This window comes from Bradyrhizobium sp. AUGA SZCCT0177 (assembly GCF_018130125.1).
Taxonomy (GTDB): Bacteria; Pseudomonadota; Alphaproteobacteria; order Rhizobiales; family Xanthobacteraceae; genus Bradyrhizobium.
In genome coordinates this window covers 54626-165262 of record NZ_JAFCMA010000018.1, presented here as the reverse complement: position 1 = coordinate 165262, position 110637 = coordinate 54626, and the positions used below count along the sequence as shown (strand labels likewise).

112 protein-coding genes, 1 tRNA gene and 2 pseudogenes (2 of these 115 only partly in view) are annotated in these 110637 nt (G+C 63.0%); 49 read left to right on the top strand and 66 right to left on the bottom strand.

Features of this window, described 5'->3' with window-relative positions:
* The 6 genes from JQ597_RS21885 to gatC form a co-directional block, all read right to left on the bottom strand.
* Positions 1-54 carry the beginning of a hypothetical protein gene (locus JQ597_RS21885; protein ID WP_212266315.1) on the bottom strand. Its footprint begins 210 nt before the window's first position, so 54 of the gene's 264 nt are visible here — the first part of the coding sequence; the start codon lies at positions 52-54; the stop codon falls past the left edge of the window.
* 1470 nt (positions 55-1524) lie between these two features.
* Entirely contained in the window at positions 1525-3003 is a 1479-nt protein-coding gene (gene gatB / locus JQ597_RS21880; protein ID WP_212266313.1) for an Asp-tRNA(Asn)/Glu-tRNA(Gln) amidotransferase subunit GatB, read from the bottom strand.
* A complete protein-coding gene (locus JQ597_RS21875) occupies positions 3000-3293 on the bottom strand; it encodes a hypothetical protein (RefSeq protein ID WP_212266311.1) in 294 nt (97 codons plus the stop codon). The genes gatB and JQ597_RS21875 overlap by 4 nt, the downstream gene beginning before the upstream one ends.
* Positions 3294-3297: 4 nt before the next feature.
* The gene (gene gatA / locus JQ597_RS21870) at positions 3298-4773 is read right to left on the bottom strand and encodes an Asp-tRNA(Asn)/Glu-tRNA(Gln) amidotransferase subunit GatA (protein ID WP_212266309.1); all 1476 of its coding nucleotides are present in this window, start codon (positions 4771-4773) and stop codon (positions 3298-3300) included.
* Positions 4770-4982 (bottom strand): hypothetical protein, encoded by a 213-nt coding sequence (locus JQ597_RS21865; protein WP_212212263.1) that lies wholly within the window; start codon positions 4980-4982, stop codon positions 4770-4772. Before JQ597_RS21865 ends, gatA begins: the two co-directional genes overlap by 4 nt.
* A gap of 77 nt (positions 4983-5059) precedes the next feature.
* Positions 5060-5347, bottom strand: a complete 288-nt coding sequence (gene gatC, locus JQ597_RS21860; protein WP_212266307.1) for an Asp-tRNA(Asn)/Glu-tRNA(Gln) amidotransferase subunit GatC — start codon at positions 5345-5347, stop codon at positions 5060-5062.
* Positions 5348-5746: 399 nt separating this feature from the next.
* Between gatC and JQ597_RS21855 the strand changes: the two genes are divergently transcribed.
* Positions 5747-5914 carry a hypothetical protein gene (locus tag JQ597_RS21855; protein ID WP_192733686.1) on the top strand — a complete coding sequence of 56 codons (168 nt, stop codon included), beginning with the start codon at positions 5747-5749 and terminating at the stop codon, positions 5912-5914.
* A gap of 27 nt (positions 5915-5941) precedes the next feature.
* On the opposite strand, the gene JQ597_RS21850 is transcribed toward JQ597_RS21855, so the two are convergent.
* Both JQ597_RS21850 and JQ597_RS21845 read right to left on the bottom strand, forming a co-directional pair.
* Positions 5942-7015, bottom strand: coding sequence for an NAD(P)H-dependent flavin oxidoreductase (locus tag JQ597_RS21850; protein WP_212266305.1), 1074 nt, complete (start codon positions 7013-7015; stop codon positions 5942-5944).
* Between the two features lie 26 nt (positions 7016-7041).
* The gene (locus tag JQ597_RS21845; protein WP_212266303.1) at positions 7042-8025 is read right to left on the bottom strand and encodes an NAD(P)H-dependent flavin oxidoreductase; all 984 of its coding nucleotides are present in this window, start codon (positions 8023-8025) and stop codon (positions 7042-7044) included.
* 105 nt (positions 8026-8130) lie between these two features.
* Here JQ597_RS21845 and JQ597_RS21840 point away from each other — a divergent pair, with 105 nt between their 5' ends.
* Complete coding sequence (locus JQ597_RS21840) at positions 8131-9012, top strand: LysR family transcriptional regulator (protein ID WP_212266301.1); 882 nt, start codon at positions 8131-8133, stop codon at positions 9010-9012.
* Positions 9013-9067: 55 nt separating this feature from the next.
* Here JQ597_RS21840 and JQ597_RS21835 read toward each other — a convergent pair whose 3' ends face one another.
* Positions 9068-9214 carry a hypothetical protein gene (locus tag JQ597_RS21835; RefSeq protein ID WP_249148096.1) on the bottom strand — a complete coding sequence of 49 codons (147 nt, stop codon included), beginning with the start codon at positions 9212-9214 and terminating at the stop codon, positions 9068-9070.
* Positions 9215-9420: 206 nt separating this feature from the next.
* On the opposite strand from JQ597_RS21835, the gene JQ597_RS21830 reads away from it, so the two are divergent.
* From JQ597_RS21830 to JQ597_RS21820, 3 genes are all read left to right on the top strand, one after another.
* Positions 9421-10356 (top strand): cyclase family protein, encoded by a 936-nt coding sequence (locus JQ597_RS21830; RefSeq protein ID WP_212266299.1) that lies wholly within the window; start codon positions 9421-9423, stop codon positions 10354-10356.
* A gap of 91 nt (positions 10357-10447) precedes the next feature.
* Positions 10448-10930: a Holliday junction resolvase RuvX gene (gene ruvX / locus JQ597_RS21825; RefSeq protein WP_212266297.1), complete on the top strand. Its 483-nt coding sequence runs from the start codon at positions 10448-10450 to the stop codon at positions 10928-10930.
* 2 nt (positions 10931-10932) lie between these two features.
* Positions 10933-11856, top strand: a complete 924-nt coding sequence (locus tag JQ597_RS21820; RefSeq protein ID WP_212266295.1) for an AEC family transporter — start codon at positions 10933-10935, stop codon at positions 11854-11856.
* Between the two features lie 2 nt (positions 11857-11858).
* On the opposite strand, the gene JQ597_RS21815 is transcribed toward JQ597_RS21820, so the two are convergent.
* From JQ597_RS21815 to JQ597_RS21800, 4 genes are read right to left on the bottom strand one after another with little or no spacing between them, the layout of a single operon-like run.
* A complete protein-coding gene (locus JQ597_RS21815) occupies positions 11859-12632 on the bottom strand; it encodes a CPBP family intramembrane glutamic endopeptidase (protein ID WP_212266293.1) in 774 nt (257 codons plus the stop codon).
* 54 nt (positions 12633-12686) lie between these two features.
* Positions 12687-13457, bottom strand: a complete 771-nt coding sequence (locus JQ597_RS21810; RefSeq protein ID WP_212266292.1) for a CPBP family intramembrane glutamic endopeptidase — start codon at positions 13455-13457, stop codon at positions 12687-12689.
* 10 nt (positions 13458-13467) lie between these two features.
* A complete protein-coding gene (locus JQ597_RS21805) occupies positions 13468-15111 on the bottom strand; it encodes an isovaleryl-CoA dehydrogenase (protein ID WP_212266290.1) in 1644 nt (547 codons plus the stop codon).
* Between the two features lie 19 nt (positions 15112-15130).
* The gene (locus JQ597_RS21800; RefSeq protein ID WP_212266288.1) at positions 15131-15895 is read right to left on the bottom strand and encodes a M15 family metallopeptidase; all 765 of its coding nucleotides are present in this window, start codon (positions 15893-15895) and stop codon (positions 15131-15133) included.
* 141 nt (positions 15896-16036) lie between these two features.
* Between JQ597_RS21800 and JQ597_RS21795 the strand changes: the two genes are divergently transcribed.
* The 3 genes from JQ597_RS21795 (at position 16037) to plsY (ending at position 18976) form a co-directional block, all read left to right on the top strand.
* The gene (locus JQ597_RS21795; RefSeq protein ID WP_192733697.1) at positions 16037-16990 is read left to right on the top strand and encodes an aspartate carbamoyltransferase catalytic subunit; all 954 of its coding nucleotides are present in this window, start codon (positions 16037-16039) and stop codon (positions 16988-16990) included.
* A 1-nt stretch (position 16991) separates the two neighbouring features.
* Positions 16992-18293 carry a dihydroorotase gene (locus tag JQ597_RS21790; RefSeq protein ID WP_192733698.1) on the top strand — a complete coding sequence of 434 codons (1302 nt, stop codon included), beginning with the start codon at positions 16992-16994 and terminating at the stop codon, positions 18291-18293.
* An 89-nt stretch (positions 18294-18382) separates the two neighbouring features.
* Positions 18383-18976, top strand: a complete 594-nt coding sequence (gene plsY, locus JQ597_RS21785; RefSeq protein WP_212266286.1) for a glycerol-3-phosphate 1-O-acyltransferase PlsY — start codon at positions 18383-18385, stop codon at positions 18974-18976.
* A gap of 2 nt (positions 18977-18978) precedes the next feature.
* Here the strand turns inward: plsY and JQ597_RS21780 are convergent, their stop codons facing one another.
* Entirely contained in the window at positions 18979-20220 is a 1242-nt protein-coding gene (locus tag JQ597_RS21780; RefSeq protein ID WP_212266284.1) for an amidase, read from the bottom strand.
* A 129-nt stretch (positions 20221-20349) separates the two neighbouring features.
* Between JQ597_RS21780 and dprA the strand changes: the two genes are divergently transcribed.
* Positions 20350-21468: a DNA-processing protein DprA gene (gene dprA / locus JQ597_RS21775; RefSeq protein ID WP_212266282.1), complete on the top strand. Its 1119-nt coding sequence runs from the start codon at positions 20350-20352 to the stop codon at positions 21466-21468.
* On the opposite strand, the gene JQ597_RS21770 is transcribed toward dprA, so the two are convergent.
* Positions 21465-21863 carry a winged helix-turn-helix transcriptional regulator gene (locus tag JQ597_RS21770; protein ID WP_212266280.1) on the bottom strand — a complete coding sequence of 133 codons (399 nt, stop codon included), beginning with the start codon at positions 21861-21863 and terminating at the stop codon, positions 21465-21467. The genes dprA and JQ597_RS21770 overlap by 4 nt on opposite strands.
* A 96-nt stretch (positions 21864-21959) precedes the next feature.
* Between JQ597_RS21770 and JQ597_RS21765 the strand changes: the two genes are divergently transcribed.
* A complete protein-coding gene (locus JQ597_RS21765; protein ID WP_212266278.1) occupies positions 21960-22568 on the top strand; it encodes an FMN-dependent NADH-azoreductase in 609 nt (202 codons plus the stop codon).
* Positions 22569-22722: 154 nt separating this feature from the next.
* Here JQ597_RS21765 and JQ597_RS21760 read toward each other — a convergent pair whose 3' ends face one another.
* Together JQ597_RS21760 and JQ597_RS21755 are read right to left on the bottom strand one after the other, a co-directional pair.
* Positions 22723-22863: a hypothetical protein gene (locus JQ597_RS21760; protein ID WP_212266344.1), complete on the bottom strand. Its 141-nt coding sequence runs from the start codon at positions 22861-22863 to the stop codon at positions 22723-22725.
* Positions 22864-23025: 162 nt separating this feature from the next.
* A complete protein-coding gene (locus tag JQ597_RS21755; RefSeq protein WP_212266276.1) occupies positions 23026-23799 on the bottom strand; it encodes a glucose 1-dehydrogenase in 774 nt (257 codons plus the stop codon).
* 163 nt (positions 23800-23962) lie between these two features.
* Here JQ597_RS21755 and JQ597_RS21750 point away from each other — a divergent pair, with 163 nt between their 5' ends.
* Positions 23963-24448, top strand: coding sequence for a winged helix-turn-helix transcriptional regulator (locus JQ597_RS21750; protein ID WP_212266274.1), 486 nt, complete (start codon positions 23963-23965; stop codon positions 24446-24448).
* A gap of 12 nt (positions 24449-24460) precedes the next feature.
* On the opposite strand, the gene JQ597_RS21745 is transcribed toward JQ597_RS21750, so the two are convergent.
* The gene (locus JQ597_RS21745; RefSeq protein WP_192733705.1) at positions 24461-24604 is read right to left on the bottom strand and encodes a hypothetical protein; all 144 of its coding nucleotides are present in this window, start codon (positions 24602-24604) and stop codon (positions 24461-24463) included.
* Between the two features lie 328 nt (positions 24605-24932).
* Between JQ597_RS21745 and topA the strand changes: the two genes are divergently transcribed.
* From topA to rpmG, 6 genes are all read left to right on the top strand, one after another.
* Complete coding sequence (gene topA, locus JQ597_RS21740; RefSeq protein WP_212266272.1) at positions 24933-27695, top strand: type I DNA topoisomerase; 2763 nt, start codon at positions 24933-24935, stop codon at positions 27693-27695.
* On the top strand, positions 27696-30035 hold the full coding sequence (gene rnr, locus JQ597_RS21735; RefSeq protein ID WP_212266270.1) for a ribonuclease R: 2340 nt from the start codon (positions 27696-27698) through the stop codon (positions 30033-30035).
* Entirely contained in the window at positions 30023-30463 is a 441-nt protein-coding gene (locus JQ597_RS21730; RefSeq protein WP_211996023.1) for a DUF983 domain-containing protein, read from the top strand. Before rnr ends, JQ597_RS21730 begins: the two co-directional genes overlap by 13 nt.
* 140 nt (positions 30464-30603) lie before the next feature.
* Positions 30604-31341 (top strand): NUDIX hydrolase, encoded by a 738-nt coding sequence (locus JQ597_RS21725; RefSeq protein WP_212034932.1) that lies wholly within the window; start codon positions 30604-30606, stop codon positions 31339-31341.
* Between the two features lie 222 nt (positions 31342-31563).
* A complete protein-coding gene (locus tag JQ597_RS21720; protein WP_212266268.1) occupies positions 31564-32889 on the top strand; it encodes an LLM class flavin-dependent oxidoreductase in 1326 nt (441 codons plus the stop codon).
* A gap of 126 nt (positions 32890-33015) precedes the next feature.
* Positions 33016-33183 (top strand): 50S ribosomal protein L33, encoded by a 168-nt coding sequence (gene rpmG / locus JQ597_RS21715; protein WP_027537094.1) that lies wholly within the window; start codon positions 33016-33018, stop codon positions 33181-33183.
* A 552-nt stretch (positions 33184-33735) separates the two neighbouring features.
* On the opposite strand, the gene JQ597_RS21710 is transcribed toward rpmG, so the two are convergent.
* The gene (locus JQ597_RS21710; protein ID WP_212266266.1) at positions 33736-34968 is read right to left on the bottom strand and encodes an MFS transporter; all 1233 of its coding nucleotides are present in this window, start codon (positions 34966-34968) and stop codon (positions 33736-33738) included.
* A 134-nt stretch (positions 34969-35102) separates the two neighbouring features.
* Between JQ597_RS21710 and JQ597_RS21705 the strand changes: the two genes are divergently transcribed.
* Complete coding sequence (locus JQ597_RS21705) at positions 35103-35699, top strand: TetR/AcrR family transcriptional regulator (protein WP_212266264.1); 597 nt, start codon at positions 35103-35105, stop codon at positions 35697-35699.
* Positions 35700-35906: 207 nt separating this feature from the next.
* Positions 35907-37112 (top strand): serine hydrolase domain-containing protein, encoded by a 1206-nt coding sequence (locus JQ597_RS21700; RefSeq protein WP_249148090.1) that lies wholly within the window; start codon positions 35907-35909, stop codon positions 37110-37112.
* 179 nt (positions 37113-37291) lie between these two features.
* Here JQ597_RS21700 and JQ597_RS21695 read toward each other — a convergent pair whose 3' ends face one another.
* From JQ597_RS21695 to JQ597_RS21680, 4 genes are all read right to left on the bottom strand, one after another.
* Positions 37292-37756, bottom strand: coding sequence for a hypothetical protein (locus tag JQ597_RS21695; protein ID WP_212266262.1), 465 nt, complete (start codon positions 37754-37756; stop codon positions 37292-37294).
* A 66-nt stretch (positions 37757-37822) separates the two neighbouring features.
* Positions 37823-40084, bottom strand: coding sequence for a multicopper oxidase domain-containing protein (locus JQ597_RS21690; protein ID WP_212266260.1), 2262 nt, complete (start codon positions 40082-40084; stop codon positions 37823-37825).
* Positions 40085-40245: 161 nt separating this feature from the next.
* A complete protein-coding gene (locus tag JQ597_RS21685) occupies positions 40246-41619 on the bottom strand; it encodes a PleD family two-component system response regulator (RefSeq protein WP_212266258.1) in 1374 nt (457 codons plus the stop codon).
* 15 nt (positions 41620-41634) lie between these two features.
* Positions 41635-42000 (bottom strand): response regulator, encoded by a 366-nt coding sequence (locus tag JQ597_RS21680; RefSeq protein WP_027538546.1) that lies wholly within the window; start codon positions 41998-42000, stop codon positions 41635-41637.
* A gap of 254 nt (positions 42001-42254) precedes the next feature.
* Between JQ597_RS21680 and JQ597_RS21675 the strand changes: the two genes are divergently transcribed.
* Positions 42255-42554, top strand: coding sequence for a DUF3572 domain-containing protein (locus JQ597_RS21675; RefSeq protein ID WP_212266336.1), 300 nt, complete (start codon positions 42255-42257; stop codon positions 42552-42554).
* A 173-nt stretch (positions 42555-42727) separates the two neighbouring features.
* Positions 42728-44020, top strand: coding sequence for a DNA polymerase IV (locus tag JQ597_RS21670; RefSeq protein WP_212266256.1), 1293 nt, complete (start codon positions 42728-42730; stop codon positions 44018-44020).
* Between the two features lie 159 nt (positions 44021-44179).
* Here JQ597_RS21670 and JQ597_RS21665 read toward each other — a convergent pair whose 3' ends face one another.
* Positions 44180-45049 (bottom strand): cell envelope integrity EipB family protein, encoded by an 870-nt coding sequence (locus tag JQ597_RS21665; RefSeq protein WP_212266254.1) that lies wholly within the window; start codon positions 45047-45049, stop codon positions 44180-44182.
* Between the two features lie 247 nt (positions 45050-45296).
* Here JQ597_RS21665 and JQ597_RS21660 point away from each other — a divergent pair, with 247 nt between their 5' ends.
* From JQ597_RS21660 to JQ597_RS21645, 4 genes are all read left to right on the top strand, one after another.
* Positions 45297-45764, top strand: a complete 468-nt coding sequence (locus JQ597_RS21660) for a RidA family protein (protein WP_212266252.1) — start codon at positions 45297-45299, stop codon at positions 45762-45764.
* A gap of 12 nt (positions 45765-45776) precedes the next feature.
* Positions 45777-46523: a glycerophosphodiester phosphodiesterase gene (locus tag JQ597_RS21655; protein WP_212266250.1), complete on the top strand. Its 747-nt coding sequence runs from the start codon at positions 45777-45779 to the stop codon at positions 46521-46523.
* Positions 46524-46663: 140 nt separating this feature from the next.
* Complete coding sequence (locus JQ597_RS21650) at positions 46664-47911, top strand: GNAT family N-acetyltransferase (protein ID WP_212266248.1); 1248 nt, start codon at positions 46664-46666, stop codon at positions 47909-47911.
* A gap of 47 nt (positions 47912-47958) precedes the next feature.
* Positions 47959-48387, top strand: coding sequence for an HIT family protein (locus JQ597_RS21645; protein WP_212266246.1), 429 nt, complete (start codon positions 47959-47961; stop codon positions 48385-48387).
* 47 nt (positions 48388-48434) lie between these two features.
* Here JQ597_RS21645 and JQ597_RS21640 read toward each other — a convergent pair whose 3' ends face one another.
* The 8 genes from JQ597_RS21640 to JQ597_RS21605 all read right to left on the bottom strand — a co-directional run bounded on the left by JQ597_RS21640 (position 48435) and on the right by JQ597_RS21605 (position 55179).
* Positions 48435-49886 (bottom strand): serine hydrolase domain-containing protein, encoded by a 1452-nt coding sequence (locus JQ597_RS21640; protein WP_212266244.1) that lies wholly within the window; start codon positions 49884-49886, stop codon positions 48435-48437.
* A gap of 6 nt (positions 49887-49892) precedes the next feature.
* Positions 49893-50384 (bottom strand): tRNA (N6-threonylcarbamoyladenosine(37)-N6)-methyltransferase TrmO, encoded by a 492-nt coding sequence (tsaA, locus tag JQ597_RS21635; protein WP_212212375.1) that lies wholly within the window; start codon positions 50382-50384, stop codon positions 49893-49895.
* A 3-nt stretch (positions 50385-50387) separates the two neighbouring features.
* Positions 50388-51359 (bottom strand): Bug family tripartite tricarboxylate transporter substrate binding protein, encoded by a 972-nt coding sequence (locus tag JQ597_RS21630; RefSeq protein WP_249148088.1) that lies wholly within the window; start codon positions 51357-51359, stop codon positions 50388-50390.
* A gap of 60 nt (positions 51360-51419) precedes the next feature.
* Positions 51420-51776, bottom strand: coding sequence for an AzlD domain-containing protein (locus JQ597_RS21625; protein ID WP_212266242.1), 357 nt, complete (start codon positions 51774-51776; stop codon positions 51420-51422).
* The gene (locus JQ597_RS21620) at positions 51773-52510 is read right to left on the bottom strand and encodes an AzlC family ABC transporter permease (protein ID WP_212266240.1); all 738 of its coding nucleotides are present in this window, start codon (positions 52508-52510) and stop codon (positions 51773-51775) included. Before JQ597_RS21620 ends, JQ597_RS21625 begins: the two co-directional genes overlap by 4 nt.
* A gap of 106 nt (positions 52511-52616) precedes the next feature.
* Positions 52617-53048: a nuclear transport factor 2 family protein gene (locus tag JQ597_RS21615; RefSeq protein WP_212266238.1), complete on the bottom strand. Its 432-nt coding sequence runs from the start codon at positions 53046-53048 to the stop codon at positions 52617-52619.
* 104 nt (positions 53049-53152) lie between these two features.
* Positions 53153-54154: a phosphotransferase gene (locus tag JQ597_RS21610; RefSeq protein ID WP_212266236.1), complete on the bottom strand. Its 1002-nt coding sequence runs from the start codon at positions 54152-54154 to the stop codon at positions 53153-53155.
* A gap of 32 nt (positions 54155-54186) precedes the next feature.
* On the bottom strand, positions 54187-55179 hold the full coding sequence (locus JQ597_RS21605) for a lytic transglycosylase domain-containing protein (protein WP_212266234.1): 993 nt from the start codon (positions 55177-55179) through the stop codon (positions 54187-54189).
* Positions 55180-55386: 207 nt separating this feature from the next.
* On the opposite strand from JQ597_RS21605, the gene JQ597_RS21600 reads away from it, so the two are divergent.
* Complete coding sequence (locus tag JQ597_RS21600) at positions 55387-55761, top strand: PilZ domain-containing protein (RefSeq protein ID WP_212266232.1); 375 nt, start codon at positions 55387-55389, stop codon at positions 55759-55761.
* A 33-nt stretch (positions 55762-55794) separates the two neighbouring features.
* On the opposite strand, the gene JQ597_RS21595 is transcribed toward JQ597_RS21600, so the two are convergent.
* The 3 genes from JQ597_RS21595 to clpS form a co-directional block, all read right to left on the bottom strand.
* Positions 55795-57402 carry a sensor domain-containing diguanylate cyclase gene (locus JQ597_RS21595; RefSeq protein ID WP_249148084.1) on the bottom strand — a complete coding sequence of 536 codons (1608 nt, stop codon included), beginning with the start codon at positions 57400-57402 and terminating at the stop codon, positions 55795-55797.
* Between the two features lie 214 nt (positions 57403-57616).
* Positions 57617-60031 carry an ATP-dependent Clp protease ATP-binding subunit ClpA gene (gene clpA, locus JQ597_RS21590; RefSeq protein WP_212266230.1) on the bottom strand — a complete coding sequence of 805 codons (2415 nt, stop codon included), beginning with the start codon at positions 60029-60031 and terminating at the stop codon, positions 57617-57619.
* 271 nt (positions 60032-60302) lie between these two features.
* On the bottom strand, positions 60303-60635 hold the full coding sequence (gene clpS, locus JQ597_RS21585) for an ATP-dependent Clp protease adapter ClpS (RefSeq protein WP_192733729.1): 333 nt from the start codon (positions 60633-60635) through the stop codon (positions 60303-60305).
* Positions 60636-61133: 498 nt separating this feature from the next.
* Here clpS and JQ597_RS21580 point away from each other — a divergent pair, with 498 nt between their 5' ends.
* Positions 61134-62495, top strand: a complete 1362-nt coding sequence (locus tag JQ597_RS21580; protein WP_212266228.1) for a TadE/TadG family type IV pilus assembly protein — start codon at positions 61134-61136, stop codon at positions 62493-62495.
* Between the two features lie 155 nt (positions 62496-62650).
* Here the strand turns inward: JQ597_RS21580 and JQ597_RS21575 are convergent, their stop codons facing one another.
* Positions 62651-62989, bottom strand: a complete 339-nt coding sequence (locus JQ597_RS21575) for a phasin family protein (protein WP_212034912.1) — start codon at positions 62987-62989, stop codon at positions 62651-62653.
* A 401-nt stretch (positions 62990-63390) separates the two neighbouring features.
* Between JQ597_RS21575 and JQ597_RS21570 the strand changes: the two genes are divergently transcribed.
* A complete protein-coding gene (locus JQ597_RS21570; RefSeq protein ID WP_212266226.1) occupies positions 63391-65238 on the top strand; it encodes a D-alanyl-D-alanine carboxypeptidase in 1848 nt (615 codons plus the stop codon).
* Positions 65239-65489: 251 nt separating this feature from the next.
* Here the strand turns inward: JQ597_RS21570 and JQ597_RS21565 are convergent, their stop codons facing one another.
* The 4 genes from JQ597_RS21565 to JQ597_RS21550 all read right to left on the bottom strand — a co-directional run bounded on the left by JQ597_RS21565 (position 65490) and on the right by JQ597_RS21550 (position 69133).
* A complete protein-coding gene (locus JQ597_RS21565; RefSeq protein ID WP_212266224.1) occupies positions 65490-66218 on the bottom strand; it encodes a DnaJ domain-containing protein in 729 nt (242 codons plus the stop codon).
* 67 nt (positions 66219-66285) lie between these two features.
* Positions 66286-67050, bottom strand: a complete 765-nt coding sequence (locus JQ597_RS21560) for a VWA domain-containing protein (RefSeq protein ID WP_212034909.1) — start codon at positions 67048-67050, stop codon at positions 66286-66288.
* A 110-nt stretch (positions 67051-67160) separates the two neighbouring features.
* A complete protein-coding gene (locus JQ597_RS21555) occupies positions 67161-68045 on the bottom strand; it encodes an alpha/beta fold hydrolase (RefSeq protein WP_211995998.1) in 885 nt (294 codons plus the stop codon).
* Positions 68046-68362: 317 nt separating this feature from the next.
* On the bottom strand, positions 68363-69133 hold the full coding sequence (locus tag JQ597_RS21550) for a helix-turn-helix transcriptional regulator (protein WP_212266222.1): 771 nt from the start codon (positions 69131-69133) through the stop codon (positions 68363-68365).
* 111 nt (positions 69134-69244) lie between these two features.
* On the opposite strand from JQ597_RS21550, the gene JQ597_RS21545 reads away from it, so the two are divergent.
* Complete coding sequence (locus tag JQ597_RS21545) at positions 69245-70336, top strand: zinc-binding dehydrogenase (RefSeq protein ID WP_212266220.1); 1092 nt, start codon at positions 69245-69247, stop codon at positions 70334-70336.
* 27 nt (positions 70337-70363) lie between these two features.
* Here JQ597_RS21545 and JQ597_RS21540 read toward each other — a convergent pair whose 3' ends face one another.
* Complete coding sequence (locus tag JQ597_RS21540) at positions 70364-71287, bottom strand: division plane positioning ATPase MipZ (protein WP_212266218.1); 924 nt, start codon at positions 71285-71287, stop codon at positions 70364-70366.
* 332 nt (positions 71288-71619) lie between these two features.
* Here JQ597_RS21540 and panC point away from each other — a divergent pair, with 332 nt between their 5' ends.
* Entirely contained in the window at positions 71620-72471 is an 852-nt protein-coding gene (gene panC / locus JQ597_RS21535) for a pantoate--beta-alanine ligase (RefSeq protein WP_212266216.1), read from the top strand.
* An 80-nt stretch (positions 72472-72551) separates the two neighbouring features.
* Positions 72552-73325: a hypothetical protein gene (locus tag JQ597_RS21530; protein WP_249133486.1), complete on the top strand. Its 774-nt coding sequence runs from the start codon at positions 72552-72554 to the stop codon at positions 73323-73325.
* A 42-nt stretch (positions 73326-73367) separates the two neighbouring features.
* Here JQ597_RS21530 and JQ597_RS21525 read toward each other — a convergent pair whose 3' ends face one another.
* The 4 genes from JQ597_RS21525 to JQ597_RS21510 form a co-directional block, all read right to left on the bottom strand.
* Entirely contained in the window at positions 73368-73805 is a 438-nt protein-coding gene (locus tag JQ597_RS21525; protein ID WP_212212433.1) for a DUF1489 family protein, read from the bottom strand.
* Positions 73806-73844: 39 nt separating this feature from the next.
* Positions 73845-74876: a hypothetical protein gene (locus JQ597_RS21520; protein WP_212266214.1), complete on the bottom strand. Its 1032-nt coding sequence runs from the start codon at positions 74874-74876 to the stop codon at positions 73845-73847.
* Positions 74877-75168: 292 nt separating this feature from the next.
* Entirely contained in the window at positions 75169-75372 is a 204-nt protein-coding gene (locus JQ597_RS21515) for a hypothetical protein (RefSeq protein WP_192733742.1), read from the bottom strand.
* A 274-nt stretch (positions 75373-75646) separates the two neighbouring features.
* Positions 75647-76303, bottom strand: a complete 657-nt coding sequence (locus JQ597_RS21510) for a glutathione S-transferase family protein (RefSeq protein ID WP_212266212.1) — start codon at positions 76301-76303, stop codon at positions 75647-75649.
* Positions 76304-76462: 159 nt separating this feature from the next.
* Between JQ597_RS21510 and JQ597_RS21505 the strand changes: the two genes are divergently transcribed.
* The 8 genes from JQ597_RS21505 (at position 76463) to JQ597_RS21470 (ending at position 83596) form a co-directional block, all read left to right on the top strand.
* Positions 76463-77140 carry a DUF599 domain-containing protein gene (locus tag JQ597_RS21505; RefSeq protein ID WP_192733744.1) on the top strand — a complete coding sequence of 226 codons (678 nt, stop codon included), beginning with the start codon at positions 76463-76465 and terminating at the stop codon, positions 77138-77140.
* 1100 nt (positions 77141-78240) lie between these two features.
* On the top strand, positions 78241-78450 hold the full coding sequence (locus JQ597_RS21500) for a nitrate reductase (RefSeq protein WP_212266210.1): 210 nt from the start codon (positions 78241-78243) through the stop codon (positions 78448-78450).
* Between the two features lie 7 nt (positions 78451-78457).
* Positions 78458-78739 carry a 4Fe-4S dicluster domain-containing protein gene (locus tag JQ597_RS38495; RefSeq protein ID WP_212266208.1) on the top strand — a complete coding sequence of 94 codons (282 nt, stop codon included), beginning with the start codon at positions 78458-78460 and terminating at the stop codon, positions 78737-78739.
* Positions 78736-78999, top strand: a complete 264-nt coding sequence (locus JQ597_RS21490; RefSeq protein ID WP_212266206.1) for a chaperone NapD — start codon at positions 78736-78738, stop codon at positions 78997-78999. The genes JQ597_RS38495 and JQ597_RS21490 overlap by 4 nt, the downstream gene beginning before the upstream one ends.
* Positions 79000-79002: 3 nt before the next feature.
* Positions 79003-81498, top strand: a complete 2496-nt coding sequence (gene napA / locus JQ597_RS21485; protein ID WP_212266204.1) for a periplasmic nitrate reductase subunit alpha — start codon at positions 79003-79005, stop codon at positions 81496-81498.
* Positions 81471-81980: a nitrate reductase cytochrome c-type subunit gene (locus JQ597_RS21480; RefSeq protein WP_212266202.1), complete on the top strand. Its 510-nt coding sequence runs from the start codon at positions 81471-81473 to the stop codon at positions 81978-81980. Before napA ends, JQ597_RS21480 begins: the two co-directional genes overlap by 28 nt.
* A gap of 9 nt (positions 81981-81989) precedes the next feature.
* Complete coding sequence (locus tag JQ597_RS21475; RefSeq protein ID WP_212266200.1) at positions 81990-82682, top strand: cytochrome c3 family protein; 693 nt, start codon at positions 81990-81992, stop codon at positions 82680-82682.
* 248 nt (positions 82683-82930) lie between these two features.
* Positions 82931-83596, top strand: coding sequence for a hypothetical protein (locus tag JQ597_RS21470; protein WP_212266198.1), 666 nt, complete (start codon positions 82931-82933; stop codon positions 83594-83596).
* Positions 83597-83605: 9 nt separating this feature from the next.
* Here JQ597_RS21470 and JQ597_RS21465 read toward each other — a convergent pair whose 3' ends face one another.
* The 4 genes from JQ597_RS21465 to JQ597_RS21450 form a co-directional block, all read right to left on the bottom strand.
* A complete protein-coding gene (locus tag JQ597_RS21465; RefSeq protein WP_212266196.1) occupies positions 83606-84283 on the bottom strand; it encodes a nitroreductase in 678 nt (225 codons plus the stop codon).
* A gap of 134 nt (positions 84284-84417) precedes the next feature.
* Complete coding sequence (locus JQ597_RS21460) at positions 84418-85239, bottom strand: universal stress protein (protein ID WP_212266194.1); 822 nt, start codon at positions 85237-85239, stop codon at positions 84418-84420.
* A gap of 451 nt (positions 85240-85690) precedes the next feature.
* The gene (tolA, locus tag JQ597_RS21455) at positions 85691-86527 is read right to left on the bottom strand and encodes a cell envelope integrity protein TolA (RefSeq protein ID WP_212266192.1); all 837 of its coding nucleotides are present in this window, start codon (positions 86525-86527) and stop codon (positions 85691-85693) included.
* 52 nt (positions 86528-86579) lie between these two features.
* On the bottom strand, positions 86580-87398 hold the full coding sequence (locus tag JQ597_RS21450; RefSeq protein ID WP_212266190.1) for an aldo/keto reductase: 819 nt from the start codon (positions 87396-87398) through the stop codon (positions 86580-86582).
* Between the two features lie 480 nt (positions 87399-87878).
* Between JQ597_RS21450 and JQ597_RS21445 the strand changes: the two genes are divergently transcribed.
* Positions 87879-88190 carry a DUF1127 domain-containing protein gene (locus tag JQ597_RS21445; protein ID WP_212266189.1) on the top strand — a complete coding sequence of 104 codons (312 nt, stop codon included), beginning with the start codon at positions 87879-87881 and terminating at the stop codon, positions 88188-88190.
* A gap of 117 nt (positions 88191-88307) precedes the next feature.
* On the opposite strand, the gene JQ597_RS21440 is transcribed toward JQ597_RS21445, so the two are convergent.
* A complete protein-coding gene (locus JQ597_RS21440) occupies positions 88308-88640 on the bottom strand; it encodes a helix-turn-helix domain-containing protein (RefSeq protein WP_212266187.1) in 333 nt (110 codons plus the stop codon).
* Positions 88641-88714: 74 nt separating this feature from the next.
* Positions 88715-90148, bottom strand: a complete 1434-nt coding sequence (gene mgtE / locus JQ597_RS21435) for a magnesium transporter (protein WP_212266185.1) — start codon at positions 90146-90148, stop codon at positions 88715-88717.
* A gap of 101 nt (positions 90149-90249) precedes the next feature.
* On the opposite strand from mgtE, the gene JQ597_RS21430 reads away from it, so the two are divergent.
* Positions 90250-91095 (top strand): polysaccharide deacetylase family protein, encoded by an 846-nt coding sequence (locus JQ597_RS21430; protein WP_212266183.1) that lies wholly within the window; start codon positions 90250-90252, stop codon positions 91093-91095.
* Positions 91096-91297: 202 nt separating this feature from the next.
* Positions 91298-92515 (top strand): polysaccharide deacetylase family protein, encoded by a 1218-nt coding sequence (locus JQ597_RS21425; RefSeq protein WP_249148082.1) that lies wholly within the window; start codon positions 91298-91300, stop codon positions 92513-92515.
* Positions 92516-92649: 134 nt separating this feature from the next.
* Here JQ597_RS21425 and JQ597_RS21420 read toward each other — a convergent pair whose 3' ends face one another.
* The 5 genes from JQ597_RS21420 to JQ597_RS21400 form a co-directional block, all read right to left on the bottom strand.
* Positions 92650-94056, bottom strand: a complete 1407-nt coding sequence (locus tag JQ597_RS21420; RefSeq protein WP_212266179.1) for an aspartate aminotransferase family protein — start codon at positions 94054-94056, stop codon at positions 92650-92652.
* Positions 94057-94236: 180 nt separating this feature from the next.
* Complete coding sequence (locus JQ597_RS21415; protein WP_212266177.1) at positions 94237-95271, bottom strand: histone deacetylase family protein; 1035 nt, start codon at positions 95269-95271, stop codon at positions 94237-94239.
* Positions 95272-95432: 161 nt separating this feature from the next.
* Positions 95433-95819, bottom strand: a complete 387-nt coding sequence (locus JQ597_RS21410) for a hypothetical protein (protein ID WP_212266175.1) — start codon at positions 95817-95819, stop codon at positions 95433-95435.
* A gap of 207 nt (positions 95820-96026) precedes the next feature.
* A tRNA-Leu gene (locus JQ597_RS21405) sits at positions 96027-96111 on the bottom strand.
* 98 nt (positions 96112-96209) lie between these two features.
* Complete coding sequence (locus JQ597_RS21400; RefSeq protein ID WP_074276133.1) at positions 96210-96452, bottom strand: FliM/FliN family flagellar motor switch protein; 243 nt, start codon at positions 96450-96452, stop codon at positions 96210-96212.
* A gap of 74 nt (positions 96453-96526) precedes the next feature.
* On the opposite strand from JQ597_RS21400, the gene lipB reads away from it, so the two are divergent.
* Positions 96527-97255, top strand: a complete 729-nt coding sequence (gene lipB / locus JQ597_RS21395) for a lipoyl(octanoyl) transferase LipB (RefSeq protein WP_212266173.1) — start codon at positions 96527-96529, stop codon at positions 97253-97255.
* A gap of 108 nt (positions 97256-97363) precedes the next feature.
* Here lipB and JQ597_RS21390 read toward each other — a convergent pair whose 3' ends face one another.
* Entirely contained in the window at positions 97364-97792 is a 429-nt protein-coding gene (locus tag JQ597_RS21390) for a tautomerase family protein (RefSeq protein WP_212266172.1), read from the bottom strand.
* 106 nt (positions 97793-97898) lie between these two features.
* On the opposite strand from JQ597_RS21390, the pseudogene JQ597_RS21385 reads away from it, so the two are divergent.
* Positions 97899-98766, top strand: a pseudogene (locus JQ597_RS21385) (LysR family transcriptional regulator).
* A gap of 12 nt (positions 98767-98778) precedes the next feature.
* On the opposite strand, the gene JQ597_RS21380 reads toward JQ597_RS21385, so the two are convergent.
* From JQ597_RS21380 to JQ597_RS21370, 3 genes are read right to left on the bottom strand one after another with little or no spacing between them, the layout of a single operon-like run.
* Entirely contained in the window at positions 98779-100212 is a 1434-nt protein-coding gene (locus JQ597_RS21380) for a TIGR01777 family oxidoreductase (RefSeq protein ID WP_212266171.1), read from the bottom strand.
* Positions 100209-100889 carry a DUF4166 domain-containing protein gene (locus JQ597_RS21375; protein ID WP_212266170.1) on the bottom strand — a complete coding sequence of 227 codons (681 nt, stop codon included), beginning with the start codon at positions 100887-100889 and terminating at the stop codon, positions 100209-100211. Before JQ597_RS21375 ends, JQ597_RS21380 begins: the two co-directional genes overlap by 4 nt.
* A gap of 34 nt (positions 100890-100923) precedes the next feature.
* Positions 100924-101481, bottom strand: a complete 558-nt coding sequence (locus JQ597_RS21370; protein ID WP_212266169.1) for a GbsR/MarR family transcriptional regulator — start codon at positions 101479-101481, stop codon at positions 100924-100926.
* Positions 101482-101657: 176 nt separating this feature from the next.
* Here JQ597_RS21370 and JQ597_RS21365 point away from each other — a divergent pair, with 176 nt between their 5' ends.
* Both JQ597_RS21365 and JQ597_RS21360 read left to right on the top strand, forming a co-directional pair.
* On the top strand, positions 101658-103181 hold the full coding sequence (locus tag JQ597_RS21365; protein ID WP_249148080.1) for a PAS domain-containing hybrid sensor histidine kinase/response regulator family protein: 1524 nt from the start codon (positions 101658-101660) through the stop codon (positions 103179-103181).
* A gap of 171 nt (positions 103182-103352) precedes the next feature.
* Positions 103353-105305, top strand: coding sequence for a diguanylate cyclase domain-containing protein (locus JQ597_RS21360; protein ID WP_212266167.1), 1953 nt, complete (start codon positions 103353-103355; stop codon positions 105303-105305).
* 45 nt (positions 105306-105350) lie between these two features.
* Here the strand turns inward: JQ597_RS21360 and JQ597_RS21355 are convergent, their stop codons facing one another.
* Positions 105351-105515 carry a hypothetical protein gene (locus tag JQ597_RS21355; RefSeq protein WP_212266342.1) on the bottom strand — a complete coding sequence of 55 codons (165 nt, stop codon included), beginning with the start codon at positions 105513-105515 and terminating at the stop codon, positions 105351-105353.
* Here JQ597_RS21355 and JQ597_RS21350 point away from each other — a divergent pair.
* Positions 105496-105720, top strand: a complete 225-nt coding sequence (locus JQ597_RS21350) for a zinc-ribbon domain-containing protein (RefSeq protein WP_212266166.1) — start codon at positions 105496-105498, stop codon at positions 105718-105720. The genes JQ597_RS21355 and JQ597_RS21350 overlap by 20 nt on opposite strands.
* Positions 105721-105796: 76 nt before the next feature.
* A pseudogene (locus tag JQ597_RS21345) lies at positions 105797-106619 on the top strand (RMD1 family protein).
* A gap of 27 nt (positions 106620-106646) precedes the next feature.
* Here the strand turns inward: JQ597_RS21345 and JQ597_RS21340 are convergent.
* From JQ597_RS21340 to JQ597_RS21320, 5 genes are all read right to left on the bottom strand, one after another.
* A complete protein-coding gene (locus JQ597_RS21340; RefSeq protein ID WP_212266165.1) occupies positions 106647-106787 on the bottom strand; it encodes a hypothetical protein in 141 nt (46 codons plus the stop codon).
* Positions 106788-106852: 65 nt separating this feature from the next.
* Positions 106853-107152 (bottom strand): acylphosphatase, encoded by a 300-nt coding sequence (locus tag JQ597_RS21335; RefSeq protein WP_212266164.1) that lies wholly within the window; start codon positions 107150-107152, stop codon positions 106853-106855.
* Complete coding sequence (locus tag JQ597_RS21330) at positions 107153-108031, bottom strand: isocitrate lyase/PEP mutase family protein (protein WP_212266163.1); 879 nt, start codon at positions 108029-108031, stop codon at positions 107153-107155.
* Between the two features lie 95 nt (positions 108032-108126).
* Positions 108127-110142 (bottom strand): acetyl-CoA carboxylase biotin carboxylase subunit, encoded by a 2016-nt coding sequence (locus JQ597_RS21325; protein WP_212266162.1) that lies wholly within the window; start codon positions 110140-110142, stop codon positions 108127-108129.
* A 161-nt stretch (positions 110143-110303) separates the two neighbouring features.
* On the bottom strand, positions 110304-110513 hold the full coding sequence (locus tag JQ597_RS21320; RefSeq protein WP_212266161.1) for a hypothetical protein: 210 nt from the start codon (positions 110511-110513) through the stop codon (positions 110304-110306).
* 78 nt (positions 110514-110591) lie between these two features.
* Here JQ597_RS21320 and JQ597_RS21315 point away from each other — a divergent pair, with 78 nt between their 5' ends.
* Positions 110592-110637, top strand: the start of a protein-coding gene (locus JQ597_RS21315) for an HD domain-containing protein (protein WP_349628866.1). The gene runs 590 nt beyond the window's last position; 46 of the gene's 636 nt are visible here — the first part of the coding sequence; the start codon lies at positions 110592-110594; its stop codon lies off the right edge, out of view.

The following is a 110637-nucleotide window of genomic DNA, read 5'->3' as shown; positions in this document are numbered from 1 at the left end:
GATTGCGGTTTCCACCGGTGTCGCCGTCTCCAGATCGAATTGTCCCTGAAACATCGTAGTCTCCCCTTTTTATTGTTGCCGCCCTCCCCCGAGCGCGGCCCCTGTCCACTGTCTAACGTCCCGTTATGCCCCACGCCGTTTGCCGGCTTGTTGGGATGATCATGGCCCATCAAATTTGAAGGGCAGTTTAAATATCGCGATGAACGGGGTGTAAACGTGAAGCGCCCCGGCGCCGGTGAGGAATCGCAGAAGTCCCTGTGCCGCAGCAACAAGTGAGGATTCGTGAAGACCGGTTTACCCTGCCGTTTCGCACAACGATAACCATTGCGACGTCTCGCATCTCGCGCGCGTCGTCATCGGCGCGAACGGAGAACCTGGCAGCGCAAGAGTTCCCGTGATGGATCGGCGGGCGCATGGCGCAAACGGCGTGCGGTGGCGCATGAGCACGATCTGCGGCAGCCCGACGCGGGCCACGGGCGGTCGGGGCAGTCATGTAAAGGATTTGGAAAGATCGAATGCCGGGCACCAAAGGCGCGGCTATCGTTCCGGGGAACAGGAGACGTTCCGGGGAACGAGGGCGTCGGCGAACACGTCAGGACCAGATTTCAGTCGGGGCTTTGGGCCCAGTGAAATTGCGGAGCAAAGATTCCGCACCGAACGAAGAAAACCTGTTTCTTCTGCCGGACCGGTTTTGGGAAAGCGAACTCTCCCGAAAGTCGATCCAGCCGTTTGACCTGATGTCTCGCCGACACCCTCTTTCGTCGACCAGAGCCATCCGAGCTATGTTTGCTTAGAGAAGCAAACCGTCTGATGGCTCGTGTGACGTGCCGGCATCAAGCCGCCGGCAATTTTTTCAAGACGAAGTTACTTCTTCTTCTTGGCGACCTTGCGGGTCTTCTTCGCAGTCTTCTTCACTGCGCTCTTCGCCTTCTTTGCCTTCTTAGCTTTCTTGGCCATGTTGCCCTCCTAATGTAAGTGAGATGGCTTAGTTCGCTGCGTGCACTCGGGAATCGATGTGCACTACATCCCGAATACACCAACACATTCAAAAAAACAGCGTCCCGCTTAAGGAAGTGTTGACGCAGCAATGTGAGAGCGCGCGCGAAGCTGGTGTCGGCGCCACCAAAACACGCCCGTACGACGATGCAAAAAGTGCAGCAACGACCGACATCGGCGTTTGTCAATATTGGAGGAAACGCTTGTATTACAGATGTTTTCGCGATTCACGCATGTGATGATTGGTGCGCAAACGACGTTATCGCGACTCATCGAGACCGCCCAAAAGCCGCTTGCGCGGACTCTGAGTCGCAAATTTTGGCAATGAAAATATTTTCGTGGATTCAGCGTCCACGTCTCATCGCCGCTCGCCAGAACCGAATTTTTGGACGAATCGCTGCGACCGATTCGCAAGGCCCGTTGTCCGTCGTGACGATGATTTTTGATCCGCGATGCGCGATCGATGCACGCTTTCGCGCGTCGATCGCAACGTGAGCTACCGCGAAAAGCGTCCCGTTACGGGACGCTTCAGATGCCGAGCTTCGCCTTCAAGAGATCGTTGACGGCTTGCGGATTGGCCTTGCCGCCGGACGACTTCATCACCTGGCCGACGAACCAGCCGGCGAGTTGCGGCTTGGCTTTCGCCTGCGCGACCTTGTCCGGGTTGGCGGCGATGATGTCGTCGACCACCTTCTCGATCGCGCTCAAGTCCGTGACCTGCTTCATGCCGCGCGTCTCGACGAGCGCGCGAGGGTCGCCACCTTCCTGCCAGACGATCTCGAACAGGTCCTTTGCGATCTTTCCTGAGATCGTGCCCTCTCCGATCAGGTCGACGATCGCCGCGAGTTGCACCGCAGAGACCGGTGAGCCCGCAATATCACGGCCTTCCTTGTTGAGGCGTCCGAACAGCTCGTTGATCACCCAGTTGGCGGCAAGCTTGCCGTCGCGCGCCTTGTCGGTGAGCCCGGCCAGCACGGTTTCATAGAAGTCCGCGCTCTCGCGCTCGGCCACCAGCACGCTGGCGTCGTAGGGCGACAGTCCGAAACCTTCGATGAAGCGGGCCTTCTTCTGGTCCGGCAATTCCGGCAGCTCGGCCTTCAGGCCGGCGACATAGGCTTCGCTGAACTCGAGCGGCAGCAGGTCGGGATCGGGGAAGTAACGGTAGTCGTGCGCCTCCTCCTTGGAGCGCATCGAGCGCGTCTCGCCCTTGCCCGGATCGTACAGCCGGGTCTCCTGATCGATGACGCCGCCATCCTCGATGATTTCGATCTGGCGCCGCGCCTCATACTCGATCGCCTGGCCGATGAAGTTGATCGAGTTCATGTTCTTGATCTCGCAGCGGGTGCCGAGCGGTCCGCCGGGCTTGCGCACGGAGACGTTGACGTCCGCGCGCAGCGAGCCCTTCTCCATGTCGCCGTCGCAGGTGCCGAGATAGCGCAGGATCGAACGCAGTTTGGTCACATAGGCCTTGGCCTGCTCGGCATCGCGGATGTCCGGTTTCGAGACAATCTCCATCAGCGCCACGCCGCAGCGGTTGAGGTCGACATAGGACATGGTCGGACTCTGGTCGTGCAGCGATTTGCCGGCGTCCTGCTCCAGGTGCAGACGCTCGATCCCGATCGAGACGCTGTGGCCGCCGTCAAGTTCGACCTCGACCACGCCCTCGCCCACGATCGGCGACTTGTACTGGCTGATCTGGTAGCCCTGCGGCGAATCCGGATAGAAATAGTTCTTGCGGTCGAACACCGAGCGCAGATTGATCTGCGCGTTTAGCCCAAGGCCGGTGCGAACTGCCTGACGAACGCATTCCTCGTTGATGACAGGCAGCATGCCCGGCATCGCGGCATCCACCAGCGAGACGTGGGTGTTCGGCTCGCCGCCGAACTCGGTCGAAGCGCCCGAGAACAGTTTTGACTGCGAGGTGACCTGGGCATGGACCTCCAACCCGATCACCATTTCCCAATCGCCGGTCTGGCCCTTGATCAGCTTGCCGCTCGCCGCCGTCATGTCCGTTCTCCCAACAGCAGTGTAAAGATGATCCGGTCCCACTCTGCCTCAAGCGAATCGATCGCCGCTGGTTGGCCGGACTGGCGATACCAGTAACCGGCGTTGCCGAGATCACCTTCCACGCGGTGCAAATAGGCGTGCACCCACGCCGCTTCCGCCGAGGATTCGTCCTGAACGATCTTATGCGCCGCGTCCCAATTGCCCTTGGCAGCCCACCACAACGCGGTGAGTGACGGGCTCAGCGCCGGCTGCGGCGCGTCATCGGAAAGGCTGGCCTTGAAATCTGCCATGGCCTCACCACCATCTGGCCGGCGTGAAGCGCCCGGCCGCCTGCTCCACCACTTCGCCGAGCGAGAACAGCGTCTCTTCGTCGAAAGGCCGGCCGATCAGTTGCAGGCCGAGCGGCAACCCCTGCGTATCCTTGCCGGCGGGAACGGCGATGCCCGGTAGTCCCGCCATGTTCACGGTCACCGTGAAGATGTCGTTGAGATACATCTCGACCGGATCGGCGCCGCCCTTCTCGCCGACGCCGAATGCCGCTGACGGCGTCGCCGGCGTCAGGATTGCGTTGACGCCCTTCGCAAAACAATCCTCAAAGTCCTTCTTGATCAGGGTGCGGACTTTTTGCGCGCGCAGGTAATAGGCGTCGTAATAGCCGGCGGAGAGCACATAGGTGCCGATCATGACGCGGCGGCGCACTTCGTCGCCAAAACCTTCGGCGCGGGTGTTCTCGTACATCTCACCGATGGAGCCGCCGGGCACGCGCAGGCCATAGCGCACGCCGTCGTAGCGCGCCAGGTTAGACGACGCCTCGGCAGGCGCCACGATGTAATAGGCCGGCAGCGCGTATTTGGTGTGCGGCAGCGATATCTCGACGAGCTCCGCGCCAGCCGCCTTCAGCCAGGCCGCGCCTTCGGTCCAGAGCTTTTCGACTTCGGCCGGCATGCCGTCGAGGCGGTATTCCTTGGGAATACCGATCTTCATGCCTTTGACGGACTTGCCGATCGCGGCCTCGTAGTCCGGCACCGCGCGATCGACGGAGGTCGTGTCCTTGGGATCGTGACCGGCCATCGAGCGCATCAGGATCGCGCTGTCGCGCACGGTGCGCGCAATGGGCCCTGCCTGATCGAGCGAGGAGGCAAAGGCGACGATGCCCCAGCGCGAGCAGCGGCCATAGGTCGGCTTGACGCCGACGGTGGCGGTGAACGCCGCCGGCTGGCGGATCGAACCGCCGGTGTCGGTCGCGGTCGCGCCCATGCAAAGCAGTGCGGCCACCGCGGAAGCTGAGCCGCCCGACGAGCCGCCCGGCACCAGCGAGCTATTGGAGCCTTCGCGCCGCCACGGATTGACCACCGGGCCGAAGCACGAGGTCTCGTTCGAGGAGCCCATCGCGAATTCGTCGTTGTTGAGCTTGCCGAGCATGACCGCACCGTCGCGCCAGAGCTGCGAAGTGACTGTCGACTCATAAGGCGGCACGAAATTGCCGAGGATTTTCGAGCACGCAGTGGTGCGCACATCCTTGGTCGCGAACAGGTCCTTGATGCCGAGCGGAATGCCGGCCAACGGGCCGCCCTCGCCTTTTGCGATCCTGGCGTCGATCGCGCGCGCCATGGCTCGGGCCTTGTCCGGCGTTTCCAGCACGAAGGCATTGAGCGCGCGCGCCGCCTCGATCGCGGCAAGGTGCGCGTCGGTCAGTTCAAGCGAGGTGAAAGACTTGTTCGCGAGGCCATTCCTGGCCTCGGCGATCGTCATCGAAATCAAATCGGTCATTTATTGATCGGGCTGCAGAAGAATGGAGACAGGGTCTTGTCGCTCGCGGGGTCGTCTTGCTTGGGCCGCGTCAGCTCGGACGCCTCGAGCGCGTCGAGCACCGCGTCCATCGCCTTGTCGGGATCGGCGACCTTGCCCTGGCGCTCCATCGCGTCGAGATAGTTCATGTAGGCCTGGTAGGCCTTTTCATCGTCGCAGAGCATGCACATCGCGGATCTCTAAGACTCTTTTGTTTGACGCGTTTTCTTCACGCGAACCGGTATCCACTTCGCTCGAAAACACGATGTTACTCGACGACCTTCGGCACCAGAAAGAAATGGTTCACGGTGTCGGGCGCGTTTCTGACGACATCGTCGGCGATCTCGCCGTCATTGATCACGTCAGGACGTTTCTTCATTTCCATCGGGGTCACCGAGGTCATTGGCTCGACGCCGTCGACGTTCACCTCCGAAAGCTGCTCTACGAACGCCAGCATGGCGTTCAGTTCGCCCTGCAGGTGGGGAACTTCGGCCTCGGCGACCGCAATTCGCGCAAGATGCGCGATACGGCGAACGGTAGCGGCATCAACGGGCATTAATATAAGGCCTCAATCGGGGGATCGCACCCGCCGTATAGCAGAGCCCGGTTTTGCGCCGCAACCACGGGGAACCGCCCCGCCGGCATTTTGGGGCCAAAATACCGCCAAACGGGGCTCAAAGGCCGCATCAAAGTGCCGCCGTTGCGGCCCGCGCCGGGAGTCCGGGGTTTCGACAGGGAAAAGCCGCCGACGAAACCAATTTGGCGGGCTGACGCAGTCGTTTTGAAACAGTCGCGGCGTGTACTCGGCCATCACTCTGGAGGCCGTGCCATGTGGACAACGGAACACGACGGTGTAACGGAAAGTTGGGATCCTGCTCTGTGGTCGATCGGTGGCGTGCTTGGCGTCGCGATCCTATATCTGGCGTGTCTAGCCTGACGAACGTGAGGCAACGCCATGTCCAAAGCGAAAGAGCTTCAGGAAAAAGCCGAGATGTTCGAGCGGCGCGCAGAAAGCGCCACCGATCCAATCTCGCAACGTCACTACAAAGAGATGGCCGCGCATTATCGATCGCTCGCCGTCGAGCACCTGGACGTCGTCAAACGCGACGAGCCGGCGCATTAGCACAACGACCCCGGCAGCCGCCGGACGCTAAGCCAGCGAACTCAGCCTAGCCAACGCCGCGCCCGCCAGCGCCCGCGTCAGTTCTGCGGCCGGCATCTCGCGGCCCATCCGCACCGCCTGCCCGGCCCAGAGATTGGTGAAATCGACCTTGCCGAGCTTTTCGGCGGCCGCCTTCAGCGGACCGAGTGCGGTTGCGGCGTGCGGAAAATCAGGCGCATCCGGCGAAATCGGTCCGACCTCGCGCATCACGCGGTTGGCGACGCCGCGCGCGGGCCGTCCCGTCATGACGTTGGTAATCACGGTGGCATCATCACTCGCCTGGGCAAGCGCTACCCGCGCCGGCGCGGACACCTTTGATTCCGGGCAGCGCAGATAGGCCGTGCCGATCTGCACGCCCGCAGCTCCGAGCGCAAACGCCGCCGCGATCCCACGCCCGTCGGCAATGCCGCCGGCCGCGATGACAGGCACCTTCACGGCGTCGACGACCTGCGGCACCAGCGCGAAGGTGCCGGGCTGCTGGGCGATATTCTCGGTCAGGAACATGCCGCGATGGCCGCCGGCTTCGGCGCCTTGCGCAATGATGACGTCGGCGCCGTGCTCCTCGAGCCATATCGCCTCTTTTACGATCGTGGCTGACGACATCACGATGGCGCCCGCCGCCTTGACCCGCCTCACCAGCGCCGGATCCGGCAGGCCGAAATGGAAGCTGACTACTTGCGGCTTCATCTCCTCAACCAGCGCGCACATCGCCTCGTCGAACGGCGCGCGGTTCGCGGCAGTGACAGGCGTTGAGGGATCGAGGCCCAACTCCTTGTAATAGGATGCGAGCCGCGCCTTCCATCCGGCTTCGCGCGCGGGATCGGCCGCGACCGGCGCGTGGCAGAAAAAGTTCAAGTTGAGCGGCGTGGAGACGCGCTGGCGCACGATGCTGATCTGTTCGCGCGCCTTTTCCGCCGTGATCATCGCGCATGGCAGCGAACCCAGCGCGCCACCCTGGGCCGCCGCGATCACCAGCTCCTGGTCCATCACGCCGGCCATTGGCGCCAGCACGATCGGAAATTCGGTCTTGAAGAGATCGAGAAGTCGGCGGTCTGGCCACATGGGTCTGCTCGCTTGAATGAGTTGAATCAGGCTCTTGTTGCTGCGGAAGAGTTGCGCCGTCCAGCCAGGAGCTGATCGGCCTCGCCGACGATCCTGTCAACGATCACTGCCGCCGACGGAATATCATGGATCAGGCCGACGGCCTCACCTGCGATGACAGCGGCGACATCATAATTTCCGGCGGCTCTCGCGGCGGCATATTCGGCCGCGACCGCGGTGACGTTTTGCATCAGTTCGACCTCGCGACCGATCCAGCGGCGCGCGTGATCATTGATCAGGCAGCGGCCGTTGAACGGCGCCGGCCAGACATTGTTCCGGGAGATATCGAAGATGATGCTCCTGATGCTACTGCCGCTGGTCGCGTTGCAGATACGCTTTTTGGCTTCATCGGCGCCGTCGCATTCCTGGCTGGCGTAAAAGCGCGTGCCGAGCAGCACGCCGGACGCTCCCAGCATCATCATCGCCGCCAGCCCGCGGCCGTCACCGATGCCGCCCGCCGCCGCAACCGGCACCCGGCCCGCCACGAGATCGACAATCGCCGGCACGATGTCGATGGTGGTGCGGGAGGCACCGTGTCCGCCGGCCTCGCTGCCTTGCGCAATCAGCAGGTCGGCACCGGCGTCAAGCGCCTGCCGCGCCATGCCCTCGTCCTGCACCTGGCAGATCAGCAGCGCGCCGCTGGATTTGATCTTGGTCGCAAAGGGTTTTGGATCGCCGAACGAGAGCATGATGGCGCGCGGCCGTGCCGCGAGCGCGATGTCCATCAGCTCCGGCCGTTTGGCGAAACTCCAGGTGATGAAGCCGATGCCAAAGGGAGCGGATACGCCTCTGAGCTTGGCGGTCTCCTGCTCCAGCCAGGCCTTATCGCCATAGCCACCACCCAAAATGCCAAAACCACCGGCGGCGCTGACTGCCGCCGTCAGTCGTGCGCCGGCTATCACGTCCATTGGCGCCGACAGGACCGGATGCGTGATGCCCAGGAGAGCCGTCAATGGCGTGCTGATCGACATGTCCAAACCCTTCTATCTGGACAGACACGATAAGCCGACATATCATTCTCATAAAATGAATACTATAGAACGCTGCCATCGCTATAATGAAACGGAGGCCGGTCCATGGAATTGAGCGATCTCGTGACGTTTTCGACGGTGGCGCGCCTCGGCGGCATCACCCGCGCCGCGGACGAACTCAACACCGTGCAATCCAACGTCACCCAGCGCGTCAAAGCGCTGGAGACCGAGATCGGCACCGCACTGTTCGAGCGGCATAGCCGCGGCATGACATTGACCGGCGCCGGCCGCCGCTTGCTTCCGTATGCGCAGCGGATGGCGGCGTTGTCGCGCGAAGCCGTGCTGGCCGCGCGCGACGATGGCGAGCCCAAGGGGCCGTTGTCGATCGGCTCGATGGAGACCACCGCTGCGGTACGGCTGCCTTCCTTGCTCGCCGAATTCCACCGCCGCTTTCCAGCGGTGCGCTTGAGCCTGCGCACCTCGCCGACCGCAGACCTTGTCGCGGCCGTGCTTGACGGATCGCTCGACGGCGCATTTGTGGCCGGTCCGATCGACCACGCCGAACTCAGTTCGACAATCGCTTTCAGGGAAGAACTCGTGCTGGTGACGTCGAGGCGCTGGGCAAATCTGGCCGCCTTGCGCGCGGGCACGCCAGAATCGGGGCCGACCGCCCTGGTATTCCGCACCGGCTGCAGCTATCGGCAGCGGCTCGAACAGGTGTTTTCCGAGTTCGGCTGGCCGTCTTCGGCGCGGTTCGAACTCGGCACGCTAGACGGCATGATCGGCTGCGTCGCCGCTGACATGGGCGTGACGCTGCTGCCCCGTGCCGTTGTCGGAAAGAACGAGACCGTCAACGTCCACAAGCTGAAGGCCGCTCAGTCTGGTGTCGACACCCTCTTCATCCAGCGCCGCAGCGCACATCAATATAGCGCGCTGCAAGGCTTTACCGCCTGCCTGAACAATAGCGGCGAGGTCATCGCCGCCTGAGATTTCAGCGCCGCAGCCCGCCTCCGCCCCTGACCGCCTCGACCAACCCTAACGGCTAGGCCCCCTGTAGAAACCCGTAAATTGAACCCAGCGCGCAGGCCGCCGCAAAGGGCAGAATAAACCAGCGGCGGTGGTCTTCCAGCGCGTAGCGGATGAGCATCGCGGTCACCGCGAGCAAGCCGAACAATTGCAGTGCATCCATCGCGTTGCCTCGTCGCGCGCGACGTTCCGCTGTGCGAAATATCGGCGCCACATTTCTGTAACAAAGAAGATTTGCGCTGCACGACCGGCTCGCGGCCTTCCATCGCAATAGCCGCATCAAAAACTTTTTGGATCGTCGCACACTACTACGTTAGTATGAGGCGCTGACTACCAAGAACCATAACGTCAACTCTGGGAGGATCTGCGATGCGCCACGCGTTCGTGCTGTGCTGTTCGGCTGCCCTGTTGGGAACGGTTGGAACGGCAAGCGCTCAAGACTGGACGAAATCGAAATGGGGACCGAACGACGAGATCGGCGCCGCCAACTATATGACCCCGGAGCTCGTTGTGAAGGCGGCCGGCCTCGTCAAGACCGGCAAGACCTACGCGCTCGGCTTCCCGGTCGACTCCAAGATGCCCGCCTACCCTCCGCGCGCCTTCAAGATCACCGTCGTCCAGCCCGGTCAGGCCGGCATTCCCGGCCTTGGGCCGAGCAAGACCACCTATAACGACGACATCATCGAAGGCTGGGTCGGCGTCGGCAGCCAGATGGACGGCCTCGGCCATATCGGCGTGGAGCACGTCTATTATAACGGCAACAAGCTGCTCGACTTCGCCGATCCCACCGGCCTGAAGAAACTCGGCATCGAGAAAGTGCCACCGATGGTGACCCGCGGTGTGCTGCTCGACATGGCCGCTCACTACGGTACGGATGTGGTCAAAGAAGGCACCGCCTTCAACGTCAAGGAGATCGAGGAAGTCGCTAAGAAACAAGGCGTGGAAATCCGCCAGGGCGACGTCGTCCTCTTTCACACCGGTTGGGCTAGTCTGATCGGCAAGGACGACAAGCGCTTCAACTCAGGTGAGCCTGGCCTTGGCGTCGAAGGCGCCAAATATCTCACCGGCAAGGGCGTGGTTGCCGTAGGCGCCGATACCTGGGGGTTGGAAGTGATACCGTTTGAATCGAAGAACGTGTTCGAGGTGCACCAGATCCTGCTGCCAATGAACGGAACCTACATTCTCGAAGTCATCAATACTGCCGAACTCGCAGCCGACAAGGCCTATGAGTTCCTGTTCGTGCTCGGCCAGCCGCGCTTCAAGGGCGGCGTGCAGAGCATGATCAACCCGGTCGCGATTCGCTAAGACGATCTCGACGGATGGCGTGGCGTTCCCGCATGGACGCCACGCCGCATCCGGCTTTGCATGTCAGACTAGCTGCGTGTTATGCGGGTCCATGCCCGCCCTCATCCTCCCTCTGATCGAAGCGGTCACGCATTGGCCCGAGCGCGGTGCGCTGGTCGGCCTCGATCTCGGCACCAAGACCATCGGCGTCGCGGTTTCCAACGCCGATCGCAGGCTGGCGACCGGCGTTGAGACCATCCACCGCAAAGCCTTCAAGGCCGACGCGGCGCGGCTGCTTTCCATTGCCGGCGAGCGCAACGCGGTCGGTTTCGTGCTCGGCCTGCCCATCAACATGGATGGCAGCGAAGGTCCGCGCGCGCAATCGACCCGCGCCTTTGCGCGCAATTTTTCCAAACTCACAGATCTGGCGATCGGCCTGTGGGACGAACGGCTCTCAACATCGGCCGTCGAGCGCGAACTGATCGGGATGGACGTCAGCCGGGCCCGCCGCGCCGAAGTGATCGACGAGCATGCCGCGATCTTTATCCTGCAAGGCGCGCTGGACCGGCTCGCCACACTGCGCGGCGAGCGCTGAAGATGGCAGTGGTGGTCGCGGCGCTGCTGCCGGTGTTCTTGCTGATCGTGCTCGGCTTCATACTGAAGCGGAGCTTGATGCGGCTGGAGACGCAGTGGCACGGGCTGGAGCGGCTGACCTATTACGTGCTGTTTCCGGTGCTCTTGATCCAGACGCTGGTGAGGGCCGACCTCAGCAAGGTCCCGGTCGCAGGCGTCGGCGGCGCGCTGCTGCTGTCGGCGCTGCTGATGTCGCTGCTGTGCCTGGCGCTGCGACCCCTGCTCGCCCGCGGCGCGGTCAACGGACCCGCCTTCACCTCGGTGTTCCAGGGCGCCATCCGCTGGCAGACCTATGTGGCGCTCGCCGTCTCGGGCAGCCTGTTCGGCGATGCCGGACTGGCGCTGGCCTCGGTCGCGATGGTCGCCATCATCCCCTTGGTCAACGTGTTCAGCGTCAGCGTGCTCGCGCGGTACGCCTCGACCGAAAAACAATCGGTCGGATCCATCGCCATGACGGTCGTGCGCAATCCCCTGATCTGGGCCTGCGCGATCGGGCTCCTGATCAACGTCACCCACCTCCCCCTGCCAAAGCTCTGGCATGACGTCGCCGACGCGCTCGGCCGCTCCTCGCTGGCGATCGGCCTGCTGGTGACCGGCGCCGGCCTGCATCTCGAAGGCCTGTTCCGCCCGAGCCTTGCCGCTTCGGTTGCGGTGTTCCTCAAGCTGGTGCTGATGCCGGTGATCGCCGTCGCGCTGGCGCTGTGGTTCGGGCTGTCAGGCTCGAACCTGGCGATCGTGACCGCGTGCGCGGCGGTGCCGGCCTCATCCAGCGCCTATGTGCTGGCCCGGCAGATGGGCGGCGATGCGCCTTTGCTGGCGCAGATCATCACGCTGCAGACCATTCTGGCGGCGATCACGATGCCGATCGCGATCGCATTGGTCGGGTGAGATCAGAAGTACGCAAGTTTCAGGGCAGTATGGGCTATGACCGCGAGGTTGAAAAAGCCGTGAGTTATCACGGTGAGCCAGGTCGAGCCGCTGCGGCGTCGCAGATGCCCGAAGATCAGACCGACGAGGAAGATCTGGCAAATATAGTACCAGCTATACTGCTGGTGCATCAGCGCCCACAGCGCGGACGACAGCACGATCGTGCCGATCGGACCGAGAAAAGACTGCGACCAGCCGCGATACAGCAGGCCACGCACCACGAATTCCTCCGTGACCGGCGCCGCGACGCAGAAGCCGATCAGCAACAGCCACAACAGCCCAGCGTCTTGCGCGGAGCGGTAGCTGTCGATCACGAATGCAAGCATCGGATGTCCCGAGAGAAACGAAAGCAGAAGCCATGCGAGCAGGAATGCCAAGGTTATTGGGAGGCCGTGAAGGAGTTCGTCGCGGCTCGGCCAGCGAAGTGCAAGATAGTCCGCGAAGCCTTGCCTTGCGATCCGGATCGCGGCCCAGAGCACGGCAACGACCAAGGCACATGCGGCAATCGTCCCCGCGGCGATGTTGCCGCCTTGAGACGCCAACTCGACGATTTGCGCCCCGGTCATGTCCAGATCGCCGTGCCAGATGAACACCACGACCATCATCACGAGGTAGCCGAGATTGAACGCAACATAGGCAAGCAACGCGACGACCGCCGAACCCAAGAAATACCAGGTACGGGGCTGACGTGGCGAAACAGGCAAAGCGGGCGGCGCGGAAATCTCGGGCGTTGACATAGGGACCTCCGCGCCTTGGTCGCACCGGCGCGGCGTCAGGTTCGAGGTCCGCGGCTATTGCCCGGCGAGCCAGAAGGTTTGAATGGTCGCCGCCGTGTTGTTGAGACCGTGCAGTACGATCGTCAGCCAGGTCGAACCGGTGCGGTAGCGGAAATAGCCGAGCAGCAGGCCGATGGTGAACACCTCACCGAAGAAGAACCAGCTGTACTGCAGATGCATCGAAGTCCAAACCAGCGACGACAGGAAGATGGCGCCGGGCACCCCGAGGCGCGATTCCGACCAGCCGCGGTAGAGAAAACCGCGCGCCATAATTTCCTCCGAGATCGGTGCAGCGACGCAGAACGCGATCACGAGCAGCCATAGCGCGCCGTCGGCCTGCGCCGATTTCAGCACGTCGCCCATAAAGCCCGGCGTCACCTCGCGCCCGAGCGCACGCGACAGCAGGTCCCAGCCGCCGACCAGCACGGCCAATGAGACGGCGCCGATCAGGAAATTCTGCCACGTGGTCCAGCGCAGCGCGAGATAGTCAACAAATGGCGTGCGCGAGGCACGCGTCGCGACCCAGGCTGCGAGCAGCACCGCAGGCATTCCCATGATCACGGACAGCGAGATCGTCAGCCCGGCGCCGACGACATCGATCGCCGCCGCGAGATCCCACGAACCTTGCCGCAACACGAAGTAAACGATGACCACGGCCTGGCCGACGAACATCCCGGCAAAGATGAACAGCCCCCACAGCGCCGTGCCCCAGAACTTCCAGATCCGGGGCGGACGCAGGGCGGACGCGACGGGAGGGGGCGGTTGCGGGAGGCTGAGGGAATCCATCAACTGACTTTCAGGGCAGCGCCCGTTCCAGCAGACCAGCGACGTCGGCGCTGGCAAGATCGACCGCGCCGTACATGCTGGCGTGATTCCCGGCAAGGCGCGTGGCGGCAAACAGTTCCGCATGCCGTGGCGACACCGCATTGAGCGCCGCCGCGGCGGCGAGCAGCGCCAGTTTTTCGACCGCCAGCCGGGCCACCCGTTCGCTGTCGGGCCGGCGGAAAGCTTTGCCGATAAAACCGACCGCCTCGCCGGCCTCCGGCAGGCCCAGCGTTTCACCGGTGAGTTCGTGCAACACGGCGGATGCCGCCTCGGCCTCGCGCGACAGCGCCCGGAGCACGTCGAGGCACATCACATTGCCTGACCCTTCCCAGATCGCGTTGACCGGCGACTCCCGGTAATGCCGCGCCAAAATGCCCTCCTCGACGTAGCCGTTGCCGCCGAGGCATTCCATCGCCTCATAGAGAAAACCCGGTGCGCTCTTGCAGACCCAGTATTTGATCGCCGGCGTCAGCAGCCGCATATAGGCGGCCTCTTTGGCGTCTGACGGCGCCCGGTCGAACGCCCGGCACAGGCGCATGACCAGCGCGATCGAGGCTTCGACATGCAGCGCCATATCCGACAGCACCGCTTGCATCAGCGGCTGGTCGGCGAGATGCTTCTGAAACACGCTGCGGTGCCTTGCATGGTGCAGCGCATGCGCCAGGCCCGAGCGCATCAGGCCGGCGGAGGCAATCGCGCAATCCTGCCGCGTCAGCTGCACCATCTGGATGATGGTGCGGATGCCTTTGCCCTCGTCACCGATGCGCTCCGCATAGGCGCCTGTGAATTCCACTTCTGATGAGGCGTTGGAGCGGTTGCCGAGCTTGTCCTTCAGCCGCTGGAAGCGGATCGCGTTGACGGAACCATCGGGGGCAAAGCGCGGCATGAAGAAACAGCTCAGGCCGCCGCCCGCCTGCGCCAGAACCAGGAACGCATCGCACATCGGCGCCGACATGAACCATTTGTGGCCGGTGATGCGATAGGCATCGCCGTCTCGCTCGGCGCGCGTCATGTTGGAGCGCACATCGGTGCCGCCCTGCTTCTCGGTCATGCCCATGCCGACCGTCATGCCGCGCTTGGTCCACCACGGCGCAAAGCCGGGATCATAGGTACGCGTCGCCAGCACCGGCATCACCTTCGCCAGCAGATCCGGCTGCTCGGCGAGCGCCGCCACCGACGCGCGCGTCATCGTGATCGGACAGAGATGCCCGGTCTCGACCTGCGAGGCGATGTAGAATTGGGCGGCGCGCACGACTTCCGAAGCACCGCCTGCCGGCTTGCCGTCGGCGTTCCACGTCGAATTGTGCACGCCAGCATGGGCCGAGTGGGCCATCAGCTCGTGATAGGCCGGGTGAAACTCGACCTCGTCGCGGCGGTTGCCGCGGGAATCGAAGGTCCGCAGCTTCGGGGTGTTCTCATTGGCAGCACGGCCTCGCGCCGCCATTTCGGCCGAACCCCAGTGCTGGCCGAAGTCGGATAGTTCTCGGCTCGCCTCGCCACCGCCATTGGCGGCTACCGCCTCGGCCAGCGGCCGGTCGGCCGCGAACAGGTCGACATCTTCGAACGGCGGCGACTGATTGAAGACCTCGTGGGTCGAAAATGATGCCTGGCTCATGGCGGGTCTTGCTCCGGGATCAATTCCGTCGCGCAATCGGGAAATCATAGGCCTGCCGGCCGACCCCCGGCAGCGAAAAGTGCCACCACTCCTTCGAATAGTTCACAAACCCTTGCCGGGCCATCGCGGCGACCAGCGCATTCCGCGATCGCCGTTGCGCCGGCGTGATCGAGGGGGCGGCGGTATGCGATTTGACGTCCGAGCAATCATAGCCGGTGCCCATATCGACGCTGCCTTCCGGCGCGCGCGCCTCTGCAGGCGCGGTGCAGTCGGCGTAAGCCTTGGTGGAATCGAACTTCGCGGAATTGTCGGCGGTCAGATCGACCAGGGTCAGATCGAGCGCGGCGCCGGTCGAATGTCCGGACCGGGTCGCGATATAGCCCAGGCGGAACAAATCGGCCTTACGGAAGGCCGGGTTATAGCGGCGTTCGGCAGGTGTCTCCTTGCCGTTCTTCGACCACGCCACCATGTCGGCGACCGCGCGTTCCGGCCGATAGCAGTCGAACATCTTCAACGACAGCTTTTGCCTGGCGAGTTCCTGCTGGATGTTCTTCAGCGCCAGGCCGACCTCGCGCTTCACGACGCATTCGGCGCCGTCATACCCCCTCAGCGGCTTGCCGACAAAGTTGTTCGACGTGGCGTAGCGCATGTCCTGGATGATGCTGGGATCGATATCGCGCAGGTAGACGAAGCCGCCCGGCAGGGCCTGTGCTCGCACAGCCTGCGGGCTGGACAAGCCAAGACCGGTTAATGTGATCACTAAAATGGCCTGCCATTTCTGCATCGAACACCTTCCCCGCGCGCTGAACGCGGCCCAATTGCGGCAACCCTCTTTACCCTGCGCGGCGACAGACCGGGGGATAACTCGCAAGCCCCCTATTCGCACTTGCCCCGCATGGGAAGTCTGCCTATAGCTCTCGTTTTAATGACCCCTGCATCGAAATCGACCTTCGTCCTCGGTCACCGGCATCTGCTGGGAATCGAGGGGCTTTCCGCCGCCGATATTACCGGCCTGCTCGACCTTTCCGAGGAATATGTCGAGCTCAACCGCCAGGTAGACAAAAAGCGCACTTCGCTGCGCGGTCGCACCCAGGTGAACCTGTTCTTCGAGGCCTCGACCCGAACCCAATCCTCGTTCGAACTGGCCGGCAAACGGCTCGGCGCCGACGTCATGAACATGTCGGTGTCCTCGTCCTCGATCCGCAAGGGCGAGACGCTGATGGATACCGCCGTCACGCTCAATGCCATGCATCCGGACATCCTGGTGGTGCGCCACCACGCCTCGGGTGCGGTGGAACTTTTGGCGCGCAAGGTTGACGGTTCCGTGATCAATGCCGGCGACGGCAGCCACGAGCATCCAACCCAGGCGCTACTCGACGCGCTAACGATCCGCCGCAACAAAGGCCGGCTGGAAGGCCTTGTGATCGCGATCTGCGGCGACGTGATGCATTCCCGCGTCGCCCGCTCCAATATCCTGCTGCTCAACACCATGGGCGCCCGCGTCCGCGTGGTGGCGCCCTCCACGCTGTTGCCGCGCGGCATCGAGCGGATGGGCGTCGAGGTGGCGCGCGACATGCGCGAGGGCCTCAACGGCGCCGACATCGTCATGATGCTGCGGCTGCAGCGCGAGCGCATGAACGGCTCGTTCGTGCCGTCGTCCGGCGAGTACTTCCACTATTTCGGTCTCGACCAGAAGAAGCTCGCCTACGCAAAACCCGACGCGCTGGTGATGCACCCCGGTCCGATGAACCGCGGCGTGGAAATTGATTCATTCGTAGCGGACGGCGCGCAATCGCTGATCCGCGAACAGGTCGAAATGGGAGTGGCGGTGCGGATGGCGGTGCTGGAAGCACTCGCCCGCAACCTGCCGAACGCCTGACATGCTGACCGATCGCCGCCCCATCCTCCTGGCCAACGCCCGCGTCGTTGACCCCTCGCGCGACTTCGACGGCCCCGGTGATGTCCTGATCGCCGACGGCATGATCCGCGACTCAAAGCGCGGCATCGGCGCTGCCGGCGTCCCCGAAGGCACCGACATCGTCAATTGCGCCGGCAAGGTCGTCGCCCCCGGGCTGATCGACATGCGCGCCTTTGTCGGCGAACCCGGCGCCAGCCACCGCGAAACTTTTGCTTCCGCCAGCCAGGCGGCAGCCGCCGGCGGCATCACCACGATCATCTGCCAGCCGGACACCTCGCCGGTGATCGACAATTCGGCCACCGTCGACTTCGTGCTGCGCCGGGCGCGCGACACCGCGATCGTCAACATCCACCCGATGGCGGCGCTGACCAAGGGCATGGGCGGCGAGGAAATGACCGAGATCGGCCTGTTGAAGGCCGCCGGCGCCGTCGCCTTCACCGATGGCGCCCACAGCGTCACCAATGCGCAGGTGATGCGGCGCGCATTGACTTACGCGCGGGATTTCGACGCGCTGATCGTACACCACACCGAAGACCCCGATCTGGTCGGCGAAGGCGTGATGAACGAGGGCGAGTTCGCCGCAAGGCTCGGCCTGGTCGGGATCCCCAATGCCGCCGAGGCCGTGATGCTGGAACGCGACATGCGCCTGGTGGCGCTGACCGGCGGGCGCTATCACGCGGCGTCACTGAGCTGCATCGAGTCGCTCGAAATCCTCAAGCGCGCGCGAGATGCGGGACTTGCAGTTTCGGCGTCGGTTTCGATCAACCACGTCACGCTGAACGAAAACGACATCGGTCCCTACCGGACGTTCCTAAAACTGTCGCCGCCGCTGCGCACCGAGGACGACCGTCTGGCGCTGGTCGCAGCCGTGGCCTCCGGCCTGATCGACGTCGTGATGTCCGATCACAATCCGCAGGACGTCGAAGTAAAGCGACTGCCGTTCGCGGAAGCCGCCGCCGGCGCGGTCGGGCTGCAGACCATGCTGCCGGCGGGCCTGCGGCTGATCCACAATGGCGAGATGGACTTCAAGACCCTGATCCGCGCGATGTCGACGCGCCCGGCCGAGATTTTGGGCCTCCCCGGCGGCTCGCTGCGCGCGGGTTCCCCTGCCGACGTCGTCGTGATCGATGCCGACGTACCCTGGGTGCTCGACCGCGACGACCTCAAATCGCAATGCAAAAATACGCCGTTCGACGAAGCCCGCTTCTCGGGCCGCGTCGTGCGTACTATCGTGGGCGGACGGACGGTCTATGAACATGTCTAATAGAGCGTTTTCAAGCAGTACCGGTTCGCGTCAAGAAAACGCGTCAAAAAAAGACGTGCGCGAAATACTCCGCGGCGGGAGCAACGCCGATGTCGTTTGAACCATTCCTCGTTGTTGCGTTTTTCGTGGGTTATTTCTTTGGCTCGATTCCATTCGGGCTGTTGCTGACCAAGTTCGCCGGCACCGAGGATCTGCGCTCGATCGGCTCCGGCAGTATCGGCGCCACCAACGTGCTTCGCACCGGCCGCAAGAGCCTCGCCGCCGGGACGCTGATCGGCGACGCGCTCAAGGGCACGCTCGCGGTCGTCGTCTGCGGCTATTATGGCGGCCCCAACGCCGCGATGCTGGCCGCATTCGGCGCCTTTCTGGGGCATCTCTATCCGGTCTGGCTCAAGTTCAAAGGCGGCAAAGGGGTCGCGACCTATATCGGCGTGCTGATCGGCCTGTTCTGGCCTGCGGCCGTCGTGTTCTGCGTGATGTGGATCGCGACCGCCATCACCACGCGCTACTCATCGCTGTCGGCATTGATCGCGGCCTTCGTGACGCCGCTGTTCCTGTGGTGGTTCCTCCACCCGGCGCTGGCTTCGCTGTTTGTGGTGATGACGCTATTGCTGTTCTACGCGCACCGCGAAAATATCAAGCGCTTGCAGACCGGAACTGAGAGCCGGATCGGCGCGAAATAATCCTACTTCTGCGCCAGCGCGTCCTCGACGAACCGCGCTGCCGCCAGCGCTTTCGCATCGTCGCCATAGCGCGCGATAACCTGCACGCCCACCGGCAATCCGCCGGCAGCGATATGCGCGGGAATGTTGACGCAGGGCGTTCCCATCAGCGTCCACAGCCGGTTGTAGCGGGCGTCGCCCGTCGAGCCCAATCCCGCCGGTGCTGCACCCGGGGCTGATATGGCCAGCAGCACGTCGACGTCTTCTAAAACTTTTGCCAGCGCGATTCTGGCCTGACGTGTAACTTGCATCGCCCCGTCATAGGCGGCAGGCAGCATGCCCTTGCTTTCGTCCAGCCGTCCACGCAGGTTCGGCGCGACAGCGTCGTAATGCACGCGGTATTCCCAGGCGAGCGCCTGATGCGCTTCGAATTCCTGCACCGTCGGATGCTCACGCCATGCTTCGGCTACGATCTCCGGCATCGCCAGCGTGCGCACGGATGCCCCTGCCCGTTCCGCAGCCTTGGCGGCGATCTGCAGTGCCTCGGCGCCTTCGGCCTCCGGTGCACCGGCAAAGTCCTGGGTCACGACGCCGATACGCGGCGTCGGCACTGACGCCTGCGGCAAAAATTCATCCCGGCCCGTCATCGCCGCAAGGCCGTGCGCAACGTCGCGAACACCGGCGGCGAACAAACCAACGGTGTCCAGCGTCCACGAATAACACTTCACGCCGACGGTCGGCAGCAGGCGGTAGGACGGCTTGATCGCGGCACAGCCGCAGAACGAGGCCGGCCGGATCACCGAGCCACCGGTCTGCGTGCCCAGCGCCAACGGGATCATGCCGGCCGCGACCGCCGCCGCCGAGCCTGCCGATGATCCACCCGGCGTGTGCGCCGTGTTGCGCGGGTTGAGCGTCGCGGTCGGATCTGACGATGCGAACGCCGTCGTCGTGGTCTTGCCGACGATGCTGGCCCCTGCCGCCTTCAGCGCCATCACGACAGCCGCATCTCCGCGCGATCGAAATCCCTTGTAGATCGATGAGCCCATCTCGGTCGGAAAATCAGCGGTATCCATGATGTCCTTGATGCCGACGGCGACGCCGCGCAACGGCCCGGCGTTCTCAGCGCGGATGTTCGGATCATGGCAGACGAAGGCGCCGATCGCTTTCTCCTGCGCGCCGATCGCCTCCAGCGACTGGGCAATCGCGGCATCCGCGGAAAGATCACCCTGCGCGATACGGCGTTGAAGGTCGGCGAGCGAGATCATGGACATTACTCCTGCGGCGGACCAACGGGTTTTACGGAGCCGACCGGAACGGGGCAACGCATCGGCGGGCATGGCAGCCGTGAGAACAGGTGTTGATTGCAATCTCCGGTTGGGCAAAGCTGCACCGACATGCATGACCGTACGCCCAGCGCGCCCCACCTCACCGATTCCGAGCGGATCGACCGGTTGCGGCTCATTCGCTCCGACAATGTCGGCCCACGCACCTTCGCTTCCCTGCTCCGCCATTTCGGCAGCGCCCGCGCCGCGCTGGAGCGGCTGCCCGATCTGGCGCGGCGGGGCGGCGCGTCAGGACCGGGGCGCATCTGCAGCGAGGACGACGCGCGGGGTGAACTCGCGGCTGGCCGAAAGATCGGCATAGCTCTCGTCGCGCCCGGTGAAGCCGGCTACCCGCCGCGGCTGGCCACGCTGGACGATGCGCCGCCGCTGCTTGGCGTCCGCGGCGCGCCCGAGGTGATGATGCGGCCGATGATCGCGATCGTCGGTTCGCGCAATGCCTCCGGCGCCGGATTGAAATTCGCGGGCCAGATCGCGCGCGACCTCGGCGAAGCCGGTTTTGTCGTTATCTCCGGCTTGGCGCGCGGCATCGACCAGGCCGCGCATCGGGCAACGGTTGCGAGCGGCACGGTTGCGGTGCTGGCCGGTGGCCATGACCGGATCTATCCGCCCGAGCATGAGGACCTGCTGGCCGCATTGCTCGAACAAGGCAGCGCGATTTCCGAAATGCCGCTTGGCCACGTGCCCCGCGCCCGCGATTTTCCGCGCCGCAATCGCCTGATCTCCGGCGCTTCGCTCGGCGTCGTCGTGGTCGAAGCCGCCCACCGCTCGGGATCGCTGATCACGGCGCGGATGGCCGCCGAACAGGGCCGCGAAGTTTTTGCGGTCCCCGGCTCGCCGCTCGATCCCCGCGCCGCCGGCACCAACGACCTGATCAAACAGGGGGCGACGCTGACCACGGAAGCGACCGACGTGATCAACGCAGTCGCGCCGATCATGGAGCGCCCGGTCGCAATTGAAGTGCGCGAGCCCGACGGCGAGCCGCTGGATTTCGACGCGGGCGCCAGCGAACGCAAGCGCATCATCGACCTGCTCGGACCAAGCCCGATCAGCCTCGACGATCTGATCCGGATGTCGGACGCCTCGCCCGCGATCGTCCGGTCCGTGCTGCTCGAGCTCGAGCTCGCCGGACGGCTGGAGCGCCACGGCGGCGGACTGGTTTCGCTGATCTAGTTGGAATTTTTCCCGTCGAACTTGGCGCGCGCGCTTTCGATCTCGACCCGGTGATCAAAAGCCCATTTGCCGAGCGCCTCGACCGGCTTCGACAGCCCGCGGCCGAGATCGGTCAATTCATAATCAACGCGCGGCGGAATCGTCGGGAAGACGGTTCGCGTGACGAGGCCGTCCCGCTCCAGGCCGCGCAGCGTCAACGTCAGCATGCGTTGCGAGATGCCCCCCACCATGCGCTTGAGTTCGTTGAAGCGCAGCGGCCCGCCACCGAGCATCATGATGACGAACACGCTCCATTTGTCGCCGACCCGCGCCAGGATCGAGGCCACGCCACGGCAGTCGCTGCTCTCGTGAGCGCTGGGCGGCAGGACAGGCACATTGATGTGCTCGGGTCTCATGGATGTGCTCGGGTTTCAAAAATGTGCGTTCTTGCGGGGTTCTAGGACAGTCACTCATATAGCGCTAGTTACAAATCAATACCAAGGGTGACCCAAATGAAACTTCTGCATATCGACTCCAGCGTCCTCGGCCCCCACTCCGTCAGCCGCCAGGTTTCCGCCGCCATCGTGGAGCGGCTGCGCCAATCCACCCCCGGCCTTCACGTCAGTTACCGCGACCTGACCCTGACGCCGCTGGCGCATCTGTCGGGCTCGCACCTCGCGGCCGGCCAGGGCGCCACGCCCGAGGCATCGCTGCAGCCGGACCTCGCCGCCGGCCAGGCGGTGCTGGAAGAGTTTCTCGCCACCGACATCGTCGTGCTCGGCGCGCCCATGTACAATTTCACCATTCCGAGCCAGCTCAAGGCCTGGATCGATCGCATATTGGTGGCGGGCAAGACGTTCAAATACAGCGCACAGGGTGTCGAAGGTCTGGCCGGCAACAAGCGGGTCATCGTCGCGATCTCGCGCGGCGGATTTTACGGCCCGGGCACGCCGGCCGCCGTCGGCGAGCACCTGGAGACCTATTTGCGCTGGGTGTTCGGCTTCATCGGCATCGCCAATCCCGAATTCATCTCCGCCGACGGAATCCAGGTCGGTCCTGAGCATCGCGAAAAAGCCGTCGCCGGCGCGCTGAAAGCCGCGGGCAATCTGAACGCAGCCTGAGTTGATGCGTGAGCGGTTGCCGTCACCAGAGCCTTTTCCGTTCCGGTGGAATCGGAACGGGGCTCTAGATTCTTGTTTTGACGCGTTTTCTTGACGCGAACCGGTATCCACTTCGCTGGAAAACGCTCTAGGTGCGCGACGGCAGCCGCTCCAATCAGAAAATGCCGTTGATGCGCAGGATCACGACAATCAAGGAGGCCAGGAGACCGACACCCGAAAACAGCGCGACTGAAACAAATTGCGCGGTGTCCGAGTTTTCCGCCGGGGTCGAGGAGATGCCAGTGGTCTTGGGCACGACTGGGCTCACCGGTTGTTGTTTACGAAACGTCCTCGAAATCTCAAGCAGTTGCACGCATGGTTCAATGCGCGTTCTGGCTCAGCGCCAATCCGCCGCAGGTGACACGGGAGCCGGCCAGCGTCCCGCCGGCCGGCTTCGATATTGCCGGGAAATTCGCCCCTACCCCCGATAGATCGGCGCGCCGCTTGGCGAGGCCGTAGCACCCCCGTCGACGAACAATTCCTGCCCCTGGATATGCGCCGCATCGTCGGAGGCCAGGAACAGCACCGTCTTCGAAATGTGATCGGGTTCGCCGATGCGGCCGAGCGGCGTGGTGGCGCCGATGCGCTTCTCGAACGCCTTTTCGGCTTCGGGGGTCGCCAGTGCCGCGCCCCAGATCGGGGTGCGGATCGCACCCGGCGAGACCACGTTGACGCGGATATTGCGCGGCGACAGTTCGGACGCCATCACCCGCGCCATCGCGCGCACGCCGGCCTTGCTTGCCGCGTAGGCGGAGTAGCCGGGATTGCCGAGCACCGAAATCACCGAGCCGTTCAGGATGATTGAGGCGCCATCATTGAGATGCGGTACCGCTGCCTGCACGGTGAAGAACACCGCCGTGATGTTGGTACCGATGACCTTCTCAAAGGTTTCGAGCGTGGCTGATCCAAGCGGCGTGCCGCCGGCAATGCCGGCATTGGCGAACACGACGTCGAGCTTGCCGAATTTCCCAACCGCCTGCTTGATCGCAGCCTCGGTCGCGGCGATGTCGGTGGCGTCGGCGACGATCGCAAGCGCATTTGGCCCGAGTTCTCTGGCGGCGGCCTCCAGCGTCTCCTTGTTGCGCCCGGTGATGGCGACCCGCGCCCCCTCCGCCACGAACAGCTTGGCCGTCGCAAGTCCGATGCCGCTGTTTCCGCCAGTAATGAACGCCGTCTTGTTCGCCAGTCTCACGGGAGCCTCCGATGGTTGCATTATTAAACTAAGTTGCCATCTAGGCCATCTGGTTTTATAATGCAACTACACAAGGCTGTGATCATCCAAAGCGTTTTCGAGCGAAGTGGAGTCCGGTTCGCGTGAAGAGAACGCGTCAAACAAAGAATCCGCGGAGATCGCCATGGTGAAACGCACGAGCTTCGAGAACGACGATTGCCCGATCGCGCGCTCACTGGACGCGATCGGCGACTGGTGGTCGCTGCTGATTATCCGCGAGGCGCTATTCGGCAGCCGCCGCTTCGGCGAATTCCAGAAAGGTCTCGGGCTCGCAAAGAATATCCTGACCGTGCGGCTGCGCGCGCTGGTCGATCAGGGCATCCTCAAAATGGCCCCCGCCTCCGACGGCAGCGCCTATCAGGAATATCTGCTGACGCCGAAAGGCCGCGGCGTGTTTCCGATCCTGGTAGCTTTGCGCCAGTGGAGCGAGGAATTCGACGATCATCCCGACGAGATCGCCACCATCCTGGTCGACAAGGAAAAGGGACGCCCCGTTCGCAAGCTCGAACTCTATTCGCAAGACGGGCGGCTATTGACCGCGGCCGATACCGCGCTCAAGCCGCGCCCGGGCGCCAAGTCATCACGGAAGCTCAGGTCTATTTCGGCCTGAACAGAAGGCTGCTCACGACAGCTTGCGCTTGCTCCGCAGCCGCAGGTGCTCTTGGGCTTCCAGCAGCGCCATCCCGAGCAAATGGCTGAGGACCTCAAGCCGGTGGCGCTCGGCGAGTTTTGTCAATTCGGCAACGGTCTCCGCGATGAAGGCCACGGCCTCGTCGGGGCCGCCCTCCTCACCTGATTCAACCTCTGGCGATCGCCGATTCCTGCCCGAAGCGGTGCGCTTCCGGCCGCCCCCTGCCTTGCTCAAAAAAAATGCACCCAATCCCATGCAGTATGGACAAGGAATAACCCCTTTGCGGGCGCAACTCTAGGACGCATTTCGCAACTTTTCAGATATAAAGTCGCACTTCAAAGGCCCCTGCTCAGAATCTGTCGATTTGACAGGGGCCGCCTCACCACCCATGTTCGGGTCGAAACGGCGGTCGCGAGTCTCGCGGAACCGGCCTTAATCTTTTCCCGTAAGCTATTGGAATGACATGAATATCGTCATTGTGGAGTCGCCGGCGAAAGCCAAGACGATCAACAAATATTTGGGCGCCTCCTATGAGGTTCTGGCCTCGTTCGGCCATGTTCGCGACCTCCCCGCCAAGAACGGATCGGTCGATCCGGACGCCAATTTTCAGATGATCTGGGAGATCGACCCCAAGGCGGCCGGCCGGCTCAACGATATCGCCAAGGCCCTGAAGGGCGCCGACCGGCTGATTCTCGCAACCGACCCTGATCGCGAGGGCGAAGCGATCTCCTGGCACGTGCTCGAAGTGCTGAAGGAAAAGCGCGCGCTGAAGGACCACAAGATCGAGCGCGTGGTGTTCAACGCCATCACCAAGCAGGCGGTGACCGATGCGATGAAGTCGCCGCGCCAGATCGATGGCGCGCTGGTCGACGCCTATATGGCGCGCCGGGCGCTGGACTATCTGGTCGGCTTCACGCTGTCGCCGGTGCTGTGGCGCAAACTGCCGGGCGCCCGCTCGGCCGGCCGCGTGCAGTCGGTAGCGTTGCGGCTGGTTTGCGACCGCGAACTCGAAATCGAAAAATTCGTGCCCCGCGAATACTGGTCGCTGGTAGCAACGTTGACGACGCCGCGCGGCGACACGTTCGAGGCGCGGCTGGTCGGCGCCGACGGCAAGAAGATCCAGCGCCTCGACATCGGCACCGGCGCTGAAGCCGAAGACCTCAAAAAAGCGATCGAGGCCTCCAACTTCACGGTCTCGACCGTTGAAGCCAAGCCCGCCCGCCGCAATCCGCAAGCCCCCTTCACCACCTCGACGCTGCAGCAGGAAGCCAGCCGCAAGCTCGGCTTTGCGCCGGCGCATACGATGCGGATCGCGCAGCGCCTGTATGAAGGCATCGACATCGGCGGCGAGACCACCGGTCTCATCACCTATATGCGTACCGACGGCGTGCAGATCGACGGCTCGGCCATCACGCAGGCGCGCAAGGTGATCGGCGAGGATTACGGCAACGCCTATGTGCCGGAAGCGCCGCGGCAATACCAGACCAAGGCCAAGAACGCCCAGGAAGCCCATGAAGCGATCCGCCCGACCGACATGTCGCGCCGTCCGACCGAAATGCGGCGGCGTCTCGATACCGATCAGGCCAAGCTCTATGAGCTGATCTGGATCCGCACCATCGCGAGCCAGATGGAATCCGCCGAACTGGAACGCACCACCGTCGACATATCAGCCAAGGCCGGCTCACGCGTGCTGGACCTGCGCGCCAGCGGCCAGGTGGTGAAGTTCGACGGCTTCCTCGCACTCTATCAGGAAGGCAAGGACGACGACGCCGACGATGAGGACAGCCGCCGCCTCCCCGCCATGAGCCAGGGCGAAGCGCTCAAGCGGCAGGACCTCGCCGTCACCCAGCATTTCACCGAACCGCCGCCACGCTTCTCCGAGGCATCGCTGGTCAAGCGCATGGAAGAGCTCGGCATCGGCCGTCCCTCGACCTACGCCTCGATCCTGCAGGTGCTGAAGGACCGCGGCTACGTCAAGCTGGACAAGAAGCGGCTGCATGGCGAGGACAAGGGACGCGTCGTGGTCGCGTTCCTGGAAAATTTCTTTGCGCGCTATGTCGAGTACGACTTCACCGCCAATCTGGAAGAGCAGCTCGACCGCATCTCCAACAACGAGATTTCCTGGCAGCAGGTGCTGAAGGATTTCTGGACCGGCTTCGCCGGCGCGGTCAACGACATCAAGGATATTCGCGTCTCCGAAGTGCTCGATGCGCTCGACGACATGCTCGGCCCGCACATCTATCCGCCGCGCGCGGATGGCGGCGATGTCCGGCAGTGCCCGACCTGCGGCACCGGCAAGCTCAACCTGAAAGCCGGCAAGTTCGGCGCCTTCGTCGGCTGCTCGAATTATCCGGAATGCCGCTACACCCGCCCGCTCGCGGCCGACAGCGAGGCAAGCGCCGACCGCGTTCTGGGCAAGGACCCCGCGACCGATCTCGATGTTACGGTGAAGGCCGGCCGCTTCGGTCCCTACATCCAGCTCGGCGAGCAGAAGGATTATGCCGAGGGTGAAAAGCCCCGGCGCGCCGGTATCCCGAAGAACATGTCGCCCGGCGATATGGAATTGGAACTGGCCCTGAAGCTTCTGTCTTTGCCGCGCGAAATTGGAAAACATCCGGAAACCGGCGAGCCGATCACCGCCGGTATCGGCCGCTTCGGTCCGTTCGTGCGCCACGAAAAGACCTATGCGAGCCTGGAGGCCGGCGACGAGGTGTTCGACATCGGCCTCAATCGCGCCGTGACGCTGATCGCCGAAAAGATCTTGAAGGGTCCGAGCGGCCGCCGCTTCGGCGCCGATCCGGGCAAGCCGATCGGGGAGCACCCGAGCCTCGGCGGTGTCGCCGTGAAGAACGGCCGCTACGGCGCTTACGTGACCGCCGGCGGCGTCAACGCCACGATCCCGAGCGACAAGACGCCGGACACGATTACGCTCGCCGAAGCCATCGCTTTGATCGACGAACGCGCGGCCAAGGGCGGCGGCAAGCCGAAGCGTGGCGCGAAGAAAGCCGCACCGAAGAAAGCCGCCAAGGCCAAGGCGCCCGTTGATCCCGACGCGCCAAAACCCGCCAAGAAGGCCGCGGTGAAGAAGGCCGCCGCAAAACCGAAATCGGAAGCCGTCAGCAAGGCGCGCGCGCCGGTCGCGTCTGCGGCAAAGACCTCAGCAGCAAAGCCTGCAGCAGCACCCAAAACGCCTGCGAAGAAAAGCGCGGGCAAGGCCCGGGGATAAGTGAAGAGCAAACACGACAATGGTTTTCCGGCCCGGGACGCCATCGTTGCCTTCATCCGTGCGAATCCAGGCAAGATCGGCACCCGCGAGATCGCCCGCGAGTTCGGCCTGAAGAATGCCGACCGCGTCGAGCTGAAGCGAATCCTGCGCGAACTCGCCGACGAAGGCACCATCGCCAAGCGCGGCCGCAAGGTTCTCGAGCCCGCCGCGCTGCCGCCGACCGTGATGGCCGACATCACCGGCCGCGATACCGACGGCGAGCTGCTCGCCACCCCCACCGAATGGGATGAAGAGGAATTCGGCGCGGCGCCGAAGATCCGCATCCATGTTCCGCGTCGTCCGCAACCGGGCACCGCCGCCGGGGTCGGCGACCGCGCGCTGCTCCGCGTCGAAAAGACCGACGACACCGCTGGCACGCCCTATCGCGGACGCGTCATCAAGGTCATCGACCACGCCCGCACCCGCCTGCTCGGCATTTTTCGAAAGCTGCCCAATGGCGGCGGAAGGATGGTGCCGGTCGACAAGAAGCAGGCCGGGCGCGAATTGAACATCGCAAGCTCAGACACCGGCGGCGCCGAGGATGGCGATCTCGTCAGCGTCGATCTCGTGCGGACGCGCGGCTACGGCCTGGCGTCCGGCAAGGTAAAGGAGCGGCTCGGTTCGCTCGCGACCGAGAAAGCGGTCAGCCTGATCGCGATCCACGCCCACGACATTCCGCAAGCCTTCACACCATCCGCGTTGCACGAAGCCGAGGAGGCAAAGCCGGCGATACTCAAGGGTCGCGAGGACTGGCGCGAAGTACCGCTCGTCACCATCGATCCGCCCGACGCCAAGGACCATGACGACGCCGTTCATGCCGCACCCGATGACGATCCGAACAACAGGGGCGGCTACATCGTCCATGTCGCGATCGCCGATGTCGCGTTCTATGTGCGGCCGGCCTCGGCGCTCGATCGCGACGCGCTGACGCGCGGCAATTCGGTGTATTTCCCGGACCGCGTGGTGCCGATGCTGCCCGAGCGCATCTCCAACGATCTGTGCTCGCTGGTGCCGGGCGAGCCGCGCGGCGCGCTCGCGGTGCGGATGGTGATCGGACCTGACGGCCGCAAGCGCTCGCACAGTTTTCACCGGGTGCTGATGCGTTCCGCCGCCAAGTTGAACTATGCGCAGGCGCAGGCCGCAATCGACGGCCGCCCCGACGACACGACTAGCCCCCTGCTCGAACCGATCCTCAAACCGCTCTATACGGCCTATGCACTGGTAAAGCTGGCGCGTGACGAGCGTGATCCCTTGGATCTCGATCTGCCCGAGCGAAAAATCCTGCTCAAGCCCGACGGCACCGTCGACCGCGTCATCGTGCCGGAGCGGCTGGATGCGCATAAACTGATCGAGGAGTTCATGATCCTCGCCAACGTCGCCGCTGCCGAAATGCTGGAGAAGAAGGCGCTGCCGCTGATCTACCGCGTGCACGACGAGCCGAGCCAGGAGAAGGTTCATAACCTGCAGGAATTCCTGAAGACGCTCGACCTGCCGTTTGCGAAAGCTGGTGCGTTGCGCCCCGCCCTGTTCAATCGCGTGCTCGGCCAGGTCCGCGGCGAGGACTATGAGCCGCTGGTCAATGAAGTGGTGCTGCGCTCGCAGGCGCAGGCGGAATATTCGGCGGAGAATTATGGCCATTTCGGCCTGAACCTGCGGCGCTATGCGCATTTCACCTCCCCGATCAGGCGATACGCCGATTTGATCGTGCATCGCGCGCTGATCCGCGCGCTCGGCCTCGGCGAAGGCGCGCTGCCGGACACCGAAACGCTGGAAACGCTGAGCGAAGTCGCCGCACAGATATCGGTCACTGAACGCCGCGCCATGAAGGCCGAGCGCGAGACCGCCGACCGGCTGATCGCGCATTTCCTCGCTGACCGCATCGGTGCGACGTTCCAGGGCCGCATTTCCGGCGTCACCCGCGCCGGACTGTTTGTGAAGTTGTCTGATACCGGCGCCGACGGGCTGATCCCGATCCGCACGCTCGGAACCGAATACTTCAACTATGACGAGACGCGCCATGCGCTCGTCGGCTCACGCAGCGGTGCCATGCACCGGCTGGGGGACGTTGTCGACGTACGTCTGGTAGAAGCAGCACCTGTAGCTGGCGCGCTGCGGTTCGAGTTACTATCTGAAGGCAAGGTCATTCCGCGCGGCAGAAAACAAGGCGGCCGCCGCGAAGGTTCGAAACCGCCGGTCACGTCATCGAAGACGCGTCCGGGCCGCAGCCCGCATCCGAAGGATAGCAAGTCCGGTAAAGGCAAGCCCGGCAAATCGAAGAGAGGCAAGTCATGGAAACGGTGAACCCCGCGACGACAGTCTGGACCAGGGAATCCGTGAAGGGCGAAAAGCGTGATCTCTGGACCGCGATGAAGCGCGGCTTCATGTGCCGTTGCCCGCGTTGCGGCGAAGGCAAGCTGTTTCGGGCGTTCCTGAAGGTCGACGACCATTGCAAGACCTGCGGGCTCGATTACACGCCGCACCGCGCCGACGATCTGCCGGCCTATCTCGTGATCGTCATCGTCGGCCACATCGTGGTACCGGTCGTGCTGTGGGTGGAAACCAATTATTCGCCGGCGATCTGGCTGCAGATGGCGATCTACCTGCCCTTCACCTTCCTCTCGTCGCTGTTGCTGCTGCAACCCGTCAAGGGCGCCGTGGTCGGCTTCCAATGGGCGCTGCGCATGCATGGCTTTGACGAAAATGCCCCTAGCGACATTCCGCCGGTCTAGAGCATAATCGGTTCTGATTGCATCAGAACCGAAGCTCTAGGTTCTTATTCTGACGCGTTTTCTTCACGCGAACCGGTATCCACTTCGCTCGAAAACGCTCTGCCTAAACCAAGAACAACAAGAGACTGAACGGGGATGGAATGACCGAAGCAGCGCCTGCAATCGTCGAAGGAAAAGAAGCCGATCACCATCCCTATTTCCGACCGAAGGATGCCGCGACGCTGATCCTGATCGACCGGAGCGGCGACAAGCCGAAGGTGCTGGTCGGCAAACGCCACGACAATGTGGTGTTCATGCCGGGCAAGTACGTTTTCCCCGGCGGCCGCGTCGACAAGGCTGACAACCGCATTCCCGTTGCCGCGCCCATCACCGGCGAACTCGAAGCCAATCTGCTGAAGGGCAGCCCGAAGATCGCGCCGTCGCGCGCACGTGCGCTGGCGGTAGCAGCGATCCGCGAAGCCTGCGAGGAAACCGGTCTCTGCCTCGGCCGCAAGGTCGAGAAGCCCGTCAAACTCGAAGGCGCCTGGCAGCCGTTCTCGGATGCCGGCCTGCTGCCCGATCCGTCCAGCCTGTTCCTGATCGCACGCGCGATCACCCCGCCCGGCCGCGTCCGCCGTTTCGACACCCGCTTCTTCACCGCCGACGCATCGGCAATCGCCCACAAGGTCGAGGGCGTGATCCACGCCGACGCCGAACTGGTGGAGCTGGTTTGGGTCGAGATCGGCTCCAAACCGCTCGCCGATGCGCATGCCATGACCAAGAACGTGCTCGCCGAACTCGACCGCCGCCTCGCCACCGGCCCGCTGCGCCACGACGCCCCGGTGCCGTTCTTCCATTTCTACGGCGGCAAGATGCAGAAGGACGTGCTGGGGGCGTAGGGCTCGGCTCTCACAGCGTCATTGCGAGCGAAGCGAAGCAATCCATCTTTCCCCGTGCGGAGATGTGGATTGCTCGCTTCGCTCGCAATGACGGTATTGGCGGCGTAGAATCCTTCTCTCCCGATCCCTTAAATTGCAAGATTCTTCCCGTCTCGCCCGATGGCGCGGCCTTCACCCATGCCTATCTCTTTCGTCAACACCAACGAACACGGAAACGGGGCGATGGCACAACGGCAACTCAAGCTCGGCGCGTTCATGCGGCCGGTTTCTATCCACACCGGCGCGTGGCGCTATCCCGGGGCTTGGCCGGACGCCAACTTCAATTTCCCGCATATCAAGAAACTGATTCAGAAACTGGAAGCCGGCAAGTTCGACGCCTTCTTCATGGCCGACCATCTGGCCGTACTGAACATGCCGGTCAATGCGCTCAAGCGGAGCCACACCGTGACCTCGTTCGAACCGTTCACGCTGTTGTCGGCGCTGGCCGGCGCCACCGAGCATATCGGCCTGATCGCGACGGGTTCGACCACGTTCGACGAGCCCTATCACGTCGCGCGGCGCTTCGCCTCGCTCGATCACATCAGCAATGGGCGCGCGGGGTGGAACATCGTCACCACCTCCAATCCGGACGCCGCGCTGAATTTCGGGCTCGACGATCACATGGAGCACGCGGAGCGCTACAAGCGCGCGCGCGAATTCTATGACGTGGTCACCGGCCTGTGGGATTCCTTTGCCGACGATGCCTTCGTGCGCGATGTCGAATCCGGCCTCTATTTCGATCCCGCCAAGATGCACGTGCTCAACCACAAGGGAAAATATCTGAGCGTCCGCGGCCCTCTCAACATCGCCCGCCCGGTGCAGGGCTGGCCGCTGATCGTGCAGGCCGGCGCCTCCGACGACGGCCGGCAACTCGCGGCAGAGACGGCGGAGGCCGTGTTCACCGGCGGCGGCTCTCTCGCCGATGCCCAAAAACTCTATGCCGACATCAAGGGGCGGATGGAAAAAATCGGCCGCAATCCCGAGCATCTCGTCATCCTGCCGGGCGCGTTCGTCGTGGTCGGCGACAGCGTCGATGAGGCAAAGGAGAAGCGCGCAAAGCTCGACAGCATGGTGCATTACGACAGCGCCATCGCCTCGCTGTCAGTCCAGCTTGGCACCGACGCATCCGGTTTCGATCCCGACGGCCAATTGCCTGAAATCCCCGAGACCAACGCCAGCAAGAGCGGCCGCCAGCGCCTGGTCGATGTCGCGGCGCGCGACAAGCTCACCGTGCGTCAGCTCGCCCAGCGCGTCGGCGGCTATGGCGGGCTCTCCTTCGTCGGCACGCCGGTGACGATCGCCGACCAGATGGAGGAGTGGCTGACGAGCCGCGGCAGCGACGGTTTCAACATCATGTTCCCGTTCCTGCCTGCCGGCCTCGACGATTTCGTCGACAAGGTGGTGCCGGAACTGCAAAAGCGCGGGATTTTCCGCAGGGAGTATGAGGGCAAGACCCTGCGGGAGAATTTGGGGCTGCCGAGGCCGAAAAACCGGTTCTTTGAGGGTTAATTGCCCGGATTCATACCGGTATTTGCCCTGGAAACCTTGACTTTGGGCGATCAGAAGCTAGGTTGCCCGGCAAATGCGGGCCGATTTGGCCGGCACCCGATTTTCACACATCAAGGGTTCTGAACAATGGCCAAAGCGGTCACCATCAAGGTCAAGCTCGTTTCCACGGCGGACACCGGCTTCTACTACGTCGCCAAGAAGAACTCGCGCACCATGACCGACAAGCTGGTCAAGAAGAAGTACGACCCGGTCGCGCGCAAGCACGTCGAGTTCAAGGAATCGAAGATCAAGTAAGCGTTCGAAACGCTGCTGTCTGACTTGAACGGGGCCTCACGGCCCCGTTTTCGATTCCGGGTTCGTGTCCTGGACACGGTGCAGCGTGCAACGCTGCTCCGCAAAGCCGGGACCCAGAAAAGCAACACAGTGCGATGCCGACACATGGGCCCCGCTCTGCAGCGCACCGCTGAAGAAGCGCTGCGCTGCGTCCGGGGCACGAGAGCTGAGTTGACTCCTGCCGCCATCGTCAGAGACGCTATAGGTGCCCGAGGGATTTTCGGATGGGGGAAGTGAGAACGCAGCTGGTTGTCCTGCTCGCAGGCTTGGTGGGTTTCGCGGTTGGAGCAGCTATGCTTGGATTCGCGGCTCTATCTATCGGGATCTTGTTTCTCGGTCTCGTACCAGGAGGTATTCACGGTGGTAATTGGACCGTCCTTGTGCTCTTCGGAACCCTAGTTGGCCTTGGAGTGGGTGGAGTGGTGGGGGCCAAGGGAGCGGTCCGCCTCGCCAAATCCTGGCGCCGTTAGAAGGAATAGCCTTGGTGCCGTCAAATGCGGCCCTGTTTCGATTCTACGCCGCTTTCACCAATGGCGGTTCGCTTGGTCTGATCAGCGCGAATGCGACCTGAATGATTCCGCCCGCAAGCCCCAGCGCGACGCCGATCCGCCACGCCATGGTGTAGGAGCCGAGCTGGTCGTAGATCAGCCCGCCGCCGTAAGCGCCGAGGAACGAGCCGAGCTGGTGGCTCATGAAGGCGAGGCCCTGGATCATCGCCTGCCATTTCAGGCCGAACATTTCGACGACGGCGCCCGCCACCAATGGGCCGACGCCCATCCAGAGGAAGCCCATGATCGCGCCGAACAGCAGCGTGGTCGCCGGCGTTGCCGGCAGCATGAAGTACCAGGCGAGCGCGATCGAGCGGACGATGTAGATGCCGCCGAGCAGCGCAAGCTTGTTCCAGCGCTGGCCGGCCCAGCCGAAGAACAGGCTGCCCAGCACGTTGAAGCCGCCGATCATGCCGAGCGTCTGCGCGCTCAGCATCGGATCGAGGCCGCAGATCAAAAGATAGGACGGCAGATGCGTGGTGAGGAACACGAGCTGCATGCCGCAAACGAAATAGGCGCAGGTCATCACCACGAACGATGCGTTGCCGAACGCGATCTTTGCGGCGGTTGCAGCCGAAGCGTCGCCGATGTCGTCGACCGCCTTGGGCGGCAGCGGGATCTTGTCGGCCCTGCCCGCGTACCAGGCCGCCGGCAGCATGAACAGCGACAGGATCACAAAGCCGGCGACGCCGGCGCGCCAGCCAAAACCTTCATTCAACATCTGCCCGATCGGCGCCGACACCAATGCGGCGAGCGATCCTGCCGCCGAGACCATGCCCATCACGGTGCTGCGCACGGTGGCCGGCACGGCGCGCGCCGCCACCGACATCGCAATCGCATTGGCCGTGCAGGCCAGCGAGAAACCGATCAACACACCCGCGCCGATCAGGATCGGGATCATCCCCTGCGCGGTCGCCATCAGGGCAAGGCCCACGATGTACAGCAGCGAGCCCACGATCATGATCGGGCGGAAGCCGTAGCGCACCGTCAAGGCGCCGGCGACTGGTTGCAGGAAGCCCCAGGCGAGGTTTTGCACGGCAAGCGCCAAGGTGAAATCCGACACCGAAATTCCGATGTCCTTCGTCAGCGGCTGCATGAAAATACCAAAACTCTGCCGCAGGCCCATGCTCAAGGTCAGCATCAGCGAGGCGCCGATCAGGATGGGGAGCGTTGGGCGCAGGATTTGCAGCAGGGCCATTGTTTTTATTCTCCCTAGCGGCCGCGATTCAAAAGCCGCGTCCTGCAACTGGCACCTGAAATAGGTACACAGACCTGTGTAACTAGTCTATAAGGGCTCCCGACTGTCAAGGCGGAAGGATATCGCGCGCACGCATGGCACCCCTGCCCGCCAAACCGGCGATGAAGGACCGGATACTCGAAACCGCGGATAGACTGTTCTATCTGCAGGGGATTCGTGCGGTCGGCGTCGATACCATCGCGGCCGAAATCGGCATCAGCAAGCGCACGCTGTACAACCACTTCCCCTCCAAGGATGCGTTGATATCGGCCTATCTGGCACGCCGCTGCGTGCAGCCTCGACCGTCAGACAAGCCACCCGTCGAACAGATTCTCGGCACCTTCGATGCGCTGGAGCGGCGCTTTGCAGCCAGGGATTATCGTGGCTGCCCGTTCGTCAACGCGGTGGCCGAACTCGGCGGCGAGGATAAATCCGTCCGCAAGATCGCAATCGCGTTCAAGGAAAGCCGCCGTCTCTGGTTTCGCGATCTGCTGGTGCAGCTCGGCGCCGCCGACGCGGAAGGCCTTGCGACGCAGCTAGCGTTGCTGGTCGACGGCTCGATCGCGCAGGATCTGGTGCGCAACGATCCGGCGATGGCGAGAGCGGCGAAAGCGGCCGCAACGGTGTTGCTGGCGAATGCGGGAGTGCAGGTCGGTGGGGCCGCGCAAATGCCGCAAGTAAAAACACGGTGAGATAATCATGCTCTATCGTCGTCCCTGCGCACGCAGGGACCCATACGCCGTGGCCTTTCAATAGGGCGATGTGGTAGCTACCTTCCGCTACCAGTGAGGCCGGTGGTTATGGGTCCCCCGATGCGCAATTGCGCATCTGAGCGTTCGCAGGGACGACTAAAAAAATTCGGCCCGTGCGATGCGTGTGCCGGCAAATGAGGAAACACCATGGAAGACCTGAAAGTGACGGCTGGCGGTTACGACTTCAAACCGGCCCACGCGGCCATGCAGCGCTATATCGACGGTAATCTGCTGTCCGGCATCTCCTGGGCGGTCATGGTCGGCCGCGATCTGGTTGATGTCAATTGCGTCGGCTGGGCTGACAAGGAAGCGCAGACGCCGCTACGCCCCGACCATATCTTTCGGATTTTTTCCAACACCAAGCTGATCACTTCCTGCGCCGCATTGCTGCTGTTCGAGGAAGGCAAATTTGGGCTCGATGACCCGATCGAGAAGTTTATTCCGCAGCTTGGAAATCGAAAGGTGTTACGCCCTGGCGCAACCTCGCTCGATGACACGGAGCCGGCGAAGAGCCCGATCACCATCCGTCAACTGCTGAGCCACAGCTCCGGCCTGAGCTACGGATTCTTCGATCCCGGCACCACGATCTTCAAGGCCATCAACGAGCGCGGCGTCCACAACCCGATGACGACGCTTGCCCAGATGGTCGACGTGCTGGGGGACCTGCCGCTGATCTATCAGCCGGGGACGTCCTGGGAATACTCGCTTGCCATCGACGTGGTGGCGCGGCTGGTGGAAGTCATCAGCGGCCAAAGCTTCGACAGGTTCATCCAGGCGCGGATTCTTGATCCACTCGGCATGGTCGACACCGGTTTCGTCGTGCCGGAGAAGGACTGGGGAAGACTGGTCGCGTATTACGCCGGCGCTGACATGATGGAGCCGATGAAGCCGGGCCTCACCCGTACCGATAACGCGCCCTTCCCCGGCGCCTATCTGCGGCCCATTGCGAGACTCAATGGCGGTGGCGGCCTGGTCTCAACGATGCCCGACATGGTCGCGTTGATCCGAAGCCTGCTGCCTGGCGGCCGAACGCTGCTCAAGCCGGAAACGATTGCGCAGATGATGACCAACCAGCTGCCGGACGGTCAGTGGATCCGCTTTGCCCTGATGGGCGAACAGGTCGGCAAGGCGCACACGCTGGCCGGCGGTCTGATCGTAAAGCCGACGCCGTTCGATCACCCCGATGCCTCGGGCGAGCTCTACTGGGGCGGCCTCGCCGGCACGCAATGGTGGATTTCGCCGCGACATAACATGGCCGGCGTGATGATGGCACAGCGGCAGATGGCGTTCGTCCATCCGTTCTCGTTCGAATTCAAGCGGCTGGCGTATGACGCGGTGAAGCGCGGGCGGTAGGCTAGACTAGCTCCACGATCTTTACCTGCGTCTCCGGATTGGCCTCAATGTAGCGCGGTGTCGTGCGAAGATTGGAGTGACCAGCCAGCACGCAACGACCGTTGCTGCATTCATCCGCGTCATGCTCAGGCGAATTGCTGCAAATGCCTCGCCATGAATCTAAACTTCCCGGAAAGGCTCTAAGGCTTCAGTTTGAACGTGCCCCACATGTCCGAGAGGTGAATAATGCACCAGAAATTAACGTCAGCCTGAAAGTTGTCCATTATCTGGAGCTTTACCGACGGGAGTAGTTCGACATTAAACCGGCTGCGGCCGCACTCGACCTCGCGCAGCACGTGGTTGGGCTTGGTACTAGGATCCTCTCCGCAAGCGAGGACCAGTTGCAAATTCTCAGCGGCGTTTGGATCGCTGCCCGGCTTGTCCAGCGTTACGACGCCGTGGCCCAAGGTCGCGAGCCTGAACTCGATCACGTCACCCTTCTTTACTTCTACGGGAAGCGGGTTGACCCCGGGATTGGTGCCAAGCCTCCATTTGGCGCCCTGGTTCGTGATCACGATGTTATCGGCTCGGGCGGGGCCCGAGGCCAGCAAGCCGGGCCCAAGCAAACCCAACGACAGCAACACTGCATTGAGCGATGTTCGCATGGCATCCTCCTGTAAGTATTTCACCTGACGACGAGCGCCGGTTTCACGACAGATGACGGAAAACACCTATTGCGTCGCGGGCATCGGCTTCCATACCTCGATCGGAGCCATGAGGCCGGTGTCTTCATGTTTCAGTATGTGGCAGTGGAACACGTAACGGCCGACTTGCTCTTCGGCGACAAAGCTCATGATGACAAAAACTTTTTTGGACGGAGGCATCGGGATGGTGTCGTGCCATTCCGTATTCTTGTCCGCCGCCTTGGCCTCGTACAGCTTGTAGACCGGCCCCTTGCACGCGGGCGGATCGGCGCAAACCTCCGCCGGCTCATTTGTCACGTCGATCTTGAATTGGTCGGTGAGTTCTTTGGCGGTTGCCAGGCGAAATTTCATCTGGTGGATATGGAAATTGTGAAGTTGACCGGTCCCGTTCTTGAGCACCCAAAGTTGTTGTTGGCCGCTCGTGTTTCCGGGGCTGCTGGGATCGGCGAAGACGCACACATGCGGCCGCAGACCATTGCTGTTGTCCCAGTCAATGTTTCCGTCGCCGAGATCGTAGTCCTCGAATGGGATGCCCACGAGGCCTTCGTCCGGGTCGATCTTTCCCACCGTCTTTGCATCGACTGACACGAAACTGTCGTATGGCACTGGTGAAGTGCTGCCATCCGGCGGATGCACGATCTCGGTCAGGACGCTCCAATTTATTATTTTGCCGGGTGGCGGGATGCTGACGTCTTTGAATGTCACCCTTCGATGCTCATTCTTTGCCGGATCGATGTCGTCGACGCAGCCCTTCGGCTTCGTCGCGACGCGTGCGCCTTTCGACAGGATGACGGCCTGAAGATCAGCTCTTGCTGCAACCGCATTGAGCGCAATTTCCTCGGTGCATGATACGGTGCTCGCTTTGAGCACGATACGTATCAGTTGAATTTCGGGCCAACGATCGCTTTTTGTGTTGTTGACGGTGCCGGCATTCAGACCTTTGGTGCGCAAGACATAGGTCCGTTCTTTTGGTCGCAGGCAATCATTGCGAATGAAAATTTCAGCGCGTGAGGCCGGCATCAGAACGAGATCGTCCACCGGCGTCGCCTGAACGGGTATCCGGTTCGGGTCAGCGAGAACCGCCTTGGCGGGAACCACCCCATCGACGCCCACAAGAAGCAGCTTTTGCTTGTCGGCCTCGTTCTGCTCGTTATTGAGCTCCAGCCAATAGACGACGTTCGGGCTCAGGTTGCCGAGACGGAGCAGCAGGTTCCTTCCACCCTCCACCGTGATTGTGGGGAAGCGCTGCCCGTTGACGGTGAAAAGCCAGGCGTTGTCCTTATCTCGCTGGCAATACCCCTTCCGGAGCTGCTTGGCGTCCTCGTCCTCTTTGAGTTGCCCATCGACCAAGCGCCACACCCCGCACTCGCCATCGTCCTTGACCCAGCCCTTGAGGTCGGGCGCCCAGGTTGCGGTCTTGGGCGTAGCCGTGCCGGCATCCGGCAGCGCGTCGATCCTTCGCAGCGAGATGTCGCGCAGCAACGCATAACGGACGTCGGTCCGCGCCTTGAGGCCAGCGGTTGCCTGCGGGTCATCAAGGCATTTGGTCTGATCGGCTGGATCCTTCTTGCACGCCACCACGTTTGCCTTTGCGTCGCCGACGGAAAGCAATCCCGACAGCCCGCCCATTACCTGATCCGACGAGCGTCCGTGCATATGAGAATGGTACCAATTGAGTCCGCTCGGATGCGGGATCTTGCCGACCTCGTCGAGGACGCGCGCGTCGAGACTGTGTGGTATTGGCACGTGATAAGCGAACGGCGCCTCACCTGGCTTCCAATATGTATAGACGTTGTCGCCGTCGCCCTTCCTTGCGGCATCATCGTTGGGATCATTTGTGCGGCGGGCATTCCGGGGAGTTACAACACCGCCATGGAAAAAATGCAGGTTGGTGGCGTTGTCGGTCCCGTGGTGTCCCGCGTTCGCACCATCCGAGTCTGATGGCACCCGGGGTTTGAGCGAATTCTCGAGCACCGCTGCCGCGGTATCGCCAACGTCTACTTCGATCACTGGCGATAAATAGAAGCCATTGTAGTTCTCAGTCTCAACCGTGTAACCGCCGACCTTGATCTCGCTGGTCACCGCCTTGAGGTTTACCTGCACGCGTTTGGCGTTTGGAAGACCCGGAACCGGCTGATCTGTTACCGTACAGAGGGCTGCCGGCGCGGTTGATGCGGCGGGATCTCGCGAACATACTGGCGGCAGCACCAACTCGCACTCGCCCACTGTTGGATCTTGTGCGCAGGTGATCTGGCCATGGGACGGTTCGATCCCGAGAGGAAGGATCAAGACAGCCGCAATTGCCCAGGCAAAGTATGAATTGGATATACGAGCAGCCCGAATATGAGTCACTGCAATTGACTCCCGCTAGCGCACATCACAGCACAATCAAAGCGTGTGCACAACAGCGGTTGCACTGCGGCAAAACGCCCGCAGGCAATGACGACTAGCTAGGCCGCGGCGGAAACCACGCGATTGCGCCCGTCGTGCTTGGCGCGATAGAGCGCCGTGTCGGCGCGTTTAAGCACGTCGGCGACCGCCTCGCCCTTGCGCTCCAGCGTCGACAGCCCGATCGAGACCGTGACCTCGATGCGCTTGGTGCCCTTGGCGATGGCGAACGTCTCGCTCACGATCGAACGGCGCAGCCGCTCGGCCACCATGCCTGCCACATGCAGGTCGGTTTCCGGCATCACGATGACGAACTCCTCGCCGCCGTACCGGCAGGCGAGATCGATGCCGCGGATCGACTTGCGGATGCGCACCGCGAATTCGCGCAGCACATCGTCGCCGGCGTCGTGGCCGTAATTGTCGTTGATCGCCTTGAAGAAATCTATGTCGAGGATCATCAGCGCCAGCGGCTTGCCGCGGCTCGAGGCCTGTTCGGCCAGCGTCGCCAGATGGCTTTCCATGTAGCGGCGGTTATGCAGACCGGTCAGCGCGTCGGTGATCGCCATTTCGATCGAGTTCTGCACGTTGTCGCGCAGATGGTCGGTATAGCGGCGCTTGCGGATCTGGGTGCGCGCGCGCGCCAGCAATTCGTTCTTGTCGACCGGGCGCAGCAGATAGTCGTTGACCCCGATCTCGAGCCCGCGGAGCAGCCGCGCATTGTTGTCGGCATCGGAGATCGCCAGTATCGGCACCTGACGGGTCCGCTCCAGCGAGCGCGCCTGGCTGCACAGCCGCAAGCCGTCGTAGTTTTCGAGGCTGAGGGAGACGATCAGCAGATCGTAATTGCCTTCGGCGGCATGAAACAACGCTTCGGCCGGATTGGCCTCGACATCGACGGTATGCTCGGTGGAGAGCAGCGGCGCCAGCCGCTCGTAGGATGACGGGCGGTCGTCGACCAACAGGATGCGCCCGCCGACGCCCTTGTCGGCCACCGCCGTACGTTCGGGCGCTTCCATGCCGATTTCCAGCGAGGTGATGGCGCGCATGCGCAGCTCATCGGTCATCATCTTCAGCCGCGTCAGCGAGCGCACGCGCGCGATCAGCACCACGTCGGACACCGGCTTGGTCAGGAAATCGTCGGCGCCGGCCTCCAGGCCGCGCACGCGATCGGACGGGCTATCGAGCGCGGTGACGATCACGACCGGAATGAAATGCGTGGCCGGGTTGGACTTCAGCCGGCGGCAGACCTCAAAGCCGTCCATATCGGGCATCATGACGTCGAGCAGGATGATATCGCATTCTGCGCGCGAACAGACATCCAGCGCCTCGGCGCCGTTGGTGGCGGTCAGTACATCGAAATACTCGGCCGACAGACGGGCTTCCAACAGCTTGACGTTGGCGGGAACATCATCGACGACCAGGATACGCGCAGACATCGAAACTCACTCCCACTACCCAATAAAACGCCGTACTGTCTCAATAAACTTGCCGACCGAAATTGGTTTGGACAAATACGCCTCGCAGCCGCCTTCGCGGATGCGTTCCTCGTCGCCCTTCATGGCGAATGCCGTCACCGCGACCACCGGTATCGCGCGCAGTTCCGGATCGTCCTTGATCCAGCGCGTCACCTCGAGGCCGGATACCTGCGGCAATTGAATATCCATCAGGATCAGATCGGGGCGCAGCTTGCGAACGAGATCGAGCGCCTCGAAGCCATTGCTGGTGCCGGAGGTCTGATAGCCATGCGCTTCCAACAGGTCGCGAAAGAGCTTCATGTTGAGCTCGTTGTCCTCCACGATCAGGACGGTTTTGGCCATCCCGTCCCTCCCTTATCCCAGGATACAGGCCCGGCCTTTGGGTGCTTCCGCACCGTCTTTCCGGGCTTGTCGAAAAGTGAAATCAAACTAGCGCCAGATTCGCTCTAACCCGTTAAATCCGAGTCCTGTTTTTCTACTAACAAGTGCCATCTTTTCGCGAAGCGGTTTCCACTTGCTTGAACACATTCCGCAGACTCGGGCATGATGGCCATCAAACTAGAGACCATAAGTTAACGGAAAGGCAAACCCGTTTGTTGAAAAAGCCTGTTCACAACCCCCGGGAAGTAGCTGAAATCGTTGCGGTTCAGGCGCTTTCCTTCATTGCGTCCGACCCGGAGCGCCTGGGCCTGTTTCTAGCCGAGAGCGGAATCGGCCCGGAGACGCTCCGGACGGCCGCCGCCGACCCGCAATTTCTGGCCAGCGTGCTGGATTTCGTGATGCGCGATGACGCAACCGTGAAGGCGTTTGCGGCCGCCTCCGAGCTCCATCCGACCAACATCGCCGCCGCCCGTCAGGTGCTGGGCGACCCGCATTGGGAGCGCGACGTGCCGTGAGCGCACTGGCGCAGGCACCAGTGCGGCGAATTTGAAGTTCCTACCAGACTCGCGGTAACCTCTTCGTAGGAACTTCAAATTCATCAGCCGCACTGGCAAAAATAATGTTGCTGGTGCTCCTTATCATTCCGCAGTTCGCATAGGTGGTGCGGCAAATGCGTGCGAACTGCGGAATGGGAGCACCAGTCGGTCCGCGCTGTTTTTGCCGGGATTGCCTCGGCGACCTCGACATCAAGGCCAGGCGGTGCGGTGAATGCGGCTCCCCTCGCCTGGTTCGGCACCCTTCGTTACCGGCGCTGGCGATGGCGCATATCGATTGTGACGCATTCTACGCGACGGTGGAAAAGCGCGACAACCCGGAACTTGCCGACAAGCCGGTCATCATCGGCGGCGGCAAGCGCGGCGTGGTGTCGGCCGCCTGCTACATCTCGCGGACGTTTGGCGTGCGCTCGGCGATGCCGATGTTCAAGGCGCTGGCGCTGTGTCCCGCGGCGATCGTGATTCGGCCGGACATGGCCAAATATGTCCGGGTCGGCCGCGAGGTGCGCCACGCCATGCAGACGCTGACGCCGCTGGTCGAGCCGCTGTCGATCGACGAGGCGTTTCTCGACCTTTCCGGCACCCAGCGCGTCCACGGCATGATCCCGGCCAAGGTGCTGGCGCGCTTTGCCCGTGACGTCGAGCGGGACATCGGCATCACCGTGTCGGTCGGCCTGTCCTGCAACAAGTTCCTCGCCAAGATCGCCTCCGATCTCGACAAGCCGCGCGGCTTTGCCGCCCTCGACCAGGCCGAAGCCCGCGAGATGCTGGCCGACAGGCCGGTCGGTTTCATCTATGGCGTCGGCCCCGCGACCCAGGAAAAGCTGCTGCAGCGCGGCTTTCGCACCATCGCGGACCTGCAGCGCGCCGACGAGGTCGATCTGATGAAGCAGTTCGCCAGCGAAGGCCGAAGGCTGTGGCGGCTGGCGCGCGGCATCGACGACCGCCTGGTGGTGCCCGATCGCGGCGCCAAGACGATTTCGAACGAGACCACCTTCGATAATGACATCCGCGATTTCGCGACGCTGGAGCGAACGCTGTGGCGGCTGTCGGAGAAGGTGTCATCGCGCCTCAAAAGCAGCAACCTTTCCGGTTTGACCATCACACTGAAATTGAAGACCGCCGATTTCAGGCAGCGCACCCGCTCGCAATCGATCCAGGCGCCGACGCAACTGGCGGCAAAGATCTTTGCGGTGTCCCGAGAATTGCTGGCGAAGGAGATCGACGGCACCGCCTTTCGCCTGATGGGCACCGGCGTCAGCGCGCTGCGCGCAGGCTCGCAGGCCGACGACACCGACATGCTGGATCGCCGCTCGGCCCACGCCGAGCGCGCGATGGATGATCTGAGGAAGAAGTTCGGCAATGCCGCTGTGATCAGGGGCATTGCGTATAAGGGGCCGGTGGGGGACGAAGAGGAGGAAGAATAGCTATCTCCTCGTCATTGCGAGCGAAGCGAAGCAATCCACTCTTGGTCATTCCGGGATGGTCCGCAGGACCAGACCCGGTATCTCGAGATTCCCCGATGCGCAATTGCGCATCTGAGGTTCGATGCTTCGCATCGCCCCGGAATGACGGGCTTTCGCCCGTCACTTACACGGCTTGGAATCCCTGACGTCGAATTTGCCCATCGCGCCTGAAATCACAAAATCATTGTAGTCCAGCATCAGCGCGCGGGAGACGCCGTTCTCGAACAACTCGAACGACATCGCATAGACCGGCGTCTGCTCGCCGTCCTTGGCTTTGGCGTCGCGGTCGTAATAGCTCACCGTGACCGGCCAGCGCGTCAGCGACTTCATCTGGTCGTTCGCGGTGGAGGGATCGGGGGAAGCGATGGTCTTGGTGCCGGGAATCGGCTGCCCGATCACCGACAGCGTGTTGTAGACCTTCTCGCCATTATCAGAGCCGTCATAGACCATCAGTTCCAGCACCGACTTGCCTTCGCGGGCAGCCGCGATGATGAGCTGGATCTGCTCGGTCGGGAACACGATCTTGCCTTCGAGGTTGAAGGTCTTCGCCACCGGCTGTTTCAGCTTGACCGTGATGTGATCGCCGGTCCGCTCGGCAACGCCGTCGACCGGGGCGGAATCCGTATCGTTCATCCGCGTGTCGATCTTGAAGCGGTAGCTCTTGCCTGCCGCGTCTTCCCAGGACTTCGAGCGCAAATCGCTGAGCGTCAGCTTGCCCTCGCCGCTGTCGAGCTCCGACACCTGCCTGAATTCGGACGTGTAGCCCTCGCAGGCGCTGCCGGAGAAATTGTAAAGGATGCGCCCGCGCGCGCCGCTGATGGCGTTGGAGCCGCGCGACTTGACCAGGTTGAGTTCGTAGAGCGCCTGATGGGCAAGGAATGGCCCGCTTGCGGCTGACAGCGCTGGCCCGGCCTGGAAAACCGATCCTGTTGCAACGGCTGCGATTGTCAGCACCCAAGCACGAGGCGGAATCCGGAACGGTCGAGCCATGTGTTCTCCTTGTGAAGCGGAAGATTCGATACATTACTGTCGGCCCTATTGCGTCGCAACTAGGGCGGTGTCACGAAATCGTAGGAATTTGACGCCGGAATGCCACGTTTTCCTGCCTGTTCTCGGAAATGCCGCCGCTTGCGGGTATCCGTCTCCAATCCGCCCTCGCTTGCAACCTCGAACGTGATGCGCGAAACAATGCGGACCTGAAAAGGTCAGATGTGGTCAATTTAAACGGGGACGAAACATGGCGGGTACGGTCGAACAGAAGCTGACGGCACAAGGTATCACCTTGCCCGAGCCCCGCGCCGCCATGGCGAACTATGTCGGCTTCGTCCGCACCGGAAACCTGCTGTTCGTCTCCGGCCAAGTGTGCGCCAATGCCGAAGGCAAGCTGATCGCCAAGGGCAAGCTCGGCGCCGGCGTCACCACCGAACAGGGCTATGCCGCCGCACAGGGTTGCGCGGTCAATCTGCTGGCGCAGATCAAGGCCGCGCTCGGTGATCTCGACAAGGTGGTGCGCGTGGTCCGGCTCGGCGGCTTCGTCAATTCGGCGCCGGATTATTTCGACGGGCCGAAGGTGCTCAACGGCGCGTCCGACCTGATGGTCACAGCCTTCGGCGACAAGGGGCGCCATGCCCGCACCACCGTCGGCGTCTCTTCCCTTCCCTCCGATGCGGCGGTCGAAGTCGACGGCGTGTTCGAGGTCTCCTGAAAGCAACGCGCGATGCGAGCGCCTGATTGGTTGACGGCACGGCCGGTCGCCCATCGCGGCCTGCATGACGCTGCGCGCGGCATCCTCGAGAACATGCCGGGCGCGGTGCAGGCGGCGATCGCGGGAAATTTCTCGATCGAGGTCGATATCCAGCTTTCCGCCGATGGCGAGGCGATGGTGCATCATGACAATGCGCTCGGCCGCCTCACCGAGGGCTCAGGCGCATTGCTCGGCAAGACCGCCGCCGAACTGAAGGCGGTCAAATTCAAGAATACGCCGGAGCGGATGATGTCGCTCGGCGATCTCTGCAGCCTCGTCGCCGGCCGCGTGCCCCTGGTGATCGAGGTCAAAAGCCATTTCGATGGCGACCGCAGACTGGTGGGGCGGATGGCCGAGGTGCTCGCTACCTATTCCGGACCCGCAGTCGGTATGTCGTTCGACCCCGACCAGGTGCTGGCGCTGCGCGAGCTGATCCCCTTGCTTCCCCGCGGCATCGTGGCCGAGCGCGAATACACTGAGGACGAATGGCCGGAAGCGTCGGCGGCACAGCGCCGGGGCATGACCCATCTGCGCCACGCCTTCCGCACCCGGCCGCATTTCGTCGCCTATTGGGTCAACGAACTGCCGGCGGCCGCGCCCTGGATCGCCCGCAACATTTTCGGCCTGCCGCTGCTGACCTGGACCGTGCGCACGCCGGACCAGCGCGCCCGCGCCATCAGCTACGCCGACCAGATGATCTTTGAGGGATTTGTGCCCTGACGTCTTGGGCTCGAGGTTTCCCGCCGGGAACCTGATCCGCACTGCACGGCCTTGAAGTCGCGCGTGCAATGCACGATCTTTCCGGATGTTGGTCACCATCGCGATGGCTGATCGCAGTGTGGGACCGGTCCGAATTCTCGATGGCGTCATCCGAAATCACCCTCGAAGCCGTCCCCTCCGCCAGCGATATCCCGGCTGCGGAATGGGACGCCTGCGCCAATCCGAAGGGCGATCCGAACAGCCTCGAAAACCTCGACACGCTGGCTTCACCCGGCGTGGCAGGCGATTCGTGCGCCGACTCAAAACCTGCCTATAACCCTTTCGTTTCTCACGCTTTTTTTGCCGCCGCCGAAGCCTCCGGCTCGGCCTGCGCCCGCACGGGGTGGGGTCCGCGGCATCTCCTCGCCCGGCTCGATGGCGGCATCGCCGGCATCGTACCCTGCTATCTGAAATCGCACTCGCAAGGCGAATACGTCTTCGACCGCGGCTGGGCGGATGCCTATGAGCGTGCCGGTGGCCGCTATTATCCAAAACTGCAGGCCTCGGTGCCGTTTACGCCCGCCACCGGCCCGCGGCTGCTGATCCGCGGCGACGTCGACCACGAGCGGATCGGGACGGCGCTGGCAAGCGGGCTGATGGCGCTGTGCAACGCCACCAACGCCTCTTCTGTGCACGTAACGTTTGCCCGCGAGGCGGAAGCAAAGTTTCTCGGCGCCCAGGGATACCTGCAGCGTACCGACCAGCAGTTCCACTGGCACAATGACGGCTACAAGACCTTTGACGACTTCCTGGGATCGCTGAATTCCCGTCACCGCAAGGCGATCAAGCGGGAGCGGCGCGAGGCCGTGTCCGCCGGCATCACCATCCACCGCCTGACCGGCAGTGACATCACCGAGGAGGCCTGGGACGCCTTCTTTGCGTTCTACATGGAGACCGGCTCGCGCAAATGGGGCCGGCCCTACCTCACGCGAAAATTCTTCTCGCTGATCGGCGAGAGCATGAGCCGGGACGTGATACTGGTGATGGCGCGGCGAGGCGGCCGCTGGATCGCCGGCGCCATCAATTTCATCGGCGGGGACACCCTGTTCGGCCGCAATTGGGGCGCGGTTGAACATCATCCGTTCCTGCATTTCGAGGTCTGCTATTATCAGGCGATCGAGTTTGCGATCGAGCGCGGCCTGAAAACGGTGGAAGCCGGCGCGCAGGGCGAGCACAAGCTGGCGCGCGGATATCTGCCGCAGACGACTTATTCGGCGCATTACATCGCCGATCCTGATTTGCGCCGGGCGATCGCGGACTATTTGAAGCGCGAACGCGCTTACGTCGCCGAGGTCGGGAGGGAACTCACCGAGGCCGGGCCGTTCCGCAAGGCCGCCGACGAGGCTTGACCTTTACAATATCGATCCGAGAATGAGAGCAAACCGAGGGAACCACCATGTCCGCCGCCTATGACACCAACAACATCTTCGCAAAGATCCTGCGCGGCGAATTTCCCTGCCACAAGGTCTATGAGGACGAGCATGTGTTCGCCTTCCTCGACATCATGCCGCGTTCGCCCGGCCACACGCTGGTGGTCCCGAAGGCGCCTGCCCGCAACATCCTCGACATCTCGCCCGACGACTACGCCCATGTCGCCCGCGGCGCCCACAAGATCGCCGCCGCCGCGATGAAGGCCTTCAAGGCCGACGGCATCACCATCCAGCAATTCAACGAACCCGCCGGCGGACAGGTCGTCTTCCACCTCCACATGCACGTGCTGCCACGCCACGAGGGCGTCGCGATGCTGCCGCCGGCGAGCCGCAAGGAAGACGTCAAGGTGCTGGAAGACAACGCGACCAAGCTGATCGCGGCGTTGAAGGGGTAGCGGAGCTGCAAGAGCGTGCCGGGTCCCATGAACCCAACGGCCCGCGCTTACTGCACCCGCGTATCAAGTCTCATTAGACCATCCGCAGTAAAGAGTTGTAGCCGGGAGCGGCTTGCGACAACGGAAAAGCATGCCTCGCGCGTGTTGGGCTCGTTCAGAGTTCGACAGAGGCGATCGCCGTCGACGCGCCATGAACCCGTGAACCGTTCCCGCTGCTCGGCGCCCGCCAGGATCGAAAGCGTCCCATCGGCGCGCAGTTGCCATAGATACGGGCCGCCGCTCAGCATCTCGCCGACCGAAAAAGTCGCCCCGGTCAGTTTCGCCTTGATTTCCTCGCCTGCGAGACGATCGCCCGCCGCGTGAGCCAGACTGACATCCGGCCCGACATCCCTGTCGCCTGCCGCCGACAGAATGAGCCACAGCAGCCGCGCAAGTTGCGGGGTCGTCGGTTCGGGCTTGCGCTGGCCCGGTAGCGGCCCGACCGGGACATCGCTGTTGACGCGATGAACGATGACGAGATCGTAGGCCGGGATCACGAAGGCATACTGCCCTTCAGCACCCATGGCGGCGAAGGTGCCGGCCGGGACCCTGACCATCGGTGCGCCGTTGTTATCGGGAAATCCGATCCACCACAGATATCCGTAGCCGTACCCCCGCCCCTGGTCGGGAAATGCATCGGAATAGGACTGCGTACTTTCGCGAACCCATGCGCTCGGAATGATCTGCCGGCCGTTCCACCGTCCCTCGTGCAGATAGAGCAGCGCAAACCGGGCCAGGTCGCGCGCGCTCATGCGGATGGGATAGGCGGGATGCTCGGAGGGCTTGCCCCTGAAATATTCGCCGTCGCCCGGCTGATAGTCCTGCATCCCGATCGGCCGCGCGATCCGGCCCTGCAAGGCTGTGAAGATTGAGTCTCCCGTGGCGCGCTCATAGATCGTCCCGAGTGCGTTGAAATCCCAGTTGTTGTAGTACCAGAAGGTTCCGGGTGGATGACGGCCGCGCGCGGGGCGTCGTCGGGCCATGCCCGGCGTTTCGTACAGCGCCGCGTGGTAGATGCCCGACCGCGACTTCAGGAGATCGCCGACGGTCGCAGTTTTTTCGGTCGGGGTCAGGCCCGGCGTGTTGTCGTCGATGCCGAGGCTTTCCATGGTCGCGCCGAGTTCGATCTTGTGTTCGTCGACGGCAATACCGATCAGCGCGCTAAGCAGGCTCTTGCGGATCGAATGTAGGTTGGACTTGATCGCAACGTCGCCCCATTGGGCAACAACGAGGCCGTGCTGAACGATCATCACAGCGGCTGACGGCGCGATCTGCTGCGACCAGGATTTTGCCTCCGCCAGTTTTTCGGCCGACCAACCCGCAGCCTCCGGCGTCGTCGACTCAAAGGCCGCGCCGGGATAACGCTCCACGATCGCAGGCGAATCCGCTCGCACCGCCGCACCTGCGGCGAGGCCGAATAGCATGACCGCGGTGAAAAGCCTCAGGCCCGTCCGCTTCATGGAGAATCACTCCGTCTCGAAATCCCCTGCCTGCGGCGGCGCCAGCGGCGTGAACTCGCAGCGATCTGGCTTGAGGTCGATCAGCGGCGTCTCGTCGAGGCAATCGAGGCCGCGCACCAGCACGACGTTGCCTTCGACGCCGACCAGCTTGACGATCGAGGTGCCGATCGGATTGGGCCGCACCGGCGTGCGCAGCGAGAATGCGCCGCGCGTATTGCCGTTGTTCTTCGGGCTTTGCAGCACGAGGTCCCGTCGCGACTGGTGCAGCCAGTAGATCACTTCGAGATTGGAATAGAAGTCGACGCCCTTGATCGCAGGCACCCAGGGCTCGAAAATCTCCAGCCGGCAGACCGGGCCGTCGTGACGGCCCTGCCGCGGGGTTTCCAGCCGCGATTTCCAGGGCGTGCGGATGCGCCCGATGAAGACAAGGCCGGCGTCGCGCGCCGGTGGCATATCGACGGCGAGTTCGCCTTCGCGGATTTCACTTTCCCGAACCATATCCTAATCCAGTGAGATGTTGAGCGCCTTGATCACACCCGCCCAGCGCGCGCGATCGGTTGCGATGAACTGGTCAATCTCGGCCTGGCTGCGCGGACGCAGCGGCGGAAAGCCGACCTTCTCCAGCGAAGCGCGGAACGCATCGTCGGCCAGCGCCTTGTCGAGGCTGGCGGTGATTTTTCGCGCGATATCGTCAGGCAGTTTTGACGATGCTGAAACGCCGTACCAGACGCTGACGCCGTAGTCGGGATAACCGCTTTCGGCCATGGTCGGAACGTCGGGCAGATCGGGGATGCGTTGCGCCGAGCTCACCGCGAGCGCCCGCAGCAACCCGCCCTTCACCGGCGGCAGCGCGGTGCCGAGCGTGTCGAACATCAACTGGATATTGCCCGATATCAGATCGGTCAGCGCAGGGCCCGCGCCCTTGTAGGCGACATGAACCATGTCGACGCCGGCCATCTGCTTGAACATCTCGCCGGCGAGATGAATGGTGCCGCCGGTGCCGGCCGATCCGAAATTGAGCTTGCCGGGATTCTGCTTGGCGTAAGCCACGAACTCCGCCACCGTCTTGGCCGGCACGGAAGGATGGACCTCCATGACAACAGGCAGATCGGTGATCAGCGCCAGCATCCGGAAATCCCGCTGCGGATCATAGGGCAGCTTTTTGTACAGCATCGGATTGAGCACGAAGATCGATGCCGCCGTAAAGAACAGCGTGTAGCCGTCGGGCTCGGCCCGCGCCGCGGCCTCGGCGCCGATCGCGCCCTGCGCGCCGGCCTTGTTCTCGATCACCACCGGCTGCTTCAGGTCGCGGCTGAGATATTCGCCGACCATGCGCCCGAGCACGTCGGTCGGACCGCCCGCCGCATACGGCACGATCAGCTTGATCGCACGGGTCGGATATTCGGCTGCCTGCCCTTGCGGCGCGGCTGCAACCAAACCAAAGGCCATAGCCGCCACTGCGCGCCAATTCATGCCGTTCCCCTTGCCGTTTCTGAGTTGAAGGGACACTACCGGATTATGCAGCGGCTGCAATCAACCGAGCCACCATTTTCCCGCCACCATTGCGACCTCGCCCGAAACGACGCCGGCGAAGATCGAGCGCCGCGTCAGCATGAACACCGCAAAGCCCGCGGCGACCGCGCCATAACGCAGCCAGTCCGGCACGCTCGCGAGCGCGCCCGGCGGCTGCACCAGGATCTGCGCGATGACGCCAGCGAGGATCGCGGTCGCCACCGCCCTCACCCAGATCAGCGCTTCCGAGCCCTCGTCGACGCCGCCGCCGAGCCACAGCCCGAGCATGCGCCAGACCTCGTTGGGCAGGAAACCCGCGATGACAAGCACCAGCAGCGCGTGAGGGTCACCCAGAAAGTTTGCGAACCAATCGTTCATGCGCGCGCCCGCCACCAGTACGCGCCGTAAGCGATCGTGCCGGCCGATATGCCACTGATCAGGATGTCGACGCCGGTCTGCAGCGTCGCGACAAGCGGATACAGCGCGAGCCCAAGCACCAGCGCCAGCACGTCCGATAGCTGGCGGCAGTTGCGCGCGGTCGAGAGCAGGAACGCCAGCGGCGTCAGCATCAGGATCGCGGCGGCGAACAGCGCCGGCAGATTGGCGGCCAGGCCGTAGCCAAGCGCGGTCGCGACCAGACAGACGGAAAGCAGGCCGCAGCCGAGCCCGTGCGTGAATGCGATGCGCCGCGCGCGCGGCACCAGCGGCAACAGCCGATAGCACTCGACCCACAGCGTAACCGCGATGAAATGCGCCGCGAGCACCAGATGACGGCGCTTGGTCCCGGGCATGCGCATCAAGGGCAGCACCGACACCACCATCGGAAACAACCTGATCGCACTGACGGCGACCGCAACCGCCGCCTGCACCACGGTCGCCCCGGAGCCCAGCGTCGTAATCAGGATGATCTGCGCCGGGCCCGCCCAGACCAGAACCGTGCTGCCGAGCACCCAGCCCAGGCTGAAATGGCTGTCATGGGCCAGCGCGCCGATGCCGAGATAGGTCGCAAACAGCACCAGCGTCAGCACGGTGGTGACGACCGAGCGCATGCCCCAAGCGAAGGCGCGCAACGGGCTTTGCCATTTCGGGGAGTCGAGCGGAGGTAGCGCCACGTATAGCCGGCCGGGGGTGAATCCTGTCGGGCATAACGGCGGTGAAACAAGGCGGCGTCAAGCGAGGCCCGCCTCAGGGCTGGCATGCAGCCGCCGGTCCGTGGCCCTACGACGCCGCCATCTGCCTGACGGCGTCATCGTAATTGCCGAGCACGCGCTCCTCCAGATCGGTATCGCAATATTCGACCACCTCGGCGATCTTGTCGCCGCGAAACCTGAACACGAAGCAATACTCATTGTTGTAGCGCTGGCCGCGCTTGGTCTGCACGTCGCCGCGCACTTCGGCCACCACGTAATCGCCTTCTGCGACCAGATTGATGGCGCGTGCCCGATACTCGGTCGCGAACAGCGCAAACAGCGGTTTCAGCAGCTTGGTGCGAACCTCTTCCTGACCACAGAAGCGTTTCGACCAGCTGCTGTGGCCCGGAAAGCGCCAGACATAGTCGGGGTGCACGGACGCGCCGAACACGCTGCGATCGCCGGTCTCCAGCGCCTGATAAATGCGCCGGATGGTGTCCTTGTTCTCGATGGTTCCCATTTGAATTCTCCGTTGCGGGGTGCAACTGACATGCCCGAGACGGGGTCTATTCGTCCAATCGATCGATCATATAGTCGCCATTCGCCCGGTGAATTTCGGCAAGGCTAGACGGCGCCTTCGAGTTTCGGCGCAGCAACGCCGGACAGGAATGACGCCAGGTACATCTTGCCGAGGATGTGCCGGGTCCCGACCGCACCGCGTATGAGCCGTCCTTCGTCGATCGCAAGGCGGAACTGCTCGGGAGTTGGGGCGGAAAGATCGGTGTCGTCCTTCGTCCATGACGCCGCGGCCGACGCGCTAAACATGACGCCCGCATAAAAAAGGCAGGTGAGCGCGCGGACCGACGCCAGCCGGGAAAGAAGCGCCTCGTCAGGCGCGCGGCCGAACCAGGCCGTGAGCAGCACATCTTCCAACTCCTGGGAACGCGCGAACTGATTGAGCACGATCGCCGCATCGACCAGGGGATCGTTGCAACAGGCTGATTCCCAGTCGATCAGCCAGAGCCGTTCGCCGTCGAACAGGATGTTGTTCGGAGTGGGATCGTTGTGGCTGGAGACCAGCCTGGACGCGCCTGCGTCGTAGGCCTCCCGGAGCAGTTCGAGACGCTCCACATGCGCATCAAGCACGCCGGCGGCAAACAGGCCGGTCCGCCGCACATGCGCAAACAGGCGCGCGACGATGTCGCCATAGTTGACGTAATAGGGGAAGACCGCGGTGGCCTGCACCCGCGAGAACAGCTCTCCCAGCGCCTGCGCCAGTGCGGGCGGCCCGCCCGGATAGGTTTTCAGCGGTTGGTGCTCGACGAAGTCGATCACCACGATACGGGCCGCCTCGTCGAGATAGCGAATGGCAGGAGCAATCCCCGCCTCCGTCGCGATACGCATCGAGACATATTGGTGCGGATTGCGCAGCGGGCTTGGTTCGCCCTCGATCCGCAGCAAATAGCGCCGTTGGCCTACTTCGACACGATAGACCGATGCCGTCGTCGCCCCACCTGTCATCGCCGTGATCGCGCCGACCGGAGCCGAGCCAAAGGCGGCAGCGAGCGCTGAGCGCGCGGTCTCGCGATGGGCTATTGAGAACACGTCGAAACCGTCTTTGCTCATGAATGTACCTTACTGCGCGCCAAGGCGGTCGGTCACCCCGGCACGCCCCTGTTTCGCAGCACAAAGCACGCCCCGCCGGCTCGGCGGATGCGGTTGCAGAGATCATCGGCCGCAGGCCGCGTGTCCGCGCCAATCCGCACCTGGTAGAACAGGCTGCTGCCGCGGGTGCGCAGCCGCGCGCTGAGCAGGCTCGGGTCCTGGTCGCCGATCACAGCATTGAGTCGCTTCATCGCGCGCGCATACATGGCCAGCGCCTTGTCGCGGTTGAAGCCAGCGGCGAGCTGCACACCCCACAATTTCGCGGCCGAGAGCGTGATGCGCTGTTCGAGGCCCGTCACGAAGGGATTGGGCGCGCGCTTCAGCAAGGCCATCAGTTCGCGGCAACTGGAGGCTGGTGCGGCTTCCGGCATCTTGCCGTTCCGTCCTGCGGTTGCCCACTCCTCGACCGTTGAGCCGGTGATGGCGACGACATAGTTGCGGGTTTCCTGCGGCATGTATCCCGTGCCGGCGAGCCATTCCTGCACCCGCCTCGGGCCGGCATTATAGGCCGCCGCCGCGAGGCCGAGATTGCCGAACTGATCGCGCAACTCGCTGAGGAACTCGGCGGATTTCGGTAATGCCTGCACGGGATCGAAGGGATCGAGCAGTCGCCGCTCGTTCGCGGTTCCCGGCATGAACTGCGCAATGCCCTGCGCGCGCTGGCCGCTCCTGGTCATCGGCCCCACCGCGTCGGATTGAAAGCGGCTCTCCTGCCAGATCACGCGCGCGAAGAATTCCAGCGGCAGGTTTGCCGCCCTCGCCGCCGATTCCACCATCAGGCACAGCGCCTCGCGCGTATCGCTCTCGCGCGCGGTCTCCTTGGGCTTCTCTGGAGCTGCCGCGTCCGGCTGTTTCGCAGGTTCCTCGACGCCCGGCCGCGCGGGGTCGGTCGGCGCGGATGTCGCGTCCTGGGCGACAGCCTGCGCAAGCGACGCCAGCATCGCCAGCAAGCTCAACCCGGCGCGGAGACCCTGACCTGTTCGCATTGCCGTCTGATTTCCATCGAAGGTACTTAATAGCGGCCCGGCGCTGTCGGTTCCAGAGCGCGGCGTAACCATGTTTGGGCCACGTAAAGCCCTGAATCGCCGCCATCGCGGCCGATGTTAGTTTACGTTAACGCCGCTTTTTGCCGGCCAAAGCCTTTCGCGGCCGATAAAGCGGCGTAAAAGTCTTCCTTTGACTGGGAGATATCGATGCAGGACCGACGCGAGAACGCGCGCGACAAGGTGATTTACGGCGGCGTCGCGGAAATCGGCGAGAACGGCGCGAGCCGTGAATGCATCGTTCGCAACATCTCCGACAAGGGCGCCAGCGTCGAATTCAGCAATACCGCCGACCTTCTGAGGGAACAGATCTCGCCGAGGGAACAGATCTCGCTTCGCATCGCACGTAAAGGCCGCTCCTTCCTCGCCAAGGTGGTGTGGTGGCGCGATAATTTCGTCGGCCTTGCCTTCAGCGGCGAAACGCCGGCCGCGCCCGTCTCCGATCTGGAGGAGCGGCTGCGCAAGAGCGAAATCAAGAAGCGGCAGCTTCAGCGCCGGATCAACGAGCTGCTCGGAGAACGCTGACCGCTGGACGTCGCCTTGCGCGCCTGTCCTGCCTCACTCCGCGGCGAGCTTTGCCGCCGGCGGCGGCGACCATCCAACGACGCGATTGCGCCCCTGATCTTTGGCCTGGTACAGCGCCTGATCGGCCGCTTTCAGTAAGGCCTCAAATCCCGGCATACTCACGGTCGCGGCCGCAAAGCCGATACTGGCCGTGACCCTGAAATGGACCTCGTCAGCCTTCAACGTGCTGGCGGCGACGGCCTTGCAAATCCGGTCCGCCACGATCCGCGCCTGATAGAGATCGGTCTCCGGCAACAGCATCGCGAATTCCTCGCCCCCGAGCCGGCCGACGATATCGGACGAGCGTTTGCCCTCCAGGCAGGCATTGGCGACCGCGATCAGCGCATCATCACCGATCGCGTGGCCGTAGCGGTCGTTCACCGATTTGAAGTGATCGACGTCGATCATCAACACGGAGATCGGCCGGTAGTAGCGCTGAAACCGGCTCCATTCCGCCGCAGCGAGCGCCATGAAATGGCGGCGGTTGTACAGCCCCGTCATGGAATCGATCGTCGCCAGCTCTTCCATCTGCCGGGCGTTGTGAACCAGATCGGTGACATCGCAATAGGTGATCATCCGGCCGCCGTTCTTCAGGACCGAGCAACGCGCCCGAATGTGCCGGCCGTCGGTGCTTTGCAAATCCCGCAACGGCTCGTTGCCCGCCCGGACAGCGGCGACCCGGCCGGCGCGGAAAGCGTCCAGTTCTTCCGGCGTCAAACCGCGATCGGGTGCCAGCGACGAATTCGCGAGCAGCGATGCATAGGAGGGACGGCGCGCAGCCTGTTCATCGGTGACGCTCCAGTATTGTTGCATCTTGCGGTTGACGAACTGCGCATTGAGATCGCTGTCGAGCAGCACGACGCCTTCCGATAAATTGTCGAGGGCGCCGCGCAAGACTTCCAGTTCGTCCATGTGACGGACAATGTCGGTCACGTAGGTGTAGCTGATCATCCGCCCGCCATTCGGCAGGTTGGCGCATTGCATCCGGACGACGTCACCATTGGTGCGGCGCAGATCGAGCGGCGTGGTGTCGCCTTCCCTGACCAGGCGAACGCGGTTGGCGACGTAAGCGTCGATCTCTGCAGGCGCAATCTCGTAAGCCCTGGTGTCGCGGCCGTGATACATCAGCGCCACGAAAGCCGGATTGCGGTCGGCGACCTCGTCCGGCAAAGCCCACATGCGGCGGAAGGCGCGGTTGATGAATTGGGATTTCAGGTTGGCGTCGAGCAACAAAACGCCGACATCGACCACGTCGAGCGCGGCACGGAGCGCCAGCATCTGGCCACGCATGATCTGATCGGCGCCCTTCGCTTCCTCGGGACCGACCTCTGCGGCTTCTGCCTTGACGTCTGCCGCCGTCTCGAACACGAGGCCGATCTGTTTCTCCGACTGCCACGACCGCTTGCACGGCTGCGGATCGCCCTCACCCGGAATCATCAGATGGAAGTGCTGGGGAATGCCGAGCACGCTCTCCACCTCGATCACGGCGCCGGTGTCGGATATCCGGCGGACGGTGCAGTCGATGGTGGACTGGCCATAATTGGAGATGATCTTGCCGGCCAGGAAGGTCCGGCCTCGAGGCATCGGTTTTTGTTCGGACATGACAGCGTTTTCCAGTTTTGCCTGGTCCGATTAAACGGGCGCATGGTCTAAACTGGCTTAACCTGATGGTTCCGACCGCGCTCCTGCGGACGCCGGCTTCATCCCAATGCTAACGACCGGTTAACGGACCGGCGATTGAAGCCGGCAATCGCCCAGCAAAAAGCCGGCGGTCTTTCGACGCGCCGGCTTCGTTAATGCGTAAAATCCTGGCCGCTCAGACCTTGACCAGCGGCCCCCGCGAGGCCGGCCCATTGGAGCCGCCCCCGCCATTGGGACCGGACTTCGGCTTCCGCGGCGTGGCGCGCTTGCGCGCACCGGGCAGCTTCTCCGGCTTCGGCATCACCGGCCCTTCGACGAACTCGAAGCCGATCTTGTCCCTGCCTTCGGCCTCGTCCTTGATCAGCACGACGCGGACATGGCCGCCACCCTTCAGCCGGCCGAACAGCACTTCATCGGCCAACGGCTTCTTGATGTGCTCCTGGATGACGCGCGCCATCGGACGCGCGCCCATCTGCTCGTCGTAACCATGTTCGATCAGCCAGGCCTTGGCGGGCTCCGACAATTCGATGGTGACGTCGCGATCGGCCAGCTGCGCCTCGAGCTGGAGCACGAACTTCTCGACCACCATGCCGATGACGTCGGCATTGAGATGGGCGAACGAGACGATGGCATCGAGGCGGTTGCGGAATTCCGGCGCGAACTGCCGGTTGATCGCTTCGTGGTCGTCGCCTTCCCGCTTGCTGCGCGTGAAGCCGAAGGCCTGGCGCGCGAGGTCGGCCGCACCCGCGTTGGTGGTCATGATCAGGATCACGTTGCGGAAATTGACCTGCTTGCCGTTGTGATCGGTGAGCCGGCCATGATCCATGATCTGCAGCAGCACGTTGTAGAGATCCGGATGCGCCTTCTCGATTTCGTCAAGCAGCACCACGCAATGCGGATGCTGGTCCACGCCGTCGGTGAGCAGGCCGCCCTGGTCGAAGCCGACATAGCCCGGAGGCGCGCCGATCAGGCGCGACACCGTGTGCCGCTCCATATATTCGGACATGTCGAAGCGGATCAGCTCGACGCCGAGCGACGCCGCCAGCTGTTTTGCCACTTCGGTCTTGCCGACGCCGGTCGGACCGGAGAACAGGTAGGAACCGATCGGCTTTTCCGGCTCGCGCAGGCCGGCACGCGCCAGCTTGATCGACGCCGACAGCGCGTCGATCGCCTTGTCCTGGCCGAACACCACGCGTTTCAGGGTCTGCTCGAGATGCTTGAGCACCTCGGCATCGTCCTTCGATACGCTCTTGGGCGGAATCCGCGCCATGGTCGCGATCGTGGTCTCGATCTCCTTGATGCCGATGGTCTTCTTGCGTTTGTTCTCAGCCACCAGCATCTGCGCCGCGCCCGACTCGTCGATCACGTCGATCGCCTTATCCGGCAGCTTGCGGTCGTGGATGTAGCGCGACGACAATTGCACCGCGGCCTCGATCGCCTCGTTGGTGTATTTCAGCCGGTGGTAATCCTCGAAATAGGGTTTCAGGCCCTTGAGGATCGCGATGGCGTCTTCCACCGTCGGCTCGTTGACGTCGATCTTCTGGAACCGGCGCACCAGCGCGCGATCCTTTTCGAAATGCTGGCGGTATTCCTTGTAGGTGGTCGAGCCCATGCAGCGGATCGTGCCCGATGCCAGCGCCGGCTTGAGCAGGTTGGATGCATCCATCGCGCCGCCGGAGGTGGCGCCGGCGCCGATCACGGTGTGGATCTCGTCGATGAACAGGATCGCGTTCGGATGCGCCTCCAGTTCCTTCAAAACCTGTTTGAGCCGCTCCTCAAAATCGCCGCGATAGCGCGTGCCCGCGAGCAGCGTACCCATGTCGAGCGAGAACACGGTCGCCGCGGCCAGCACTTCCGGCACTTCCGAGTCGACGATGCGCTTGGCAAGGCCTTCGGCGATCGCGGTCTTGCCGACGCCGGCTTCGCCGACGAACAGCGGATTGTTCTTCTGGCGGCGGCACAGCACCTGGATCGCCCGGTTGATTTCGGAATTCCGTCCGATGACGGGATCGATCTTGCCGTCGCGCGCCTTCTTGTTGAGGTTGACGCAGTAGGTATCGAGCGCCTCGCCCTTTTTCTTGGCGTCCTCGTTGCCCTTGGTCTCGGTCTCCTCGTCGACGCCGCGAACCGGCCGCGCTTCGGAAACACCGGGACGCTTGGCAATGCCATGGCTGATGTAATTGACCGCGTCGTACCGCGTCATGTCCTGCTCCTGCAGGAAATAGGCGGCGTGGCTTTCGCGCTCCGCGAAGATCGCGATCAGTACGTTGGCGCCGGTCACTTCTTCGCGACCGGACGACTGGACGTGAATCACCGCGCGCTGGATCACGCGCTGGAAACCGGCGGTCGGCTTGGCGTCGTCGGCTCCGTCCGTCACCAGATTTTCGAATTCGGTCTCAAGATAATTGACGAGGCTGGTGCGCAGCTTGTCGAGATCGACGCTGCAGGCACGCATGACCGCGGCTGCATCCGAGTCATCGATCAGCGACAACAGCAGGTGTTCGAGCGTCGCGTATTGATGATGCCGCTCGTTTGCAATCGCCAGCGCACGATGCAGGGATTGTTCAAGGCTTTGGGAAAAAGTTGGCATTCGCGTCCTCTGTGGCCCCCGGTCATCATGATCGCCATTACCCGGTCAGGCAACAACAACCTTCGTCATCCCGTGTCATATAGTTACGCACGATCGTGGCGAAAGACAGGTTCCGTGAACAGTGGTTTTTCTCTAAACTTTCGCACCACCGCGACACGAGAACCAACCCGAAAAACTACTGGGTTGCCGCCTGCTTCCTCCAGGGCGGAACAATGCAAGACCCGTTCCTTTTAGCCGGTCGCCTTTTAGCCGGTCGGGGCTGGTGCAGTGGCTATTTCTTTTCCATCACGCATTGCAGGGGATGCTGATGCTTGCGTGCAAAATCCATCACCTGCGTCACTTTGGTCTCGGCGATTTCGTAAGTGAACACGCCGCACTCACCGATACCGTGGTGATGGACATGAAGCATGATCTTGGTGGCGGCTTCCGCGTCCTTCTGGAAGAACTTCTCCAGCACATGAACCACGAACTCCATCGGCGTGTAATCGTCGTTCAGGATCAGGACACGATAGAGATTCGGACGCTTGGTCTTCGGCTTGACCTTGGTGATGACCGAGGTCGACGGACCGTTCGTCCCTGCATTGCGGTTTTCGTCATTGCTCATCCGGGGAGCAGAGACGGCTGTCGCGGCCGGCGCGGACGAATAGGCTTTGGAGTTCAACTGCAACATGGCTCAGGCGTTCGACATTCCCATGGGAAACCGGACAGCGCATCATCGCACGCTCGCGAAGGCCCCAAGACGACCACCACAAGGCACCCAGCAACGCTTTCCAGATCGCCGCTCCCGGTCCGATCCAGCGGCGGATCGGCAATTGGAATATGGGTCCAGTTGCAGACCACCGCAAGCGCATCAACGCTGCCCTGCCGCGCCCGCAACCGGCCCGAATCCCGGGGTCCGGCAATCCAGGCAAGGTTAATCGTTTCCGTCGGATTTGACAAAGGAAGGCCCCTGCCCGTTTAGCGGTCCTTGAGCATAGGAGGCAGTTCTGGCCACCGGTTTGCCGATACATGGGCTTTGACCCGTTTTTGCGGGAACCAGTTTACCACCTGTTTAGCTGCCCAGGCCGAAATACCGCTAGAAACCACTATTTCGGTGAGAGCCATGCTCAATACAGCCATTTTCAGTCGGGTTCGTAAGGCCGCCGGGCGTTTTGCCAAGGCCGATCAGGGCAACATCGCGGTTCTGTTTGCCATCGCCGCCGTGCCGATCATCAGCTTCGTCGGCGCCGCGATCGACTATACCCGTGCCAACAGCGCCCGGTCGTCGATGCAGGCTGCCCTCGATTCCACCGCCCTGATGGTGGCGAAAGACCTGGCGGACGGAACCATCAAGGCCTCGGATATCAACACCAAGGCGCAGGACTATTTCAAGGCGCTCTACACCAACACCGATGCCAGGGAGGTGACGGTCACGGCGGAATATACCGCCAACACCGGCAAGGGCTCGACCATCAAGATCAATGGCTCCGGCAACGTGCCGACAGAGTTCATGAAGGTCGCCGGCTTCCCGAAACTCGGCTTCGACACCAGTTCAACCTCGCTCTGGGGCAACGTCCGCATGCGGGTGGCGCTTGCGCTCGACGTCACCGGATCGATGAAGGACGCCGGCAAGATGGCCGCGATGCAGCCGGCCGCCAAAGCCCTGATCGACCAGATCGGCGCCCTCGCGAAAAATACCGGCGACGTCTACATCTCGCTGATCCCCTTCGCCAAGGACGTCAACGTCGGCGCCAGCAACTCCGAACAGTCGTGGATCGAGTGGAGCGAGTGGGAGGCTGCGAACGGCAAGTGCAGCGGCAAGAACTCCGGGAACTATCCTACAAAAAGCTCCTGTGAATCGGCCGGCAGGACCTGGACGGCGAAGAACCACGATAACTGGAACGGCTGCGTGACCGACCGCGATCAGGACTACGATACCAAGAACACGACGCCGACCTCCGATTATCAAACCAAGTTCTACGCCGAGCAATACGATGCGTGCCCAGCGGCGTTGATGCCACTCACCACCGACTTCGCCGCGCTCAAGACCAAGATTGATGCGCTTGTTCCGAACGGCGGCACCAATCAGCCGATCGGCTTCGCCTGGGGATGGCAGTCGCTCACCCAGGGCGCGCCGCTCAATGCACCGGCCGAAGATGCCAATTATACCTACAAGAAGGTGCTGATCGTGATGTCCGACGGTTTGAACACCCAGGATCGCTGGCCGTCATACGGCAACGGCCAAGTCCAATTCGATGGCGCCATCGACGCCCGCCAGAAAATCCAGTGCGACAACATCAAGGCTAACGGCGTCATCATTTACACGATGCATGTCAACACCGACAGCAAAGTTCCGACCTCCGCCATTCTGGCATATTGCGCGAGCGGCGCCGACAAGTTCTCTACCGTGACCTCCTCGAGCGAGATTGCGACAGCCTTCACCGCAATCGGCACGTCGCTCTCCAAACTGCGCGTCGCGAAATAACCGCCGCCGCAACCGGCAGGACAACAACGCAAAACGAAAAAAGCCCGGCCGTAACGGCCGGGCTTTTTGTTTTGGAAGGTTTGGCGCAGCGCTTAAAGCGTTTTCGAGCGAAGTGGATACCGATTCGCGTAAAGAAAACGTGTCAAACAAAGAGTTTAGTGCGTGGCGGGAGCGAACTTCGCGACCAGGCCTTCGTAGGGCTTGAAGGTCTGCTTGGCCAGATCGGTATAGAGGCCGGCAATCTTCTGCGTCTCGGCGACAAAGGTCTCGTAGGACGAGCGGGCGAATTCGGTCTGGGCTTCGATCGCCTTGTCCACCGACTTCACGCCGGACAGCTTTTCAACAAACGACTTGGTGTCTTCGAACGACTTCTTGGCGTAGTCGCCATAAGCGGTCGCAATCGCCTGAACACCGCTCTGCAGGTTGCTCGCGGACGCGGCGACCGTTTCGAGATGCTCTTTTCCGTAGCTCTGAATGTCTTCAACCTTGACCATCTTGGAGTCCTTTCCCAGACTGAATGTAATTAATCGCCGGGAGGTCCCGGCTCCCTGACCACCCCTCCCTTATAGTGCAACGCACAATGTCTGTCAAGGAATCTTGTGCACCGCACAAATATCGACGATTAACGCCAAACACCGGAGTGTTACGCAACGGTTACTTAACCTTTTGGAAACTCGCGCCGCCTAACCTGATTCCCGGACGTGTTCGCCTTCCGACAGACAGATTGAAAGCTGTTTGTGAACAACACCTTAGCTAGAACAGCGACCTGATCGGCCAGCCGGGCCCCAATTGCAGCCTGGCTAAGCGCTTCGAACAGGGAAGCGTCACTGGGCCGATGGGCACAATTTCGCCTCACGAACCGGTGATCAAGACAGAAATTGGGACGGGGAAGTAAATGCTTCGTACAACTTTAGCTTCCTCGCGCATCTTGCGAGTTTGCGTTCTCGGGCTGGTCACTCTCACCACTGCAGTCATCTACACCAGCGACAGCGCAGAAGCCCGCCGCTACCGCCAACGCCACCATGCCCGGCACCACGCCGCCGTGGCGAGCTATAGCCCGCAATTCGCTTCCATCATCGTCGACGGCAATTCCGGCGCCACGCTCTCCTCCAACAATCCCGACGCCCTCCGTCGTCCGGCCTCGCTGACCAAGATCATGACGCTCTACCTGCTGTTCGAGCAGCTCGAGCGCGGCAAGCTGAAGCTGGATTCCGAACTGGAAGTGTCCTCGTATGCTTCCCAACAGGCACCGACCAAACTCGGCCTGAAGCCCGGCCAGACCATCAAGGTCGAAGACGCCATCAAGGGACTGGTGACGCGCTCCGCCAACGACGCCTCGGTCGTGATCGCGGAAGCCATTGCCGGCGATGAAGATGAATTCGCCAAGCTGATGACGCGCAAGGCGCGCGCGCTCGGCATGACCAAGACGGTCTATCGCAACGCCAACGGCCTGCCGAACGACGAACAGCTCACGACCGCGCGCGATCAGGCAACGCTGGGCCGCGCGATCCAGGAACGCTTTCCGCGCTACTATCGCTACTTTGCGACCAGCGTATTCAACTATCGCGGCCAGGCGATCCGCAACCACAATCGCCTGCTCGGCAATGTCGAAGGCGTCGATGGCATCAAGACCGGCTACACCCGCGCGTCGGGCTTTAATCTTGTCAGCTCGATGCGGCGCGGCAACCGCCATCTGATCGGCGTGGTGCTTGGCGGCCGCAGCGGCGGATCGCGCGACGCCACCATGCGCACCCTGCTCGCGGAAAACCTCGACAAGGGTGCGACCATCCGCACCGCCGCCGCCATCACCGAACGCAATTCCGCTGAGGCCAGCGTCGAGGTGGCCGAAGTCGCCAGCACGCCGCGCCCGACCGAGGCGGTCCAGGCCAACAACGCCGCCACGGCCTCCGAGCCCAGCATGGCCGCAATGCAGGCGACGCGCAGCGTCGCCCCGGCCAAGCCCTCGCTGATGGCCGCAGCCGCAGCCGCCCTGCCGGCGCCGCAGCCCAAACCCGAACAGTCCAAGTTCGCGGCGCAGGCCAAGCCCGAACCGGCCCCGCTGACCAGCGGTGTGATTCAGACCCAGGCGATATCGGCGATCCCCGGCTCGGCCGAGCCGATGAAGCCGGTCAAGGTCAAGACGGTTCAGGTCAAGGCCGGCGCGATGAAGCTGGCTTCCGCCGGCCCGTCCCAGCCTGTTGCCCCGCCGATCACCAGCGCGATTGCGCCCGTCCGCCCGGAAGTGGCGGAGACCTCCAGCGCCGTCGTGGCGCGGGCTGAGCCGAGATCTGAAGCCATCAAGCCTGAGGTGATCAGGCCCGAAATGGCCCGTGCCGAACTGCCGCCGCAGCCCGCCAATCACGGTACCGGGCATGGCGTACTCGGCGTGCTCCCCGCCTCCAGCGTGCCGTCTGCCCCCGTGCAGGCACTCGCCTATGTCCAGCCACAGACCGTCCAGCAGAACGGCGCCATCAAGCCCGCGGCCACCGTTACCCATACCGGCTGGATCATCCAGGTCGGCGCGCTGGAAAGCGAAAGCGAAGCCCGCACCCGCCTCGATCAGGCGCGCAATCAGGCCCGTGGCCTGCTCGGCAAGGCCGATTCCTTCACCGAGCCGGTCGTTGCCAAGGATAATCGCAAGCTGTTCCGCGCCCGCTTCGCCGGCCTCGAGCGCGATCAGGCCGAGGCGGTCTGCAAGACGCTGAAGCGCGCCGACATCTCCTGCATCACCGTTCGTAACTGACCTTCTCTCTCTTGTTCGCAAAGCCGGCGCCGCAAGCGCCGGCTTTGTTGTTTCCAGAGCACAGTTGCAGACGCCGTGCGGTCGCTGGCGGCAAATCGAACCTGCGCAAACTTCTCGTCAAGAATTTACGGTTAAGTTTTCCGGAATGAAGGATCGACCACGCCGGAAAATGGCGGGCGACACGGGGCATCAACCAGAGAATAGGGCAGCGGCAGCTCTCGGTTTGTAGCGTTTGGTAGCGTTTGCCGGAGTTAGCTGAGATGCGCGCGAAGCAGAGTATCCTTGGCCTCGTTTACACGGGCGGCGAGGTACGTCGAGCCCCCTTGATCGGGATGCAGTTTCTTCATCAGGGCGCGGTGCGCCCGGCTGATGTCGTCACGCCCCGCCCCCGGCTGCAGGCCAAGGATCTGATAGGCCTCCTCGTCCGTCATTTTGCCGCTCGGCGGCGCGCGGCGTTGCCCCCCTGCCGCGTCGCCCTGCGCGTTCTGACGCCAGGCGGGAAACCGGCGGTCCAGATAGCTTTCAAGTAACGCGACGCTTTCGGCGTCGAAGCCGGACATGATCGTCGTCAGCTGCGCCAGGTCGAACTCGTCGAGCGAGCGGCCGGCATAGGGCCCATCGACGATCTGGCCCGACAGGGCGCCGCTGTCGTGATCGAGGCTCATGTCGAGAAACTGCGATCGCACGCGCGAGGTCTGTCCGGGCGAGCGCTGCGTGCCGCCGCCGAATATCCCGCCGATATTGCTGAAGCCCGACGGGCCGAACGGCGACCAGCCGAGCAGTCCCGCTCCGAAGATGCCGAGCGGGATCGCCACCGCCAGTTCGCCCCTGAGCCCGGTGAAGGCCGCGACCGCCAGCGCGATGATGCCGCCGCCGATCTTGAGCAGCCGCGCGAGCACGACCGGATTGGCCGCACGAAACATCTGCAGCAGCAAATAAAGCAGGACAACGGCGACGACACCGGCAATCAGGGTTGGCATGGGCCCAATATAGTCGCCCCGGCGGCAAAAAGCATGGCGATCCGCACCTGAAGAGCCAAGCTGGCGATCATTTCATCTGGCCGATCAGCTTGGCCGCGCCGCTTCCGGTCTTCGACAGCCGCAGCAGCGCTTCGCGTCCGCCGGCGGCATAGGCCGCTGCAGCTCGCAACAGCTCGCGCAACTGGGCCGCGGCGCCGGGATCGAACCTGCACCATGCCCCGCCGGTGAGGCGCGCGATCTCACGGAACGCGTGCTCGGCCGCAACGTCGTGGCCTTCCTGGAACATGAACACGGGCACCTTGAGCAGGCCGAGTTCACCGGCCTTGGCGCAGAGGTCGTCGACCGACTCTTCCATGGCGTCGCCGACGAACACTACGGCGCGCACGGCGGAAGCGACCGCCTCGCGGCGGGCTTCCGAGAGCACCTTGCCGATCTGGGTATTGCCGCCCTGGCAATCGATCTTGGTCATCAATTTAGCGAGTTGCGCCGAGTCGGAGATCCATCCCGTCGCGCGGCATTCATTGAGGCCGCGGTAGTAGACCAGGCGAATGTCGAGGCTGCCGAGCGAAGCCGCTTCGCGAAACATATCGGCCTGCAGCGCGCAGGCCATGTCCCAGGTCGGTTGCCGGCTCATGGTGGCGTCGAGCGCGAACACCAGCCTGCCCTTTGCGCCGGTCCGGTGCGGCGACATGGCGCGAGCCTTGGCGACAAAGGCAGCGATGTCTTCGGCCGCCGAGGGCCGGGCTTCCGGCAACGGAGAGCTGCGCGATTGAGGTTTCTGCGCCGAGAAGACGTCGGCGGGAGATTTCGGTTTGGTGGGTTCGCCGGCCATGAGCGCTCGCAATTGCAGCAGGCTCTATGTGGGGCTGACTATAAAGGGCGTCAATGCACCCGGTCGTGATCCGCCGGGATCAGGCAGCGGAAGCGTTAACAGCGGAGCCGTTAGTTGGTCGCCGACTTGATGGTCGGTGGGTTGCTGGCCAGCGGCACCGGCCCCGGATTGCTCACGAGCGGATCCGGCACCTTGGTCGGCACCGGCTTCAGCACACTGCTGTCGGTGTTGTCCGCGATGAACTTGTCGAGCATCGTCTGGATCGACGACTTTGCCGCATCGGGCCCGGTATCGCGCATGTCGTTGTGCTGGTAGCCGGTGTTCACGACTGTAATACCGGCCTTCTCGCACTGGTCGTCATCCGGCACGACGCCCGGATCCGGCTTGAACTGCGTGTCTTTCGAGCGGAACGACAGGATCTTGAACTTGCCGTCGGTCAGGAACGGCACGCGCAGATTGTCCAGCGTCACCACCTTCTTGATCTCGTCGGGATATTGCTTGGCGAAATACATCGAGATATCGCCGCCCATCGAGTGCCCCACCATGGTCACCCTGGCGTAGTCGGCGTTGGGCAGGACCTTCTTCATTTCCTCGATGGCAAAATGGATGTTGGCGACGCCGCGCTGAATTTGCGGCAGGCGGCCGACATAGAGTTCGCCGACCTTGGTCACCATCGGCGGATCGGTCGGCAGATCATGCTGCGGGCTGACCGCAAGATAGCCGCGCGCGGCGAACGCGTTGGAGAGGAACGAATACTCGGTATGCTTGACGGTGTTGCCGTGATTGATGATCGCAACCGGCAGCGTGATCATGCCGGCATTGGCCTGCATTTCCTTGTCGCGCCGAACGGCGATATTGACCGCGACCAAACGATTGTCTCGCGCCGGATCATGGAATGCGATGGTCTCGTGACGGATCGCCCACTTGCTCGCGGTAAAATACGCGACCGCAACCAGTACGGTAAGTGAAAGCAGAACGGCAATTCCACGTTTCATCGGCGTCCTCGGGGCCCCGGTAGGGGCTATGTCAGTCTCAAGACTCTTCGGCCTCGTTCTTGATGATATATGTCACAGCGGCGTGACATAAAGTCCAAATGTTGTGAATTGAGCGCCTGATCGTTGTGCGATGCACCCATCCATTGTGCAGTTGCTCACTACCCGGCGATCATTTCCTATTTGCCTATATACGACGGCCCCAACCAAGCTTCGGTTCGACCGAACGATAAAAGTCTAATGAAAACGGTATTGTAGGCAATTCGTTCCCTTATTTCGCACGCCGCGTCTGCCCTGGAAATCCCGGAAAACCACTGGATTCAGCCCGCAGTATAGATGATCAGCTTCAGCGCCGGATCGTCATTGGCCTGGAAGCTCGCGTATTCCAGCTTCAGCCGCCCCTTCCTCGGATGGCTCAGGGATTTCTGGCCGGCCGAGACGCCGCCAATATCATGGGCCTCCCACCAGCCCGAAAATTCGGGACAGCCCTGCCGCAGCCGTGCAAGCAGTTCCTGGAACGCGGGATCGCCGGCCCACAAGTCATGCGTGGCGCGGAACTGCGCCACGATGCGCCGCGCCTCTTCTTCCCATGAAGCGCCGAATAACTTTCGCGTCGCGCGGTTGGTCAGCACGGTGAGAAGAATGTTGCGGTCGCCTTCCGGCAGCCGGCTGAACGCAAAGATTTCATCCGCGGCCGCATTCCAGGCCAGAATGTCCCAGCGGCGGCCGGTGACATAGGCCGGCAAATTGAGCCGCTCGACGGTGCGCCGGACTGCAGGCGGCACGGTTTCGGGGACAAAGGCGCGGCGGTCGGCATTCTGCGTCAGTGCCCGCAGATGCTTGTGCTCAGCCTTGCCGAGCCGCAGCGCGCGGGCCAGCGCGTCGATCGTCGCCGCCGACGGACTGACGGTGCGCCCCTGCTCGAGCCGGATGTACCAGTCGACGCCGATGCCTGCGAGTTCGGCAACTTCTTCGCGCCGCAAGCCGGGCGTTCGCCGCCGCCGCCCGATCGGCAGGCCGACCGCCTTTGGCGTCAGCTTTTCCCGCCGCGAGCGCAGGAAATCGCCGAGTTCGCTTTGCCTGGGATTCATGGGCCTGCACTTCGTCAGCGGGGGATCATTCAATCCTAGGATAATACCAGGTCTTGTTGGCGAAATGAAGGGTTGCGAAAATCGGCTCCTCGTTGCGAAAGGATGCCCATCATGAAAGCCGCCGTCTTGAAACAATTCGGATCGCCGCTCGCGATCGAAACCCTGCCCGATCCCGTCCTCGGCACCGGCGAAGTGATCGTAGACGTGATGGCGAGCCGGGTTCTCGCCTACGCCAATGAAGTCCTGAGCGGCGAACGCAAATACCTGCTGGAATTGCCTGTGGTGCCGGGTCCCGGCGCGATCGGCCGCGTCCGCGCCACCGGCCCGGATGCGACCCATCTGGCCACGGGCGACTGGGTCTATTGCGATCCGACGGTGCGCTCGCGCGATGATGCGCTTGCCCCCGACATCGCGCTGCAGGGCCTGACCGCCGGCAGCGACGGCGGTCTGCGGCTGCAGCGATACTTTCACGATGGGGCATGGGCCGGACAAATGCGGGTGCCGACGGAAAACGCCGCACGGATCGGCAGCATTGCAGAAGCGGACGCCGCGCGCTGGTGCGCGCTGGGCACGCTGCTGGTGCCGTATGGTGGCTTCCTCGCCGCCCAATTGCAGGCCGGAGAGACCGTATTGGTCAATGGCGCCACCGGCAGCTTTGGCAGCGCGGCGGTGGCCGTCGCGTTGGGCATGGGTGCCGCTTGCGTCATCGCAACCGGCCGCAACGAAAAGGCACTGGCCGATCTCGTGCGCCGGTTCGGCCCACGCGTCCGCATCGTTCCGATGCGCGGCGAGGAGGAAGACGACCGCAAGCGGATCCTGCAAGCCGCCGCGGGCGGCATCGACTGCGTGCTGGACATCCTGCCGCCTGCGGCCAACGCGATGCAGGTGCGGACCGCCATCCTCGCGGTGCGGCCTTACGGACGCGTGGTGCTGATGGGCGGCGTCGGCATGCTCGGCGGCGCCGGCCTCGACCTGCCCTATTCATGGATGATGCGGAACTGCATCACCCTTCGCGGCCAATGGATGTACCCGCCGCACGCGGCCCTGTTGATGGTTGGGCTTGTTCGCGCTGGCCTGGTCAGCCTGGATCAATTCGAGGTCACTTCGTTTGCGCTCGACGACGCCAACGCCGCGGTCGCGCATGCGGCAAGCAATAGTGGTCCGTTCCGGATGACGGTGATCGAGCCGCCGAGATCGCGCTGATCAGGCGCCGATGATCGAGCGCCTTGATCAGGCGCCCAGGATGTCGTGGACTTCGAGCGGCTTGTCGACCTGGCTGAACCATTCGGCGCGGTTGGCGGCCCTCCGCCGGCCGCGCTCGTCGAGCGGCAGCTTCAACTGGCGGAGCAGGCTCGTCACCTCCTCGCGCGCCGTCACATGGCCCATGCTCGGCCGCGTGCCGAGCGTGGCCTCATCGAGGTCGTCGAGCGCGGTCAGCCCGCGCGGGAAGAATTCGCGGTAGACCACCCGCTCGGCAAGGCCGTCGATCGAACGAAAGCCCAGCCGCAACGACAGATCCTTCAGACTGTCGGCGACGAGCTGCTTGTTGCGCGAGCCGATCATCGACAGCCGGTTGCGCACCACGATCCAGTCGGTCGAAGCGCCGTCGAGCTGGCGGCGCTTGCGCCGGACGTCGCGCACCATCTCGGCATAGTGGCTTTCGCCGGTCACCGAATAGGTGGCGGGGTCGACGGTGCCGAGCACGTCGAAATCGAGGAAGCTGTCGTTGATCGGCGTCACCAGCGTATCGGCCATCGAATGGGCCAGGCGCATCAGATAGGAATCCGACCCCGGCGTATCGATGACGATGAAGTCGAAGGCGCGCTCGACCGTGCTCACCGCTTCCATGAACTGCTGGAACTCGGAGTTTTCATTGTCGGCGATCTGCATCGTCTCGCCGAGCTTGATGCAAAAGTGGACGGGAATTTCGAGATCGAGGCCGGTGCGGCGGGCCCACGCGGTGCGGTTGCCGATGTACCGGGTGAAGCTCTGCTGGCGGCAGTCGAGGTCGATGGTGGCGACACGCTGACCGGCTTTCATCAGGGCGACAGCGATATGCAGTGCGGTGGTGGATTTCCCCGAACCGCCCTTCTCGTTGCCGAGCACGACGACATGCGCCGAACCGGACTGACCCTGACTAGCCTGAACCAACATGACTCAACCCCAACCCCCATTTGATATCTTCAAATCACGCGCGGCTGTGGTCAAGCGAAATGCGTGATAACGCTTTTAAATCATTGTCTGCCTGCCTTAATCATGAATCCGCTTGGCGACATCGCGTTCATCTGTGATCGAGCGCACGTTTCCACGCGCCGAACCCGACTGGCGATACATGACCCATGCAGCTACGTCGGACTGCCGTGATGAGTTGCACAGGTTGATCACCTTGGCGGCAATGCCTCGGCCTTATAAGGTCGCATCGCCCGCCAAGAGGCCGCGGCCAACAGCCCCCTCACCCCAAACATCGTGCAAGAGATCGAGCCCAGATGCCGCGAAGCCCCATGGTCGTCCGTACCGTCCCCGCATTGCGCCGCGCCCTTGATGGCCTTCGCGCCAGAAAGGCTGATATCGCGCTGGTGCCAACCATGGGAGCGCTCCATGACGGCCATGTGTCGCTGGTTCGGCTCGCCAAGCGCCGCGCACAGAAAGTCGTCGTCTCGATCTTCGTCAATCCGACCCAGTTCGCGCCAACGGAGGATTTCGGCTCCTACCCGCGCACCTGGAAGTCCGACGTCGCCAAGCTCGCGGCCGAGAAGGTCGACCTGATCTGGAATCCGGACGTCAAGGCGATGTATCCGGAGGACTTCGCCACAAGGATCGTGCCCGAAGGTCCGGCCACCGCCGGGCTGGAAGATCGCTTCCGCCCGCACTTCTTCGGCGGCGTCGCCACCGTGGTCGGCAAGCTGTTCACCCAATGCCGGCCGGATGTCGCGATCTTCGGCGAAAAGGACTTTCAGCAATTGCGGGTGGTGACGCAGATGGCGCGCGATCTCGATCTCGGCGTCAAGGTGATCGGATCGCGCACGGTTCGGGAACGCGACGGGCTGGCGATGTCCTCGCGCAACGTCTACCTCGCGCCCGAACAGCGCCAGGCGGCGCCCGAGCTCTATCGCGCGATGAAGCAAAGCGCGGCGCGCCTGCGCGCCGGCGAGCCGGTCGACGCCGTCATGGGGGCCGGTGCCGAGACGATCACAAGAGCGGGTTTTGCGCTGGACTATTTCGAGGTGCGCCACGCCGAAACGCTGGCGCCGATCGCCTCGCTCAAACAGGGTCCAATGCGGATGCTGGTCGCCGCCAAGATCGGAACCACGCGGTTGATCGACAATATCGCGGTTTAGGCCGCCGAACCCCGCCCCACTTGCGCGGAGCAACCTCTGCGTGAAATATGTCCACAGGGATAGCGGGGGGAACTGCCAGCATGGGTGCGCGATCGATAGCTACGGTGATATTCGGCGGACTGCTGACGATGATCGCAGTCGGTTTCGCCCAGGCCCAGGCGCCGACACCAGATCGGCCGCCGGTCGGCGGCATCGGCCAACTGCCCGATGCCATGATCTTTTACGTCGCGCGCGGCACGGTGGGCGCTTGTGGGCCGGGCTGCTCGGAATGGATCGCCGCCGAAGGCACCGTGCTGTGGGATACCCACAAGCGGCTGATCAACATCCTCGACAGGACCGCCGGGCGCAAGCTGCCTGTCGTGATCCACACCCGGGGTGATTCCGATGTCATTGTCGCGATGAGTCTCGGCAGAATCCTGCGCAGCCGCAGCATCGACGCCACGATGGGACCCACCGAGGTCGAAGCGTGCCGGGGCAAATCGGAGGCGGATTGTTTTGCGCTCAAGCGTCTCGGCGGGCCGCTCGATGCGAAGCTCAAGCTCCCCCAGGATCCCTGCGATTTTGCGTGCGTGCTGATCCTGGCCGGCGGTGTCCATCGCACGCTACCGGCCGGTGCCCGGGTCATGCTGACCGGCTATTACGTTTATAACCGGTTGGCGCCCAATCTTTCCAAGGACGAACGCGTCGGCCTGACCGCACGGTATGATGAGCTGTTCCGCGTCTACTTGCGCCAGATGGGGGTTGAGACCGAGTTGATCGACATCGTCGACAAGACCTCTTCTGTCCGCCGCCGGATCGAACTGCCGCCGTCTGATTGGATGCGGCTGCATCTCGTCACCGCGGCATCCCTGTAACGCCTGGCGGCGCACGGTGGACGCGGCCGAATTGAGCCAGTCTCAGAGCAGCCCGAGGTCGCGCAGTTCCCGCCGCATTGGCTCCGGCATCGACGCCACGACCGCGGCGGACTTGCCGAGATCGGCGGGCGCGCCGTCCTCGGTCAGATAGCGCCAGCCCTGGAACGGGCGCATCGGCCGCGGCGAGACGGCGATGACCTTGGGCTGCATCACCAGGCGGCACCGTCCGATACCGTCCTTGTCGCGGAACGGCTCGATCGCGATCAGCTTTTCGCGCGCCGCGATCTCTCCCTTGATCACCCAGTAGAGCGAGCCGCCGGCAAGCAGTTCCTCGTCGCGTTTCGGCGTCATCCGGGTGACGTGGATATGGCGGAGCGGCAAACCCTTTTTCCTGGCGGTTGCCATCCGTTCGGCAACCCAGCCCTTGAGTTCTTTGACCGACTCGCAGCCAACGGCGAGCTTGATGAGATGAAGCGGCATGGATCCGGGTTTAGCGGGCCCCGCGCCGTTTGAAAACGATCATTCGTTGGCGGGCGCAGCAGCTGTGGATGACACCGTCGGTGCCGTCGGCGCCCCCGGTGCCGGCGACAGCTGGACCGGCGCGGCCGGCGCACGTTTCGGCGCCGGTGGTTGTTTTTTGGCTGCCGCCAGCGCTGGTGACGCTGCGGCGGTTGGTGTGGCCGGTGCGGCGGTAGTCGGTGCTGCTGCTGCGGCCGGGGCCGGGCGCGGTGAAGCCGGTGGATTGGCAGCAGCTGGCGCCGGCGCGGCACGAGCGGCGGGCGGCTCCGGGTTCATGATGCTAATGGGCGGGGTATTGGCCGCACTCGGGAACTCGGCATTGGTGGGCTTGCCAGTGGGCATCGACGGCGGCAACCCCGCGAGCAGCCCCGGTGTTGTCGCAGCCAGGGGCGGTGCGTTCCATGACGGCGCATAGCGCGTGATCAGGTTCTCGTAGAGGTGCTCGTCCATATTGGCGACGACCTGGCGCTTGTCGGCCAGCGCGGCGAACGCGGCGCATGCAGCCGGCGTGCAATGGTCGCGCGCCATCAGCACATAGGCCATCAGCCCGTAGCGGTCGCGCTCGACGGCGCGGCGCAGTGCCTGCAGATCGGAACTCGTCGCTTTGTCGGCTGCGGCAGCATCGCCGACCCCGGTCAGGCGGGTGATCTGGGACGCCGCATAGGTGACCGCGGCAGCGACCGAGTCGGCGGACCCGAACAGCGTCTTCTCGCAGGCGTTGAGGACGGCATCGCCGGCGAGATCGTCGATACAAGAGAGCTGCGGCAACGCTGCACTGACCGAAGCCACCCGGGTTCCAGCGGACGAGACGCCGCCATCCGGCCCGAAGCTGCGGATGGTCGCGGCGACAGCGACGACGATCGCGAGCAGCGTCATGACCGTCAGCACGCCATTGGCCACGGATTTCTCCGCGCGCAGCAGCGTGATCAGAACGATGATTCCCAAAAATCCCGCCGCGGCCAGCGTCAGCCACATCGGAAAGGTCGGTACGCGCCAGATCTGATCCAGCGAAGATGCCCAGTCCCAGCTCATGCGCGGTGTCCCTCACGCAGCATAACGCGATCAGCGAAAGCGAATGCGTGTTTGCCCGCATTCACTTCCGACAGAATGGTCCTGCGAACGGGGCCTTTTGACGGCGGGCGATATGGAACCGCGTCAACCGCAGGTTTGCGCACAGCTTCAGGAGACCGCAAGCTGCTCAGGAGACCGCGAGCGCGGCTCAGGAGACCGCAAGCGCGGCTCAGGAGACCGCAAGCGCGGCTCAGGAGACCGCAAGCGCGGCTCAGGAGACCGCAAGCGCGGCTCAGGAGACCGCAAGCGCGGCTCAGGAGACCGCAAGCTGGCTTTCCTTGGCTACCCGTTCGAAGGCTTCGGTCGAGCTCTTGATGCGATACTGGCAGTCGTCACCGTCGGTCGGAAGCAGCCGGATCACCTCATAGGTGCCGCTGGCGGCCGGTCGGGCAACGTTGCTGGCAGTGAAATAGACAGTCTCTCCAACGGTGAACTTGTGCTTCAACGCCCTCTCCATCACGCAAGATTGTCGGCGGCGCTTAGTTGTCCCGCTAGCGATCGGCCGACTTGAGAACCCTGGGTCAACCTAGCACACCACAGGCCCAAAAAGCCAGCAACATCGAGGCATCCAGAACACGCATATTTTGCAGATATTTCAGTGCGTTAAATGCCAGTTTGGGGGAATTTGCATAGCCGCTATTCCGGCCGCAATTCCGCATCCCCGGCCCTATGCGGTAGCCAGGGCCGGTGCGGTTCAGGGGCCATGGAATCGGACGGGTTAACGCCGCGCCTCAGATCGCCTCCAGCCCGTCGATCAGCATGGTTTCGGCCAGCCCGTCGCGGGTCCACTCCTGGAACGCCGGCAACCCGTCCATCGCATCGACGTAGCGCTGCGCATCGCCAGTGACCGGAATCGCATAGGTGCGGAAACGATGCACGACCGGTGCGAACATCGCGTCCGCGCCGGAGAACGCGCCGAACAGGAACGGCCCCGCTTTGCCATAGCGCTGATGGCACTCGGCCCAGATCGCCTGGACCCGCGCCACATTGGCCTGCGCGTCATCCGACAGCGCAACCGCGCGGATCGGGCGGTGCAAATTCATGCCGCATTCGTTGCGCAGCGCCATGAAGCCCGAATGCATCTCCGCCGAGATCGAACGCGCATGGGCGCGGGCCGCGCGGTCTTCCGGCCACAGTTTGGTTTGCGGGAATTTTTCGGCGAGATATTCGATGATCGACAGCGAATCCCACACCGTGACATCGCCATCGACCAGCGCCGGCACTTTTCCCGCATCGCTGAAGCTCAGGATGCGTTGCTTGTCGGCCGGGTTGTCCGTGTACAGAGGAATCAAAACCTCTTCGAACGGAATGTTGTTGGCGTGCAGCGCCAGCCACGGCCGCATCGACCATGACGAATAATTCTTGTTGCCAATGACCAGTTTCAACATTTCAAGGGAATCCTGTTGGGATCGCCATCATGGCATAGTGCGCGGCAATCGTTCAACCTGTACATCTAGAGCGTTTTCCAGCGAAGTGGGCACCGGTTCGCGTCAAGAAAACGCGTCAAACCTAGATGCCGTGACCAAGCGACGACGACGGGGACCAGCATGACCGGATACTGGGTCGATATCGCGGCCATCACGTTCTTCGTCGTGGAGTGGACGGTTTATGCCTTCACCCTCGAGCGTACCGCCTACGGCCGGGACAGCCTGTCCGCGCGCATGCATATCTATCGCGAGGTCTGGATACGAAACCTGCTCGATCGCGAAACCCGCATGGTCGACATGCAGATCATGGCTTCGTTGCAAAACGGCACGGCGTTCTTTGCCTCCAGCAGCCTGATCGCGATCGGCGGCGGGCTGGCCCTGCTGCGCGCCACCAACGACGCATTGGCGGTGCTTGCTGCGCTGCCGATCGATCTCAGCCCCTCGCCGGCCCTGTGGGAAATCAAATGCGTGGGCTTGATCCTGATCTTTACCTACGCCTTCTTCAAATTCTCCTGGGCCTATCGCCTGTTCAACTATGTCGCCATCCTGCTCGGCGCGATGCCGCCGGCCTCGGAAAAAGGCACGCCTGAGGCGGAAGCGCATGTCATCCGCACCACCCGATTGTTCGAATCCGCCGGCCAGCATTTTAATCGCGGCCAGCGCTCGTTCTTCTTTGCGCTCGGCTATCTCGGCTGGTTCGTCAGTCCATGGGTGCTGTTCGTGACCACCGCGATGGTCGTGATCGTCACCTGGCGGCGGCAGTTCGCGTCGAATGCGTGGAAGGCGATGGGAAGCTGAGGAGAGCTTGATGCGGCTCCATACAACGCTGTCATACCCGCGAATGCGGGTATCCAGTACGCCGTGGCCTATCGGTTCAATCATTGCCGTCTCTGGAATACTGGGTCACCCGCCCCCCGTGCGCAATTGCGCACTCGGGCGGGTGACGACGACTGAATGCGTGTTCGCGATCTCGCGACGCATTGCGCCCGAGCTTTGAGAGAAATTTCCTTGCCCTCTCCAAAATCAGAGGGCGCAGGGAATGCCGGATGCGCGCTGCACCCGCGATCTCGTGTGCGAATTGTGCTAAGTAGGCTGCACACGAGCATACAGGGCAGCGGAGAACATCCGACATTCCCTGCGCAATGGCTTTACGGCTTATATCGCGCTCTCCCTGGTGAACGGGCTTGCTTGCCACCATTGCCCCTGATCAGCTTTTGGCTTCTCAGGAACGTGACGCCAGCATCGGGCGTCAGGACCACACGACTTCACCGTACGCTTCAGCTGCGCGCGTCAAAGCGCAACTGTTGCGTCCACCGCGACCCGCCCCTCGTTGTGACGATGGCCAACGCCCCTCTGAGTGGGACGGGATGACGATTTATGTGCCGGTGATTTGGGGTCGAAGGAAAGGGAAATATTTTTGATTTTCAGAAATTCTGGGCTTGACATGATTTCTGTAAATCGAAAGTGATTTGCCCGTCGGGTTGATTTGTCGCGCTCGCCGCGTCCAGTTTGTTGTTGCACACGCGGCGACGCCGTTCGCACGACGTAGGTGGATGGCGGGTAAACTCATCAACTCAAGCGATCACCGGACGCCCGCTTAATCGCGCAATACGGACTCTATTCAGGCATGGCATGAGTTCCGAACAGTGCCCGTCAACAGCCGGCTCCCCGCACGGCGGCTTGTGGCCCCCGGGCCCGAAGGGTTCGCCGCGGTTTTGATTGATCCAGATCAATGAAGGTCTTGCCGACCGGCAGGTAAGAAAAGTGAGGTCAGGCATCCTGCAACGGAGCAGGCACGTGGCCGCCTATCCGCCGATTAGAGAAGACACGTTGACTGGCACCGCGGGAGCGTGTGGCCGGCGCAACGATGTCCGATATTGGGAGCTGGCAGGTCGTTTATGAGCGACACGTCAAATAAACAGAGAGGTAAGCAACAGCCGGCACCTGAGGCCGTGCTCGCGCCCGGCCGACGTGCGGAATTTCTCGTATTCGCCATCATTGCCGCCTTCATTTGGCCGGTGGTCGCCGTCGGCGTGGTCGGCGGATACGGCTTTCTCGTCTGGATGTCCCAAGTGATCTTGGGCCCTCCCGGTCCTCCGGGAGGGTAACGTCGCCATGGAAAGCCCAGGACCTTCCCGCCGTTCACTGTTGCGCGGCCAACTCCTCTCCAGGCCCGTCGCCATCATCAACGACGATTGTCTGGCCAAAGCTGGCATCGTCTGCCGCTCCTGTGGCGACGCATGTTCGGCTTCAGCCATTCGTTTCCGTCCCCGCTTCGGGGTGCCGCCCGAAGCCATCGTGATTGATGACGCCTGTACCGGATGCGGCGACTGCGTCCGGGTGTGCCCGGGCGACGCCATCTCGCTGGGCGCCGCCCGCCACGGTGGCACATCATGACGGCGGAAGGCACCATCCACATTTCGAGTGCGGTTATCTCCGTGTTGCCGAAACACCGGGACGAGGTGCTGCGCATGCTCGCAGCCCTACCGGAGGTTGAGACTCATCAAAGCAACGCATCGAAAATCGTCATCGTGATGGAAGCGGCGGAGAGTGGAATCATAGGTGGCCGTCTCGCCGAGATCGCATCGTGGCAAGGCGTCTTGTCGGCCAACATGGTGTTCGAGCAGGTCGAGCGTTTAGCCGATATCGGAGACTAGAACATGTCACTGTCGCGACGCGAATTGTTGAAGGCGCAGGCTGCCGCTGTCGCAGCCGCGGCCGCCGGCATCGCCGTTCCGGCCGCCGCGCAGCCGGTGGCGGGTGGCGTCGGATCGCTGGAGATCAAATGGTCCAAGGCGCCGTGCCGGTTCTGCGGTACCGGATGCGGCGTCATGGTGGGCGTCAAGGCCGGCAAGGTCGTCGCCACCCACGGCGATACGCTCGCCGAGGTCAATCGCGGGCTGAACTGCATCAAGGGCTACTTCCTCTCCAAGATCATGTATGGCGGTGACCGCCTGACCACGCCATTGCTGCGCAAAAAGGGCGGCGCCTTCGACAAGAACGGCGAACTGACGCCGGTGTCCTGGGACGAAGCCTTCGACGTGATGGCCACCCAGGCCAAGGCTGTGCTGAAGGAGAAGGGCCCGACCGCGCTCGGCATGTTCGGCTCGGGGCAGTGGACGGTGCCGGAAGGCTATGCCGCCACCAAACTGATGCGTGCCGGCTTTCGCTCCAACAACCTCGATCCGAATGCCCGCCACTGCATGGCGTCGGCTGCGGTCGCGTTCATGCGCACATTCGGCATGGACGAGCCGATGGGCTGCTACGACGATTTCGAGGCGGCGGACGCCTTCGTGCTCTGGGGCTCCAACATGGCGGAGATGCATCCGATCTTGTGGACGCGGCTCACCGACCGGCGACTGAGCCACCCGCATGTGAAGGTGGCGGTGCTCTCGACCTTCACCCACCGCAGCTCCGACCTTGCCGACATTCCGATCATATTCAAGCCAGGCACGGATCTGGCGATCCTGAACTACATCGCCAACCACATCATCACGACCGGGCGGGTCAACCAGGATTTCGTCAAGAACCACACCACCTTCGTCAAGGGAACGGTCGACATCGGGTACGGATTGCGCCCGGACCATCCGCTTGAAGTCAAAGCCAAAGGCGCGGCGACAGCCGGCGCGACGCAGCCGATTGACTTCGAGGCCTATGCAGCCTTTGTGAAGGACTACACGCTCGAGAAGGTATCCGAGCTCACGGGCGTCGAGCGCGGCTTCCTGCAGGAGCTCGCCGAGCTCTACGCCGATCCGAAGCGCAAGGTGATGTCGCTCTGGACCATGGGCTTCAACCAGCACGTTCGCGGCGTATGGGCCAATCAGCTGCTCTACAATCTGCATCTCTTGACCGGGAAGATCTCCGAACCCGGCAATTCGCCGTTCTCACTGACGGGACAGCCGTCCGCCTGCGGCACGGCGCGCGAAGTCGGCACCTTCGCGCACCGCCTGCCCGCCGACATGGTCGTCACCAATCCCGAACACCGCAAGCACGCCGAGGACATCTGGCGCGTCCCGAACGGCATCATTCCGGAGAAGCCGGGCTATCACGCAGTCGAACAGGACCGGATGCTGAACGACGGCAAGCTGAATTTCTATTGGATCCAGGTGAACAACAATCTGCAGGCCGCGCCGAACTCTTCCCGGGAAACCTATCCGGGCTACCGGAATCCGGCGAACTTCATCGTCGTCTCCGACGCCTACCCGACCGTAACGGCGATGGCCGCCGACCTGATTCTGCCGGCGGCGATGTGGGTCGAGAAGGAAGGCGCCTACGGCAACGCGGAACGGCGTACTCACGTCTGGCGGCAGCTCGTCGACGCACCCGGCGAGGCGCGCTCCGATCTCTGGCAGATGATGGAGTTCTCCAAGCGCTTTACCACCGACGAGGTGTGGCCCGCGGAGATCCTCGCCGCCAATCCCAACTATCGCGGCAAGACCCTGTTCGAAGTTCTCTTCCGCAACGGCAACGTCGACAAGTTCCCGATAAACGAGATCCCGGCCGAGTACGAGAACCGCGAGTCAAAGGCGTTCGGTTTCTACGCGCAGAAGGGCCTGTTCGAGGAATACGCCCAGTTCGGCCGCGGCCATGGCCACGATCTCGCATCCTACGACACACTTCACACCAACCGCGGAATGCGCTGGCCCGTCGTCGACGGCAAGGAAACGAAGTGGCGCTACCGCGAAGGTCTTGATCCCTACGTCAAGCCGGGCAAGGGCGTCGACTTCTACGGCAACAAGGACGGACGGGCGCGGATTATCGCGGTGCCCTACGAACCGCCCGCGGAATCCCCCGACAAGGAATTCGACATCTGGCTGGTGACTGGCCGTGTGCTCGAACATTGGCACTCCGGCTCCATGACCATGCGAGTGCCCGAACTCTACAAGGCGTTCCCCGGCGCCCGCGTCTTCATGCATGCGGAAGACGCGCGTGCCCGGGGCATCAATGAGGGCGCGGAGGTCCGCGTGGTTTCCCGCCGCGGCGAAATCAAGAGCCGCGTCGACACCAAGGGCCGCAACCGGATGCCGCGTGGCGTGGTCTTCGTCCCGTGGTTTGATGCCAGCCAACTCATCAACAAGGTGACGCTGGACGCAACCGATCCCATTTCCAAACAGACGGACTTCAAGAAATGCGCGGTCAAGATCATTCCGGCCTGAAGCGACTTCGCACGCCTCTGGCGAGCTCACTGCTCGGCGGCTTGCTGGTGTTCATCTGCGGCGCGATCTACGCCCAGACCGCCCCCCAGAATCCGCCTCAGATCGTGCCCCGCGTGACCGGTGCAGCCTCCCCGATGGGCGACGTGCCAGCGGCGCCCCTGGCCCGACCGGTCGTCGACGACAAGCGATTGATGCGCAATTATCCGGAGCAACCGCCCATCATCCCGCACTCGATCGATAATTATCAGCTCACGCTGAAGACCAACCGCTGCCTCGATTGCCACCGACGCCAGTTCACCGAAGGCTCGGGGGCGCCGATGATCAGCGTCACCCATTTCATGGACCGCGACGGGCAAGTTCTCGCCGACGTTACGCCGCGCCGATACTTCTGCACCGCCTGTCACGTCCAGCAGACGGATGCCCAGCCGCTCGTGCCGAGCACCTTCAGGGACATGCTTCTCGTCGAACCCGGAAAGAAGTGAGAAGCCTGCATGCAGCGAGTCAGGGCACTCCTCATCTGGTTCTGGCGGATTGCCAGCCGCCCAAGCGCGCATTTGAGCCTGGGCTTCCTCGCACTCGGCGGTTTCGTCTGCGGCGTGATGTTCTGGGGCGCCTTCAACACCGCGCTGGAAGTCACCAACACCGAGAAGTTCTGCACCTCCTGTCACGAAATGCGCGACAACGTCTTCCAGGAGTTGCAGCACACGCCCCATTTCTCCAACCGCTCGGGCGTCCGCGCCACCTGCCCCGACTGCCACGTTCCGCACGACTGGACGGATAAGATCGCACGCAAGATGCAAGCATCGAAGGAAGTCTGGGGCAAGATCTTCGGCACCATCGATACCAGGCAGAAATTTCAGGCCCACCGTCTCGAACTCGCCAAGAACGAGTGGGGGCGGATGAAAGCCAACGATTCGCTGGAATGTCGCAACTGCCATTCTTCGGCGGCGATGGACTTCACCAAGCAAACGCGGCGTGCGGCGGAAATCCACGCAAAGTTTCTCGTACCCGGCGACAAAACCTGCATCGACTGCCACAAGGGCATTGCACACGAACTACCCGACATGACTGGCATCGAACCGGGCTGGCTGCCTGCGCCCGAAATGAGGGATCGTCAAAGTCAATTTGACGTTCCCGAACACGACCTCTTGCGTTATCTGGCAGCCACAAAGGCCGACCGGTAACCCGTGTGGCGAAGTAGTCTCGTCAGCTGCTTTCGGCAATATCCGAACTGGGTCACTTTTCTTGACTCCATAACGAGGATGTCCGTTCCACGCTCAGGAGCAGACATCGTTAGGCCGGCCGGGCGATTGAGCCGAAGGCATCCGCGCTACCAACTCTGGAGCAGCGATTGAACTTTCAAGCTGTCATGAGCGACAGACGCAAACGGATGATAGCGGGTTGGGATGGCCAACCGCATAACGGACAACCCATGCGTATTCTTCTCATATCGCTTTTGCTGTTTGCGACCTCCGCGGCTGCGCAACCCGCGCCTGCCATCGACTGCGACGCGATCAAGAACTCCACCGTTCCCGTTGAGTTGGCCTATCATGGTCAGGACGGCACGAGGACAGTCGTTCAGGCCCATCGAGACACATCGGGCGGCAGGGTTGTATGGACTCACCAGACACAGCCATCCACGCGCCCAAACCCACCCGTCTTCGTGACGAAGGCAATCTATGTCGATGGAACCATCGCATCGGCGGACTGGACGACACCTTACGCCGGCAAATACTCGCATCACACATTGAAGTATACGCCTGATGGACTCCCCAGGCATTTTGATCGTCGATCTGATTTGACGTACAAGATGCGTGCGGTATCAACGGACGGTGAGAATATTACTCAAGAGAAAACCAGTACGATCTCCTACAAGTTCAAGTCGGAAGGAACAGTCGCGGTTGGATCCTGCGTTCTCCAGGTGATCCATGGCGAGAGCGAAAACACCAACGAGGCCGGCCGCACACGTCGTAGCTTTCAACTCTACTTCCCGGAGCTACAGATAATGGCCACGGCGACCGATGCGGAGCCCATTGTCGATGGTCTCAGCACGGTCCTTTCCGAGATCAAGCCGGTCAACGCCCGCAGGGCGGATTGAGCAGCGCGCCTAGTTCTCGAAACCGACGAACACCGTGGCTTCCTCGACGGACTTTCGTTCGGACACCACCGCATTGGCCGGGAAACTTTCATCCGGCCAGCCCAGCGCGATGCTTTTCATGATGACCTGATCGTCGGCTATGCCGGCGTGCTCGCGTACCACAGGTGATTGCATGATGCCCTGACTGTTGATCACGGCGCCCAGCCCGCGAGACCAGGCAGCATTGACCAGGGCGGTCGCCACGGCGCCGCAATCGAAGGGCGTATCGTCGCTGCCATCCAGCACACGGTCATAAGTCACGATCACGCATACAGGCGCGTCGAATTGACGGAAGCCGCGCAATACCCAGTCCTGGCGCCTATCCTTGTCATCGCGCGCGATCCCCATTGCGGAGAATAACTGCTTGGCTACCCCGACCTGCCTGTCGCGGTGCGGACCTGCAAAGGCCTGACCGGTGCGGAATTCGCGCGACTGCGGTACGCCCGCCACCATCCGCTCGGTGTTGCCGGCGCGGATACGATCCAGCGGTTCGCCGGTGATGACATAGAAATTCCAGGGCTGGGTGTTCATCGACGACGGAGCGCGCATCGCCAGAGCGATGATTTCCGCGATCAGCGCCTTGGGTACTGGATCGGGCTTGTAACCGCGGATACTTCGGCGACCGAGAATAACGTCATCAAACTTCATGTGTCTAAGTTTCCCGAGGTGACTTTTGAACTGGCCTGGATTTTCGCGGTTTCCTCGCCTCTGCGCAAGCCAGAGGTCGGCCGCACAAGTACGGCTCAATCCGCCGTACCAGCTGTCACCTTAATAAGATCCGATCAATGCGACATCAATGTCGGTTTGGTCATCGAGGCAAGCATACCACGCGTCGTCCCACCAAGAATAAATTCCCGCAGCCGGGAATGCCCGTACCCGCCCATGACAATGAGGTCGGCACCTGTATCGGCTGCATATGACAGGATTGCATTGTAAACACCGATCTTGCTGACGGGGATGCGCTCAATCCTGGCGTTTACTCCGTGACGGGTCAGATGGGTCGCGATGTCAGCACCCGGAAGGTCTGCGCTTTTGGCGCTCTGAGTGTCCGCAACAACAATACTCGTCGTGCCGGAGCGGATAAGAAACGGCATGGCATCGGCGACCGCTCGGGCGGCTGCCCGGCTGCCATCCCAGCACACCATGACATGATCGAGTTTGAGGCGCTCCTTCTGAATAAAAGGTACGATGAGCACCGGTCTTCCGGATTCGAACAGCGCTGCCTCAAGGACGATATTCGTGGTTCGATGATCCCGGTCCCCTTCAAATTGGCCAATGACGGAAAGATCGAATCGTCTTGCGATATGCGCAAACCGGGTTGGCCCGTCGCCGACGTCAGTTTCAATTCTCCGTGTTTCGGCTGAAACGCCGGCGCGACGCGTCGCCTCGTCAAACGCGGTGGCCACGGACTCTGCGCGTTTGTGAGCTTCAACTTGCTGGGCTCGAATAAAGTTAGCGGACAGGTCAACGTCACCAACCACTGCCGGATAGAAGGCGGTCCCCATGATGTGTGCGCCGAATGTTTCCGCAACCGACAAGGCGTAATTGGAAACGCCATCTTGCGATGTACCGTAAGACAGGTTGACAAGAATATCTTTGATCATGGCTCTGCCTCCTGTGAGGTGATCGCGTAACTACGCAAATTCCAGTGCCCATCTTTATCCCGGCGGCGCACTATTCCCGTGTCCCGGGAGCTGCGTGCCGATTCGAGTAACAGGGCAGACGGGTCCACGCTGCATGCCATCGAGACACTCCTGATCCGGCCGTCACCAGATGGCGGTCAGGCTGAGACTTCAAGCGATCGTGTCAGCGGTTGATGAAATCACGATCGGTCATCCGTTCCCAGGCTGCAAACGAGATCACCAATATACGGGACGGAAGTTCGATTTGATCGCTCTGTCTCCAAGAGTGCAATGTGACTAAACGTATCAGTGTCGATCGCCTGCATTGATTCCTCGTGTCGCACGCGCGACATTGCCAAAATGCAAATGCATTGCTCAAAACTCAAAATGTCATCTTTGCCTTCCGTATTTTTGGGCGATTTCAGAAAAAATATCACGAACCCGCAAAATCCTGCGGCGTGAAGTTGAGGTCGAGCACCTTCCATTCGCCGTAACGGTCGACCGGCAGCATCGCATAGGGCTGGCAGGCTTCCAGCGCGCTGATGGCGCTGCGCATCAACAGCGGGCCCTTGGCGGAAGCGCTGGCCTCGATCAGCTGCGGCTCCACCGCGAGCTTGCCGTCCTGGCCCATGAACACGCGCAGCTTGACCTTGACGTCGTCGGAGCCTTTCAACGCGGGCGGAAGTTTCGAGCAGGTCCGCAAGTGCCGCCGGAACGCCGCGACGACGCTTGAATTGACGTCGGCGGACGTGGTCGCGGGTGCGTCGAAATTGTCTTTGCCCTTGTCGCCGGATGACGGCGCGCTCGGCGAAATCGGCGGCGGCAGACCGAGCAGGACGTTGTATTTGAGTGTCAGGTCAGGCTCGGGCGGCTTGTAGGCCGGTGTCTGCGTCACCGCTTGCGGTGGCGCGGCCGGCTGCGGCGCCGGGCTCGGTGCGGCCAACGCCTGCTTCTGTGGCGGCGGCGGAGGTGGAACCGCAGGTGGTTGAACCGCAGGCGCCGCCGCGGCCGCGGGCTTGTCGAGCGCGGTGAAATCAGGTTGCGGCGTCGGCGTCGCAGCCGGTTCCGGCGTCTTCTCGATCTCGGCCTTTTCGGGGATATCCTGTTTTTCAGGGATATCTTGCGGCGCGACGATATCGACCGCGATCGATTCAGGCGTCACAGCGCCGAACGGGTGCACGTCGGAGAACACGAGCAGCAACGCCAGCAGCGACAGATGGGCAATCGCCGATGCCGTCATGTCCGAAGGTATGATCTGGCGCAGGTTCATCGTACCAAGACAATCGATGGGCTTCGAGCATACCGCCCGGCGCGACCGCCGCTCAATCCCATTTCGGCGCAAAGCCGAAATTGGTGAGCCGGCCGCTGGCGCTACCCATCCCGGAAATCTCGCGCATGTCATCGTCCGACAGTTCGAAATCGAATATCTCGATATTTTCAGACAGCCGCTCCAGCTTCGACGTCCGCGGGATCGCCGCCACGTTCTGCTGCACCAGCCAGCGCAGGCACACTTGCGCTGATGTCTTGCGATAGCGGTCGCCGATCCGCAGCAAGGTCTGGTCGTTCTTGACGCGGCCCTTGGCGACCGGGCTATAGGCCACCAGCGCCATGCCATGGCGCGCGCAGGCTTCCCTCACCTTGGCTTGGTCCAGATAGGGATGGTATTCGACCTGGTCGCAGACCAGCGGCTCCGGGCACGCCGCCACCGCCTCCTCGATCAGGGCCACGGTGAAATTGGAAACGCCGATATGCCGGGCAAGCCCAAGCTGCTTGACCCGCGCCAACGCGCCCAGCGTCTCCGACAGCGGCACCTGCGGATTGGGCCAGTGCAGCAGCAACAGGTCGATCTCGGTCAGGCGCAATCTGGCGAGACTTTCCTTCGCCGATCGCTCGAGATCGTTGGGCGCGAAATGCGTGGTCCAGATTTTCGTCGTGACGAACACCTCGCCGCGCTTGACGCCGGAGCCGCGCAGCCCCTCGCCCACTTCGCGTTCGTTCTCGTAGACCTGCGCGGTGTCGATGTGCCGATAGCCGAGCCGCAGCGCCTGCTCGACCAGGCGCGCACAGGTTCGTCCGCGCAATTCCCAGGTGCCGAGCCCGATCGCCGGGATTTTTGCGCCGTTGGCTTCGATGAAATGCATCGCCCATTATGGGCCGTCGGCAGCTCAGTGCCAACACATAACGGTTTCGAGCGAGGTGGATTGCGGCTCGCACGGCAATCAAGTTTACGCAGATTGCGTAGACTTATCTGCGGTAGAAAACGCGTCAAAAGAGTCTGGGCCGTGTACCCATGAACCCGGCGGCGTGATGCGACGAAGGCCACGTCCGCTCTGCCCGTAAGGCGACCAAGTTCGTGCGACCGCGCAATATGTCGCTCGCCTCCAGGATGCGAGCCACACCGGCACATCCCTTGATTTGGCGCGATTTCTGTGGTAGCTACGCTTCATGATCAACGTCGTGCGCACCGCGAACCGTAAAAACGTAACCCGCTCTCGCTGGGCCGTGGAAGGAGTCGTGCGCTAGAAATTCGACGACGCGATCTTTTCACCAGGCCCCGCCGGCATCGGACGGGGCCTTTTGTTTGGCCATGCTCCCTGCCGGCGCAACAGCAGGAGCATCCGATGCCACCCCAACAGACGAACATCACATCCGGGACCGAGCGCGATGCCGCAGGGCTCGGCCTCGACCTGCCCGTCGCATTACCAACGGCCGCATCGACGCGGAACGTCCTCGGCTTGCTCAAGCGATATTGGCGTGCGTTTCAGGAGCGGCGCCAACACCAGCGCTTGCGAGCCGGCTTGGCTTACCTGAGCGACAGAGAGCTGATGGACATCGGCCTGACGCGCGATGAGATCGACCACATCACACCTCAACGCGCTATCGACAGGATCAGAGATAGCGCGATGTACCTCTTGAGCCGTGGCGGGATGTAACCGATCAACCGTCACATGCGGACTGCGCTTTGCGAACAAGCGGCGGTCAGCGCGGCTGCTTGCCTTCGTTGAGTTTGCGTCAATCAGGCTATGGCTGCGCCTTGGTGAGTCCGCGTCCTAGATGGTAGCCGGTTCCGTGGCGAGCGCCGCGAACACGGTCTCCGGCGAATGGGCGATGACGGCAAGCAGCGCCCGCGCCGGTCCGCGCGGCGCGCGTTTGCCCTGCTCCCAGTTCCGGATGGTCTCGACCGGCACCCCGAGCCGTGCGGCGAATTCGAGCTGGGTCAGGCGTGAGCGGCGGCGCAGATCGCGCACGGCCAGGAGCGGCGGTGGGTCCGCCGCTGGTGCGGAGGCCAGTTCCGACATCGCGCTCGCCGGCGCGAGCGGGAACTCCTGCCCGTCCCGCAGTTCCACGATCCGTCCGTCTGCCTTGAGCCGCAAGCGCTGCATGTTCGATTCCCGATCCGGGAATCATCGGCCAAGCGCGTTAAGGCCCGATTAACGATACTGGCCACACGCCTTGCTCATTTCAGCCCGAACCACAGCGTGGCGATGCCGAGGAACGAGAAGAAGCCGACCACGTCGGTGATCGTGGTGACGAAGGTGCCGGACGCCACCGCCGGATCGGCCCGCACCCGGTCCAGCACGATCGGGACCAGGATGCCGCCCAGCGCGCCGGCGATCAGGTTGCAGATGATGGCGAGCCCGATCACGATGCCGAGGCCGGGGATCTTGAACCACGCCACCGCAGCGACGCCCGTGATAACGGCAAAGGCGAGCCCGTTGACGAGACCGACCATCGCCTCGCGCAAGACCACGCGGAGCGCGTTGTTGGAATGAAGTTCGCGGGTGGCCAGCGCCCGCACCGCCACCGTCATGGTCTGGGTCGCGGCGTTACCGCCCTGGCTCGCCACGATCGGCGCCAGCACGGCCAGCGCCACCATCTTTTCCAGCTGGCCTTCGAACAGGCCGAGCACCGAGGATGCCAGAAACGCGGTCGCCAGATTGACCAGCAGCCAGTTGAAGCGGGCGCGCGCGATGGTCCAGACGGTGTCGGACAATTCTTCGTCGCTGGTGACGCCGCCGAGCGCCTTCAGGTCCTCGTCGGCCTCTTCCTCGATCACGTCGACGACGTCGTCGATGGTGATGACGCCGACCAGCCGGTTGGTGGTATCGACCACGGGGGCTGCGACCAGATTGTATTTGCCGAACATCCGCGCGACCTCTTCCTGGTCGTCGAGCACGGAGACGCGGCGGCGGTCTTCCTCGATCAGGTCGGCGAGCGGCACCGGCCGCCTTGCCCGCAGCAGCGTGTCGAGCGAGACGGCGCCCTGCCAGTGCTGGTTGGCGTCGACAGCGTAGATTTCATAGAACCGGTCCGGCAGGTCCGGGGTGTCGCGCATGTAGTCGATCGCCTGCCCGACGTTCCAGTCCGGCGGCACCGCGATGAATTCGGACTGCATCCGCCGGCCGGCGGAGTTTTCCGGATACAGCAGGCTGCGCTCCAGCGCGTCGCGCTCGGACGGCGGCAGCTTTTCGAGGATCTCTTCCTGGTCCTCCTCGTCGAGGCCTTCGAGCAGTTCGACGGCGTCGTCCGATTCCAGTTCGCGAACGCCCTCCGCAACCGTCTGCGGTTCGAGCTCTTCGAGGATTTCCTCGCGAACGGCGTCGTCGACCTCGTTCAGCGCCGAGAAGTCGAAATCGGTGCCTGTCAGCTCGACGAGATGGACGCGGTCGTCGGGTTCGAGGGCGCCGATCAAATCGCCGAGATCGGCCTCGTGCAACTCGGCGACGACCTCACATAGCAAGGGGCGATCGGCGGCCTTGATGGCGCGTGTGATTTCCTCGACAAACTCGTGGCGGATCTGGCCCTCTTCATCCCGCATCAAGGCTGGATCGAGCGCCGACCCGTCAACGGGTCGCGCGGCGGCTTGGGCAACGTCGATATCCTCGGCCATGCCGCGCCTCGCCGGTTTGACAGAACTTGCGTTTGAGTTATCGCTGCACGCATTACCCAATCGGCAACGCAAAGCGCAATGCTAAAGATGCACAACGGCGAATGACCCCAGGATTCACCAGGACGCTCTGCGCAGCCATCGCGGCCGCGACGGTGTGGGCCACAGCGGCCACGGCCGCCGAATGCCCGCGCAAGGACGCGCTCGGCACCTCACGGGTTCTGCGCGTCGATGCCGCTACCTCACCGCGCGTCGGCCTGAAGAGCTTTCCGCAGACCCTGCCGCTGCAAGACAACGAGGTGGTCCTGACCTTCGATGACGGGCCGTGGCCGGGCACGACGCCCCAGGTGCTGGCCGCGCTCGCGCGCGAATGCGTGCTCGCCACCTTCTTCCTGATCGGCAGGTCGGCTTCGGCGCACCCGGAACTGGTGCGCAGGATTGCAGCCCTTGGCCACACGGTCGGGCACCACACCTGGTCGCATCCCAATATCAAACACATGAAGCCGGATGCGGCCGTGGCCGACATCGACAAGGGCTTTGCAGCGGTTGAAAAGGCGCTCCACGGCACCGTCACGGCGCCCCCGGGGATCGCAAGCGCGACCCCGGGGATCGCAGTTGCGACCCCGAGCACGCCGTTCTTTCGCTATCCCTATTTCGAGATGACGCCGGCGACGCTGGACCTGCTGCAAAACCGCGGCATATCGGTGTTCGGCGCCGATCTCTGGGCCAGCGACTGGGAGCCGATGAAACCGGCCCAGCAGTTGAAGCTGCTCACCGAGCGGCTGCAGGCCGCCCGCAAGGGAATCATCCTGCTGCACGATCCGAAGGCGCAAACCGCGGCCATGCTGCCGGCGTTCCTGCGCTATCTGAGAGACAACGGTTACCGCGTGGTCCATATCGTCCCGGCAGCCGCGGCGGCCACCGCCAGGGCTGTCCAAAACCCGAAATAAGTGTGGTATTTCGGCTATTAAGGCGGCATTCATGGCCCGCCGTTAAGGATTGCAAACAAGGCATTTTTCGAGTGAACCGAATACCGGTCCGCGCGGACCAAACTTCGATTGGGAATGAAGCCGGGGTTCTATGATCGCTAGCGCAGGTATGGGGCTCCGTCAGCGGGCATCGATTACTTTTTCAGCCGCAATTTCAGCCGCAATGTTTCTGGGAATGCTGACCGGCGTCACGGCGCAGGCCGCCCCGGCTGCCAATTGCCCCGGGCATCCCGACGCGATCGGCACGTCGCGCACGCTGGTGGTCGATCCGCGGCAATATCCGCTGATCGGCACCATGCAATATGCCAAGACGCTGCCGCTGGAAGATCATGAGGTGGTGCTCACCTTCGACGACGGTCCGCTGCCGAAATACAGCAACCAGATCCTCGACATCCTCGCTGCCCATTGCGCCAAGGCGACCTTCTTCCTGGTCGGACGGCAGGCGAACGCCAACCCCGAAGGCGTGCGCAAGATGCGCGATGCCGGCCACACCATCGCCACCCATACCCAGAACCATCCCGGGAACATGAACCGGCTCTCGATCGATGGCGCCAAGAAAGAGATCGAGGACGGCATCGCGTCGATCACGTCAGCGCTCGCCGACGGCACCGCGCCGTCGCCTTTTTTCCGCATTCCGGGCCTCGGCCGTTCCGATGTGATCGAGGCATATGCCGAAGCAAAAGGCCTGCAGATCTGGAGCGCCGATTTTCCCGCCGACGACTGGCGGCCGGTCTCATCGCAGCGCGTCTATGATCTCGCGATGCAGCGGCTCGAGGCCAAGGGCAAAGGCATCCTGCTGCTGCACGACATCCAGGCGCGCACCGTCGCAGCCTTGCCGCGAATCCTGAGCGATCTGAAAGCCCGCGGCTACCGCCTCGTCCATGTCGTGCCGGCGACAGCGGACCGGCCGGCGACGCCGACCGAGCCGTCGCAATGGCAATTGCATCCGATATCGGAGCAAGTGGCGACGTCACGCTGGCCCAAAATTCCGAATTTTGCCTATACCGCGACCGCGGCCCTGCCTGCGCCCGCGTTGTCGGACTCCGATTGGCGCAATACGGCGCCTGCGGACCGCGTGCAGCGGCGCGCGTTGCGCGACGCCTTGTGGTCGCGGCAGGTGACGCTGGTGCTTGACCCGCCCGCGCTGCCGGTCCCGGCGCCTGGCGTGTTCAAGCTCCCGGAATCGATCCGCGTGACGATGCTGTATTCGCCGCCATCCGCCCGCAAGGTAGAGCCGACCGCGCCTGCCGCCCACGAAGTGTCCGCCAAGCAGGCGGCACGCCCTGCCAAGCACGCAAAACATGGCGGCAAGGGCGCTGCCAAACATGCGCAGGTCAAGCCGGCCAAGAAGGTCCGCATGGCCGGCCTGAAGAAGCGCTAGAACTTCGGCTCTGATGAAATCAGAACCGAAGCTCTAGATTCTTGTTTTGACGCGTTTCCTACCGCAGATAAGTCTACGCAATCTGCGTAAACTTGATTGCTGTGCGAACCGGATCCACTTCGCTCGAAAACGCTCTACCCCGCCGCCGACTGCGCACGGCCCAGCAAGCCGCGTTGTTCGGCCACCGCGTGCGCTTCGTCGAGCGCCGCCGCCACCGCGTCCATCATCTCGTCGATCTGCTCCGCCGTGATGATCAGCGGCGGACAGACGAACACCGCGTCGGGACCGGCGCGGACGATGACGCCGCGCGCCATCGCGCCCTGCTGGATCAATGCGCCGATACCTTCGGCCGGCGGCAGCGGCCGGCGTGTGGCCTTGTCGGCGACCAGTTGCAGCGCGCCGATCAGTCCGACCCCGCGCGCCTCGCCCACCAGCGGATGCGAGCCGAGCGCACGCAGTCGTGACTGCAGATGCGGTGCGAGCGCTTTCACTTGCGATACGATGTCGCGCTCCTTGTAGATGCGCAGCGTTTCCAGCGCGACGGCAGCGGCGACGGGGTGACCCGCATAGGTGAAGCCGTGGGCGAAATTGCCGAGCTTGCCGGCATGGGCGGTGATGGTTTCGGCGATGGTGTCGCTGATAACAGTGGCCGAGATCGGCAAATAGGCCGAAGACAGCGCCTTGGCGACGGTCATGATGTCGGGCTCGATGCCGAACGTATCGCAGCCGAACATCTCCCCGGTGCGGCCGAAGCCGCAAATCACCTCGTCGGCGATCATCAGGACGTCGTACTTGCGCAGCACCTGCTGGATGCGCGGAAAGTAATCGGCCGGGGGCACGATGACGCCGCCTGCCCCGTTCACCGGCTCGGCGATGAAGGCGCCGATCGTATCCGGCCCCTCGCGGATGATCATGTCCTCGAGATTGGCGACGAGACGGTCGACGAACTGCGCCTCGCTCTCGCCCGGCCGGCCGTACAAATAATGGCTCGGGCAATCGGTCCGCAGGATGCCGCCGACCGGCAGATCCCATTCGGTGTGGTTGGCGGGCAGCCCGGTCATGCTGCCGGAAAACACCGTGATGCCGTGATAGCCGCGCACGCGGCCGATGATGCGCTTCTTGCGCGGCCGGCCCAGCGCGTTGTTGTAGAACCAGACGATCTTCGCCGCCTGGTCGTTCGCCTCCGAGCCGGAATTGGCGAACAGCACCTTGCCGAGCCCCTTGGGCACGATCTTCAAAAGCTCTTCGGCCGCCTCGATGCTGGGCTCGGTCGAGCGGCTGTTGAAGATGTGGTAGGTCGGCAATTGCTCCATCTGGCGGCGCGCGGCCTCGACGAGGCGCTTTTCGCTGAAGCCGAGCGAGGTGCTCCACAGCCCGGCCATGCCCTCGAGATAGCGCTTGCCGGTTTCGTCGTAGACATAAACGCCCTCGCCGCGCGCGATGACGAGCGGCCCGTCGGTCTTGTGCTTGTCGAGATTGGTATAGGGATGGATGAGCGAGGCGACATCGCGAGCCGCGAGGGAGTTGGGTCTGCCCGTCATTGGATTAATGCTCCGATTCTTGTTGATCGGTGGGAGCAGACCACGAAAAGCGTGTTCCCGCCATTTCGCATTCTAGAGCCTTTTCCGTTCCGATTGAATCGGAACGGGGCTCTAGATTCTTGATTTGACGCGTTTTCTTGACGCGAACCGGTATCCACTTCGCTGGAAAACGCTCTGCCCTCAGCCGCCGCGGGCCGACAGGAATCCGTTGAGGAAACTGCCGAGATTGCGGCGCAGGGCGTCGACGGCATAGCCGCCTTCCTGGATGATGACGCTGGGCAGCTTTTGCGCCCCGATCCGCGCCCCGATGGCGCCGAAGCCCGCGGTGGTGACCCGCATCATTTCCGACGAATCTTCCTCGAATGCATCGAGGCCGAGCGCCACGACGCAAGCTTCCGGCTGAAACGCCCTGACAGCTGCGAGCGCGTGGTCCAGGGCTGCCAGATAGGGCTCGTCAGTGGTGCCGAGCGGCAGCGGCAGATTGAGATTCTTGCCGAGCCCCTCGCCCTCGCCGCGTTCTCCGGCATAGCCGACCTGCCAGGGATAGCCGGTATTGGGATCGCCATGGATCGAGACGGTCAGGACGTCGCCGCGTTCCCAGAAGATGCCCTGCGTGCCGTTGCCATGGTGCACGTCGACGTCGAGCACCGCGACGCGGGCGAACCGGCCGCGCAGATGCTGGGCCGCGAGCGCCGAGTTGTTCAGGTAGCAATAGCCGCCGGCGAGATCGGCATAGGCGTGGTGGCCGGGCGGACGGCACAGCGCGTAGCTTTCGGACGCGCCGCTGCGCACGGCATCCGCCGCTTCCAGCGCGCAATTCGCCGAAGAGGCGATCGCCCGCCAGCTCTGCGGGCCGATCGGCACCGAATTGCCCGAGAGGAAGAAGCCGAGCTGGCCCTCGAAACTTGTCGGCAGCGTCTTCATCTGCCGCATGGCGTAGCTGTTGGCCAGCACGAACGGGCCGCGCGGCTGCGGCAAGGTCTGCCAATTGTCATAGGCATTGGCGAGGAAATGGATATAGCGCGGGTCGTGCACGCTGAGCAGCGCGTCGCGGCCAAAGTCGCGCGGCGTGCGGATCTCGTGCCCGCCATCGCGCAACGCCGCCAGCAATTGGTTGGCCCGTTCGGGCGATTCCCGCACCGCGATTTTCACGCCGCGCGAGATGAAATGATCGGGATCGTGCAGCGCGTTGTCATCCGAATAGACAGCCAGCATCGGACAGGTAACTCCTCGCATTGTCGCGCTCCGCGCGGACTCGCGCTTCGCGCGGAGCAAGTTCTATGCCGCGCAGCGCTTCCCGCATGCATAGCGGCAAAGCTGCCGCCAACCATGCGACGCAGATCGAGAAAGTCAAAAAAAATGCGCCGAATTTTCGTTCAGTTCGTCACGATCTTGGCGATGCAGAGCAGGATGACGAGGGCAAGGAACAGCAGGTCGATATAGGCCTTGATCTCGCCGGCGTGGCGAAGCCCGCTGACCTCGGTGACGATCTGCTTGCGCGAGGCCGCGGCGGCAGCGGCCGAGCTCGGCCCCTCGGCGGCGACCTTGGCCAGACGCCGCGCCTCGATCTCCAGCCGCTCGATGCGCTGAAAGAAATAAAACGAACGCAACGCCGAGGCGGCATGCATGGCGGCATAAACCAGCACGAGGATCGCCACCACCGCGCGCTGCGGATATTTGTCCAGGAAGTTAAGGGCGAAATAGACCAGCGCCAGGAACACGAAGTTGGAGACGAATCGATAGGCGTAGCCCAGGAAAATCATTCACGTGCCCCGGATAGATTTGGAAGTGCCGAATTACGGTCATCGGACCGGGTAGCCGGCGATGCCCTGTTGTTTTACGCGAACGGTGTAACAGCAAGGCTACTTCCGCCTGCCCCGGCGATTCCCAACGGCTTCGCCACTGTGGCACTGAGAAGAATCACGTGTTTCCACCGAATCGATTGGGTTGGGCCCAAACTGCATGATTTGTGGTGCGCTCGGAGGGACTCGAACCCCCACGATTTTACTCACTGCCACCTCAAGGCAGCGCGTCTACCAATTCCGCCACGAGCGCTTGGGATACCGGCTGGAAGGATTTAAGGCCTGCCGGATCAACGGCGCCGATGTAACAAATCAGAGATGGAGGGACAAGGCGGTTTTGCGACCGAATAACTACCTAACACCCGGTAATTTCGGCAGCATTTGCTTGACTTCGACCGCGATCCGGTTGCGATCGACCAGGACCACGCCGGAAGCCACCGGAAGGTTGTTGGCGAGGATCTTGACCTCGTCCGCCTCGGTGGCGTCCAGTTCGATGATGGCGCCGCGGGAAAGCCGCATCACCTGGTGGATGGGCATCGTGGTGGTGCCGAGCACCACCATGAGATCGACGCTGACTTTATCGAGGGTGGCCACTACGAAACCGCCAAACTTGGACTAGATCTTGGACTAAATTGGGTGGTTTCACCTGACCACGTTATGGTTAGCCAATGGTTAATGACCGCCAAAGCCTTGATTTGACGACCTTCGCGCAAGCCCCTGATGGCAGCGATGTCGAATGGCGGATTGCGGCCAAAGCGGTGCCCTACCCCGACGCCGTGGCCGAGATGGAAGCCCGGGCGGCCGCGATCGCGGCCGGGCAAGCGCCCGAGCTGGTGTGGCTGTTGGAACATCCGCCGCTCTACACGTCCGGAACCAGCGGCAAGGCCGGCGATCTCCTGGACCCGCGCTTTCCAATGTATGAGACCGGGCGCGGCGGCCAGCTCACCTATCACGGCCCCGGCCAGCGGGTGGCCTATGTGATGCTCGATTTGAAGCGGCGGCGGCCGGACGTGCGGGCCTATGTCGCCGGCCTGGAGGAATGGATCATCCGCACGCTGGCCGCCTTCAACGTGCGCGGCGAACGCCGAGAGGACCGCGTCGGGGTCTGGGTCAACAGGCCGGACAAGGGACCCGGCCATGAGGACAAGATCGCGGCGATCGGCGTGCGGCTGCGGCGCTGGGTCTCGTTCCATGGCATCGCCATCAATGTCGAGCCGGAGCTGTCGCATTTTTCCGCGATCATCCCCTGCGGCGTCGCCGATGCCAGATACGGCGTCACCTCGCTGGTCGATCTCGGACTGCCCGTGACCATGGAAGACGTCGATGTCGCGCTCCGGCAGGCCTTTGAGGACGTGTTCGGCGCGACCAAGGCCCGCCTGCCGGAAACGACTGTCTAAGACGGTTTTATTTTTGACGCGTTTTCTACCGCAGATAAGTCTACGCAATCTGCGTAAACTTGATTGCTATGCGAACCGGTACCCACTTCGCTCGAAAACGCTATGGGTTCACGCCGCCTCCTGCTGTGGCGGCACCTCGAGCTTGCCGGCGATGTAGCGCCGCTCCTGCGTCAACCCGCCAAAGCCGTAAGCATCGCCCTTGACCTCGTCGACATGCGCGTAGCTCTCGTGGTGCAGCGGCCCGAGCAGTTCGCCCATGCGCTGGAACACCGCGGCGAGATAGGCGGCCTTCTCGTCCTTGGTGTTGGTGCCCTCGCTGACATGGACGTCGAGCCAGAAGCTGGCGAGGCTCTGTTCGGCCAGCGACTTTCCGCCGGCGAACCAGTCCGCGGCGTCGACCGCGCGGACGATCACCGCTGTGACCCTGGGATCCTTGCGCAGGATTCGCGCAGTGAGATCACTGACGGCGGTGGCGATTTCGGCCTTCAATGAAGGCGCCTTGCGGAAGCTCGAATAGGTGACAGTGATGAGCGGCATGATGGTTCTCCCTGGTGTGCGTTTGCGTCCCCATACCTAGACTTATCAGCATCATTTTGGTATCTTATCTCTGTTCATAACAATGATAACGATTAGTGATGATGCCATGGGCACGCTGGATATCGACACCGTTCAGGCCTTCCTGCTGGTCGCCGAGCTGCAGAGTTTTACCCGCGCCGCCGAGGCGCTCGGTACCACGCAGGCCGCCGTCAGCCTGAAGCTGCAGCGGCTGGAAAGCGTGCTCGGCAAGCGGCTGGTCGAGCGATCGCCGCGCGCGGTGACGCTCACCGCCGATGGCACGGCGTTCCTGCACCATGCCCGCGTGCTGATGGAGGCGCATGACCGCGCGCTGTCGGGCGAAAAGCCGGCGCGGCAGCAATTGTCGCTCGGGATCAGCGATCACGCCGCGGGTGCGGAACTGGTGCCGCTGCTGGAGCGGCTGCATGCGATGTCCTCGCAGATGTCGCTCGCGGTGACGATCGGCTTTTCGCGGGCGATGCTCGATGCCTACGATTCCGGCGAACTCGACGCCGTGGTGGTGCGGCAGGAAGGCAGCCGCCGCGGCGGCGAGCAACTGACCGAGGACGAGTTCGGCTGGTTCGCGACGCCCCGCTTCGTCTGGCCGCGCGGTGACGCCCTGCAACTGGCGACGCTGGCACCACCCTGTGGCGTCCGCGCGATCGCCCGTCCGCGCGCTCGACAAGGCCGGCATCCCCTGGATCGAGGCGTTTGTCGGAGGCGGCGTCACGGCGGTGGTCGCAGCTGCCCAGGCTGGGCTTGCGGTCGCGCCGCTGGCCCGGAGGATCGCGCCGGCGGGGCTGGTCGATATCGGTTTGGTGCAGAAGCTGCCAAGGCTTGGAACGTCAAAGGTAATGTTACACTCGAAGGTCAGTGATCCCGTCAAACTCACCGCGCTGCGGACGCTGGCGGCGACGTTTCGCAGTGTGGTTACGGTTTCCCGCGCAAGCACCTGAGTATCCCCGCATTTACAAGATCGCCTCGAACGCGCTGCGCAGCGTTTCGTGGCGGAACTTGAAGCCATTCATCAGCGCCTTGTTCGGCAGCACCCTCTGCCCTCCGAGCAGAAGCTCATTGGCAAAATCGCCGCCGACCCAGCGCAGCAATGCATCCGGAATCCGGAACACCGCCGGCCGATGCAGCCGCCGGCTGAGTTCTTCGGTGAACTTCAGATTGGTGACCGGGATCGGCGCCGTCGCGTTGATCGGCCCTGAGATGCCGGGGCTGGCGATCACATGGGCGATCAGGCGCACGAGATCGTCGCGCTCGATCCAGGACATCCACTGCTTGCCTGACCCGAGCGGCCCGCCGAGGCCGAACTCGAACGGCGTCAGCATCCGCGTGATGAAGCCGCCATCGGTTCCAATGACGAGGCCAATCCGCAGATGGGCGACTCGCACGCCATGTTCGGCCGCCGGGCTCGCCGCACGCTCCCAGGCGTCGCACAATTCATGGCTGAAGCAGGCGTGGGATTTGGCGGACTCGGTCAGCACCTGATCCTGCCACAGCCCGTACCAGCCGATCGCTGAGCCGGACACCAACACCTTTGGCTTGCGTTCGAGACGGCCAATCAAATCAACGACATCGCTGGTCATCTGAATCCGGGATTCGAGGATCTTGCGGCGCTTTGCCTCCGTCCACAGCCCGTTGCCGATCGGCTCTCCGGCGAGATTCACGATGGTGTCGATTCTGGCATCCGCTGGAATCTGGTCGAGGCTGGTGATCAGGGTGATCGGCGGCGACAGTTCCGCTTTCGCCGGGTTGCGGACCAGCGCAATCACTTGATGGCCCGACGCGGTCAGGCTCGCGACCAGCCGGCTGCCGATGAAACCAGTGGCGCCGGTGACGAGCACGGTCTGGCTATCGGGCAGTTTCTCCACGAGGCCAGCCGCAGGCGCGCTGTGCATCCGGCCGAGGCGCTGGGCCGCGGTAAAATCCCTCAATCCGCACAGCGCCGCGCCGACGGCAGCCGCCGCCGCTGTCATGCTGAGCCATCCCGTATAGGCCGATTTGATCCCGGTCGGCTGCATTGCCCAGTCGATCAGGACCGGCAGCAGCAACACCAGGATGGCGCCGTAATTGATCGCCAGCAGCGTGTGATTGATGCGCTCGCTCGCCGGCAGTTTCCGGCTCATGTCCTCCTCGACGAAATCCATCAGCGTGATGATGACTTCCGCCACCAGCACCGCGATGATGGCCATCGCGAAAATGCCGTACACTTCCAGCCAGCCGAGCACCAGGAACAGGAACGCGTACATCATGTTGCGCACGCCGTGGAGCTGCAGCTCGTAGCGCTGCGACGGGCGCCAGGCCAGCCGCTCGGTCAGCTCATGGTGATAGAACGTGTCGAACACGCCCATCACAATCTGAATGGCGATCAGGGTCCATAGCAACGATGTCATGACGCGGCCTCCCGGAACACGGCGGACTGACGAATGAGCCTGCCAAAGCGCGGATGAACGATATCGAGCGTGAAGCGGAACGTGCCGCCGCCGAGATCGGAATGGGTTACGGTGAGATCGCCCGGCGTCAGCCAATCCGGCAACGCCAGCCGCAGCGGCCCGACCTGGAACGAGTAACCGACACTGCGAAACACCAGCGCTTCGTGCTCGACGAAGATCCGCAGCGCCATGCTGATGCCGTGGCCGACATATTCCTCGAGCCCGGTCGGCCCGGCGAAGCGTTTCGAGGAGTGAATGACTTGCGGAAATCCGTGTGAGCGGGCGCAGATGCGGGTCCAGATCTGGCCGCCGCTCGCTGCGTCCTCCGTCACCGTCACCACCATCGGGACGCCGGTCTCGGCCCCGGTCGGCAGCGGCCCGCCGACCAGCCGCGCCAACTGCGCGAGCCACCAGCCAATCCTGTTGAAATAGGCCTCCTCGACCTCGCCGACATAGACGACGGTTGCACCATCAACGTGGCGCTTGGAGAAGCGCCGCCAGATCGCCAGCGGCAATCGCCCCCAATCGGCATCGGACAGCAGCGAATGGAACCTGTTATCGTCGAGCAGAATGTCGCTGGAAGGCTTGTGATGCGGATGGGACGCTGGAAGTCTTGAGATCCTGATTGCTGACGCCATCGAACGCTCCTGCTACTCTCCCGCCACTCGCTGCCTATTTGGTTTTTCCCATCGGCAGGAAGCTGACGATCTTCTCGCCAAGCTTGATCAGGGCGACCAATCTCGGCCGCGGCACTTTCAGCATCTGCATGTACCAACGGTCGACCAGCTCGGTGAATTCCAGCATCTCCCTCAGCCGCTTGCTCGCGACCGCGCTGATGGTAGGATCATCGGCGGCATCGGAAACGCAGGCGCGCAGCGCATCGACCGCAGGGTCGATCTCGCGCTCCTTGCGGCGGGACGCGATCCGCGCCGCCACTTCCCAGATATCGGTCTCCGCCTCGTAATGATCGCGGCGGTCGCCCATGATCGGCACCCGGCGGATCAGGTTCCAGGACAGCAGCTCCTTGATGGAGTTGGAGACGTTGGACCTGGCCATGCCGAGCGTCTCGGCGATATCCTCGGCCGTCATCGGTGCCTCGGCGAGGTACAGCAGGCCGTGGATCTGGCTGACCGAGCGGTTGACGCCCCACTCGTCCCCCATGTCACCCCAGTGCAGGATGAACCGCTCGACGGCGGCCGGAAGTTTCTTCTTTTCGGTTGTTTCTGTCATAACAGAAATATCTGACATTTCTGGATCGACGTCAAGCCCCTTCATCGGATCGAGCCTTCGCCAAAGCGAGCCGCGCCCTGCCCGATCGCGCCCCGGCTAAAATGTGCCTAAAACTTGTCCATTGCCGGAACCATCCGGCATCCCGCGCGTTTCGGCCCACTAGGTTAGGGATTCAAATGCCTGAAAAAGACCAACGACAGCAGCGGGATCTGTTCGAAAGCGAACGCAGTTTCCGGCTTCTGGTCGAGGGGGTCGCCGACTACGCGCTGTACATGCTCGACCCTACCGGCATCGTCACCAGCTGGAACATCGGCGCTCAACGCATCAAGGGTTATGCACCCGAGGAAATCCTGGGCCGGCACTTCTCCGCTTTTTACACCGATACCGATCGCGCCAATGGCAAGCCGACGCGCGCGTTGCGCATCGCGCGCGAAACCGGCCGCTATGAGGAGGACGGCTGGCGCGTCCGCAAGGACGGCACCTTCTTTTGGGCCAGCGTTGTCATCGACCCGATCTACGAGGACGGCAGGCTGGTCGGCTTTGCCAAGATTACCCGCGACATCTCCGAACGCCGTGAGGCCCAGCTCAAGCTCGATCAGATGCAAGCGCAGTTGGCGGAATCCCAGAAGCTGGACGCGCTCGGCCAACTGACCGGCGGCGTGGCGCACGATTTCAACAATCTCCTGATGATCGTCAGCGGCAGCCTGCATACGCTCAGGAAGGGAGTCTCCGACGATCCCAAGATGCAGCGCGCGCTAGCCGCTATCGACGGGGCGACAAAGCGCGGCGCCGCACTGACCAGCCAGCTGCTGACATTCGCCAGGCGACAAAGCGTCAATCCGCAAACGGTCGATGTCACCGAAAGAATGAAGGCGGTGCGCGATGTTCTCCACACCGGCGTCGGCGGCACGGTGACACTGCAATTCGACCTCGACCGCAGCGTCTGGCCGGTCATGGTCGATATCACCGAACTCGAGACCGCGCTGGTCAATCTTGTGATCAACGCCCGCGACGCCATGTCCGACGGAGGCATCATCAAGGTTGCTGCCGATAACACCAGGCTGAGCGAGGAAGCCCATAGCGGCGACTATGTCGCCATCTCCGTGACGGATACCGGCACCGGCATCGCGCCTGACGTGCTGAGCAAGATATTCGATCCCTTTTTTACGACCAAACCGATCGGCAAGGGCACCGGATTGGGTCTCTCGCAGGTGCACGGTTTCGTCCATCAGGCCGGCGGAACGGTCAGGGTTGCCAGCGAACTCGGCAAGGGTACCAAGATCACGATCCTGCTGCCGCGACAGCATGGCGGCCTGGCGGTTGACGATGTCAGCGTTGCCGAATCCAGTGGAAGCGGCACCGTGCTGCTGGTCGACGACAATCCGGAAGTCGCCGCTGTCAGCACCAGCCTGCTCGAACAACTCGGCTACACCGTCCGCAGGGTAGAGAATGCCGAGGCCGCCCTGCGCGAGATCGAGCGCGACGGGATCGACCTCGTATTCACCGACATCGTGATGCCGGGCAAAATGGACGGCCTCGGCCTGGCGCGCCGCCTCAAGGCGATGCGGCCCCAGCTGCCCATTCTGCTGGCGACCGGCTATAGCGATGCCGCCTTGAACGTGCGCGGCGATTTTCCCATTCTCCGCAAGCCCTATGAGATCCATCAGTTGAGCCAGGCAATCGCAAAATTGCCGCGGTGACTGGCGGCCCGCGCCGTCCCGGTTCACCGGGATCCCGGCCGAAATGCCGGCTTCTCCGTTGTTTTCCTGACCTATTCATTAACCGCATTGCCATCTATTGGCCGGTAGATTCCGGCCACGCATTCAGCTTGCCGGTCAGAATGATTTGGCGCTCCCCCATCAAGGCGGAAGATGCCCGATCGACACCTCGCAAACCAAAGCGGCCTCCTGCGGCGGATCACCCCGGGGATGGTCGTGGTCTTCTTTGCGCTGGTCATGACGGCCTGCATTCTGGGCGTCGTGGTCTGGAAGGCGCTCGAAGCCAAGTCGGCCGCGCTGTCGCGCGGCTCCACCGACATCAAGAACCTCGCCCATTCCCTTGCCGAACACGCCGCACACACCATTCAGGCGGCCGACATCGCGATGGGTGGCATGGTCGACCTGCTCATGTATCAAAGCCCCCTGCCGGAGCGGTTCAACAAATACATGGCCGACACCGTGGCCGCGCTGCCGCAAATACGCGAAATCGGCGTCCTCGATACCAACGGCAATTGGCGCTACTCATCCCTGCCAGAGACTCCGCGCTACAACAATGGCGACCGGCCGTACTTCGCCTACCATCGCGACACCGCCGGCAAGGCGCTTCGTATCAGCGAAATGTTTCAATCCCGCCTTACCGGGCGACCGACCATCCTGCTCTCAAAGCGTGTCACCAAGCAGGACGGCAGCTTTGGCGGCGTGCTGACAGCCGCGATCGATAGCGATTACTTCAGCGGCTTCTACAGCGCATTCCAGCTCGGCCCCGACGGCGGAATCAGCCTGCTGCGCAATGACGGCGCCGTCCTGTCCCGCTGGCCGCTTTCGAACAGGAGTGCCGACCTTTCCAAAACGGACTTGTTTACGAAACACCTCAAGTTGAGCTCGGTCGGGTATTACAAGATCACCTCGCCGTTCGATGGCGTCGTCAAATATTTCGGATACGAGGGAACGCCGCAATATCCGCTGATCATCACGGTGGCGATGTCCGAGGACTGGTTGCTCTCAGCCTGGTCGACGGCATTGCGCACCGACGCACTTGTGGCAACGATCCTCCTCTGCATGATCGTCCTGCTCGCGGCATTGCTTTCGGCGCAGTTCAATTTTCGGATCAAAACCGAACGCGCGCTGCGGCAGAGCGAGTCGCATTATCGCCTGCTCGCGGACAATATCGCCGACGTCGTTATCCTGCTCAATGGCCGCGGCACGCTTCGTTATGTGTCCCACTCTGTCGAACAGATGCTGGGCGTTCGCCCGCAGGACCTCGTCGGCAAATCCTGCTTCGACATGGTTCACCCCGAGGATAAGCAAGGCGTGATGGCCGCGAGCGCGCGGCTGAACGGGTCGGGCGCCATCAGCACAGCCGAGTTCCGGACCTACCGTGCCGACGGATCGATCGTGTGGGTCGAAAGCAACTTCAAGCAGGCATCGGAACGCGACAATCCCGCCGAGGCCGAGTTTGTCGGCGTGCTGCGCGACATCACGGAACGCAAGCGGATGGAGGATGAGCTGAACCTGCTCAACCGCCGCCTGACCCAGCTCGCGGCCACCGACGGCCTGACCGGATTGACCAACCGCCGCACCTTCGACGGCTTCCTGGCGCGTCAGTACGAAGCCTGCGAAGAGATCTCGGTGCTGCTGTTCGATATCGACAACTTCAAGGGTTACAACGACACCTACGGACACCAAGCCGGCGATCGCTGCCTGCAGGCCGTCGCCCGGGCCATCGGCGATGCGACCTCGAATACCACGGGCCTCTCCGCGCGCTATGGCGGCGAGGAATTCGCCGTCGTGCTGCCGAACATTTCCGAAGACGATGCATTGAAGGTCGCCGAATCGATCCGGCTGACCGTGCGCGCCCTCGGCCTTCCCAACACCGCCGCCAACCGTGGCTTCGTCACCATCAGCGCCGGCATTGCCACCAGGACACGCGCGACGCCTGGTGAAGCAGCGTTGGTCGGAGAAGCCGACGCCGCGCTTTATGAAGCCAAGCGGCTCGGACGCAATCGCAGCTTCGTCTATTCATCGCCGGTCCTGCGCTATGTCGAGGCCGGGTCGATCCAGCACGATCCGGAACTGGCGCCCGTCGAACGGAAGCTGGCGCATTAACGCGCGTGATTGCGGATCAAGGTCTTCGACGAGACCGTCCACATATTAGTTCTGCATATCAGCCCCGCTGCCATAGCGACCGGATTTAGCGCGTGCGCACAAATTATATGCGGCGCGCGTCAGCCTGGACCCTTCTGGTGCCACATTGATCCAGAACAATCGTTCTGCTGAAACACCATAGGTTCCGCCAATGAAAATATCAGATTTCACCTGCCCATCCTGCACATCGGCTTACGAGGTCGCTGAATCAAGTTTACCGATTGGACGGCCGGGTCGGGTTGAATGCGCGACCTGCGGCCAGCTTCTCGATATGTGGCAGGATCCCAAGCTGAGAGCCTATCGGCTGGTGATGTCGTCGGAACACAAGTACCGGCACATCGATGCGCCGCCCTCTCCGATTCGCGCGACCGCATAGACTGACACCGCATCGCGCCTGTCATCGAACGCGCGTAATCTCCGCCGGCCAGCATCGGCCATGAGGAGACGGCGAGATGACCAAACCCGAATTCATTTCCGCTGAAATCGGGACGCGGGTCACGGCGCACGCGCTGCATGTTGGCGACCGCATCAATACGATCGGCTTCGAAACGGAAGCCCTCTCGGCGATCCCTCTTGCGATCAGGGTTGGCACGAGCGGGCGTCGCGGTTCTGTTCCGCTACGGGGTGGCGGTGCTGATCGGCCTTGCGTCGGAAGAACAAAGCCGCTTCCTGGAAACACTGAAACCTCGAATCGACGGCAAACTGGCGCGCCGTGAAGAGGAAGCCGCCATTCTCGCCTTCGCCGGTGAGGGTGAGACCGAGGATCAGGTCCTGTCCGGCGGCCCTATACAGTTGCGCGACATGTCGCCGGCAAGGCTTCTTGTCGTGGCCGACGTGCTGGCCAAGAGCGTCGTGCTGGCGCACGACGAACGCGAAGTGGCGAAGGTCTTCGAGATCATCGAACCGTTTGCCAAGGAGCTGGCAGATCACGGACGAACCCGCCGTGATCGAAAAGGGGTCATGCAGCTGATCGGAAGTGCGCTTCTGGTCCAGCACAGGGTATCCGGCCGCGTCGCGATCGGGGAAAAGCCTGACGCATTGTGGGATCGTCCCGACCTCGAGCGGCTTTATGCGCGGCTGGAAGACGAATATGAACTCAAGGAGCGCCTCGATGCGCTCAACCGGAAACTTGCCGTGGTCGCGGAGACGGCCAACACCCTTGCCGATATCATCGACACGCGCCGAACCCTGCGCCTCGAACTCATCATCGTCGGGCTGATTGCGTTCGAAGTCATCATCACGCTGTATCAACTTTACACCGGCAAGGGTCACTGAAGCCGGGCTTGGCCGGACTCCCCCTCGCTATCGCGGGCCCGGCCGCCACGACAGATCATCCGACCACAGATAGATCGCGATCGCGGCGAGGCACAGCACGAGGCCGACCCAGAACATCGGCGAATGATGGATACGCCTCCAATCGCGTTCAGTTGTTGGCGGCTTCATGGATCACCTCGTTGGCGGGTTTCGGCCAGTGGCGACTATGGCAACGAACTTGATCCGCGCCAATGTCAGATCGTCGGCAACAGCGAGAAGCGCTCCCCCGGCCGCAGCAGTTTCAGCGCGTCGGGATGAGCGTCCTCTTCCCTTACCGCGTCGACCCGCGCCATCGACGGCCCGCGCCGGCACGCTGCGATCATGTCGGCGACGACGTCCGCGGGCCCTGCGAACAGCGCCTCGACGCTGCCGTCCCTGCGATTGCGTACCCAGCCCTCGACATCACGTGTCATCGCCTCGTCCGCGACCCAGGCACGGTAGCCGACGCCCTGTACCCGGCCCGTGACCGTCACATGGCGGATCGCGCCGCTCATCTATTTCTTCAGCCCGAGAAATTCGGCGCTGCGCGCCTTCACATCGGCTTCGCGCATGGCCCGGCCGGTCAACTCAGTTGATGCGAGGCCTTTGAGGTTCTTCGGCGAGGTGCCCTCGCGCAGTGCTTTCAGCGTTTCGTAGACGGCCTGCGTGGCGGCGGCGAAAGGCGTGTGTCCCTGCAGCGCAATCTTCACCCGCTGACTGCTGAGAAAGGCCGCATCATCGAGTTCGCCCTGGGTATTGCCGAGCACGATCGGCAGCGTCGTCACCGCCGCAACCGCCTCGACTTCCCGGCGCGTCGTCAGCCCGGTGAAGAACAGTGCATCGACACCGGTGGCGTCGTAGGCCTTGGCGCGCACCAGGCATTCCTCGAAGCTCGCCGCCGACGGGCCACCGCCGCGCGTTCCGGTGCGGCCCATGATGACCAGCGCGGGATCGCTGCGCCCGTCCAGCGCCGCCCGCATCTTGCCGACGCCCTCTTCGAGCGGGATCAATTGCGGCTCCGAGACGCCAAAGGCCTGCGGCAGCAGCGTGTCCTCGATGGTGAGGCCCGCAGCACCCGCGGTCTCCAGTTCCTGCACGGTCCGCCGGACATTGAGCGCGTTGCCGTAACCATGGTCGGCGTCGACCAGCACCGGCAACGCAGCGGCGCGCGACATCCGGCGCATCTGCTCGGCGAGTTCGGTGAGCGTGATCAGCGTGATGTCGGGATCGCCGAGCACCGCCAGCGAGGCCACCGAGCCGCCGAACATGCCAAGTTCAAAGCCCAGGTCTTCGGCGATGCGGACGGAAACCGGATCGTAAACCGAACCCGGGCGGATGCAGGTCGATCCGTTGAGGATGGCGCGCAATGCGGCGCGGCGTTGTTGGAAAGCCATCGAATGCTCCTTACTTTCCGTTTCCTGGGTGATGCGAAAGCATCGAACCCGGAATCTCGAGATTCCGGGTTCGCTTCGCGCCCCGGAATGACGGCTCAGGCAAACTCCAAAATCAGCGCGTCCACCGCGAGCGTGGCGCCGGCGGCGGCGTGAATCTTCTTCACGGTGCCGTCGCGTTCGGCGCGCAGCACGTTCTGCATCTTCATCGCCTCGACCACGGCCAGCGTTTCGCCGGCCTTGACCTCCTGCCCTTCGGCAACCGCGATCGACACCACGAGACCGGGCATCGGGCACAGCAGCTTCTTGCCGGTATCGGCCGCCGACGTCACCGGCATCAGCCGGGCGGCCGCCGCCTCGCTCTCGGTGAAGACGTTGACCGGGACTTCAAAGCCCTGATGCGCCAGGCGGATGCCGTTCGGGATCGCGCGCACCTGCATCGCCACATAATGGCCGTCGATGGTGCCCTGCCAGACCGGCACGCCCGGCGCCCAGTTCGAGACCAGTTGATGCGGATTGCCCGGCAGATCGTCGGCGCCGATGAAGCGCACCGTGATGCCGTCGGCCTCGCGCGCAACGTCGAGCGCGATTTCCGCGCGATCGAGCCACACCGCGCGGCGGCGCTCGCGCTGCACCAGCCGGCCGTTCAACTGGCCGGAAATCTGCCGCTTGCGTTCGCCGAGCACGTGATCGATCGCAGCCCCGACCGCCGCCAGCCGCCGCGCGATCTCGCCTTCGGGCGGCCGCGCTGCAAAACCCTTCGGGAACTCTTCGGCAATGAAGCCGGTGGACAGATTGCCCTCGCGCCAGCGCGGATGGCTCATCAGCGCCGACAGGAACGGAATGTTGTGGCGGATGCCGTCGATATAGAACGAATCCAGCGCCGCCGACTGCGCCTCGATCGCGGCCGCCCGCGACGGCGCATGCGTCACCAGCTTGGCGATCATCGGATCGTAATGGATCGAGATCTCGCCGCCCTCCTGCACGCCGGTGTCGTTGCGGACCGTGATGCCGTCATGGCTCGCTTCCGCGGGCGGGCGGTATTTCACCAGCCGGCCGATCGAGGGCAGGAAATTGCGGAACGGGTCTTCGGCATAGACGCGCGATTCCACCGCCCAGCCGGTCAGCGTGACATCTTTCTGCGCGATCGAAAGCTTTTCGCCGGCGGCGGAGCGGATCATCTGCTCGACCAGATCGATGCCGGTGATCAGTTCGGTGACGGGGTGCTCGACCTGCAGGCGGGTATTCATTTCCAGGAAGTAGAAGCTCTTGTCCTGGCCGGCGACGAACTCCACCGTGCCGGCGGAATCATAATTCACGGCCTTGGCCAATGAGACCGCCTGCTCGCCCATCTTGCGGCGGGTGGTCTCGTCGAGCAGCGGCGACGGCGCCTCCTCGATGACCTTCTGGTTGCGGCGCTGGATCGAACATTCGCGCTCGCCGAGATAGATCACGTTGCCATGCTTGTCGCCGAGCACCTGGATTTCGATGTGGCGGGGATCGACGATGAACTTCTCGATAAAGACGCGGTCATCGCCGAATGAGGATTTGGCCTCGGCCTTGGCCAGATTGAAACCTTCGGCGACTTCGGATTTCGAATGCGCGATGCGCATGCCCTTGCCGCCACCGCCGGCGGACGCCTTGATCATCACGGGATAGCCGATCTCGTCGGCGATCTTCACCGCATGCTTTTCGTCCTCGATGACGCCGAGATGTCCCGGCACCGTCGAGACCTTGGCCTTGGCGGCGGCCTTCTTGGATTCGATCTTGTCGCCCATCGCGGCGATGGCCCCGGGGTTCGGACCGATGAAGACCACGCCCGCCTCGGCCAGCGCGCGCGGAAAGGATTCGCGCTCGGACAGGAAGCCGTAGCCGGGATGCACGGCCTGCGCCCCGGTCTTGCGGCAGGCCTCGACGATCTTCTCGATCACAAGGTAACTCTCGGACGCGGCCGGTGGGCCGATCAGCACCGCGTCATCGGCCATTTCGACATGGACCGCATCACGGTCGGCCTCGGAATACACGGCTACCGTTTCGATCCCCATGCGCCGCGCAGTCTTGATGACCCGGCAGGCGATCTCGCCGCGATTTGCGATCAGAATTCGTTTGAACATGTGCTTCTTGCTTGAGCTTTATTTTAAGGCTGGGGCAGGATCCTCACCCGCAATGTGACATGCGGGGACGCGGCTAACAAACCCGTCGTACAGCAAAAATCGACCGAGGCAACGGTCCAGTTTCAAGCCGGCTTCTTGAGGCCGCGGTCCGCTGGAGCCAGTCAGCCCGAATAGCTGTGAAACCGGCCGCGCGTATAGGCGTGCGACACCGCTTTCATCAGTTCGCCGACCTCGGTCTCCAGATATTCGTTGGCCACGATCAGCGCACGGATGGTCGCGCGCATATCGCCGCCGCAGGCCGAAATGGCCTGATCCACCGCCGTTTCCAGTTCGTCATTCGGTTCGGTGGCTGGCTGGGAGGAAGAAGGCATGGAGCTGATCTCACGGCGGAGCGTTATGTTCCTATTTTGTTCTCGTGAAGTCAATGAACATGCGTGGCGAATAACGCGATGCCCCTCGCCTGTGGATGGAGCCGCACGGCCTCGGCCATTTCCG

What these genes read in the sequence shown, in the direction of transcription:
- JQ597_RS21490 (WP_212266206.1), top strand. Translation starts at nt 78,736, where the DNA reads ATGACGGCGGAAGGCACCATCCACATTTCGAGTGCGGTTATCTCCGTG.
- JQ597_RS38495 (WP_212266208.1), top strand. Translation starts at nt 78,458, where the DNA reads ATGGAAAGCCCAGGACCTTCCCGCCGTTCACTGTTGCGCGGCCAACTC.
- JQ597_RS21380 (WP_212266171.1), bottom strand. Translation starts at nt 100,212, where the DNA reads ATGACATCGTTGCTATGGACCCTGATCGCCATTCAGATTGTGATGGGC.
- JQ597_RS21420 (WP_212266179.1), bottom strand. Translation starts at nt 94,056, where the DNA reads ATGACGGGCAGACCCAACTCCCTCGCGGCTCGCGATGTCGCCTCGCTC.
- JQ597_RS21515 (WP_192733742.1), bottom strand. Translation starts at nt 75,372, where the DNA reads ATGGAGAGGGCGTTGAAGCACAAGTTCACCGTTGGAGAGACTGTCTAT.
- JQ597_RS21430 (WP_212266183.1), top strand. Translation starts at nt 90,250, where the DNA reads ATGACCCCAGGATTCACCAGGACGCTCTGCGCAGCCATCGCGGCCGCG.
- JQ597_RS21450 (WP_212266190.1), bottom strand. Translation starts at nt 87,398, where the DNA reads ATGCATTTCATCGAAGCCAACGGCGCAAAAATCCCGGCGATCGGGCTC.
- JQ597_RS21575 (WP_212034912.1), bottom strand. Translation starts at nt 62,989, where the DNA reads ATGGTCAAGGTTGAAGACATTCAGAGCTACGGAAAAGAGCATCTCGAA.
- JQ597_RS21440 (WP_212266187.1), bottom strand. Translation starts at nt 88,640, where the DNA reads ATGCAGCGCTTGCGGCTCAAGGCAGACGGACGGATCGTGGAACTGCGG.
- JQ597_RS21660 (WP_212266252.1), top strand. Translation starts at nt 45,297, where the DNA reads ATGGCGGGTACGGTCGAACAGAAGCTGACGGCACAAGGTATCACCTTG.
- panC (WP_212266216.1), top strand. Translation starts at nt 71,620, where the DNA reads ATGCCGCGAAGCCCCATGGTCGTCCGTACCGTCCCCGCATTGCGCCGC.
- JQ597_RS21710 (WP_212266266.1), bottom strand. Translation starts at nt 34,968, where the DNA reads ATGGCCCTGCTGCAAATCCTGCGCCCAACGCTCCCCATCCTGATCGGC.
- tolA (WP_212266192.1), bottom strand. Translation starts at nt 86,527, where the DNA reads ATGAACCTGCGCCAGATCATACCTTCGGACATGACGGCATCGGCGATT.
- JQ597_RS21370 (WP_212266169.1), bottom strand. Translation starts at nt 101,481, where the DNA reads ATGACAGAAACAACCGAAAAGAAGAAACTTCCGGCCGCCGTCGAGCGG.
- JQ597_RS21565 (WP_212266224.1), bottom strand. Translation starts at nt 66,218, where the DNA reads ATGCCAACCCTGATTGCCGGTGTCGTCGCCGTTGTCCTGCTTTATTTG.
- JQ597_RS21340 (WP_212266165.1), bottom strand. Translation starts at nt 106,787, where the DNA reads ATGAAGCCGCCAACAACTGAACGCGATTGGAGGCGTATCCATCATTCG.
- JQ597_RS21425 (WP_249148082.1), top strand. Translation starts at nt 91,298, where the DNA reads ATGTTTCTGGGAATGCTGACCGGCGTCACGGCGCAGGCCGCCCCGGCT.
- clpS (WP_192733729.1), bottom strand. Translation starts at nt 60,635, where the DNA reads ATGAGCAATGACGAAAACCGCAATGCAGGGACGAACGGTCCGTCGACC.
- JQ597_RS21500 (WP_212266210.1), top strand. Translation starts at nt 78,241, where the DNA reads ATGAGCGACACGTCAAATAAACAGAGAGGTAAGCAACAGCCGGCACCT.
- JQ597_RS21510 (WP_212266212.1), bottom strand. Translation starts at nt 76,303, where the DNA reads ATGTTGAAACTGGTCATTGGCAACAAGAATTATTCGTCATGGTCGATG.
- JQ597_RS21555 (WP_211995998.1), bottom strand. Translation starts at nt 68,045, where the DNA reads ATGAAACGTGGAATTGCCGTTCTGCTTTCACTTACCGTACTGGTTGCG.
- mgtE (WP_212266185.1), bottom strand. Translation starts at nt 90,148, where the DNA reads ATGGCCGAGGATATCGACGTTGCCCAAGCCGCCGCGCGACCCGTTGAC.
- JQ597_RS21540 (WP_212266218.1), bottom strand. Translation starts at nt 71,287, where the DNA reads ATGTTGGTTCAGGCTAGTCAGGGTCAGTCCGGTTCGGCGCATGTCGTC.
- JQ597_RS21750 (WP_212266274.1), top strand. Translation starts at nt 23,963, where the DNA reads ATGGTGAAACGCACGAGCTTCGAGAACGACGATTGCCCGATCGCGCGC.
- JQ597_RS21835 (WP_249148096.1), bottom strand. Translation starts at nt 9,214, where the DNA reads ATGGATGCACTGCAATTGTTCGGCTTGCTCGCGGTGACCGCGATGCTC.
- JQ597_RS21725 (WP_212034932.1), top strand. Translation starts at nt 30,604, where the DNA reads ATGACCGAAGCAGCGCCTGCAATCGTCGAAGGAAAAGAAGCCGATCAC.
- JQ597_RS21630 (WP_249148088.1), bottom strand. Translation starts at nt 51,359, where the DNA reads ATGAATTGGCGCGCAGTGGCGGCTATGGCCTTTGGTTTGGTTGCAGCC.
- JQ597_RS21840 (WP_212266301.1), top strand. Translation starts at nt 8,131, where the DNA reads ATGGAATTGAGCGATCTCGTGACGTTTTCGACGGTGGCGCGCCTCGGC.
- JQ597_RS21325 (WP_212266162.1), bottom strand. Translation starts at nt 110,142, where the DNA reads ATGTTCAAACGAATTCTGATCGCAAATCGCGGCGAGATCGCCTGCCGG.
- JQ597_RS21460 (WP_212266194.1), bottom strand. Translation starts at nt 85,239, where the DNA reads ATGATCAAAGATATTCTTGTCAACCTGTCTTACGGTACATCGCAAGAT.
- JQ597_RS21695 (WP_212266262.1), bottom strand. Translation starts at nt 37,756, where the DNA reads ATGCGAACATCGCTCAATGCAGTGTTGCTGTCGTTGGGTTTGCTTGGG.
- JQ597_RS21820 (WP_212266295.1), top strand. Translation starts at nt 10,933, where the DNA reads ATGGCAGTGGTGGTCGCGGCGCTGCTGCCGGTGTTCTTGCTGATCGTG.
- JQ597_RS21600 (WP_212266232.1), top strand. Translation starts at nt 55,387, where the DNA reads ATGCAGGACCGACGCGAGAACGCGCGCGACAAGGTGATTTACGGCGGC.
- JQ597_RS21845 (WP_212266303.1), bottom strand. Translation starts at nt 8,025, where the DNA reads ATGTCGATCAGCACGCCATTGACGGCTCTCCTGGGCATCACGCATCCG.
- JQ597_RS21855 (WP_192733686.1), top strand. Translation starts at nt 5,747, where the DNA reads ATGTCCAAAGCGAAAGAGCTTCAGGAAAAAGCCGAGATGTTCGAGCGG.
- JQ597_RS21795 (WP_192733697.1), top strand. Translation starts at nt 16,037, where the DNA reads ATGACCCCTGCATCGAAATCGACCTTCGTCCTCGGTCACCGGCATCTG.
- JQ597_RS21810 (WP_212266292.1), bottom strand. Translation starts at nt 13,457, where the DNA reads ATGGATTCCCTCAGCCTCCCGCAACCGCCCCCTCCCGTCGCGTCCGCC.
- JQ597_RS21625 (WP_212266242.1), bottom strand. Translation starts at nt 51,776, where the DNA reads ATGAACGATTGGTTCGCAAACTTTCTGGGTGACCCTCACGCGCTGCTG.
- JQ597_RS21580 (WP_212266228.1), top strand. Translation starts at nt 61,134, where the DNA reads ATGCTCAATACAGCCATTTTCAGTCGGGTTCGTAAGGCCGCCGGGCGT.
- JQ597_RS21415 (WP_212266177.1), bottom strand. Translation starts at nt 95,271, where the DNA reads ATGCTGGCTGTCTATTCGGATGACAACGCGCTGCACGATCCCGATCAT.
- JQ597_RS21680 (WP_027538546.1), bottom strand. Translation starts at nt 42,000, where the DNA reads ATGGCCAAAACCGTCCTGATCGTGGAGGACAACGAGCTCAACATGAAG.
- dprA (WP_212266282.1), top strand. Translation starts at nt 20,350, where the DNA reads ATGCATGACCGTACGCCCAGCGCGCCCCACCTCACCGATTCCGAGCGG.
- JQ597_RS21480 (WP_212266202.1), top strand. Translation starts at nt 81,471, where the DNA reads ATGCGCGGTCAAGATCATTCCGGCCTGAAGCGACTTCGCACGCCTCTG.
- JQ597_RS21330 (WP_212266163.1), bottom strand. Translation starts at nt 108,031, where the DNA reads ATGGCTTTCCAACAACGCCGCGCCGCATTGCGCGCCATCCTCAACGGA.
- JQ597_RS21655 (WP_212266250.1), top strand. Translation starts at nt 45,777, where the DNA reads ATGCGAGCGCCTGATTGGTTGACGGCACGGCCGGTCGCCCATCGCGGC.
- plsY (WP_212266286.1), top strand. Translation starts at nt 18,383, where the DNA reads ATGTCGTTTGAACCATTCCTCGTTGTTGCGTTTTTCGTGGGTTATTTC.
- tsaA (WP_212212375.1), bottom strand. Translation starts at nt 50,384, where the DNA reads ATGGTTCGGGAAAGTGAAATCCGCGAAGGCGAACTCGCCGTCGATATG.
- lipB (WP_212266173.1), top strand. Translation starts at nt 96,527, where the DNA reads ATGGTTAATGACCGCCAAAGCCTTGATTTGACGACCTTCGCGCAAGCC.
- JQ597_RS21390 (WP_212266172.1), bottom strand. Translation starts at nt 97,792, where the DNA reads ATGCCGCTCATCACTGTCACCTATTCGAGCTTCCGCAAGGCGCCTTCA.
- JQ597_RS21375 (WP_212266170.1), bottom strand. Translation starts at nt 100,889, where the DNA reads ATGGCGTCAGCAATCAGGATCTCAAGACTTCCAGCGTCCCATCCGCAT.
- JQ597_RS21475 (WP_212266200.1), top strand. Translation starts at nt 81,990, where the DNA reads ATGCAGCGAGTCAGGGCACTCCTCATCTGGTTCTGGCGGATTGCCAGC.
- JQ597_RS21730 (WP_211996023.1), top strand. Translation starts at nt 30,023, where the DNA reads ATGGAAACGGTGAACCCCGCGACGACAGTCTGGACCAGGGAATCCGTG.
- JQ597_RS21720 (WP_212266268.1), top strand. Translation starts at nt 31,564, where the DNA reads ATGGCACAACGGCAACTCAAGCTCGGCGCGTTCATGCGGCCGGTTTCT.
- JQ597_RS21350 (WP_212266166.1), top strand. Translation starts at nt 105,496, where the DNA reads ATGAAAATATCAGATTTCACCTGCCCATCCTGCACATCGGCTTACGAG.
- JQ597_RS21545 (WP_212266220.1), top strand. Translation starts at nt 69,245, where the DNA reads ATGAAAGCCGCCGTCTTGAAACAATTCGGATCGCCGCTCGCGATCGAA.
- JQ597_RS21505 (WP_192733744.1), top strand. Translation starts at nt 76,463, where the DNA reads ATGACCGGATACTGGGTCGATATCGCGGCCATCACGTTCTTCGTCGTG.
- JQ597_RS21815 (WP_212266293.1), bottom strand. Translation starts at nt 12,632, where the DNA reads ATGTCAACGCCCGAGATTTCCGCGCCGCCCGCTTTGCCTGTTTCGCCA.
- JQ597_RS21850 (WP_212266305.1), bottom strand. Translation starts at nt 7,015, where the DNA reads ATGTGGCCAGACCGCCGACTTCTCGATCTCTTCAAGACCGAATTTCCG.
- JQ597_RS21445 (WP_212266189.1), top strand. Translation starts at nt 87,879, where the DNA reads ATGCCACCCCAACAGACGAACATCACATCCGGGACCGAGCGCGATGCC.
- gatB (WP_212266313.1), bottom strand. Translation starts at nt 3,003, where the DNA reads ATGACGGCGGCGAGCGGCAAGCTGATCAAGGGCCAGACCGGCGATTGG.
- JQ597_RS21640 (WP_212266244.1), bottom strand. Translation starts at nt 49,886, where the DNA reads ATGAAGCGGACGGGCCTGAGGCTTTTCACCGCGGTCATGCTATTCGGC.
- JQ597_RS21410 (WP_212266175.1), bottom strand. Translation starts at nt 95,819, where the DNA reads ATGATTTTCCTGGGCTACGCCTATCGATTCGTCTCCAACTTCGTGTTC.
- JQ597_RS21360 (WP_212266167.1), top strand. Translation starts at nt 103,353, where the DNA reads ATGCCCGATCGACACCTCGCAAACCAAAGCGGCCTCCTGCGGCGGATC.
- JQ597_RS21320 (WP_212266161.1), bottom strand. Translation starts at nt 110,513, where the DNA reads ATGCCTTCTTCCTCCCAGCCAGCCACCGAACCGAATGACGAACTGGAA.
- JQ597_RS21800 (WP_212266288.1), bottom strand. Translation starts at nt 15,895, where the DNA reads ATGCAGAAATGGCAGGCCATTTTAGTGATCACATTAACCGGTCTTGGC.
- JQ597_RS21770 (WP_212266280.1), bottom strand. Translation starts at nt 21,863, where the DNA reads ATGAGACCCGAGCACATCAATGTGCCTGTCCTGCCGCCCAGCGCTCAC.
- JQ597_RS21470 (WP_212266198.1), top strand. Translation starts at nt 82,931, where the DNA reads ATGCGTATTCTTCTCATATCGCTTTTGCTGTTTGCGACCTCCGCGGCT.
- JQ597_RS21605 (WP_212266234.1), bottom strand. Translation starts at nt 55,179, where the DNA reads ATGCGAACAGGTCAGGGTCTCCGCGCCGGGTTGAGCTTGCTGGCGATG.
- gatC (WP_212266307.1), bottom strand. Translation starts at nt 5,347, where the DNA reads ATGCCCGTTGATGCCGCTACCGTTCGCCGTATCGCGCATCTTGCGCGA.
- gatA (WP_212266309.1), bottom strand. Translation starts at nt 4,773, where the DNA reads ATGACCGATTTGATTTCGATGACGATCGCCGAGGCCAGGAATGGCCTC.
- JQ597_RS21670 (WP_212266256.1), top strand. Translation starts at nt 42,728, where the DNA reads ATGGGAGCACCAGTCGGTCCGCGCTGTTTTTGCCGGGATTGCCTCGGC.
- JQ597_RS21525 (WP_212212433.1), bottom strand. Translation starts at nt 73,805, where the DNA reads ATGCCGCTTCATCTCATCAAGCTCGCCGTTGGCTGCGAGTCGGTCAAA.
- JQ597_RS21865 (WP_212212263.1), bottom strand. Translation starts at nt 4,982, where the DNA reads ATGTGCATGCTCTGCGACGATGAAAAGGCCTACCAGGCCTACATGAAC.
- JQ597_RS21685 (WP_212266258.1), bottom strand. Translation starts at nt 41,619, where the DNA reads ATGTCTGCGCGTATCCTGGTCGTCGATGATGTTCCCGCCAACGTCAAG.
- napA (WP_212266204.1), top strand. Translation starts at nt 79,003, where the DNA reads ATGTCACTGTCGCGACGCGAATTGTTGAAGGCGCAGGCTGCCGCTGTC.
- JQ597_RS21645 (WP_212266246.1), top strand. Translation starts at nt 47,959, where the DNA reads ATGTCCGCCGCCTATGACACCAACAACATCTTCGCAAAGATCCTGCGC.
- JQ597_RS21550 (WP_212266222.1), bottom strand. Translation starts at nt 69,133, where the DNA reads ATGAATCCCAGGCAAAGCGAACTCGGCGATTTCCTGCGCTCGCGGCGG.
- JQ597_RS21520 (WP_212266214.1), bottom strand. Translation starts at nt 74,876, where the DNA reads ATGAGCTGGGACTGGGCATCTTCGCTGGATCAGATCTGGCGCGTACCG.
- ruvX (WP_212266297.1), top strand. Translation starts at nt 10,448, where the DNA reads ATGCCCGCCCTCATCCTCCCTCTGATCGAAGCGGTCACGCATTGGCCC.
- JQ597_RS21335 (WP_212266164.1), bottom strand. Translation starts at nt 107,152, where the DNA reads ATGAGCGGCGCGATCCGCCATGTGACGGTCACGGGCCGGGTACAGGGC.
- JQ597_RS21560 (WP_212034909.1), bottom strand. Translation starts at nt 67,050, where the DNA reads ATGGCCGGCGAACCCACCAAACCGAAATCTCCCGCCGACGTCTTCTCG.
- rpmG (WP_027537094.1), top strand. Translation starts at nt 33,016, where the DNA reads ATGGCCAAAGCGGTCACCATCAAGGTCAAGCTCGTTTCCACGGCGGAC.
- JQ597_RS21595 (WP_249148084.1), bottom strand. Translation starts at nt 57,402, where the DNA reads ATGTCCGAACAAAAACCGATGCCTCGAGGCCGGACCTTCCTGGCCGGC.
- JQ597_RS21765 (WP_212266278.1), top strand. Translation starts at nt 21,960, where the DNA reads ATGAAACTTCTGCATATCGACTCCAGCGTCCTCGGCCCCCACTCCGTC.
- JQ597_RS21665 (WP_212266254.1), bottom strand. Translation starts at nt 45,049, where the DNA reads ATGGCTCGACCGTTCCGGATTCCGCCTCGTGCTTGGGTGCTGACAATC.
- JQ597_RS21465 (WP_212266196.1), bottom strand. Translation starts at nt 84,283, where the DNA reads ATGAAGTTTGATGACGTTATTCTCGGTCGCCGAAGTATCCGCGGTTAC.
- JQ597_RS21570 (WP_212266226.1), top strand. Translation starts at nt 63,391, where the DNA reads ATGCTTCGTACAACTTTAGCTTCCTCGCGCATCTTGCGAGTTTGCGTT.
- clpA (WP_212266230.1), bottom strand. Translation starts at nt 60,031, where the DNA reads ATGCCAACTTTTTCCCAAAGCCTTGAACAATCCCTGCATCGTGCGCTG.
- JQ597_RS21650 (WP_212266248.1), top strand. Translation starts at nt 46,664, where the DNA reads ATGGCGTCATCCGAAATCACCCTCGAAGCCGTCCCCTCCGCCAGCGAT.
- JQ597_RS21615 (WP_212266238.1), bottom strand. Translation starts at nt 53,048, where the DNA reads ATGGGAACCATCGAGAACAAGGACACCATCCGGCGCATTTATCAGGCG.
- JQ597_RS21705 (WP_212266264.1), top strand. Translation starts at nt 35,103, where the DNA reads ATGGCACCCCTGCCCGCCAAACCGGCGATGAAGGACCGGATACTCGAA.
- JQ597_RS21365 (WP_249148080.1), top strand. Translation starts at nt 101,658, where the DNA reads ATGCCTGAAAAAGACCAACGACAGCAGCGGGATCTGTTCGAAAGCGAA.
- topA (WP_212266272.1), top strand. Translation starts at nt 24,933, where the DNA reads ATGAATATCGTCATTGTGGAGTCGCCGGCGAAAGCCAAGACGATCAAC.
- JQ597_RS21805 (WP_212266290.1), bottom strand. Translation starts at nt 15,111, where the DNA reads ATGAGCCAGGCATCATTTTCGACCCACGAGGTCTTCAATCAGTCGCCG.
- JQ597_RS21780 (WP_212266284.1), bottom strand. Translation starts at nt 20,220, where the DNA reads ATGATCTCGCTCGCCGACCTTCAACGCCGTATCGCGCAGGGTGATCTT.
- JQ597_RS21610 (WP_212266236.1), bottom strand. Translation starts at nt 54,154, where the DNA reads ATGAGCAAAGACGGTTTCGACGTGTTCTCAATAGCCCATCGCGAGACC.
- JQ597_RS21830 (WP_212266299.1), top strand. Translation starts at nt 9,421, where the DNA reads ATGCGCCACGCGTTCGTGCTGTGCTGTTCGGCTGCCCTGTTGGGAACG.
- JQ597_RS21875 (WP_212266311.1), bottom strand. Translation starts at nt 3,293, where the DNA reads ATGGCAGATTTCAAGGCCAGCCTTTCCGATGACGCGCCGCAGCCGGCG.
- JQ597_RS21790 (WP_192733698.1), top strand. Translation starts at nt 16,992, where the DNA reads ATGCTGACCGATCGCCGCCCCATCCTCCTGGCCAACGCCCGCGTCGTT.
- JQ597_RS21700 (WP_249148090.1), top strand. Translation starts at nt 35,907, where the DNA reads ATGGAAGACCTGAAAGTGACGGCTGGCGGTTACGACTTCAAACCGGCC.
- JQ597_RS21530 (WP_249133486.1), top strand. Translation starts at nt 72,552, where the DNA reads ATGGGTGCGCGATCGATAGCTACGGTGATATTCGGCGGACTGCTGACG.